103 protein-coding genes, 3 tRNA genes and 1 pseudogene (1 of these 107 running past the window's edge) are annotated in these 114002 nt (G+C 69.9%); 50 read left to right on the top strand and 57 right to left on the bottom strand.

Features of this window, described 5'->3' with window-relative positions:
- Both C6Y14_RS19075 and C6Y14_RS19070 read left to right on the top strand, forming a co-directional pair.
- Positions 1 to 171, top strand: the final stretch of a protein-coding gene (locus C6Y14_RS19075; protein WP_107017936.1) for an alpha/beta fold hydrolase. 642 nt of this gene lie to the left of the window's left edge; 171 of the gene's 813 nt are visible here — the last part of the coding sequence; the start codon falls outside the window, past its left edge; the stop codon is at positions 169 to 171.
- Positions 172 to 567: 396 nt separating this feature from the next.
- Complete coding sequence (locus C6Y14_RS19070; protein ID WP_404828807.1) at positions 568 to 1674, top strand: endonuclease/exonuclease/phosphatase family protein; 1107 nt, start codon at positions 568 to 570, stop codon at positions 1672 to 1674.
- A 192-nt stretch (positions 1675 to 1866) separates the two neighbouring features.
- On the opposite strand, the gene snpA is transcribed toward C6Y14_RS19070, so the two are convergent.
- The gene (snpA, locus tag C6Y14_RS19065) at positions 1867 to 2544 is read right to left on the bottom strand and encodes a snapalysin (RefSeq protein ID WP_107017935.1); all 678 of its coding nucleotides are present in this window, start codon (positions 2542 to 2544) and stop codon (positions 1867 to 1869) included.
- Positions 2545 to 2730: 186 nt separating this feature from the next.
- On the opposite strand from snpA, the gene C6Y14_RS19060 reads away from it, so the two are divergent.
- Positions 2731 to 3654, top strand: coding sequence for a LysR family transcriptional regulator (locus C6Y14_RS19060; protein WP_107017934.1), 924 nt, complete (start codon positions 2731 to 2733; stop codon positions 3652 to 3654).
- 122 nt (positions 3655 to 3776) lie between these two features.
- On the opposite strand, the gene C6Y14_RS19055 is transcribed toward C6Y14_RS19060, so the two are convergent.
- Positions 3777 to 5882: a PhoX family protein gene (locus C6Y14_RS19055; RefSeq protein WP_107017933.1), complete on the bottom strand. Its 2106-nt coding sequence runs from the start codon at positions 5880 to 5882 to the stop codon at positions 3777 to 3779.
- A gap of 237 nt (positions 5883 to 6119) precedes the next feature.
- Here C6Y14_RS19055 and C6Y14_RS19050 point away from each other — a divergent pair, with 237 nt between their 5' ends.
- A complete protein-coding gene (locus C6Y14_RS19050; protein ID WP_107017932.1) occupies positions 6120 to 7868 on the top strand; it encodes a VWA domain-containing protein in 1749 nt (582 codons plus the stop codon).
- Positions 7869 to 8032: 164 nt separating this feature from the next.
- A complete protein-coding gene (metG, locus tag C6Y14_RS19045) occupies positions 8033 to 9757 on the top strand; it encodes a methionine--tRNA ligase (RefSeq protein ID WP_107017931.1) in 1725 nt (574 codons plus the stop codon).
- A 101-nt stretch (positions 9758 to 9858) separates the two neighbouring features.
- Here metG and C6Y14_RS19040 read toward each other — a convergent pair.
- Positions 9859 to 10149 (bottom strand): annotated as a pseudogene (locus C6Y14_RS19040) (hypothetical protein); the annotation flags it as partial.
- A gap of 77 nt (positions 10150 to 10226) precedes the next feature.
- The gene (locus C6Y14_RS19035; RefSeq protein ID WP_107017930.1) at positions 10227 to 10655 is read right to left on the bottom strand and encodes an ATP-binding protein; all 429 of its coding nucleotides are present in this window, start codon (positions 10653 to 10655) and stop codon (positions 10227 to 10229) included.
- 229 nt (positions 10656 to 10884) lie between these two features.
- On the opposite strand from C6Y14_RS19035, the gene C6Y14_RS19030 reads away from it, so the two are divergent.
- The 3 genes from C6Y14_RS19030 (at position 10885) to C6Y14_RS19020 (ending at position 13064) form a co-directional block, all read left to right on the top strand.
- Entirely contained in the window at positions 10885 to 11736 is an 852-nt protein-coding gene (locus C6Y14_RS19030; RefSeq protein WP_107017929.1) for a helix-turn-helix domain-containing protein, read from the top strand.
- Between the two features lie 8 nt (positions 11737 to 11744).
- Positions 11745 to 11942 carry a DUF397 domain-containing protein gene (locus tag C6Y14_RS19025; RefSeq protein ID WP_107017928.1) on the top strand — a complete coding sequence of 66 codons (198 nt, stop codon included), beginning with the start codon at positions 11745 to 11747 and terminating at the stop codon, positions 11940 to 11942.
- A 189-nt stretch (positions 11943 to 12131) separates the two neighbouring features.
- The gene (locus C6Y14_RS19020) at positions 12132 to 13064 is read left to right on the top strand and encodes a hypothetical protein (RefSeq protein WP_199854779.1); all 933 of its coding nucleotides are present in this window, start codon (positions 12132 to 12134) and stop codon (positions 13062 to 13064) included.
- Between the two features lie 69 nt (positions 13065 to 13133).
- Here the strand turns inward: C6Y14_RS19020 and C6Y14_RS19015 are convergent, their stop codons facing one another.
- Positions 13134 to 14051, bottom strand: coding sequence for a DUF3152 domain-containing protein (locus C6Y14_RS19015; RefSeq protein ID WP_107018212.1), 918 nt, complete (start codon positions 14049 to 14051; stop codon positions 13134 to 13136).
- A gap of 139 nt (positions 14052 to 14190) precedes the next feature.
- On the opposite strand from C6Y14_RS19015, the gene C6Y14_RS19010 reads away from it, so the two are divergent.
- Positions 14191 to 14667 carry a hypothetical protein gene (locus C6Y14_RS19010; RefSeq protein ID WP_107017927.1) on the top strand — a complete coding sequence of 159 codons (477 nt, stop codon included), beginning with the start codon at positions 14191 to 14193 and terminating at the stop codon, positions 14665 to 14667.
- A 319-nt stretch (positions 14668 to 14986) separates the two neighbouring features.
- Here C6Y14_RS19010 and C6Y14_RS19005 read toward each other — a convergent pair whose 3' ends face one another.
- Positions 14987 to 16036 carry an intradiol ring-cleavage dioxygenase gene (locus tag C6Y14_RS19005; protein ID WP_107017926.1) on the bottom strand — a complete coding sequence of 350 codons (1050 nt, stop codon included), beginning with the start codon at positions 16034 to 16036 and terminating at the stop codon, positions 14987 to 14989.
- A gap of 251 nt (positions 16037 to 16287) precedes the next feature.
- Here C6Y14_RS19005 and C6Y14_RS19000 point away from each other — a divergent pair, with 251 nt between their 5' ends.
- Positions 16288 to 16578, top strand: coding sequence for a hypothetical protein (locus tag C6Y14_RS19000; RefSeq protein WP_107017925.1), 291 nt, complete (start codon positions 16288 to 16290; stop codon positions 16576 to 16578).
- A 118-nt stretch (positions 16579 to 16696) separates the two neighbouring features.
- Here the strand turns inward: C6Y14_RS19000 and aspS are convergent, their stop codons facing one another.
- Complete coding sequence (gene aspS, locus C6Y14_RS18995; RefSeq protein WP_107017924.1) at positions 16697 to 18460, bottom strand: aspartate--tRNA ligase; 1764 nt, start codon at positions 18458 to 18460, stop codon at positions 16697 to 16699.
- A gap of 142 nt (positions 18461 to 18602) precedes the next feature.
- On the opposite strand from aspS, the gene C6Y14_RS18990 reads away from it, so the two are divergent.
- A complete protein-coding gene (locus tag C6Y14_RS18990; protein ID WP_107017923.1) occupies positions 18603 to 20756 on the top strand; it encodes a SpoIIE family protein phosphatase in 2154 nt (717 codons plus the stop codon).
- Positions 20757 to 20825: 69 nt separating this feature from the next.
- Here C6Y14_RS18990 and C6Y14_RS18985 read toward each other — a convergent pair whose 3' ends face one another.
- Positions 20826 to 21797 carry a pirin family protein gene (locus C6Y14_RS18985; RefSeq protein ID WP_107017922.1) on the bottom strand — a complete coding sequence of 324 codons (972 nt, stop codon included), beginning with the start codon at positions 21795 to 21797 and terminating at the stop codon, positions 20826 to 20828.
- Between the two features lie 407 nt (positions 21798 to 22204).
- A complete protein-coding gene (locus C6Y14_RS18980) occupies positions 22205 to 22702 on the bottom strand; it encodes an SseB family protein (protein ID WP_055517152.1) in 498 nt (165 codons plus the stop codon).
- A 274-nt stretch (positions 22703 to 22976) separates the two neighbouring features.
- On the opposite strand from C6Y14_RS18980, the gene C6Y14_RS18975 reads away from it, so the two are divergent.
- The 4 genes from C6Y14_RS18975 (at position 22977) to C6Y14_RS18955 (ending at position 28234) form a co-directional block, all read left to right on the top strand.
- Positions 22977 to 24803 (top strand): acyl-CoA dehydrogenase, encoded by a 1827-nt coding sequence (locus C6Y14_RS18975; protein WP_107017921.1) that lies wholly within the window; start codon positions 22977 to 22979, stop codon positions 24801 to 24803.
- Between the two features lie 249 nt (positions 24804 to 25052).
- Positions 25053 to 26351, top strand: a complete 1299-nt coding sequence (locus C6Y14_RS18965; protein WP_107017919.1) for a M18 family aminopeptidase — start codon at positions 25053 to 25055, stop codon at positions 26349 to 26351.
- A 140-nt stretch (positions 26352 to 26491) separates the two neighbouring features.
- Entirely contained in the window at positions 26492 to 27871 is a 1380-nt protein-coding gene (locus tag C6Y14_RS18960) for a hypothetical protein (RefSeq protein WP_159074269.1), read from the top strand.
- 111 nt (positions 27872 to 27982) lie between these two features.
- A complete protein-coding gene (locus C6Y14_RS18955; protein WP_107017917.1) occupies positions 27983 to 28234 on the top strand; it encodes a DUF6458 family protein in 252 nt (83 codons plus the stop codon).
- Between the two features lie 181 nt (positions 28235 to 28415).
- Here the strand turns inward: C6Y14_RS18955 and C6Y14_RS18950 are convergent, their stop codons facing one another.
- Positions 28416 to 28814 carry a cupin domain-containing protein gene (locus C6Y14_RS18950; RefSeq protein ID WP_107017916.1) on the bottom strand — a complete coding sequence of 133 codons (399 nt, stop codon included), beginning with the start codon at positions 28812 to 28814 and terminating at the stop codon, positions 28416 to 28418.
- 53 nt (positions 28815 to 28867) lie between these two features.
- On the opposite strand from C6Y14_RS18950, the gene C6Y14_RS18945 reads away from it, so the two are divergent.
- The gene (locus C6Y14_RS18945; RefSeq protein WP_107017915.1) at positions 28868 to 29875 is read left to right on the top strand and encodes a GlxA family transcriptional regulator; all 1008 of its coding nucleotides are present in this window, start codon (positions 28868 to 28870) and stop codon (positions 29873 to 29875) included.
- Positions 29872 to 30366 carry an LURP-one-related/scramblase family protein gene (locus C6Y14_RS18940; RefSeq protein WP_107018211.1) on the top strand — a complete coding sequence of 165 codons (495 nt, stop codon included), beginning with the start codon at positions 29872 to 29874 and terminating at the stop codon, positions 30364 to 30366. Before C6Y14_RS18945 ends, C6Y14_RS18940 begins: the two co-directional genes overlap by 4 nt.
- Positions 30367 to 30566: 200 nt before the next feature.
- Here C6Y14_RS18940 and C6Y14_RS18935 read toward each other — a convergent pair whose 3' ends face one another.
- Positions 30567 to 31388 carry a carbon-nitrogen family hydrolase gene (locus C6Y14_RS18935; protein WP_107017914.1) on the bottom strand — a complete coding sequence of 274 codons (822 nt, stop codon included), beginning with the start codon at positions 31386 to 31388 and terminating at the stop codon, positions 30567 to 30569.
- A gap of 154 nt (positions 31389 to 31542) precedes the next feature.
- Between C6Y14_RS18935 and C6Y14_RS18930 the strand changes: the two genes are divergently transcribed.
- On the top strand, positions 31543 to 32367 hold the full coding sequence (locus tag C6Y14_RS18930) for a maleylpyruvate isomerase family mycothiol-dependent enzyme (protein ID WP_107017913.1): 825 nt from the start codon (positions 31543 to 31545) through the stop codon (positions 32365 to 32367).
- A gap of 168 nt (positions 32368 to 32535) precedes the next feature.
- Here the strand turns inward: C6Y14_RS18930 and C6Y14_RS18925 are convergent, their stop codons facing one another.
- Positions 32536 to 33858, bottom strand: a complete 1323-nt coding sequence (locus tag C6Y14_RS18925; RefSeq protein WP_107017912.1) for an MFS transporter — start codon at positions 33856 to 33858, stop codon at positions 32536 to 32538.
- Complete coding sequence (locus C6Y14_RS18920; RefSeq protein ID WP_107017911.1) at positions 33855 to 34517, bottom strand: GntR family transcriptional regulator; 663 nt, start codon at positions 34515 to 34517, stop codon at positions 33855 to 33857. Before C6Y14_RS18920 ends, C6Y14_RS18925 begins: the two co-directional genes overlap by 4 nt.
- A 203-nt stretch (positions 34518 to 34720) precedes the next feature.
- Between C6Y14_RS18920 and C6Y14_RS18915 the strand changes: the two genes are divergently transcribed.
- Positions 34721 to 35617 (top strand): D-alanyl-D-alanine carboxypeptidase family protein, encoded by an 897-nt coding sequence (locus C6Y14_RS18915; RefSeq protein ID WP_107017910.1) that lies wholly within the window; start codon positions 34721 to 34723, stop codon positions 35615 to 35617.
- Between the two features lie 129 nt (positions 35618 to 35746).
- On the opposite strand, the gene C6Y14_RS18910 is transcribed toward C6Y14_RS18915, so the two are convergent.
- Genes C6Y14_RS18910 through pdhA (C6Y14_RS18900) form a run of 3 tightly spaced genes read right to left on the bottom strand, consistent with a single transcriptional unit; the run spans position 35747 to position 39496 of the window.
- Entirely contained in the window at positions 35747 to 37336 is a 1590-nt protein-coding gene (locus C6Y14_RS18910; RefSeq protein ID WP_107017909.1) for a dihydrolipoamide acetyltransferase family protein, read from the bottom strand.
- 10 nt (positions 37337 to 37346) lie between these two features.
- Complete coding sequence (locus C6Y14_RS18905; RefSeq protein WP_107017908.1) at positions 37347 to 38327, bottom strand: alpha-ketoacid dehydrogenase subunit beta; 981 nt, start codon at positions 38325 to 38327, stop codon at positions 37347 to 37349.
- Positions 38324 to 39496, bottom strand: a complete 1173-nt coding sequence (gene pdhA, locus C6Y14_RS18900) for a pyruvate dehydrogenase (acetyl-transferring) E1 component subunit alpha (RefSeq protein ID WP_107017907.1) — start codon at positions 39494 to 39496, stop codon at positions 38324 to 38326. Before pdhA (C6Y14_RS18900) ends, C6Y14_RS18905 begins: the two co-directional genes overlap by 4 nt.
- A 408-nt stretch (positions 39497 to 39904) precedes the next feature.
- Between pdhA (C6Y14_RS18900) and C6Y14_RS18895 the strand changes: the two genes are divergently transcribed.
- The 3 genes from C6Y14_RS18895 to C6Y14_RS18885 are packed head-to-tail and all read left to right on the top strand — an operon-like array spanning position 39905 to position 42232.
- On the top strand, positions 39905 to 40567 hold the full coding sequence (locus C6Y14_RS18895; protein WP_107017906.1) for a response regulator: 663 nt from the start codon (positions 39905 to 39907) through the stop codon (positions 40565 to 40567).
- Between the two features lie 57 nt (positions 40568 to 40624).
- A complete protein-coding gene (locus tag C6Y14_RS18890; RefSeq protein ID WP_318658061.1) occupies positions 40625 to 41161 on the top strand; it encodes a pyridoxamine 5'-phosphate oxidase family protein in 537 nt (178 codons plus the stop codon).
- A gap of 45 nt (positions 41162 to 41206) precedes the next feature.
- Complete coding sequence (locus C6Y14_RS18885; RefSeq protein WP_225891151.1) at positions 41207 to 42232, top strand: phosphotransferase; 1026 nt, start codon at positions 41207 to 41209, stop codon at positions 42230 to 42232.
- A gap of 98 nt (positions 42233 to 42330) precedes the next feature.
- On the opposite strand, the gene C6Y14_RS18880 is transcribed toward C6Y14_RS18885, so the two are convergent.
- Positions 42331 to 43884: a protein kinase domain-containing protein gene (locus C6Y14_RS18880; RefSeq protein ID WP_107017905.1), complete on the bottom strand. Its 1554-nt coding sequence runs from the start codon at positions 43882 to 43884 to the stop codon at positions 42331 to 42333.
- A gap of 352 nt (positions 43885 to 44236) precedes the next feature.
- Here C6Y14_RS18880 and C6Y14_RS18875 point away from each other — a divergent pair, with 352 nt between their 5' ends.
- Complete coding sequence (locus C6Y14_RS18875; RefSeq protein WP_107017904.1) at positions 44237 to 45913, top strand: protein kinase domain-containing protein; 1677 nt, start codon at positions 44237 to 44239, stop codon at positions 45911 to 45913.
- Between the two features lie 134 nt (positions 45914 to 46047).
- Here the strand turns inward: C6Y14_RS18875 and C6Y14_RS18870 are convergent, their stop codons facing one another.
- Complete coding sequence (locus C6Y14_RS18870; protein ID WP_107017903.1) at positions 46048 to 46590, bottom strand: bacterial proteasome activator family protein; 543 nt, start codon at positions 46588 to 46590, stop codon at positions 46048 to 46050.
- Positions 46591 to 46676: 86 nt separating this feature from the next.
- The gene (locus C6Y14_RS18865) at positions 46677 to 47252 is read right to left on the bottom strand and encodes a PadR family transcriptional regulator (protein ID WP_107017902.1); all 576 of its coding nucleotides are present in this window, start codon (positions 47250 to 47252) and stop codon (positions 46677 to 46679) included.
- A gap of 199 nt (positions 47253 to 47451) precedes the next feature.
- Between C6Y14_RS18865 and C6Y14_RS18860 the strand changes: the two genes are divergently transcribed.
- Positions 47452 to 47817: a hypothetical protein gene (locus C6Y14_RS18860; RefSeq protein ID WP_225891150.1), complete on the top strand. Its 366-nt coding sequence runs from the start codon at positions 47452 to 47454 to the stop codon at positions 47815 to 47817.
- A 230-nt stretch (positions 47818 to 48047) separates the two neighbouring features.
- Here C6Y14_RS18860 and C6Y14_RS18855 read toward each other — a convergent pair whose 3' ends face one another.
- The 7 genes from C6Y14_RS18855 to pdhA (C6Y14_RS18825) form a co-directional block, all read right to left on the bottom strand.
- Positions 48048 to 49028, bottom strand: coding sequence for an NAD(P)H-quinone oxidoreductase (locus C6Y14_RS18855; RefSeq protein ID WP_107017901.1), 981 nt, complete (start codon positions 49026 to 49028; stop codon positions 48048 to 48050).
- Between the two features lie 77 nt (positions 49029 to 49105).
- Positions 49106 to 50203 carry a potassium channel family protein gene (locus C6Y14_RS18850; protein ID WP_107017900.1) on the bottom strand — a complete coding sequence of 366 codons (1098 nt, stop codon included), beginning with the start codon at positions 50201 to 50203 and terminating at the stop codon, positions 49106 to 49108.
- Positions 50200 to 51579: a molybdopterin molybdotransferase MoeA gene (locus tag C6Y14_RS18845; protein ID WP_107017899.1), complete on the bottom strand. Its 1380-nt coding sequence runs from the start codon at positions 51577 to 51579 to the stop codon at positions 50200 to 50202. The genes C6Y14_RS18850 and C6Y14_RS18845 overlap by 4 nt, the downstream gene beginning before the upstream one ends.
- The gene (locus C6Y14_RS18840) at positions 51576 to 52496 is read right to left on the bottom strand and encodes an NTP transferase domain-containing protein (RefSeq protein WP_107017898.1); all 921 of its coding nucleotides are present in this window, start codon (positions 52494 to 52496) and stop codon (positions 51576 to 51578) included. Before C6Y14_RS18840 ends, C6Y14_RS18845 begins: the two co-directional genes overlap by 4 nt.
- A 100-nt stretch (positions 52497 to 52596) precedes the next feature.
- A complete protein-coding gene (locus tag C6Y14_RS18835; RefSeq protein ID WP_107017897.1) occupies positions 52597 to 54294 on the bottom strand; it encodes a dihydrolipoamide acetyltransferase family protein in 1698 nt (565 codons plus the stop codon).
- A complete protein-coding gene (locus tag C6Y14_RS18830; RefSeq protein WP_107017896.1) occupies positions 54294 to 55298 on the bottom strand; it encodes an alpha-ketoacid dehydrogenase subunit beta in 1005 nt (334 codons plus the stop codon). Before C6Y14_RS18830 ends, C6Y14_RS18835 begins: the two co-directional genes overlap by 1 nt.
- On the bottom strand, positions 55295 to 56473 hold the full coding sequence (gene pdhA / locus C6Y14_RS18825) for a pyruvate dehydrogenase (acetyl-transferring) E1 component subunit alpha (protein ID WP_107017895.1): 1179 nt from the start codon (positions 56471 to 56473) through the stop codon (positions 55295 to 55297). The genes C6Y14_RS18830 and pdhA (C6Y14_RS18825) overlap by 4 nt, the downstream gene beginning before the upstream one ends.
- Positions 56474 to 56663: 190 nt before the next feature.
- On the opposite strand from pdhA (C6Y14_RS18825), the gene C6Y14_RS18820 reads away from it, so the two are divergent.
- Positions 56664 to 57149 carry an Lrp/AsnC family transcriptional regulator gene (locus C6Y14_RS18820; RefSeq protein WP_107017894.1) on the top strand — a complete coding sequence of 162 codons (486 nt, stop codon included), beginning with the start codon at positions 56664 to 56666 and terminating at the stop codon, positions 57147 to 57149.
- Positions 57150 to 57200: 51 nt separating this feature from the next.
- On the opposite strand, the gene C6Y14_RS18815 is transcribed toward C6Y14_RS18820, so the two are convergent.
- A complete protein-coding gene (locus C6Y14_RS18815) occupies positions 57201 to 57791 on the bottom strand; it encodes a TetR/AcrR family transcriptional regulator (protein ID WP_107017893.1) in 591 nt (196 codons plus the stop codon).
- The gene (locus C6Y14_RS18810) at positions 57788 to 59302 is read right to left on the bottom strand and encodes a 3-hydroxyacyl-CoA dehydrogenase (RefSeq protein WP_107017892.1); all 1515 of its coding nucleotides are present in this window, start codon (positions 59300 to 59302) and stop codon (positions 57788 to 57790) included. Before C6Y14_RS18810 ends, C6Y14_RS18815 begins: the two co-directional genes overlap by 4 nt.
- 178 nt (positions 59303 to 59480) lie before the next feature.
- Here C6Y14_RS18810 and paaN point away from each other — a divergent pair, with 178 nt between their 5' ends.
- Entirely contained in the window at positions 59481 to 61187 is a 1707-nt protein-coding gene (gene paaN, locus C6Y14_RS18805) for a phenylacetic acid degradation protein PaaN (protein WP_107017891.1), read from the top strand.
- Between the two features lie 161 nt (positions 61188 to 61348).
- Here paaN and C6Y14_RS18800 read toward each other — a convergent pair whose 3' ends face one another.
- The 3 genes from C6Y14_RS18800 to C6Y14_RS18790 form a co-directional block, all read right to left on the bottom strand.
- Positions 61349 to 62098 (bottom strand): TrmH family RNA methyltransferase, encoded by a 750-nt coding sequence (locus C6Y14_RS18800; protein WP_107017890.1) that lies wholly within the window; start codon positions 62096 to 62098, stop codon positions 61349 to 61351.
- Positions 62095 to 63447: an HTTM domain-containing protein gene (locus C6Y14_RS18795; RefSeq protein ID WP_225891179.1), complete on the bottom strand. Its 1353-nt coding sequence runs from the start codon at positions 63445 to 63447 to the stop codon at positions 62095 to 62097. The genes C6Y14_RS18800 and C6Y14_RS18795 overlap by 4 nt, the downstream gene beginning before the upstream one ends.
- 143 nt (positions 63448 to 63590) lie before the next feature.
- Entirely contained in the window at positions 63591 to 64433 is an 843-nt protein-coding gene (locus C6Y14_RS18790; RefSeq protein ID WP_107017888.1) for a DUF5819 family protein, read from the bottom strand.
- A 267-nt stretch (positions 64434 to 64700) separates the two neighbouring features.
- Between C6Y14_RS18790 and C6Y14_RS18785 the strand changes: the two genes are divergently transcribed.
- Entirely contained in the window at positions 64701 to 65837 is a 1137-nt protein-coding gene (locus C6Y14_RS18785) for an acyl-CoA dehydrogenase family protein (RefSeq protein WP_107017887.1), read from the top strand.
- A 66-nt stretch (positions 65838 to 65903) separates the two neighbouring features.
- Here the strand turns inward: C6Y14_RS18785 and C6Y14_RS18780 are convergent, their stop codons facing one another.
- The 4 genes from C6Y14_RS18780 to C6Y14_RS18765 form a co-directional block, all read right to left on the bottom strand.
- On the bottom strand, positions 65904 to 66233 hold the full coding sequence (locus C6Y14_RS18780; RefSeq protein ID WP_107017886.1) for a rhodanese-like domain-containing protein: 330 nt from the start codon (positions 66231 to 66233) through the stop codon (positions 65904 to 65906).
- A 133-nt stretch (positions 66234 to 66366) separates the two neighbouring features.
- Positions 66367 to 67164, bottom strand: a complete 798-nt coding sequence (locus tag C6Y14_RS18775) for a J domain-containing protein (protein WP_107018207.1) — start codon at positions 67162 to 67164, stop codon at positions 66367 to 66369.
- 500 nt (positions 67165 to 67664) lie between these two features.
- Positions 67665 to 69104 carry a DUF2252 domain-containing protein gene (locus C6Y14_RS18770; RefSeq protein WP_225891178.1) on the bottom strand — a complete coding sequence of 480 codons (1440 nt, stop codon included), beginning with the start codon at positions 69102 to 69104 and terminating at the stop codon, positions 67665 to 67667.
- Positions 69105 to 69285: 181 nt separating this feature from the next.
- Positions 69286 to 69657, bottom strand: a complete 372-nt coding sequence (locus C6Y14_RS18765; RefSeq protein ID WP_107018206.1) for a winged helix-turn-helix transcriptional regulator — start codon at positions 69655 to 69657, stop codon at positions 69286 to 69288.
- A gap of 197 nt (positions 69658 to 69854) precedes the next feature.
- On the opposite strand from C6Y14_RS18765, the gene C6Y14_RS18760 reads away from it, so the two are divergent.
- Positions 69855 to 70514 (top strand): FMN-dependent NADH-azoreductase, encoded by a 660-nt coding sequence (locus C6Y14_RS18760; protein ID WP_107017884.1) that lies wholly within the window; start codon positions 69855 to 69857, stop codon positions 70512 to 70514.
- Positions 70515 to 70589: 75 nt separating this feature from the next.
- Here C6Y14_RS18760 and C6Y14_RS18755 read toward each other — a convergent pair whose 3' ends face one another.
- Positions 70590 to 71267 carry an NAD-dependent epimerase/dehydratase family protein gene (locus C6Y14_RS18755; protein ID WP_199854778.1) on the bottom strand — a complete coding sequence of 226 codons (678 nt, stop codon included), beginning with the start codon at positions 71265 to 71267 and terminating at the stop codon, positions 70590 to 70592.
- A gap of 1149 nt (positions 71268 to 72416) precedes the next feature.
- Positions 72417 to 72503: transfer RNA gene (locus tag C6Y14_RS18740), tRNA-Leu, on the bottom strand.
- Between the two features lie 512 nt (positions 72504 to 73015).
- Between C6Y14_RS18740 and C6Y14_RS18735 the strand changes: the two genes are divergently transcribed.
- From C6Y14_RS18735 to pknB, 6 genes are all read left to right on the top strand, one after another.
- The gene (locus C6Y14_RS18735) at positions 73016 to 73873 is read left to right on the top strand and encodes an FhaA domain-containing protein (RefSeq protein ID WP_107017883.1); all 858 of its coding nucleotides are present in this window, start codon (positions 73016 to 73018) and stop codon (positions 73871 to 73873) included.
- Positions 73874 to 73883: 10 nt separating this feature from the next.
- Positions 73884 to 74408, top strand: coding sequence for an FHA domain-containing protein FhaB/FipA (locus tag C6Y14_RS18730; protein WP_107017882.1), 525 nt, complete (start codon positions 73884 to 73886; stop codon positions 74406 to 74408).
- A gap of 98 nt (positions 74409 to 74506) precedes the next feature.
- Positions 74507 to 76087: a Stp1/IreP family PP2C-type Ser/Thr phosphatase gene (locus tag C6Y14_RS18725; protein WP_199854791.1), complete on the top strand. Its 1581-nt coding sequence runs from the start codon at positions 74507 to 74509 to the stop codon at positions 76085 to 76087.
- Between the two features lie 26 nt (positions 76088 to 76113).
- A complete protein-coding gene (locus tag C6Y14_RS18720; RefSeq protein WP_107017880.1) occupies positions 76114 to 77550 on the top strand; it encodes an FtsW/RodA/SpoVE family cell cycle protein in 1437 nt (478 codons plus the stop codon).
- Positions 77547 to 79037, top strand: coding sequence for a peptidoglycan D,D-transpeptidase FtsI family protein (locus C6Y14_RS18715; protein ID WP_107017879.1), 1491 nt, complete (start codon positions 77547 to 77549; stop codon positions 79035 to 79037). Before C6Y14_RS18720 ends, C6Y14_RS18715 begins: the two co-directional genes overlap by 4 nt.
- A 169-nt stretch (positions 79038 to 79206) precedes the next feature.
- Positions 79207 to 81201 carry a Stk1 family PASTA domain-containing Ser/Thr kinase gene (gene pknB / locus C6Y14_RS18705; protein ID WP_107017878.1) on the top strand — a complete coding sequence of 665 codons (1995 nt, stop codon included), beginning with the start codon at positions 79207 to 79209 and terminating at the stop codon, positions 81199 to 81201.
- Between the two features lie 141 nt (positions 81202 to 81342).
- Here the strand turns inward: pknB and C6Y14_RS18700 are convergent, their stop codons facing one another.
- The 6 genes from C6Y14_RS18700 to C6Y14_RS18675 form a co-directional block, all read right to left on the bottom strand.
- Positions 81343 to 82083 (bottom strand): class E sortase, encoded by a 741-nt coding sequence (locus tag C6Y14_RS18700; RefSeq protein ID WP_107017877.1) that lies wholly within the window; start codon positions 82081 to 82083, stop codon positions 81343 to 81345.
- 59 nt (positions 82084 to 82142) lie between these two features.
- Complete coding sequence (locus tag C6Y14_RS18695; protein WP_107017876.1) at positions 82143 to 83648, bottom strand: class E sortase; 1506 nt, start codon at positions 83646 to 83648, stop codon at positions 82143 to 82145.
- Positions 83645 to 84283, bottom strand: a complete 639-nt coding sequence (locus tag C6Y14_RS18690) for an aminodeoxychorismate/anthranilate synthase component II (protein WP_107017875.1) — start codon at positions 84281 to 84283, stop codon at positions 83645 to 83647. Before C6Y14_RS18690 ends, C6Y14_RS18695 begins: the two co-directional genes overlap by 4 nt.
- Positions 84280 to 84441 carry a hypothetical protein gene (locus tag C6Y14_RS18685; protein ID WP_107017874.1) on the bottom strand — a complete coding sequence of 54 codons (162 nt, stop codon included), beginning with the start codon at positions 84439 to 84441 and terminating at the stop codon, positions 84280 to 84282. Before C6Y14_RS18685 ends, C6Y14_RS18690 begins: the two co-directional genes overlap by 4 nt.
- A 52-nt stretch (positions 84442 to 84493) precedes the next feature.
- Positions 84494 to 85201 carry a class E sortase gene (locus tag C6Y14_RS18680; protein WP_107017873.1) on the bottom strand — a complete coding sequence of 236 codons (708 nt, stop codon included), beginning with the start codon at positions 85199 to 85201 and terminating at the stop codon, positions 84494 to 84496.
- 104 nt (positions 85202 to 85305) lie between these two features.
- Positions 85306 to 86085, bottom strand: a complete 780-nt coding sequence (locus C6Y14_RS18675; protein WP_107017872.1) for a DUF881 domain-containing protein — start codon at positions 86083 to 86085, stop codon at positions 85306 to 85308.
- A 139-nt stretch (positions 86086 to 86224) separates the two neighbouring features.
- Between C6Y14_RS18675 and crgA the strand changes: the two genes are divergently transcribed.
- Positions 86225 to 86479, top strand: coding sequence for a cell division protein CrgA (crgA, locus tag C6Y14_RS18670; RefSeq protein ID WP_055517312.1), 255 nt, complete (start codon positions 86225 to 86227; stop codon positions 86477 to 86479).
- Between the two features lie 302 nt (positions 86480 to 86781).
- Here crgA and C6Y14_RS18665 read toward each other — a convergent pair whose 3' ends face one another.
- Positions 86782 to 87678, bottom strand: coding sequence for a rhomboid family intramembrane serine protease (locus C6Y14_RS18665; RefSeq protein ID WP_107018203.1), 897 nt, complete (start codon positions 87676 to 87678; stop codon positions 86782 to 86784).
- Positions 87679 to 87829: 151 nt separating this feature from the next.
- Positions 87830 to 88357: a peptidylprolyl isomerase gene (locus C6Y14_RS18660; RefSeq protein ID WP_107017871.1), complete on the bottom strand. Its 528-nt coding sequence runs from the start codon at positions 88355 to 88357 to the stop codon at positions 87830 to 87832.
- Positions 88358 to 88695: 338 nt separating this feature from the next.
- Between C6Y14_RS18660 and C6Y14_RS18655 the strand changes: the two genes are divergently transcribed.
- On the top strand, positions 88696 to 89409 hold the full coding sequence (locus tag C6Y14_RS18655; RefSeq protein WP_107018202.1) for a DUF5324 family protein: 714 nt from the start codon (positions 88696 to 88698) through the stop codon (positions 89407 to 89409).
- Between the two features lie 667 nt (positions 89410 to 90076).
- On the opposite strand, the gene C6Y14_RS18650 is transcribed toward C6Y14_RS18655, so the two are convergent.
- Positions 90077 to 90149, bottom strand: a tRNA-Ala gene (locus tag C6Y14_RS18650).
- Positions 90150 to 90332: 183 nt separating this feature from the next.
- On the opposite strand from C6Y14_RS18650, the gene C6Y14_RS18645 reads away from it, so the two are divergent.
- Both C6Y14_RS18645 and C6Y14_RS18640 read left to right on the top strand, forming a co-directional pair.
- Entirely contained in the window at positions 90333 to 90884 is a 552-nt protein-coding gene (locus C6Y14_RS18645; RefSeq protein ID WP_107017870.1) for a helix-turn-helix domain-containing protein, read from the top strand.
- 134 nt (positions 90885 to 91018) lie between these two features.
- Positions 91019 to 92722: a serine/threonine-protein kinase gene (locus C6Y14_RS18640; protein WP_107017869.1), complete on the top strand. Its 1704-nt coding sequence runs from the start codon at positions 91019 to 91021 to the stop codon at positions 92720 to 92722.
- 45 nt (positions 92723 to 92767) lie between these two features.
- Here C6Y14_RS18640 and C6Y14_RS18635 read toward each other — a convergent pair whose 3' ends face one another.
- The gene (locus tag C6Y14_RS18635; RefSeq protein WP_199854777.1) at positions 92768 to 94189 is read right to left on the bottom strand and encodes a hypothetical protein; all 1422 of its coding nucleotides are present in this window, start codon (positions 94187 to 94189) and stop codon (positions 92768 to 92770) included.
- A gap of 197 nt (positions 94190 to 94386) precedes the next feature.
- Positions 94387 to 94515, bottom strand: a complete 129-nt coding sequence (locus C6Y14_RS18630) for a DLW-39 family protein (protein ID WP_003999697.1) — start codon at positions 94513 to 94515, stop codon at positions 94387 to 94389.
- 339 nt (positions 94516 to 94854) lie between these two features.
- Between C6Y14_RS18630 and C6Y14_RS45705 the strand changes: the two genes are divergently transcribed.
- Positions 94855 to 95571, top strand: a complete 717-nt coding sequence (locus tag C6Y14_RS45705) for a DUF6344 domain-containing protein (protein ID WP_318658060.1) — start codon at positions 94855 to 94857, stop codon at positions 95569 to 95571.
- Positions 95572 to 96682: 1111 nt separating this feature from the next.
- Here C6Y14_RS45705 and C6Y14_RS18615 read toward each other — a convergent pair.
- The 3 genes from C6Y14_RS18615 to C6Y14_RS18595 all read right to left on the bottom strand — a co-directional run bounded on the left by C6Y14_RS18615 (position 96683) and on the right by C6Y14_RS18595 (position 99801).
- A complete protein-coding gene (locus tag C6Y14_RS18615) occupies positions 96683 to 96919 on the bottom strand; it encodes a GntR family transcriptional regulator (RefSeq protein WP_107017868.1) in 237 nt (78 codons plus the stop codon).
- Positions 96920 to 98344: 1425 nt separating this feature from the next.
- Positions 98345 to 99010 (bottom strand): YdcF family protein, encoded by a 666-nt coding sequence (locus C6Y14_RS18600; RefSeq protein ID WP_107017866.1) that lies wholly within the window; start codon positions 99008 to 99010, stop codon positions 98345 to 98347.
- A complete protein-coding gene (locus tag C6Y14_RS18595; protein ID WP_107017865.1) occupies positions 99010 to 99801 on the bottom strand; it encodes a GntR family transcriptional regulator in 792 nt (263 codons plus the stop codon). Before C6Y14_RS18595 ends, C6Y14_RS18600 begins: the two co-directional genes overlap by 1 nt.
- Before the next feature lie 161 nt (positions 99802 to 99962).
- Here C6Y14_RS18595 and C6Y14_RS18590 point away from each other — a divergent pair, with 161 nt between their 5' ends.
- From C6Y14_RS18590 to C6Y14_RS18545, 10 genes are all read left to right on the top strand, one after another.
- Positions 99963 to 100292, top strand: a complete 330-nt coding sequence (locus C6Y14_RS18590) for an SCO3933 family regulatory protein (RefSeq protein ID WP_107017864.1) — start codon at positions 99963 to 99965, stop codon at positions 100290 to 100292.
- 2 nt (positions 100293 to 100294) lie between these two features.
- On the top strand, positions 100295 to 101635 hold the full coding sequence (locus C6Y14_RS18585; RefSeq protein ID WP_107017863.1) for an FtsK/SpoIIIE domain-containing protein: 1341 nt from the start codon (positions 100295 to 100297) through the stop codon (positions 101633 to 101635).
- 24 nt (positions 101636 to 101659) lie between these two features.
- Positions 101660 to 102328 (top strand): DUF2637 domain-containing protein, encoded by a 669-nt coding sequence (locus C6Y14_RS18580; protein WP_107017862.1) that lies wholly within the window; start codon positions 101660 to 101662, stop codon positions 102326 to 102328.
- Between the two features lie 14 nt (positions 102329 to 102342).
- A complete protein-coding gene (locus C6Y14_RS18575; protein ID WP_107017861.1) occupies positions 102343 to 102531 on the top strand; it encodes a mobile element transfer protein in 189 nt (62 codons plus the stop codon).
- 14 nt (positions 102532 to 102545) lie between these two features.
- Positions 102546 to 102701 carry a hypothetical protein gene (locus tag C6Y14_RS18570; RefSeq protein ID WP_107017860.1) on the top strand — a complete coding sequence of 52 codons (156 nt, stop codon included), beginning with the start codon at positions 102546 to 102548 and terminating at the stop codon, positions 102699 to 102701.
- A 23-nt stretch (positions 102702 to 102724) separates the two neighbouring features.
- Positions 102725 to 103015: a SpdD protein gene (locus C6Y14_RS18565; RefSeq protein ID WP_107017859.1), complete on the top strand. Its 291-nt coding sequence runs from the start codon at positions 102725 to 102727 to the stop codon at positions 103013 to 103015.
- Positions 103016 to 103108: 93 nt separating this feature from the next.
- Positions 103109 to 103294 (top strand): hypothetical protein, encoded by a 186-nt coding sequence (locus tag C6Y14_RS18560; RefSeq protein ID WP_107017858.1) that lies wholly within the window; start codon positions 103109 to 103111, stop codon positions 103292 to 103294.
- On the top strand, positions 103287 to 104681 hold the full coding sequence (gene repSA / locus C6Y14_RS18555; protein WP_107017857.1) for a replication initiator protein RepSA: 1395 nt from the start codon (positions 103287 to 103289) through the stop codon (positions 104679 to 104681). Before C6Y14_RS18560 ends, repSA begins: the two co-directional genes overlap by 8 nt.
- Entirely contained in the window at positions 104678 to 104866 is a 189-nt protein-coding gene (locus tag C6Y14_RS18550) for a helix-turn-helix domain-containing protein (protein ID WP_107017856.1), read from the top strand. Before repSA ends, C6Y14_RS18550 begins: the two co-directional genes overlap by 4 nt.
- Positions 104866 to 106023: a tyrosine-type recombinase/integrase gene (locus tag C6Y14_RS18545; protein WP_107017855.1), complete on the top strand. Its 1158-nt coding sequence runs from the start codon at positions 104866 to 104868 to the stop codon at positions 106021 to 106023. Before C6Y14_RS18550 ends, C6Y14_RS18545 begins: the two co-directional genes overlap by 1 nt.
- Positions 106024 to 106078: 55 nt before the next feature.
- Here C6Y14_RS18545 and C6Y14_RS18540 read toward each other — a convergent pair.
- The 6 genes from C6Y14_RS18540 to recF form a co-directional block, all read right to left on the bottom strand.
- Positions 106079 to 106155, bottom strand: a tRNA-Ile gene (locus C6Y14_RS18540).
- Positions 106156 to 106356: 201 nt separating this feature from the next.
- Positions 106357 to 107088: a DUF3566 domain-containing protein gene (locus C6Y14_RS18535; RefSeq protein ID WP_107017854.1), complete on the bottom strand. Its 732-nt coding sequence runs from the start codon at positions 107086 to 107088 to the stop codon at positions 106357 to 106359.
- An 18-nt stretch (positions 107089 to 107106) separates the two neighbouring features.
- Positions 107107 to 109722, bottom strand: a complete 2616-nt coding sequence (gene gyrA, locus C6Y14_RS18530; RefSeq protein WP_107017853.1) for a DNA gyrase subunit A — start codon at positions 109720 to 109722, stop codon at positions 107107 to 107109.
- A 42-nt stretch (positions 109723 to 109764) separates the two neighbouring features.
- Positions 109765 to 111825, bottom strand: coding sequence for a DNA topoisomerase (ATP-hydrolyzing) subunit B (gene gyrB, locus C6Y14_RS18525; protein ID WP_199854776.1), 2061 nt, complete (start codon positions 111823 to 111825; stop codon positions 109765 to 109767).
- A 322-nt stretch (positions 111826 to 112147) separates the two neighbouring features.
- Positions 112148 to 112693 (bottom strand): DUF721 domain-containing protein, encoded by a 546-nt coding sequence (locus C6Y14_RS18520; RefSeq protein WP_107017851.1) that lies wholly within the window; start codon positions 112691 to 112693, stop codon positions 112148 to 112150.
- Positions 112690 to 113814 carry a DNA replication/repair protein RecF gene (gene recF / locus C6Y14_RS18515; RefSeq protein ID WP_107017850.1) on the bottom strand — a complete coding sequence of 375 codons (1125 nt, stop codon included), beginning with the start codon at positions 113812 to 113814 and terminating at the stop codon, positions 112690 to 112692. The genes C6Y14_RS18520 and recF overlap by 4 nt, the downstream gene beginning before the upstream one ends.
- Between recF and C6Y14_RS44720 the strand changes: the two genes are divergently transcribed.
- On the top strand, positions 113813 to 114002 hold a 190-nt coding region (locus C6Y14_RS44720; RefSeq protein WP_213084352.1), incomplete at its 3' end, for a hypothetical protein. The genes recF and C6Y14_RS44720 overlap by 2 nt on opposite strands.

Here is a 114002-nt window from a genome sequence, read left to right as displayed (position 1 = left end):
GGGGATGCGGAGGCGATGCATGCGGCTGTGCGGGGGTCTGTGCTGTGTGTCGTCCGGGGCGCGGCCCACCTCCCGAACCTCGAACGCCCCACACCTTTCAACAACGCCCTCACCGACCTACTGACCCACTGCACCCCCACCCCTGACACCTGCGGGCCCGGTGGGGGCTGATCGCGCAGTTCCCCGCGCCCCTGAAGGGGCAAAAGCAGGGGCGCAGCCCCGCTTTTGAGGGGCGCGGGGAACGGCGCGGCCAACCCCCACCGAACCCGCAGGCGCGGTCTTAGGGGCGCGGGGAACGTCGCGGCCAACCCCCACCGAACCCGCAGGTGCGGTCTTGGGGGCGCGGGGAACTGCGCGAACGGCCCCCGCCGGACCCGCAGACGAAGGGGCAGGCCGGGGCGCAGCCCCGCCGTTTCAGGGGCGCGGGGAACTGCGCGACAAGCCCCCACCGGGCCCGCAGACGACCCCCCGCCACGCAACCCCCCACACACTCCCCCCGTCTTTGAGAGAGGATCCATGCAGATGGCTGGGGTGGGTGGGGGGACAGAAGGGGTGGAAGACGTGGCCTTGCGCGGCGCAACGGCGGAGACGGTGGAGACGGCGAAGCGGGCGAAGAGGGGGAAGACGGGCGGCTGGACCGGGGACGAGAACGTCCCGGCGCCGAGACACGGCACCACACGCCCCGGCGCCTGGTTCGCAGCCCTGCTCCTCCTCACCGTCACCACCGTCCTCGCCTGCCGCATGGCCGACACGGACGCCATCACCCCCATCCCCCAACTGCTCGCGTTCCTCCCCTGGCTCCTCGCCCCCACCGCCGTCGCCCTCCTCTTCGCCGCCCTGTCCCACTGGCGTATCGGCCTGGTCTGGGGTGTGGTCGCCCTCGCGGTGACCGCCTGGTACATCGAGCCGTACGGCAGGACGATGGAACCCGGCGGCACCCCGGTCGCGGAGATCCGCGTACTCACGGCGAACGTCGAGTTCGGCCAGGCCACGGACGCCCTGATCGAGGCGGTCGCGAAGCAGCGCCCGGATCTGGTCTTCGTCCAGGAGTGCGAGGACGTCTGCGAGAAGAAGCTGAACCAGGCTTTCGGCAAGAAGTCCAAGAGCAGCGAGGCCGACAAGGGCGACAAGGGCGACAAGGGCAGCGTCTACCCCTACCGGCAGTCCGTCGAGAGCGCCACCTCGGAGGGGTCCGACGGTTCCGTCATCCTCAGCCGCCACCCCCTCACGCCCGCGAAGGGCATCCCCGCCACCATGGGCATGCCCGGCGCCACCGCCGACGTGGACGGCCAGGAGATCCGCCTCCAGCTGGCCCATCCCATGCCGCCACTGCCGTCCCACCTGGGCACCTGGCGCAAGGAGCTGGCCGCCCTGCGCGACTACGCCGCCGCGAACATCGGCCGGCCCACCGTCGTCGCGGGCGACTTCAACGCCACCCAGGACCACGCGGCCTTCCGCCGCATCCTGGACACCGGTTTCATGGACGGCGCCCGTCTCACCGGCGACACCCGTACCCCGAGCTGGCCCGCCCTGACGGCTCCGGCCTTCGGTGCCCAGATCGACCACGTCCTGGTGTCCCGGGGCTTCACGGCGACCAGGACCCGTTTCCTGGATCTGGACGACACGGACCACCGGGCGCTGGTGGTGGACCTGACCCTGCGCAAGAGCACGTAGCGGAACCCGTAACCGGACGGTTCCGTACCCGGAGCCCGGGCGGTTCCGTACCCGGAAAACACGACGTGGGCCGCCCTCTGTGCAGGAGGGGCGGCCCACGTCCGTGGGGGGTGGGTGGTACATCCGAGGGGGACCCGCGGGTCCCGGCGTCGGGGCGGTGCGGCGCCGACTCCGCACCGCCTCGACGCTGGATCAGTCCTGGTTGACCTTGGCCAGGGCCTTGGCGAGCCCGTTGGCCCACAGCTGGTTCACGCGGGAGCGCTCCGCGCTGTTGGGGATCGAGTTCGTGCAGGACGTGCCCGGTCCGCCGCCCGACATCAGCTCGCTGCACGGGCCGGAGTAGTGGTCGGGGAGTCCGAGCACGTGCCCGGTCTCGTGGGCGGTGACGCGCGTGGAGTCGTACTGCTGGTTCTGCCGGTAGTCGAGGAATATGTACCCTCTGCCGTGTCCGTCCGTGGACGCGTACGAGCCGCGCGAGTCGTTCCCCTCGCGGTACGTGAAGCTCGCGCCGCTGGTGCCGGCCTGCAGCTTGACGTTCGAGACGGAGCTGTTCCAGATCGACGTGCTGCGGGCTATCTGGGTGGCGAAGGACGGCGCCGCCGAGGCGTTGTAGACCACGGTGACGGCGGCGGCGGACGTCGGGTTCGCGGCGCGCTTCTCGGCCACGGACTTCAGCACGGCTTCGAAGAAGGCCTCGTTGGCCTTGGCCTCTTCGCCGGAACCGTTGTAGCCCGCGCCCGCCACGGACGCGGTGGAAGAGATGGCCGCCGGCTCCGGTGCCTGGGCCGCCGAGGCCGGTACGGTACCGAGCGCCGCCGCGGTGAGGCCGAGGCCGAGGGCGGCGGAGAGCATGGGTGTGGACAGTCGCATCGATGACTCCTTGCGTGGGGGGTGAAGTCGTCACCGAGGAGTTTCGGCGTCTGTGAGGCGGCTGTGATGATGCCAACAGGCGATAGGACACAGCTATCCGTACGTATCCGACCGCCCGACTCACTTGTTTTGGGTGGGATTTGTGCGTCTGGTGAAAGCTGTACTTCCGCTTTAGGCTCCGGCGGCATGGACCTTGAGGTCAGGCACCTACGCGCACTGTGCGCCATAGCCGACACCGGCAGCCTGCACCGGGCCGCCCGGCAGCTCGGCGTGGCCCAGCCCTCGTTGAGCACCCAGCTCAAACGCATCGAGCAGGAGCTCGGCGGCCCCCTCTTCCTGCGCGAACGCACCGGCTGCCGCCCGACCCCGCTCGGCCTGGTCGTCCTGGGCCGCGCCCGTCCGCTGGTGGCCGAAATGCGGTCGCTGGTCGCGGAGGCACGGGCCGCCGCGACGGACGCCGACGGGCCCCAGCTCCGTATCGGATCCACCGCGAGCCGGGCCCTCGCGGGCTGGCTGCGCCGGCTGCGCGCCCGCCAGCGCGAACCGGTCCTGCAGATGGACGTCTCCCCGAACGCCCTGCTGCGCATGCTCGCCGCCGGGCGGCTCGACGTGGCCTTCGTCCACGAGGTGGAGGGGACCCCGCTGCGCATCCCGGACGGGCTGGCGCTGCGTGTCCTGGTCGACCGCGAACCGCAGTTCGTCTCGCTGCCGGCCGACCATCCGGCCGCGGCACGGACGGAGGTCCGGCTCGCCGACCTGGCCGGGGACCGGTGGATGATCGATCCGACGGTCGACGGCGAGTGGGACGCCGTGCACCGCATGCTGCGGGCGGCCGGGCTGCGGCCGCGGGTGCTGCACGGGGACTACCACACGGCCGCCTCGCTGGTCGCGACCGGCGAGGTCGTCACGGTGTGCCAGCCGACGTGCCAGCCGCGGCCGGAGATGGCGGTGCGGCGGATCCAGGGGGATCCGCTGGGGGTCCGGCTGGTGCTCGCGGCGCGTACGGAGGGGGAGTTGGACCTTGTGTTCCCGGAACTGTGGGAGGCGTACGCGGAGGTGGCCCGGGAAGCGCCCGGATATGGGGAGTGGCTTGATCTGGTGGGGGTGTAGGGACGGTCGGGGGGTTCGGGTGCAGGTCCGGTGGGGGCTGGTCGCGCAGTTCCCCGCGCCCCTAAAGGCAAAAGGCAGGGGGCGCCCTCCTCGCTGGAAGGCGCCCCCTGCCTCTGTGCGCCTCACACGCCGATGTCCTCGCCGTCCTTGCGCCAGACGGAGACGACCGACGGGCGGACGATCTTGCCGGGGCCGTCGGGCCACACGCTGGCCGGGTTCTCGACGGTCGCGCCGGTGATCTCACCCGGGTGCTGGACCGCGACGAGGACGCGGCGGTCCTGGACGAGCGGGCCGCAGGTCTCGGCGCCCTTCGGCACGGTCAGGAACTGCTTCAGCTCACCGCGCCGGTCGCCCTTCGTCGCCACGCCGAACAGGCCGTCGTGGGAGCCGAGCTGGGCACCGTCGGTGGAGATCCACAGGTTGCCGTGCGGGTCGAAGGCCACGTTGTCCGGGCAGGAGATCTGGCTGACCTTGTCCTTCGGGTAGCCCGCGAAGTACGTCGCCGGGTCCTTCGGGTCGCCCGCGACCAGGAACAGCGACCAGGCGAAGCTGGTGGCGTCGGCGCGGTTGCGGCGCTCGGTCAGCTCCAGGACGTGCCCGTGCTTGTTGGCGTTGCGCGGGTTGGCCTCGTCGACCTTGGCGTTGGAGCCGACACCGCGGTTGGTGTTGTTCGTCAGGGCGACGTACACCTTGCCGGTGTGCGGGGAGGGCTGGATGTCCTCCGGGCGGTCCATCTTCGTGGCGCCCACCTTGTCACCGGCGAGGCGCGTGAAGACGTACACCTCCTCGGCGGTCATGCCGGGGACGTGCGAGACGGCGCCCTTCGCGGTGGCGGTGGCCAGCGGGATCCACGTACCGCTGCCGTCGAACTCGCCGTCGGAGGGGAGCTTGCCGGTGCCGTCGATCTCGATCGCCGGGGAGTCGCCGGTGAGCTTGGCGACGTACAGCGTGCCCTCGTCGAGGAGGGTCAGGTTGTGCTCGCGGGCGGCACGGCTGTTGCCGTGGCGCATCCGCTTGCTGCCGACGAACTTGTACATGTAGTCGAAGCGCTCGTCGTCGCCGGTGTAGGCGACCGGGCGGCCGTCGTCCGTGAGACGGATCGTCGCGCCCTCGTGCTTGAACCGCCCGAGCGCGGTGCGCTTGCGGGGTGTCGAGGTCGGGTCGTACGGGTCCAGCTCGACGATGTAGCCGAAGCGGTGGACCTCGTTCGGCTCCTGGGCGACGTCGAAACGCTTGTCGAAACGCTCCCACTTGCGCTCGGTGGCGCCGGTGCCGATGCCGTAGCGGGCGTCGGTCGTGCGGCTCGCGTTGGCGAAGTACTGGTTGAAGTTCTCCTCGCCGTGCAGCGTCGTGCCCCAGGGGGTCTCGCCGCCGGCGCAGTTGTTGAGCGTGCCGAGAACCTTCTTGCCGGTCGGGTCGGCGGAGGTCTTCAGCAGACTCGATCCGGCCGCCGGACCGGTCACCCTGAACTCGGTGGTCGCGGTGACACGACGGTTGAGGTGGTGGCGGGGCACGGCGGTGAGCTTGCCGGTCTTCCGCTCCTCCTCGACCACGACGACACCCAGACCGTGCGCGGCCCAGGCGATCTCGGCCTGCTCGCGGGTCGGGTTCGCGGGGTCGTAGCCCTTGAACATCAGGACTTCGTCCGTGTACTCGTGGTTCGCCACGAGCAGCTGACGGCCGCGCTCGCCCGGCAGCGGGAGCAGGGCGAGGAAGTCGCAGTTGTAGCCGAACTGGCCGGCCTGCGCCGCCGCGGTCTGCCGGTCCGGGTCGAAGGCCGGGGCACCGCGCAGGATGGGCTCGCCCCAGCGGATGACCACGTTCTGGCCGTAGCCCTCGGGGACGGTGACGGCGTCGGCGGTGTTCGGCGCGACGGGGGTGAAGCGCAGACCGCGGGCGGCCTTGCCCTTCGAACCGTGGGAGCCGTGGGAGCCGTGCGAGCCGTTCGCGCCTGTTGCCAGGGTGGCGGGCTGGGCGGCGGCGGGGGCCGCGCCGGCGCCGAGGACCGCGCTTCCGGCCGCCGCAGTGGTCACGGTCACCGCGGCGGCGGCCCGCATCATCGACCGCCGGCTGAGCGCTCCGGCGATGACGTCGCCGACGTATTCGTTGGCGCTGGTGTTGGGCGCCGGGTGGAAGCAGGCATCACCACAGCGGTACCGACAGGTCATCTCGGAACGGCCGCCCGGGTGTGAACCGGTCGAGCCGAGCAGAGGCAGCAGGTTGCGCACGTTCCCTCCCCTATGTCTGTGTCTGGCGTGACGCTAGGGGCACGCGCGTGCGAGAGCGCGGACGCAAGGTGAACGGAGAGTGAACTGGGTCCAGCCAAAAGGGCTTTGACCCCGACAGGCGTGCGGGAACCGGGTCCATGTTTGGGCCTGATAAAGATCTTCGGTCCTGGCGGCTAACCTTACGTGTCCGTCCTGGCCAGGGATTGACGGAACCAACTCATGCGAAGGGTTGCGCACATGGGCATTCTCACCCGCCTGCGGAATGCGTTCGGAAAGTCACGCAAGGGGGACGCTGCCGCTGCCGCGGTCCCTTCCGCATCTGCCGCCGCCGAGCCGACCGTGCCGGCGGCCCGGCAGGAGACGGCTCCCGAGCCCACGCCTGCGGCAGCCGAGCCTGAGGTCTCTGTCCCCGCACCGGCCACGGAGCGCGAGCCCGAGGCCGAAGCCGTGCCGGCGCCGGAGCGACAGCCCGAGCGCAGGACCGAGACGAAGGCGTCCTCGGTGGACGACCTGGTCTCGGCGGCGTTCGACAACGTCACGGTCCCGAAGCAGGGGGCGGCACCTGCGGCGAAGGCTGAGGCCAAGGCGGACGCTGAGGCCAAGGCGGACGCTGAGGCTGCCGCCGAGGCCGAGGTAGTGGCTGCCGCCGAGGCCGTGGCCGAGGCTAAGCCTGCTGCGGAGGCCGAGCCTGAGAAGAAGGCGGAGCCGAAGCCGGAGGCGAAGGCTGAGCCGGTGGCGGAGCCGAAGCCGGAGGCGAAGGCTGAGCCGGTGGCGGAGGCGAAGGCTGAGCCGGTGGCGGAGGCGAAGGCTGAGCCGAAGCCCGTCGTGGCGGCGCCCGAGCCCGCGAAGGCGGAAGCCGAGCCGGAGCCCGCCGTCGAGCCGGAGCCCGCCGTAGAGACGGCACCGGAGCCGGAGCCGACGCCCGAGCCCGTCGCGGCCGAGGTGACGCCGAAGCCCGAGCCGGCGAAGGCGGAGCCCGCGAAGGCAGAGGCAGAGGCAGAGGCTGAACCCGAGCCCGTCATCGTCGCCGCGGCCGAGGCCGAGCCCGAGCTGGTCATCCAGCTGGTCCCGGAGCCCGAGGCCGAGCAGGTCGTCGAGCCGGAGCCCGAGGTCGAGGCCGCAGCCGCCGAGGAGGCATCCGAGGCGGAGGCCGAGGCCGAGGCAGCCGTCGCCGAGGTGACCCCGGAACCCAATTCGGAAAAGGCGCCCGAGCCCGCGAAGGCCGAGGCCGAGGCCGAGAAGCCGTCGGCCCCCGAACCCGAGACCGAGGCGGCCCCCGAAGCCGCGGCCGAGCCTGCCGCAGGCAAGCCTGCCGCGGGCGAGCCCGCCGGTGGTGAGGACGCGGTCGCCGCCCAGGCCCCCGCCCTCCTCAGCGCCTACAAGGCAGCCGCCACCGCCCTGGCGAACCAGGGCCTCACCGACGCCCGCGCCAAGGTCTACCTGGTCCTCGACCGCTCCGCGTCGATGCGCCCGTACTACAAGGACGGTTCCGCGCAGGCGCTCGGCGAGCAGACCCTCGCCCTCGCGGCCCACCTCACGCCGGAGGCGAACGTCCAGGTCGTCTTCTTCTCCACCGAGCTGGACGGCACCGGCGAACTCACCCTCGCCGAGCACGACAACAAGATCGACGAACTCCACGCCGGCCTCGGCCGCATGGGCCGTACGAGCTATCACGCGGCCGTGGAGGAAGTGATCGCCCTGCACGAGAAGGCGGGCACTCCCGCGGAGCCCGGCCTGGTCGTCTTCCAGACGGACGGCGCCCCGGACGCCAAGACCCCGGCCACCCAGGCCCTGACGTCGGCGGCGAAGAGCCACCCCGGCCTCTTCTTCTCCTTCGTCGCGTTCGGCGAGCAGGACAACAAGGCCTTCGACTACCTCCGCAAGCTGAAGTCGGACAACACCGCGTTCTTCCACGCGGGCCCGACCCCCCGCGAGCTCACGGACGCGGAGATCTACGAGGGCGTACTGGCGAACTGGCGCCAGTAACCCCACGCCACAGCGTCACTCGGGCCGCCCCCTCTCGTCTCATAAAACGAGGAGCGGGCGGCCCACCCATGTCGGCTACGATTTCAAGGTTCGTAAGACGGCCGAAAGTCGAAGCAGCACTCGACCGGACGTCACCCCACGTAGCGACTCGGGAGCAGCCCGCAATGGCTCGACACCTCATCACCAGCGCCCTTCCGTACATCAACGGGATCAAGCACCTGGGCAACATGGTGGGGTCCATGCTCCCGGCGGACGTGTACGCCAGGTACCTCCGCCAGCGCGGCCACGATGTCCTCTACATCTGCGCGACGGACGAGCACGGCACCCCGGCCGAACTGGCGGCGAAGGAGCAGGGCCTGCCGGTCGCCGAGTTCTGCGCGTCGGCGCACGACGCGCAGAAGGCGATCTACGACGGCTTCGCGCTCGCCTTCGACCACTTCGGCCGCAGCTCGTCCCCGCAGAACGCGGAACTGACGCAGCACTTCGCCCGCCGCCTGAACGAGAACGGCTTCATCGAGGAGCGCGCGATCCGGCAGGTGTACTCGCCGGCCGACGGCCGCTTCCTCCCGGACCGTTACGTCGAGGGCACGTGCCCGCACTGCGGTTACGACAAGGCGCGCGGCGACCAGTGCGAGAACTGCACGCGCGTCCTGGACCCCACGGACCTGATCAACCCACGCTCGGCGATCTCCGGTTCGACCGAACTCGAAGTGCGCGAGACCTCGCACCTCTTCCTCCTCCAGTCGAAGCTGCAGGGCGAGGTCGAGGCGTGGATCGACGAGGTCGCGGACGAGTGGCCGCAGCTCGCGTCCTCCATCGCCCGCAAGTGGCTGACCGAGGGCCTGCACGACCGCGCGATCACCCGTGACCTGGACTGGGGCGTCCCGGTCCCGGCCGACACGTGGCCGACGCTGGCCGCCGACGGCAAGGTGTTCTACGTCTGGTTCGACGCGCCGATCGAGTACATCGGGTCGACGAAGGAGTGGGCGGACGCGGCTCCGGAGGAGAACCGGGACTGGAAGTCGTGGTGGTACGAGCCGGCGGGCGCGTCGGACGTGCGGTACACGGAGTTCATGGCGAAGGACAACGTCCCCTTCCACAGCGTGATGTTCCCCGCGACGGAGATGGGCGTACGGGAGCCGTGGAAGAAGGTCGACCAGCTGAAGGCCTTCAACTGGCTGACGTACTACGGCGGTAAGTTCTCCACCTCCCAGAAGAGGGGCGTCTTCACCGACCAGGCCCTGGACATCCTGCCCGCGGACTACTGGCGCTACTTCCTCATCGCGAACGCCCCCGAGTCGGACGACTCGTCGTTCACGTGGGAGCACTTCACGGCGACGGTGAACAAGGACCTGGCCGACACCCTCGGCAACTTCGTCAACCGCGTCCTGTCCTTCTCGAAGAAGCGCTTCGGCGAGGAGGTCCCGGCGGGCGCGGAGGCGGGCGCCCCCGAGGCAAAGCTCGGCGACGAGATCGCCTCCCTCCTCTCCGACTACGAGACCCAGATGGAGACGCTCCAGTTCCGCAAGGCGGCGGCTGCGCTCCGCGCCCTGTGGTCGGCGGGCAACTCCTACCTGGAGGAGAAGGCCCCCTGGCTGGAGATCAAGACGAACCCGGAGGGCGCGGCACTCACCCTGCGCACGGCGATGAACCTGATCCACCTGTACGCGGTGGTCTCGGAGCCGTTCATCCCGTCCTCGTCGGCGGCGATGCGAGCAGCCTTCGCCCTGCCGAACGACACGGCAACGTGGGTAACCCAGGAGGAAGCGAAGTCCCTCGACTCCCTCCCCGCAGGCACCCCCTTCACGGTCCCCCCGGTCCTCTTCGCCAAGATCACGGACGAGGACCTGGAAACGTACAAGGAGCGCTTCGGCGGAGCCCCGGAGTAACGACAGTCCGCTTGTCATGAACGGCCGGGGTGGCCGGACACCGTATCGACGACGGTGTCCGGCCACCCCATTCGCCTACGCGTACACAGAGCCGAGGAACGCTACTCCTCGCCGAAGAGCTGCGCCGCATCCGTCGCATGAACGGCCCGCTGCGCCCACAGTTCGAGCTCGTCGAGATCGGTGCAGGTGCGCACGCGCTCACGCACCGCGTCTGGGACCTCGATGCCGCGCCACTGCAGGATGTTCAGCGTCATCTCTGCACGATCCTCGATGCGCCCCTCTTCACGCCCTTCTTCCCGTACCTTCTCGGCGACTTCGTGCCGGAAGAAGTAGTTGATCGCCGTCATCAGGTCCCTCCAGATCTGCTTCGCCTGGGGGTCGACCAGGCATGACCAGGGCAGGCCCTCCGGATGGGCTGTGGCGCCCGGCGAGCCGGAGAACCGGGCCGGCCCGACCTCGACTCTTCTCTCTACGCAATGCCCAGGTCACACCACACGTACTTGCCTCCGGTGCCGTCTCGCGGCAGTGGGTACCAGCCCCAGACGTCCGCGCAGGCCTGGACGAGGGCGAGGCCTCGGCCGGATTCCGACTCCGCCATGTCCGCGAAGTTCGCGAAGGCCGTCGTCGGTTGGGGCGGGTCGGGGTCGCCGTCCCACGCGCCGATCCGCAGGACTCCGTCCCGCCAGCGCAGGCGTAGGGCCGCGGGGCCCTTCGCGTGACACACCGCGTTGGAGATCAGCTCCGTCGCCAGCAGTTCGGCGACATCGGTGAGGCGGATCAGGCCATGGATCGTAAGGATGAGGCGGAGAGTACGGCGACAGACCGTCACGGCGCGGGGGTCGTTGGGAATGCCGAGCGTGTACTCCCAGGGCTCGGGTTCGTTGACGTCCTGCGGCATGCGGGAACTCCGTTCCATGAATGGGGGAGGGTGAGGGTGAGGCGGGGAGTAGTGGCATGCCGCAGCCGCCGTGGCAGGACGGAGTGGTGCGCTTCCGGAGTCCCCGAGATGTCGCAGGGTGTGCGGTGCGTCACTGAAGGTAGAGACCAAAGTTGGTCTCATGCAACCGACTGTCATAATCTGCCCCCGAACGAGGCAACCCGCAGCGCCGTTGTGACGAGGAGAACCCATGGCTCGGAGACGGCAGCCCACCGCACGCCAGATGCGCCTCGGCACCGAGTTGCAGAGACTGCGCGAGGCCGTCGGACTCAAGGGGCGCGAGGCTGCTGCGGCGCTGGGAACGGACTCGGCACGGTTAAGTCAGATCGAGTCCGGGGTCGTCGGCATGAGCGAGAACACCGTCCGCCGACTCGCCTCCGTCTACTCCTGTTCCGACAGCCAGTTGATCGACGCCCTGGTATCGATGGCGACCGACCGGACCCGTGGCTGGTGGGAGAAGTACCAGGGCCTGCTGCCGGCTTCGTTCCTGGACATCGCCGAGTTGGAGCACCACGCCTCGCACCGGTTCGACGTCGAGTTCCTGCATGTCCCCGGCCTCTTCCAGACGGAGGACTACGCTCGCGGACTCTTCTCGTACCGCGTCCCCGAACTTCCGCGCCCTGACCTGGAATTGCGAGTGAGACATCGCATGGAGCGCAAAGTGGTCATCAGTGGTCCCGCGCCCATTTCGTACGAAGCGCTAATCCACGAGTCGGCCCTACGTATCCGAGTCGGCAAGCGAAGTGCCACGCAAGCTCAGCTGACTCACATCCTGGAACACTCCGAAGCCGATCACGTCACTACTCGTGTAATCCCCTTCGACCTGGACGACTTCGGTGGAGCGTGGAGCGCAATGGCGTACGCGGGTGGCGCGGTACCCGCGCTGGATACAGCGCTTCGCGATACCGCCCACGGAACCGCCTACATTGATTCCGGGGCGCAACTCGCAGCTTTGCGAACCCTCTTTCGTAAGGTGAAGACCGTGTCGCTCGAACCCGAACAGTCGCGTAATTTCATCCATCGGCTGGCCAAGGAACTGTGAGGCGCCTCATGCCCACCCCCGAGAACTGGCAGAAGTCGTCCTTCTCCGGCGGCGCCGACGGCAACAACTGCGTCGAACTCGCCAACGAGACCCGCACCATTCGTCTCCGCGAGAGCGACGACCCCTCCATAGAACTCGTCACCACCCCCACCTCGCTCACCCGCCTCTTCCAGTGCATACGCTCCGGCGCCCTCGGCAGCGCGTAAAGACGGCTTGAGGGGCGGCATCCGGTTCGTCTTCGTCGTTGACGGCTCCGCCGCTGACGGCGGACGCTCACTCGGGCGGGTGAATACACCCAACTGTGTAGTTATCAGGTCGCTTTGGGGCCTTACGCTCCCACTGCAACCTGCCTTTGGCATGCGCCATCGGCATATCTCACACCGCCAGGAACCCTCATGGTCAGCGCGCCGCACGAGGCGATGCACCGCATCTTCCAGGACCACCCGGACCTCTTCTCCGGGGTCTCCAAGGTGCTCGGCGTCGACTTCGCCCCGCCCACCTCGGTCACCCTCATGCCGACCGACCTCACCGAGGCCGGCCCACTCGAACGCCGCGTCGACACATTGCTGCGGCTGGAGACCGAGGACGACGAACCGCTCCTGGTCGCCATCGAGGCACAGGGCAAGAAGGACCCGGACAAGCCTGCGAGCTGGGCGTACTACGCCTCGTACCTGCTCGCGAAGTACCGGCTGCAGCCGATGCTGCTGGTCGTCTGCCAGGACCATGCGACGGCCAAATGGGCAGAACAGCCCGTCCAGTTCGGTCCGCCGCAATGGCCGTTGCTCACCCTGCGCCCGCTGGTCGCGGGGCCGCACAACATGCCGGTGCTCACCAGTCCGGCGGAGGTACGCAAGGATCTTGCGCTCGCGACACTGTCCGCGATCACCCATGCCAAGGGCCCTGAGATCGGGACGATACTCAAAGCAGTGACGACCGTCCTGCGGGACGAACCGGACACGGTCAAGAACCCAGTCATCGAATTCATCTCACGCGGCCTGGCCAAGCTGCCCGCCGCAGCACTTTGGAGGACACTCGTGGCCGTGGACCTTTCTTTCTACAAGTCACCCATCTTCGAAGAAGTCCGCGAGAAGGCCCGGGCGGAGGTTAGGGCGGAGGCACGGACGGAGGCTCGGGCGGAGGTTAGGGCGGAGGCCCGGACGGAAAGCCTGGCCGAGGCCATCCTGGATGTCTTCGAGGCGCGCGGTATCGACGTCCCCGAAGCCGTCCGGGAACGCGTCAGCAACTGCGTTGACCCCGAGAGCCTGCGCCACTGGCTACGACGTGCCGCCGTAGCCCCCTCCGCCGACGCGATCTTCACCGACGACTAGCCACGCCGTCACTCGGCAAAGCCCCCGCCGCGACCAGGCGGGGGCAGGTCATGGGGTCGAAGGCCCCGCTCACGGCACCCTCGGCCCCGTGACCAACCGCCCCTTCTCGTCGTACGGCCAGACGTTCGGCGTGCACCCTCGCATCCCCTTGATCTGTTGCATCATCGCCGGGGCCGGTTTGCCCGCTCCGGGGCATGTCACGTGGCCGTGGCCGAGGAAGTGGCCCACCTCGTGGTTGATGATCAGGGCGCGGTACGCGGCCACATCGTCGGCGTAGACCGGGGTCGCCAGCAGCCAGCGCTTGAGGTTGACCACCACGTCCTTGCCCACGCTGCAGTTGACCTCGCCCCGCGTGTTCAGGCCGTAGCGGCCGCAGATCTCGTCCACCGTTCCCGGTGTGGCCAGCCGTACGACGAAGTCGGTCGAACCTGTCGAGACCCGCTTGAAGCCCGACCGTCCGTCCGCCGTCCAGCCTCGCCGGTCCGCCAGCACCTCCTCCACCTGCCTGGCCACGTCCGCCGCCGACTGCGCAAGGCCGTTCTCGACGACGACCTTGTAGCGCAGCGTGCGGGCACCCTTTCCCACGGTTCCGCTCCCGCCACCGGCCGTGGTAAACGTCCCGGGCCCCGTGGAGGGGATGGAGGGAGAGGACGAGGCGGAGGGGGAGAGGGAGGGGGCTGAGTCCGGGGACTCATCGTTTCCGGGGATCGCGCTGGGCTTACTCTCGGGCGAGGGTTGGGAGGACCGGTTCGACTCCCCGCCCGCTGCCTCCGTTTCGCTGTCGGGGTCACCGCTTGAGCTGGATGCCGCCGGCGTCCCCCCGCTCACCGCCAGCGCCGCCGCCGATAACACCGCCAGCGCCGCCACGCCCCACAGCAGAGGCCCCTTTTCCCTGCCGCTGCCGCTGCCGCTGCCGCCCGCTGAGCCTCTGCGACGGCGGCGGGATCTCGCGGTCGGGGACGGCTTGGTCGTGCGGCGGTTGATCATGGTCATGAGCATCAAGAGTGAATACGCGAGGTGTTGGGTTCTGGCTCAGCGGATAACGAAGCCATAACGCACAGTTGGGCGCGCGCCCTTACGGGACCCCGCTCCTGGCATGTGCACGATTCATCCGTATGGTTTCGTCATGGCAGTCCCCCAGGTCATCCCGATCGCGTACGAGCCGCGCCACCGCACCGATGCCATCGGTCACTACGCGGAGGGGCAATTCCTGGGGTCGGTCACCTACGCCTTCCCCGAGGATTACCGCCCCGACGACGGCTGGGAAGAGCACAAACGACTCTTCACCGTGCTCCACACCTTCGATACCGAGGGTCGTCACCGCGACTCGGAGATCTGGTGCGCCGGTAGCTGGGCCGAGCAGCAGCGCAACCCGCAGGGGCCCGACTCCGTCCTCTCCCAGGCGCAGGCCCATCTCGCGAAACTGCTCCGGAGTCTCCCGCGTCGCCGTTACACGGACATCGCGGTCCAGCCCTTCCGGCTCACCCGCGACGGCGTGCTGTTCGGACTGCTGACCGGTGAGGACGAGGGCGAACCCTGGGCCGAGCTGTACCCCGACCGTCTCGGCTTCGGCCCGCCCTGGGACGGCACCTACGACACCTGAGCAGTCCGTCGCGCCTCCGCGTCGGCCTGGTCAAGTCCGAGCGACGTACGGGCCGTTCGAACGTGGTCGAGGCCCTCCGCGGCCATTCGTTTCACCAGCACGTACTCGGCCGCCGTACGGGCCGTGGCCAGTTCCACCCGGGCCGTGCGCAGGCGTTCGGAGGCGTCGAACAGGGCTTGCGCCGCCGTCCCGTCCGCTGTTCTCCTCCGGTGATCTCGTCCGGCGCCGCCGGTGTCCCGCGGGCCCGGGACTTCCCTCGTCCCGGGCCCATTCGCCGTACGCGTTCGTGTGCGACCGGCTCAGCCGGCGCTCACCCCGCTCAACTCGCCGAAGCCGAAGCCGTGTCCGAAGCCGACGTCGTCGCCGAAGCCCCCGGCTGCACCGCGTCGTCCGTGCCCTCGTGCGTCGCGTCCGGGTCGACGCCCATCGTGAGGGTGCCGAGAACCCCCTTCGCGATGGCGTTCTTCTTGTACTTGAGCTTCAGGAGACCGCCGGCCGTACCGGACTGGTCGTAGATCGTGTCCTCGGTGAGCGTCGTGCGCTCGGTCGTCGACGTGGAGTACGGCTCGACCTCCGCCGAGGCGAGCACCGACTCCTCGTCGAAGAAGAACTGGCCGGTGTGGCAGGTGTTGCCGCCCTCGTAGCCGGCGTCCGTCCAGGTGCCGCCGACATGCACCTTGGTGTGGATGTGGACGCAACGCCCCTGGTACCAGCCGGGGAAGACCGTCTTGAAGGTGACGAAACCCTGCTTGTCCGTCTTCCACGTGCCGCGCAGGTAGCGCTTGTCGTCGGTGGGCTCCTGGTGGCCGCCGCCGCCACCGCCGGGCGGGGGCCCGGTCGGGGAGCCGGTCGGAGTGCCGGAGGGCACATCGGTGGGCGTTCCGCTGGGCGGCGTGCCACCACCTCCGCCACCGCCGGAGAGGTCCTCGTAACCGGAGTAGAGGCCCAGCGCGTCACAGTGCCAGATGTCCACGGCGGCGTTCCTGACGGGCTTGCAGGTCTCGTTGTCGATCACCTTGAGGCGGAGGGTCATCGGAATGCCCTCTCTGTCCTCGGTGATGTCCTGCCGGAGCTTGTCGGCATCGATGTAGTACGGCCCCTCGGTGGTCTCCGAGGTGAGCTTGTAGCAGCCCTCCGCGGCCGTCGAGGTGGCGCTCGCCGACGCGCCCTTCGCGCTCGCGGCCGTCTCGGCTGTCTGGCCGGCGTTCGCGGTCGCGGCGATCGTGCCGCCCACACCCACCGCGGCGACCGCCGCGCCACCTGCCACGACGACCTTGCGCCGCGTCACATTCCGCTTGTGTTTCGGCCCTTGCGGCTCTTGCGACCCTTGCGACCCCTGCGGCTCTTGGGCCGACTGACTGCCTGTCATGTTTTCCGTCATGAGCGAGGAAGCTAGGCAAGAAGGCTGTCAACAGCGTGGGCGCGGACTGTGGATTACCGTTCGCGTGCGAAACGTGGCGCGAATCGATCGGCCACCGCCGTCGAACCCCTCGAACCCCTCGAACCCCTCGGGCCCCTCGGCCCCGAGCCCCCGGCGATCACTCGTCGTCATCGCCAATTCCCAATTCCCGATCCGCGATCCCCGATCACCGATCACCGATCCATGCCACTGTGTGCCTCATGGCAGACGAACGCGACGAGAGCCGGGGTGGCCCCGATCCCGCCGCCGTCACGCCCGGGGAGGCGGCGGCCGCCCGGGAGCGTGCCTTCTGGGAGAGCCGTCGCCGGTACCACGACCTGGACGACGACGAGGCCGGGCGGCGCGAGAAGCGCCGCCTCAGCAAAGAGTCCCGGCGTATGAACCTGGAGGTGCGCATGCACCGCTACGCCCGGAGCCACGACAGCGAGGGCCCCGTACCGGGCGACCTGCGACTCCCGCCCCTCCCGGACCACGACCACGACCCGGGCTGAGCGACCCAGGCTGAGCCCGCAAGGCTGAGCGAGCAAAGTCCGGCGCGCCCTGACGGGGCGCGGGGCGGTGACATGTGCGGCTCCGCGGGTCCGGCCCGGGAGCCGGACCCGCAGGGTCCTACTTCGACTGCGGCTTGCGCACCGAAAGGTGCAGCTCACGCAGCCGTGTCTCGTCCAGCTCGGTGGGCGCGCCCATCATCAGGTCCTGCGCGTTGCCGTTCAGCGGGAACGCGATGGTCTCCCGGATGTTCGGCTCGTCCGCGAGGAGCATGACGATGCGGTCGACGCCGGGGGCGATGCCCCCGTGCGGAGGGGCGCCGAAGCGGAACGCGCGCAGCATGCCCGCGAACTGCTCCTCGACGGTGTCCCGGTCGTAGCCCGCGATCTCGAAGGCCTTGAGCATGATCTCCGGCTCGTGGTTCCGGATGGCGCCGGAGGACAGCTCGACACCGTTGCAGACGATGTCGTACTGCCAGCCCAGGATGTCCAGCGGGTCCTGGGTCTCCAGGGCCTCCAGGCCGCCCTGCGGCATCGAGAACGGGTTGTGCGAGAAGTCGATCTTCCCGGTCTCCTCGTCCTTCTCGTACATCGGGAAGTCGACGATCCAGCAGAAGCGGAAGACGCCCTCTTCGAAGTGCCCGGCGCGCTTGGCGGTCTCGACGCGGACCGCGCCCATGATCTTGGAGACCTCGTCGAACTCGCCCGCGCCGAAGAACACGGCGTGGCCGGCCGCGAGCGACAGGCGCTTCGTCAGCTCGGCGACGTTCTCCTCGGTGAGGAACTTGGCGATCGGGCCGGTCAGCGAGCCGTCCTCGGCCACTCGCACCCAGGCGAGGCCCTTGGCGCCCTGCGAGACCGCGTAGTCACCGAGCTGGTCGAAGAACTTGCGGGACTGCGCGGCCACGTCCGGCACCGGCAGGGCCCGTACGTGCTTGCCCGCGAAGGCCTTGAACTCCGAGCCCTCGAAGATGTCGGTGATGTCGACGAGCTCCAGCTGGGCCCGCAGGTCCGGCTTGTCGGAGCCGTACTTCAGCATCGACTCGCGGAACGGGATCCGCGGGAAGGGGGAGGTGACGTTCCGGCCGTTGCCGAACTCCTGGAACAGCTCGGTCATGAGCTTCTCGATCGGCTGGAAGACGTCCTCCTGCTCGACGAAGGACATCTCCACGTCGAGCTGGTAGAACTCGCCCGGCGAGCGGTCGGCGCGGGCGTCCTCGTCACGGAAACAGGGCGCGATCTGGAAGTACCGGTCGAAGCCCGAGATCATCAGCAGCTGCTTGAACTGCTGCGGGGCCTGGGGCAGGGCGTAGAAACGGCCCGGGTTGAGGCGGGACGGGACGACGAAGTCGCGCGCGCCCTCGGGGGAGGTGGCGCTGAGGATCGGCGTCGCCATCTCGTTGAAGCCCAGCGCCGTCATCTTGTGCCGGATGGCGGAGATGACCGACGTGCGCAGCAGGATGTTGCGGTGCATGCGCTCGCGGCGCAGGTCGAGGAAGCGGTACTCAAGGCGCCGCTCCTCGTTCACCCCGTCCTCGGTGTTGATCGTGAAGGGCAGCGGGGCGGCGGCGCCGAGCAGCTCGACCTCGCTCACCTCGACCTCGATGTCCCCGGTCGGCAGCTCCGCGTTCACGTTCTCCGTGCCACGCGAGACGACCTTGCCGTCGACCCGGACCGTGGACTCCTTGGAGACCTTGTCGAGAGCCTCGTACGCGGGGGTGCCGGGGCGGGCGACGAGCTGCGTGATGCCGTAGTGGTCGCGCAGATCGATGAAGAGGATGCCGCCCAGGTCGCGCCGATTGTGCAGCCAGCCGCTCAGCCGGACGTCGCTGCCGACGTCAGAGGCGCGGAGCTCGCCGCAGGTGTGGGACCTGTACCGATGCATCGTCGTTCATCCAGTCTTCGCGGTCGGGGAGATGTTTCACGTGAAACACGTGCAAGCGTACCGGCCGCCCGTTGATCGCCGTCCGCAATAGTTCACAGGGCCGCGGTGGCACCCTTCGTTCACCTGTTCATACAGTGGGTCAATGCGCACAGGTGATCCCCTTCCGTCCGTGGGGGATGTCCTCGTCACCCTCGCCACCGGCCTGTGGAGGTGGGACGACGCCGCCGGGAAGGTCACCCTCGACGCCGAGGCCGCCCGGCTCCTCGGCCTGCTCTCCCAGCCGACCGTGCTGACGGAGGCAGGTGTACGGGCCCGTTTCCACCCCGTCGACTGGAACGAGGTCAACGGGGTCGTCCAGCTCGCCGCCGCTGAAGGAACGCTCGCCGAGCTGCGGCTGCGGGTCATGGACGACCAGGGCTGCGTACTGCGTACCGTACGCAGCCGTTCCAAGCCGTCGATCGACCCGAACACCGGGGCGTACCAGCTGATCGGCACCCTCCAGGAGGTCACCGAGCCGCCGCCGGGCGCCGCCGCGCGCTCGCCCGTGACGGGTGACTGGCGGCGCTCGCGCGAGGCGTTCCTGCTGGACGCGGGGCGCGCGCTGGCCGAGGCGCGGAACACGGAGGAGGTGCTGCGGGTCGCGGCCGGTCTGTCGATGCCCGGCTTCTCACCGGACGGGCTCGCGGTCTTCGGCGCGGAGGCCGACCGGCTCACCGTCATCGGCCACTTCGGGCAGCAGCCGGGCGACGAGGAGCCGTTCTCGCACATGCCGCTGGAGACGGACTATCCGGCCGCGGAGGTCGTCCGCACCGGCCGCGCGGTCTATCTCTCCTCCCCGGACGACTACCGGGGCCGCTTTCCGGCCGCCTGGCCGCTCGCCGAGGGCTTCGGCCGGGAGTCCTGGGCGTTTCTGCCGCTCACGGTGGCGGGGCGCACGATGGGCGCGTGGATGGCGGCCTTCACGTATCCCGTCACCTTCACGCCCGACGAGCGGTCCGTGCTGACGACGGTGGCGCGGATGCTGGCGCAGGCCCTCTCCCGGGCCGGGGTCGCCGAGTCCGAGCGGGAACTCACCGACGGCCTGCAGCGCTCGATGCTGCCGACACTGGGGCCGAAGATCCCCGGCATGAGCGTCGCCGCCCGGTACGTGCCCACGGGCGGCGGGCTCCAGGTGGGCGGCGACTGGTACGACATGATCCCGCTGCCCGGCGGCACCTCCCGGACCAGCCCAGGGGGCGGCCGGTTCGCGCTGGTCATCGGTGACGTCCAGGGCCATGACGTACGCGCGGCGGGACTGATGGGCCAGCTGCGGATCGCGCTGCGGGCGTACGCCTCGGAGGGACACCGCCCGGACGCGGTCCTCTCCCGCGCCTCACGCTTCCTGTACGGGATCACCTCCGACGACGAGATCGCGGACCTGCGCTTCGCGACCTGCCTGTACGTCGAGGTGGACCCGGAGAGCGGCGTGCTGGAGATAGCCAGGGCCGGGCATCCGGACCCGGCGATACGCATGGCGGACGGGACCGTGCTGACCCGGCCCACCGCGGGCGGGCTGCCGCTGGGCATCGACCCGGACGCCGACTATCCGACGACGCGGCTCGTCCTGGAGCCCGGCGAGACGATGCTCATCTGCACGGACGGGCTGATCGAGACCGGCGGCCATGACCTGGAGACCGGCTGGCTGAGGATCCGCAAGATCCTGGAGAGCCACGACGGTGACATGGAAGTGCTCGCCGACGCGCTGGTCAGGGCCGTGCACGGGCCCTCCTCGCATCACATGACGGGCCCGCTGGCGGACCGCCGCGAGGACGACATCGCGGTGCTGCTGCTGTGCCGGGCGGGGGAGGAGGGCTGCGATCCGGACACCACGACGACCGTGCGGCCGACCGTACGGCGCACCATGCTGACCATCGCGCAGGCCGAGCCCCAGAAGGTCGCGCTGGCACGGCAGCAGCTGCGGGAGTTCCTGCACGACTGGCCCTCCGTCGACCAGGTCGACTCGGCGGTCCTGCTGGTCTCCGAGATGGTCACGAACGTACTCGTCCACACGGACGCGGACGCGCTGCTCGTCGCCGAGATGACGGGCGCGGCGGGCACCCGCCGGATACGCATCCAGGTGACGGACGGCAGCGACGACCTCCCCCACCGGCGCCACCCGGGCGAGCTGGCGTCGTCGGGCCGGGGCCTTGTCCTCACGGAACTGCTCGCCGACGCGTGGGGCGTCGACCCGCGGGGCGAGGGCAAGAGCATCTGGTTCGAGCTGTACGAGGACGGCCACGGGGGCGGGGCCGAATGACGAGAGGGGCCCCGTCCGCACCGGACGGGGCCCCTCTCGTCACTCTCGTCATACGCCGCTCGGTGAGCCCTAGAGCCCGCCCTCCGACATGCCGTGCACGGCCGGGACCGTGCCCAGGCGGCCCTTCTGGAAGTCCTCGAAGGCCTGCTGGAGCTCGTCGCGGGTGTTCATCACGAACGGGCCGTAGTGGGCCATCGGCTCACGGATCGGCCGGCCGCCCAGGATGACGACCTCCAGGTCCGGAGTGTTCGCGTCCTGCTTCTCGTCCGCGCGGATCGTGAGCGAGGAACCCTCGCCGAAGACGGTCGTCTGGCCCGTGTGGACCGGACGACGGTCGGCTCCGACACTGCCGCGGCCGGCCATCACGTACGCGAGGGCGTTGAAGTCCTCGCGCCACGGGAGGGTCAGCTCGGCGCCGGGCGCCACGGTCGCGTGGACCATGGTGATCGGCGTGTGCGTGATGCCGGGGCCCTCGTGACCGTCCAGCTCACCGGCGATGACCCGCAGGAGCGCGCCTCCGTCGGCGGTGCTGAGCAGCTGGACCGAGCCACCGCGGATGTCCTGGTAGCGCGGCGCCATCATCTTGTCCTTGGCCGGCAGGTTCACCCACAGCTGGAGCCCGTGGAAGAGACCGCCCGAGACGACGAGCGACTCCGGCGGGGCCTCGATGTGCAGCAGGCCCGAGCCCGCCGTCATCCACTGGGTGTCGCCGTTGGTGATCGTGCCGCCGCCACCGTTGGAGTCCTGGTGGTCGAAGACGCCGTCGATGATGTAGGTCACGGTCTCGAAGCCGCGGTGGGGGTGCCAGGGGGTGCCCTTCGGCTCTCCCGGCGCGTACTCCACCTCACCCATCTGGTCCATCATGATGAACGGGTCCAGATGGCGGTAGTTGATCCCGGCGAACGCGCGTCGGACCGGGAAGCCCTCACCCTCGAAACCGCTCGGTGCGGTGGTCACGGTGAGCACGGGACGGGCGACGGCCTCTGCCGATGCCGCCACACGGGGCAGGGTCAGCGGGTTCTCGACGGTCACTGCAGGCATGTCGGTACCTCCTTGTGCTCGGAGTTTAGTTGAACGTAGAACTTCTTGCCACCCGCAACACGAAGCGCTCGGAGGGAATTCCCTCCGAGCGCCAGGGGGTGGTGGCCAGGGGTGGTGCCGGGTGCGTGGTCGGCTGCGGGCCGGTGGGGGTCGTTCGCGCAGTTCCCCGCGCCCCTCAAAGACTGCGCCGTTCCCCGCGCCCCTAAGGGCAAGAGCAGGGGCGCAGCCCCGATTTTGAGGGGCGCGGGGAACTGCGCGAGCGGCCACGACGCATCCGCGGACTCGCGCGCTCCGCAGCCCCCACCCCCCTCAGGGGCGCGGGGAACTGCGCGACCGGCCCCCACGGGCCCGCGGCAGACCACGCACCCGGCACCACCCGGACAGGGCAGGGCAGGGCCCGCGGAGCGTCAGCCGTACATGCGGCGCATCGCGAAGTCCACCATCTGCTCGACCGCCTTCGCGTCGAAGACGATGCGGTGCTCGCCCTCCATGTCCAGGACGAATCCGTAGCCGGTGGGCAGCAGGTCGATCACCTCGGCCCCGGTGATCACGAAGTACTTGGACTCCTTGCCCGCGTACCGGCGCAGTTCCTTGAGCGAGGTGAACATCGGGATCACGGGCTGCTGGGTGTTGTGCAGCGCCAGAAAGCCGGGATTGTCGCCGCGCGGGCAGTAGACCTTGGACGTGGCGAAGACCTGCTGGAAGTCCTCGGGGGTCAGCGACCCCGTGGTGAACGCGCGCACCGCGTCCGCGAGCGACGGCGGCGACGGCTCCGGGTAGAGCGGCGGCTGCTGGCCGTACCCGCCGACCCCGCCGACCCCACCGGGCATCTGCTGCTGCGGCGGCGGCTGGGACTGCGCGTACTGCTGCTGCCCCGGTCCCACGTTCTGGTCGTAGCCGTACATGGGGGCAAGAGTACCGACGGCACGGGGCCCCAAGGTCGTCCCGGCCGGATTTCCTCGAACAGGTGGCAGGCGCGCCGACTCGCAGCCGAATGTAGAGCCTGCTCACACTTGGACAATCAGGGGTTGCTTCTTATTACCGACGGGTAGCATCATCGTAGCTACTGGTTGGTACGCGAACCAGATGCGTGCCGGCCGCGAACCGTAGCTCGAACCACGTAGCCCGACCAGGTACGAGGATTGACCACCTCCCCGATCCCTTAACGGAGCCGTCGCCATGGGGCACTACAAGTCGAATCTCCGCGACATCGAGTTCAACCTCTTCGAGGTGCTCGGGCGCGACAAGCTGTACGGCACCGGCCCGTTCGCGGAGATGGACACCGAGACCGCCAAGAGCATCCTCGAAGAGCTGACCCGCCTCTCGGAGAACGAGCTGGCGGAGTCCTTCACGGACGCCGACCGCAACCCCCCGGTCTTCGACCCGGAGACCAACACCGCGCCCGTCCCGGCGTCCTTCAAGAAGTCCTACAAGGCCTTCATGGACGCCGAGTACTGGCGGCTCGGCCTGCCCGAGGAGATCGGCGGCACCACCGCGCCCCGCTCCCTGATCTGGGCGTACGCGGAGCTGATCCTCGGCGCGAACCCCGCGGTCTGGATGTACTGCTCGGGCCCCGCCTTCGCGGGCATCCTCTTCGAAGAGGGCAACGAGGTCCAGAAGCACATCGCGAAGATCGCCGTCGACAAGCACTGGGGCTCCACCATGGTGCTCACCGAGCCGGACGCCGGCTCGGACGTCGGCGCCGGCCGCACCAAGGCGGTCCAGCAGGAGGACGGCTCCTGGCACATCGAGGGCGTCAAGCGCTTCATCACGTCCGGGGAGCACGACATGGAGGAGAACATCCTCCACTACGTCCTCGCGCGGCCGGAGGGCGCCGGACCCGGCACCAAGGGCCTGTCCCTCTTCCTCGTACCGAAGTTCGAGTTCGACTTCGAGACCGGCGAGCTGGGCGAGCGCAACGGCGTGTACGCGACGAACGTCGAGCACAAGATGGGCCTCAAGGCGTCCAACACCTGCGAGATGACGTTCGGCGACCGCCACCCCGCCAAGGGCTGGCTCATCGGCGACAAGCACGACGGCATCCGCCAGATGTTCCGCATCATCGAGTTCGCCCGCATGATGGTCGGCACGAAGGCGATCTCCACGCTCTCCACGGGCTACCTGAACGCGCTGGAGTACGCCAAGGAGCGCGTCCAGGGTCCCGACCTCGCGCAGTTCATGGACAAGACCGCGCCCAAGGTCACCATCACGCACCACCCGGACGTGCGCCGCTCGCTGATGACGCAGAAGGCGTACGCGGAGGGCATGCGCGCGCTGGTGCTGCACACCGCCGCGCTCCAGGACGAGATCCAGGTCAAGGAGGCCGAGGGCGAGGACGCGTCCGCCCTCGAAGCGCTCAACGACCTGCTCCTGCCGATCGTGAAGGGCTACGGCTCCGAGAAGGGCTACGAGCAGCTCGCCCAGTCGCTGCAGACCTTCGGCGGCTCCGGGTTCCTCCAGGAGTACCCGATCGAGCAGTACATCCGCGACGCGAAGATCGACACGCTGTACGAGGGCACCACCGCGATCCAGGGCCAGGACTTCTTCTTCCGGAAGATCGTCCGCAACCAGGGCGCGGCGCTGAACTCGCTCGCCGAGGACATCAAGAAGTTCCTGGCGCTCGGCACCGGCGGCGAGGAGCTGTCCGGCGCGCGTGAGCACCTCGCCAAGGCGGCCGTCGAGCTGGAGGCCATCGTCGGCCTGATGCTCACGGACCTCGCGGCGACCGAGCAGGACGTGAAGAACATCTACAAGGTCGGGCTGAACACCACCCGCCTGCTGATGGCCTCCGGTGACGTCGTCGTCGGCTACCTGCTGCTGAAGGGCGCGGCCGTCGCCGCCGAGAAGCTGGAGACGGCCTCGGCGAAGGACCGCGCGTTCTACACCGGGAAGATCGCGGCGGCCAACTTCTTCGCCGCGAACGTCCTGCCGGGCGTCACGGGCGCGCGCAAGCTCGCCGAGGCGGTCGAGCTGGACCTGATGGACCTGGACGAGGCCGCGTTCTGACCGGTGCCCACCCCGGGGGCTGCCGCCCCCGAACCCCCGCATCGCGCTGAACGCGCTCGTCCTCAATCGCCGGACGGGCTGAAGAAGGAAGGCGGGGCGCAGCCCCCGCCTTCCTTCTTGAGGGGCGCGGGGAACTGCGCGGCCGACCCCCACCGGCCCGCACCCGACAGCGCACCCCCACCCCTTCCCCACCGGAGGGCCCGTTCCCATCCCCGGGAGCGGGCCCTCGTCCGTCGTTAAGGTGAACCCATGCGCACACCCCCCCGCTTCGACCGCGGCCACACCGACGACCTCATGTCCTTCCTGGCGGCGAGCCCGTCCCCGTACCACGCGGTGGCGAACGCCGCCGAGCGGTTGGAGAAGGCCGGCTTCCGCCAGGTCGCGGAGACCGACGCGTGGGACGGGACCACGGGCGGCAAGTACGTGCTGCGCGGCGGCGCGATCGTGGCCTGGTACGTGCCGGAGGGCGCCGAGCCGCACACCCCCTTCCGCATCGTCGGGGCGCACACCGACTCCCCCAACCTGCGGGTGAAGCCACGCCCCGACAACGGCGGCCACGGCTGGAGACAGGTCGCGGTCGAGGTCTACGGCGGTCCGCTGCTCAACTCCTGGCTGGACCGCGACCTCGGACTGGCCGGGCGGCTGTCGCTGCGGGACGGTTCGACACGGCTCGTGAACGTCGACCGCGCGCTGCTGCGGGTACCGCAACTCGCCATCCACCTGGACCGTTCCGTCACCGCCGAGGGCCTCAAGCTCGACAAGCAGCGGCATCTGCAGCCCGTCTGGGGCCTCGGCGACGACGTGCACGACGGCGATCTGATCCGCTTCCTGGAGCAGGAGGCCGGCATCCCCGAGGGCGAGACCATCGGCTGGGACCTGATGGTCCACTCGATCGAACCGCCCGCGTACCTGGGCCGCGACAAGGACCTCGTCGCGGGCCCGCGCATGGACAACCTGCTGTCCGTGCACGCCGGTACGGCGGCCCTGGCGGCCGTGGCGAGCGCCGAGGAGCCCCTGCCGTACATCCCGGTCCTCGCCGCGTTCGACCACGAGGAGAACGGCTCGCAGTCCGACACGGGCGCGGACGGCCCGCTGCTCGGCGGCGTGCTGGAACGTTCGGTCTTCGCGCGTGGCGGCTCGTACGAGGACCGGGCGCGCGCCTTCGCGGGCACCGTCTGTCTCTCCTCCGACACGGGCCACGCCGTGCACCCGAACTACGCGGAGCGGCACGACCCGACGCACCACCCGCGCGCGGGCAAGGGCCCGATCCTCAAGGTGAACGTCAACAACCGCTACGCGACGGACGGTTCGGGCCGCGCGGTCTTCGCCACGGCCTGCGACAAGGCCGGCGTGCCGTTCCAGACCTTCGTCTCCAACAACTCCATGCCCTGCGGCACGACGATCGGCCCCATCACCGCGGCCCGCCACGGCATCAAGACGGTCGACATCGGCGTGGCCATCCTGTCGATGCACAGCGCCCGCGAACTGTGCGGCGCGGACGACCCGTTCCTGCTGGCGAACGCGTTGGTGGCGTTCCTGGAGGGCTAGGACGGGGCACCTCTTGGGCCTCTTGGGCCTCTTGGGCCTCTTGGGCCTCTTGGGCCTGTTCATGACAGCCCTCTCCGGCTTACGATGCCCCCTTGCTCAGCTTGATCAGCTCGATCAGCTTGTCCACGGGGGGACTTGGCATGAGACAGCGGTATGCGCCGAAACGGCGTTCCACGGTGCTCGCCCGCGCGTCGGTCGCAGCCGGACTGCTGCTGGGGGTACTGGGGACGGTGCCGGCGACCGCGTCCGCCGCCACGGCGGCGCCCGAACTGGTGGCAGCGGGCGGCAGCGGCGAACCGTCCAGCGGGCTGCTCGCGGTCACCGCACGGTCCGACAGCCCGATCACCGCCGTCACCGCCCACCTCTTCACCTCGGACGGCTCCGGCGGTTCTGACGGTTCTGGCGGTCTCGAAGAGGTCGCGACGGTCGACGACTTCCACCTCAGCTCCGGAAGCGACACGGACGGCCGCTGGGCGACGACGACACCGTTGCGCCTCGCCGAACTCGACACCTACCGCCTCGTCGTGGACCTCACCGACGCCGACGGGGACACGTCCACGACACAGAGCACCACCGGATTCGCGTACTGGCGCACGGCGGACCTGCACGACTTCGACGTCACCCCCGAACACCCGGACCACAGCCACCAGCAGGTGTCCGTCTCCGGCCGGTACACGGTCACCGATCCCCGTACGGGCCTGACGGCGCCCGCCGCCGACAGCGACGTCCAGCTCATCACCTCGAACGGGGGCTCTCCCGTCCCGGTCCGCACGGACACCGACGGCCGGTTCACCTACGCGTACACCCATACGCGCGACGGCCGGGGCCTCGTCACTCCGGACCTCGACCTGGCCCCGCCCGCGCAGCAGAACACCGCCACGGCCTACGTCACACCGGTCCGGTCGGCCACGCGGGTGCTGCTCGACACCGACGAACTGAGCACCGTCGAGGGCGAGCCCGTGACCGTCTCGGGCCGTGCCGAGGTGATGGGCGAGGACGACTGGGAGCCGCTGGCCGGAGCCACCGTCCGGGCCCTGTGGGACAGCGACTCGGGGGCCGCCGTGACGCGCCCCGTCACCGACTCCGAGGGCCGGTTCTCCGGCGAACTGCTGATGCCCCGCTCGGGAACGGCACAGGTACGGGTCCTCGGGGGCACGTATCTCGACGCCAGTGGGGAGGAGCCGCTGAGGGTGAACGTCGCCCGCGCCACCTCCATCGGCTCGTTCACCGTGTCCGTCGGCAAGGACTCCCGGCTCACCGCTCAGGGACGCCTGTACACCGGCGAGAGCACGCCCTCGGAGAGCGACAACAAGGTGCGGATCCAGTACTCCGCCGACGGCGCGACCGGCTGGACCACGGTGACCACGCTCGTCCCCGCCTCCGCCGATCCCGAGGAAGGCGCCCTGTTCCATGGCACGTTCACCGCACCCGCCGGGCAGGGCCACTACCGTGCCGAGTTCGAGGGAAGCCCCAACTGGCAGGCGGCGTACAGCGAATCGGTCCTCGTACCAGTTACCTGACGTCTCGTCCGCCCCTGCATGGAGGGGCCGCCTCCGGGTACCCGCACTGGGCCCGGGGCCGTACGGTCTCCGGGCCCGGCACGAGACCGTGCGCAACAGGAGGCGACATCCATGGGCCTGGGCGGATGCATCATTCTGATCGCCGCAGGGGCGATCCTCACCTTCGCGACCGACTGGGACATGCAGGGGGTCAACCTCGACCTGGTCGGCGTCATCTTCATGATCGTCGGCCTGATCGGCGTGGCGACCTTCGTCAGCATCTCCAAGCGTCGGCGGGCCGTGGTGGCGCCGCCGACCACCACGGTGATCGACGACCAGCGTCACCACAACCACAGCGGTTACAGCGACGGTTACGGCGGCTGAACGGCGTACGCGCCGTCTGATACCCGTAACTGAGGCAACTTCGCGTCGCCCGAGGTGACGAAGGGCCGGAGCGGCGGGCCGACGGGTTCCGGCCCCCGCAGCCGCCGTCGCCGTCCTCGCGCCCACCCCCGCCGCCCTGAACGCCCTGCTCACGGCAGTGAAACGACAGTGACGGCTCCGCTCAGCGCAGCGCGTGCCCCGTCGTCGCGTCCACATGGGCCGGTACCTCGTCGTGGCGGTCGCCGACCGTGGACGTGCCGGTCGGTTCGAGCATGAGGATCTCGGTCGGCACGGGAGCGTACGGCTTGTGCTCCGTGCCGCGCGGGACCGTGAAGACACTGCCCCTGGGCAGGGCGACCGTGCGCTCGCCGGCCGCCTCGCGCAGCGCGATGTGCAGTTCGCCGTCCAGGACCAGGAAGAACTCGTCGGTGTGGTCGTGCACGTGCCAGAGGTGTTCACCCTCGACCTTGGCCACGCGGACGTCGTAGTCGTTGACGGCGGTGACGATGCGAGGACTCCACCGCTCCGTGAACGAGGCCAGGGCGGCGGACAGGGCAACAGGTTCCGTGAGTGCGCTCATACCGCTCATCGTCGGCGATGGCGCACAGCTCGGACGAGTGCTAGAAATCGCACATGCCGCATGGATCCTCGCACCGCTCCTCGCACCGCGTGGCCGTGATCGTCGACGAGGGCATCAACCCCTTCGAGGTCGGGGTCGCGACCGAGCTGTTCGGGCTGCCCCGCCCCGAACTCGGCCTTCCGAACCCCCTGTACGAGCTGACGCTGTGCACGCCCACCCCCGAAGTCCGGATGAACCACGGCTTCTTCACGCTGAGCGGCGTGCCAGGGCTGGACGCGGTGGACAGCGCGGACACCCTCGTCGTCCCCGGCCGCCCCGACAACGTCGTACCGCGCGGGGAAGCCGTCCTCGACGCCGTCCGGCGCACCCACGCGCGGGGCGCACGCGTCGTGAGCCTGTGCACCGGCAGTTTCGCGCTCGCCGAGGCCGGCATCCTCGACGGGCGCCGGGCCACCACCCACTGGCGCTGGGCCGACCTCTTCCGGGAACTGCACCCGAAGGTCCTCCTGGAGCCGGACGTCCTGTTCGTGGACGAGGGGGACGTGCTGACGGCGGCGGGCAGCGCCGCGGCCTTGGACCTCGGGCTGTACATCGTCCGGCGCGACCACGGCGCCGAGATCGCGAACGCCGTGTCCCGGCGCCTCGTCTTCGCCGCCCACCGCGACGGCGGACAGCGGCAGTTCATCGAACGCCCGCTCCCCGACGTCCCGGACGAATCCCTGGCGCCGCTGCTCGCCTGGGCCTCGGAACGGATCGGCGAACCCCTCACGGTCCCGGACCTCGCGGCGCACGCGGCGGTCAGCCCCGCCACGCTGCACCGCCGTTTCCGCGCCCAGCTCGGTACGACCCCGCTGGCCTGGCTGACCGGCGAACGGGTGGCACTGGCCTGTCGGCTCATCGAACGCGGCGAGGAACGGCTCGACATCGTGGCGCAGCGCAGCGGCCTCGGCACCGCCGCCAACCTGCGGGCCCGGCTGCGCCGCGAGACGGGACTCAGCCCGACGGCCTACCGCCGGCGTTTCGGGCCGTCCGCCGGGGAAGCGCTAAGAACATGGGCATGAAATTCCTCGTACGCGACCGGCTCCTGGGCTTCGGTGACGACTACTGGATCGAGGACGAGCAGGGCCGCAAAGCCTTCCTCGTCGACGGCAAGGCGATGCGGCTGCGGGACACCTTCGAGCTGAAGGACCGGCAGGGGCGCGTGCTGATCGACATCCACAAGAAGATGCTCGCGCTGCGGGACACGATGGTCGTCGAGCGGGACGGCGAGCCGCTGGCGACCATCCGGCGCAAGCGGCTGTCGCTGCTGCGCAACCACTATCGCGTCACGCTCGCGGACGGCACCGAGCTGGACGTCAGCGGCAAGATCCTGGACCGGGAGTTCGTCGTCGAGTACGACGGCGAACTGCTCGCCCTCATCTCGCGCCGGTGGCTGCGGGTCCGGGAGACGTACGGCGTCGAGGTCGTACGCGACGACGCGGATCCGGCGCTGCTGATCGCGGTGGCGGTGTGCGTGATCCACTTGGCGGAGCGAGAATCCGAGTCGGACTGACAGGGCATTTCCCTCGCCCCCGCCGCCCCTACCCGTCCCGTCACTGACTCGGGGGCGCTGCCCCCGAACCCCCGGTCCTCAAACGCCGGACGGGCTGGATTTCCAGCCCGTCCGGCGTTTGAGGACAAAGGGGGCGAGGGGGCGCAGCCCCCATACGTGGACGGGAACGGGTAGGGGCGGCGGGGGCGAGAAAAGTCTGCTCACCGCCGCGGCGCCGCAACCCCCAGCAACCGATCCTTCAGCGCGGGAAACTGTTCCCGCGTAACCCCCACCCGCGCGGGATCGAAGTCCACCACAAGGACCTCCTCCCCGGCCCCCGCCTCGGCGAGAACCTCCCCCCAGGGATCGACCACGATCGAATACCCCGCCTGCGGCACCCCGGCGTGCACCCCCGCGGTCCCACAGGCCAGCACATACGCCTGGTCCTCGACAGCCCGCGCACGCGCAAGCAGCGTCCAGTGCGAGCGCCGCCGCTCGGGCCACCCCGCGGAGACGACGAGCGTCTCGGCCCCGGCGTCGACGAGCCCGCGGAAGAGTTCGGGGAACCGCAGGTCGTAACAGGTGGCCAACCCGACCGTGGTCTCCGGCAGCCGCACGGTGACCAGCTCGGACCCGGCGCCCATCAGCACGGCCTCGCCCTTGTCGAAGCCGAACCGATGGATCTTGCGGTACGTGGCGACGAGGTCACCGGACGGCGAGAAGACGAGCGAGGTGTTGTACAGCCCCCCGCCCGCCCCCGCCGCCGCTCCCGCCGTCCCCGTCACCCGTTCGGGAATCGACCCCGCGTGCAGCCACACGCCCGCATCGCTCGCCGCCTTGGCCATCACTTCGTACGTGGGCCCTTCGAGCGGCTCGGCCTCGGTGTCGAAGGACTCGTAGGCGAAGGCGCCGGTCGTCCAGAGTTCGGGCAGGATGACCAGGTCGGACCCGGTCTGCTGCCGTACGAGCGAGGCAACACGCTGTCTGCGGGCGTCGACCGATTCGGCCTCGTCCACGGCGATCTGGAGGAGAGAGGCGCGCACACTACCACCGTCCTGGCATTCGAGCCTTTGATACGGGCCTACGATCGTCACACGAAAGCACTGCCGGGGTGCCTCACAGCAGCGTAACTTAGCGTCCCAAGACACCCGCAGCCTGTGTTCTGCCCGCGCCCAACCGCCCGAGGGGTCCCGTTCCGTGAGTCTGCATCCCAGCCTTCAGTCCTACGCCGACGCCTGGACGCACTCCATCGACGCGATATCCGATCTCGTGTCCCCGCTGGTGGAGGGCGAATGGAATCGGCGGACTCCATGCCCTGGCTGGTCGGTGCGCGACATCGTCTCCCATGTGATCGGCCTCGACTGCGAGGCGCTGGGCGACCCCCGACCGATCCACACGCTTCCCCGCGACCTGTACCACGTGACGAACGAGCACCAGCGGTACATGGAGATGCAGGTCGACGTCCGCCGTCACCACACCGCTCCGGAGATGACCTCCGAGCTGGAGTACACGATCATCCGCCGCAACCGTCAGCTGCGTAACGAGTCGCGCCGGCCCGACGCGCTGGTGCGCGGCCCGCTCGGTACCGAGGTCACCCTCGAAGAGTCCATGCGCAACCGGGCGTTCGACCTGTGGGTGCACGAGCAGGACCTGCGCATCACGCTCGGCCGGCCGGGCAACCTCGACTCCCCGGGCGCGTACGTCACTCGTGACGTCCTGCTCAGCAGGCTCCCCAAGGTCGTCGCCAAGGACGCGGGCGCACCGGCGAACTCGGCGGTCGTCTTCGACGTCCACGGCCCCGTCGAGTTCCTGCGCACGGTCCGGGTCGACGCCGACGGTGTCGGTTCGATAGACGGTTCCCCCTCACTCGGCCCGGCCGCCACCCTCGCCCTCGACTGGGAGACCTACGTCCGCCTGGCCTGCGGCCGCGTAACCCCGGAGTCGGTCGCGGACCGCCTGAAAACAGAGGGCGACCCGGACCTCACGGCAGCGATCCTCCACAACTTCACGGTCACGCCCTAGCACGAGCCTTATAGCCCGTCCGGCGTTTGAGGACGAGCCTTGTAGCCCGTCCGGCGTTTGAGGACGAGCGCGAAGCGCGATCAGGGGGCGAGGGGGCGCAGCCCCCATGCAGGTACGGGAACGGGTAGGGGCGGCGGGGGCGAGAAAAGCCCCCGCACACCCACCCCCCTACGCGGGCACGTGCACCGTCTCCACCCGACTCGCAACCAACCGCTCCCGCTCCCGCCGAGCCGCCAGCCTCCGCAACCGCAGGATCTGACTCAACCCGAGCGCCTGCAGCACGAACACCGCGGAGAACGCGACGCCGTAACTCCCCCCGGTGGCGTCCAGCAGCACCCCCACCGCGAACAACGTCGTCATGGACGCAACGAACCCACCCATGTTGGTGATGCCGGAGGCGGTCCCCTGCCGCTCGGGCGGATTGGCCGGCCGAGCGAAGTCGAACCCGATCATCGAAGCGGGCCCGCACGCACCGAGCACCACACACAGCACGACCAGCAGCCACATGGGCGCATGATCGGCGGGATAGGCGAGCGTCGCGGCCCACACCACGGCCGTCGACAGGACCGTGCCGAGCGCCAGCGGCAGCCGCGCCGCATGGTGCCGGGCGACGATCTGCCCGTACACCAGGCCTATCAGCATGTTGGAGAGCACGACGAGGGTGAGTAGTTCGCCGGCCGTCGCGCGGGACAGGCCCTGGGCCTCGACGAGGAACGGCAGTCCCCACAGCAGCAGGAAAACCATCGCCGGGAACTGGGTCGTGAAGTGCACCCACAGTCCGAGCCGGGTGCCGGGCTCCCGCCAGGACGCCGCGATCTGACGGCGTACGTAGGCGGCTCCCCGGTGCGGGAACGGCTCGGGCTCGTGGCCTTCGGGGTGGTCCTTCAGGAACGCCAGCATCAGGACGAGGACGACGACACCGGCGACCGAGCTGCCCGCGAACGCGGCCGTCCAGCCGACTCCGTGCAGCAGCCGGGCCAGGACGAGCGTCGAGACGAGGTTGCCCGCCATGCCGACCAGTCCGGCGAGCTGCGCGACCATCGGCCCGCGCCGGGCCGGGAACCAGCGCGAGCCGAGCCGCAGCACGCTGATGAACGTCATCGCGTCACCGCACCCGAGCAGCGCGCGCGAGGCCAGCGCCGTTCCGTACGTCGGGGAGAACGCGAAGCCCAGCTGGCCGATCGTGAACAGCACGACGCCGAAGGTCAGGACCTTCTTGGTGCCCAGCCGGTCGACCATCAGGCCGACGGGTATCTGCATGCCCGCGTAGACGAGGAGCTGGAGGATCGAGAAGGTGGAGAGCGCGGAGGCGTTGACGTGGAAGCGGTCGGCGGCGTCGAGGCCGGCCACACCCAGCGACGTACGGAAGATGACCGCGACGAAGTAGACGGAGACGCCGACGGACCAGACCGTCACGGCGCGACGGCCGCCGGGCGGATCGCCGGGTAGTGCCAGGGACGAGGAGGACGACGACGAGGACGGTGGACTCATCGGACGTCTCCCCGGGCGAGGTTGGAGAACCAGCTGACGTGCCGGTGCACCAGGTCGACCGCCGCCTCCGCGTCACCGGAGCGCAGCGCGTCGAGGATCTCCTGGTGCTCGGTGAGCGTCTTGGTGATCCGGTCCGGGTGGGCATGCATCACGGCGACGCCCATCCTCAGCTGCCGGTCGCGCAGCTGGTCGTAGAGGCGGGAGAGGATCTCGTTGCCCCCGCTGCGGACGATCTCGGCGTGGAAGCAGCGGTCGGTGACGGCGGCTCCGGCCAGATCACCTGCGGCGGCCTGCTCCTGCTGCTTGGCGAGGAGTTCGCTCAGGCGCTCGATCAGCGCGGGCGCGGCCGGCACCGCCTTGCGGATCGAGTGCTCCTCGACGAGCTGCCGGGTCTCCACCACGTCCGCGATCTCCTGCGCGGAGACGGGCAGGACGAGGGCTCCCTTTTTCGGGTAGAGCCGGATCAGCCCTTCGACCTCCAGTTTGAGCAGCGCCTCGCGCACCGGCGTCCGCGAGACGCCGACGGCCTCGGCCAGCTCGCCCTCGGTGAGCAGGGTCCCGCCCTCGTACCGGCGCTCCAGCACAGCTTGTTTGACGTGCGCGTATACGCGTTCGGCGGCGGGCGGCGACTTCACGGCGGGGGACGGGGCGGAAGGCATGCGCACAGCATAGATACAACACGTACGCATCGTCTCGGACGGTCCAGGATATGGACGAGGTAAAAAGGGGCACCCCGCTTCAGAAACTGCACATCCTTTTGTGCTACTCGTGTGTCTGAAGAGAAGGCGCCACTGGCAAGTGGACGCCCTCTTGGGGCATTTGACACCAGTTCGGTGTTTCCAACGTAATCGGGGTAATCGACTTGATAACTGCCATCAAGGGCACGCGCGTCCGCAGAGCTGCCGCAGTGGTCTTCACCACCGGAGCCGTGCTCGCGACCGGTGCCCTCGGCACGGCGCCCGCGCAAGCCCTCACGAAGCCCACGATCGCCGCCAAGGGCGGCTTCGTGATGAACAACGGCACGGGCACGTCGCTCTACACCAAGGCAGCGGACACCCGCCGCTCCACCGGCTCCACCACGAAGATCATGACCGCGAAGGTCGTGCTGTCCCAGCCGAACCTCAACCTGGACGCCAAGGTCACCATCCAGAAGGCGTACAGCGACTACATCGTCCGCAACACCGCGTCCTCCGCCCGTCTGATCGTCGGCGACAAGGTCACCGTCCGTCAGCTGCTGTACGGCCTGATGCTGCCGTCCGGCTGCGACGCGGCGTACGCCCTCGCCGACAAGTTCGGTTCGGGCTCGACGCGTGCCGCCCGAGTGAAGTCGTTCATCGGCAAGATGAACAAGCAGGCCAAGGACCTCGGCCTGACGAACACGAAGTTCGACTCGTTCGACGGCATCGGCAACGGTTCGAACTACTCGACGCCGCGTGACCTCACGAAGATCACCAGCAGCGCGCTGAAGAGTGCCAACTTCCGCGCGATCGTGAAGACGAAGAAGTACACGGCGAAGACCATCACGAAGACCGGCAGCACCCGCACGATGGCCGCGTGGACCAACACCAACGGTCTGCTCAGCAGCTACTCCGGTTCGATCGGTGTGAAGACCGGTTCCGGCCCGGAGGCCAAGTACTGCCTGGTCTTCGCCGCCACGCGCAACGGCAAGACCGTCGTCGGTACGGTCCTGGCGTCCACGTCCATCTCGGCCCGCGAGTCGGACGCGAAGAAGCTGATGAACTACGGCTTCGCCAGGTAACCAGCCCAGCTGAACCGACTGCGCCGTTCCCCGCGCCCCTTTCCAGGGGCGCGGGGAACGGCGCAATCTTTTGTCCTTGGGGGCGCGGGGAACTGCGCGACCAGCCCCCACCGTCCCGCAGAAGAACCACTACCCCCAAGTAATCAACCGCTTGGGCCGCTCAAGAACCGCCGCCACGTCCGCAAGCACCTTGGACCCCAACTCCCCATCGACCAGCCGATGATCGAAGGACAGCGCAAGGGTCGTCACCTGCCGAACCTTGACCTTCCCCTTGTGCACCCACGGCTGCGGCTTGATGGACCCGACGGCGAGGATCGCCGACTCACCGGGGTTGAGGATCGGCGTACCCGTGTCGACCCCGAACACCCCGACGTTGGTGATCGTCACCGTCCCGCCCTGCATGGCCGCCGGTGACGTACGCCCCTCGCGGGCGGTGCCGACCAGCTCACCCAGCGCCTCGGCGAGCTGCGGCAGCGTCTTGGCGTGCGCGTCCTTGATGTTCGGGACGATCAGACCGCGAGGCGTGGCCGCCGCGATGCCCAGGTTCACATAGTGCTTCCGCACGATCTCCTGGTTGGCCTCGTCCCATGAGGCGTTGACGTCCGGGTGGCGCTTGATGGCGACCAGCAGGGCCTTGGCGATCAGCAGCAGCGGGTTCACCCGCAGCCCCTGCATGTCGTTGTCCTGCTTGAGCTCCTCGACCAGCTTCATCGTGCGCGTCACATCGACCGTGACGAACTCGGTGACGTGCGGCGCCGTGAACGCCGAGCCGACCATCGCGGCCGCGATCGCCTTGCGGACGCCCTTCACCGGGACACGGGTCTCCCGCACACCGTCGTACGAGGCGGCCGGGGCGAGCGGGGTCACGGCCGGGGCCGGAGCACCGACGGGAGCCGAGGCCGTAGCGGGCGTCGCGGTGATCGCAGGTTCCTGGACGCCGGCCGGAGCCGGAGCCGGAGCAGACGCAGATGCAGACGCAGGAGCGGGAGCCACCGCCGCGTGCACGTCCTCGCGGGTGATGATCCCGTCCGGGCCGGAAGGCGTGACCGCCGCCAGATCCACCCCGAGGTCCTTGGCCAGCTTGCGCACGGGAGGCTTGGCGAGCGGTCGGGCGGCTGGGGCCGCGGAAGCCGCGTGTCCGTTCAGCTCGCCGTTGACCGCGGCGGCTGCCGCGGCCACCTCCGGCTGCTGGGCCGGCACACCTCTGCGGGGACGGCGCTTGGTGGAGGCCACCGAGACCCCGTACCCGACGAGAACCGGCTTGCGGCCCTCCGGCGGGGCCTCGGCCTCCGCGGCAGCGGCGGGAGCCGGAGTGGCGGCCGACGCCGCCGGGGCGGAAGTCGCCGGGGCGGTCACGGCCGCGGCCGGAGCCTCGGCCGCAGCGGTTGCAGCAGCAGGAGCAGCGGGAGCGGCCGAAGAGACCGGTACGGCCGCGTCGGCCGAAGCCGCCCCGCCGCCCACGTCCACCGCGATGATCACCTGGCCGACGTCCACCGTCGTCCCCTCGGGGAAGCGCAGCTCGTGCACCACCCCGTCGTAGGGGATCGGCAGCTCGACGGCGGCCTTGGCGGTCTCGACCTCGCAGACCACCTGCCCGTCCGTCACCGTGTCACCGGGCTGGACGTACCACTTGAGGATCTCCGCCTCGGTCAGGCCCTCGCCCACGTCGGGCATCTTGAACTCGCGCAGCCCCGAGGCCGTTTCAGTCATCGTCGTCACGACCTTCTCCTCAGTACGCCAGCGAGCGGTCGACGGCGTCGAGCACCCGGTCCAGGCCCGGCAGGTACTCGTCCTCCAGGCGGGCCGGCGGATACGGGGCGTGATAGCCGCCGACCCTGAGCACCGGGGCCTCCAGGTGGTAGAAGCTCCGCTCGGTGATCCGGGCGGCGATCTCCGCGCCCGTCCCGAGGAACACCGGCGCCTCGTGCACCACGACCAGGCGGCGGGTCTTCTCGACCGAGGCCTGGATGGCGTCGAAGTCGATCGGGGACATCGACCGCAGGTCCAGCACTTCGAGGGACTTGCCCTCTTCCTGGGCCGCCGCCGCGGCCTCCTGGCAGACCTTCACCATCGGCCCGTACGCGGCCAGGGTGAGGTCGGTGCCCTCGCGGACCACGCGCGCCTTGTGCAGCGGGGAGGGGATCGCCTCGCGGTTCACCTCGGACTTGTCCCAGTAGCGCCGCTTCGGCTCGAAGAAGATCACCGGGTCGTCGCTGTGGATGGCCTGCTGCATCATCCAGTAGGCGTCGCCCGCGTTCGAAGGGGAGACCACCTTCAGGCCCGCCACGTGCGCGAAGAGCGCCTCGGGGGACTCTGAGTGGTGCTCGACCGCGCCGATGCCGCCGCCGTACGGGATGCGGATGACGACGGGGAGTTTGATCTTGCCGAGCGCCCGCGCGTGCATCTTCGCGAGCTGCGTGACGATCTGGTCGTAGGCCGGGAAGACGAAGCCGTCGAACTGGATCTCCACGACCGGGCGGTAGCCGCGCAGCGCGAGGCCGATCGCGGTGCCGACGATGCCCGACTCGGCGAGTGGGGTGTCGATGACCCGGTCCTCGCCGAAGTCCTTCTGCAGGCCGTCCGTCACCCGGAACACACCGCCGAGCTTGCCGACGTCCTCGCCCATGATCAGGACCTTGGGGTCCGAGTCGAGGGCCGTGCGCAGCGATTCGTTGATCGCCTTGGCCAGCGCCATCTTTTCCGCTGTCATCGCTGAATGCCCTCCCCTTCATCGGCGAACGACGCCTGGTAGGCGGCGAACTGGGCCCGCTCCTCGTCGACGAGCGCGTGCCCGTCCGCGTACGCGTTCTCGAAGATGGCGAAGCGGTCCGGGTCCGGCATGGCACGGACGACTTCGCGTACTCGCTTGCCCAACGCCTCGCTCTCGGCTTCGAGTTCCGCGAAGAATCCCTCGTCCGCGTGGTTTGAGGCCTCCAGGTACGTGCGCAGGCGCAGGATCGGGTCCTTCGCCTCCCACGCCTCGCGCTCTTCGTCGGCCCGGTACTTGGTCGGGTCGTCGGAGGTGGTGTGGGCGCCCATGCGGTAGGTGTACGCCTCGACGAGGGTCGGCCCCTCGCCCCGGCGGGCCCGCTCCAGCGCCCACTTCGTGACGGCGAGGCAGGCGAGGACGTCGTTGCCGTCGACGCGGACGCCCGGGAAGCCGTACCCCTGCGCGCGCTGGTAGAGCGGGACGCGGGTCTGGCGCTCGGTGGGCTCGGAGATGGCCCACTGGTTGTTCTGGCAGAAGAACACGACGGGCGCGTTGTAGACCGCGGAGAAGGTGAACGATTCAGCGACGTCGCCCTGGCTGGAGGCGCCGTCCCCGAAGTACGCGATCACGGCCGAGTCGGCGCCGTCCTTGGCGATGCCCATGGCGTAGCCGGTGGCGTGCAGCGTCTGCGAGCCGATGACGATCGTGTACAGGTGGAAGTTGTTGCTGTTCGGGTCCCAGCCGCCGTTGTTCACGCCGCGGAACATGCCGAGCAGGTTGGCCGGGTCGACGCCGCGGCACCAGGCGACGCCGTGCTCGCGGTAGGTCGGGAAGACGTAGTCGTCCTCACGGGTGGCGCGCCCGGAGCCGATCTGGGCGGCCTCCTGGCCGAGCAGCGAGGCCCACAGGCCCAGCTCGCCCTGGCGCTGCAGGGAGGTGGCCTCGGCGTCGAAGCGCCGGGTGAGCACCATGTCGCGGTACAGGCCGCGCAGCTCTTCGGGGGTGATGTCGGCTACGTACGCGTCATATTCGCCATTCTTGACGCGCTTCCCCTCGGGGGTCAGCAGCTGTACGAGGTCCGGCTGGGCGCCCGGCGGCTTCTTCGCAGCGGTGCGCTTGGTACCGGCGCTGCGTCGCGGCTTGCGCGCGGCAGTGCTCTCCACGGTCACGTGTGCTCCTCCGTCGGTCCGGCCCCCGGGGTTGCCGGGAACTGGGGTTCCCCCAGCTCGTCGAGAGCCGGGGGAGCGGTTCGCCTGGTCCTCGTACCCGTGCACGGGGTGGGTGCCCTCGGCCGGGAACAGGCGTGACAGGTGCCCCGGCGAGCGCCCTGCAACAAGCACGTTACCCAGTGCTTCACATTTCTGTGAAACCCCTCCTGACCTGCGTTTTTGCTCGGAGTTCCAAGTACTTTTCACTCGGACTTCCAAGTACCTCGCGCGCGTCGGGAACAGTCGCTGGTCACAGCACTGGTAACAGCCTGGCAGGGGGCCGGAACACCGGCACGTTATCCCGGCCACCCCGGGGACGGGAAGGGCTCGACTGGCGCAAGCGGAAAGATCGTGTGTGAGACTGGCTCCGTGCGCGAAGCGGGAAAAATCACTGTTTTTCTTCTCGACGACCATGAGGTGGTCCGGCGGGGAGTTCATGAGCTGCTCTCGATGGAGGACGACATCGAGGTGGTCGGCGAGGCCGGTACGGCGGCCGACGCGCTGGCGCGAATTCCGGCCACGCGCCCCGACGTCGCCGTGCTGGACGTGCGGCTGCCGGACGGCAGCGGGGTGGAGGTCTGCCGCGAGATCCGCTCCAAGGACGAGTCGATCAAGTGCCTGATGCTCACCTCCTACGCCGACGACGAGGCCCTCTTCGACGCGATCATGGCGGGCGCCTCGGGCTACGCGCTGAAGGCGATCCGCGGCGACGAACTGCTCTCGGCGATCCGTGACGTGGCGGCCGGCAAGTCCCTGCTCGACCCGGAGGCGACCGCCCGCGTCCTGGAGCGGCTGCGCGACGGCGGCAGCCCCAAGGGGGACGCCAGGCTCGCCAAGCTCACCGACCAGGAGCGCAGGATCCTCGACCTGATCGGTGAGGGGCTCACCAACCGCGTGATCGGCGAGCGGCTGCATCTCGCGGAGAAGACCATCAAGAACTACGTCTCCAGCCTGCTGGCCAAACTCGGCATGGAGCGGCGCGCGCAGGCCGCCGCCTACGTGGCCCGGATGCAGGCGGGCCGGCAGCAGTGAGCTGAGGCCGCGGCACGGCGGAAGCCCCGCGGCGGGAAACCTCGCGGCGGGAGCTTCGTGACGGGAAACCTCGCGGCGGCCAACATCGCGGCCGGGAACGGGACCTACGGCCCGCGTACAGGGGCCCGGCGCCCCTTCTCCCGGCTCCCCCGGCTGCCGCAGATTGAGGGCATGCCGACCGACCAGCACATCGCCGCCGGCCTGCTCGGCCGCGTCGAGTACGGCCGGGTGGCGGCCAGCGTGCGCGCCCTGCCCTTCCTGGCACCGGCCCGCCATGTCGTCGTGGGCGGTCGCCTCCTGCTGAGGATGCACCGGGGCCACGGTCACCACCGGGTGTGCGCGGGCAGTGTCGTCGCGTACGGCGCGGACAACCTCGCTTCCGCCCCCGCGGGCACCGAGCGCTGGTCGGTCCAGGTCGTCGGGTGGTGCGAGAGCGCCGAGCCGACCGACGCCCAGCTCGACCGCTTCGGCCCCGGCCCGCTGCGCGTGGACGGCAGCCCCTTCGAGGCCGTCTACCTGGAGATCGCACCCAGCATGGCCACCGTGCACTCCCTGGGCATCGCCGCGGAGCACCCGAACGAGCACAATAAGTAATGAGCACGATACGGAGGGTCCCTCCGGTGCCCTAACATCTGGCGCGTGCCGCGCTCATCTGTCTCACCCGCTCCCTCCCCCGCACCCCCGCTGGGCGCCCTGCTGCGCCGGTACGCCGCCGGGGCGCCGCTGGCCTGTGAACCCGTCGACCAAGGGCTGCTCAACCGCGGCTACCGGCTCAACACCACCCGGGGCCGGTACTTCCTCAAGCACCACTTCGACCCCGAGACGGCCGACCCCGCGGCGATCGCCCGCCAGCACCGCGCGACCCAGCGGCTCGCCGACCTGGGCGTCCCGGTGGCTCCGCCGCTGGCCGGGAAGGACGGCCGGACGGTCGCTGTGATCGGCGGCCACGCGTACGCCCTGCACCCCTGGATCGACGGACGGCACCGCGGCGGCGCCCAGCTCACCCCCGAGCAGTGCCGCCGCCTCGGCGCCCTCCTGGGGGTCGTCCACGCGTCCCTGGAACAGGTGATGCCGCCGCGGGAGTCCGAGGAGCGGGCCGACAGCGCCGACCCCGTGGACACCTTCGCGCTCATCGACGACCTGCTCGCCCGGGTACGCCGCCACCGCCCGGCCGACACCTTCGACGAACTGGCCCGGCACCGCCTCCTGGAGCGGCGCACCCTCCTGGAACGGCACGCGGACCGGCTGCCCCCGCGGGGCGGCTCGGTGGGCTGGGTGCACGGGGACTTCCACCCCTTCAACGTGCTCTACAAAGGAAGTGCCCCCGCCGCGATCGTCGACTGGGACCGGCTCGGCGTCCAGCCGCAGGCCGAGGAGGCGGTACGGGCCGCCGTGATCTTCTTCGTGCGCCCCGCCGGCACGCTCGACCTGCCGAAGGTACGGGCCTACGCGCGCGCGTACCGCCGCTCCGCGCGGGCCACCCCGGCCGAACTCTCGGCCGCCGTGCACCGGGTGTGGTGGGAGCGCCTCAACGACTTCTGGATACTGCGCTGGCACTACGAACGCGGCGACACCCGGGCCGACTCCCAGTTCCCCGCGGCCTCCGCGCTGGCGGTGTGGTGGACCCGGGAGTACGACGCGGTGTGCGAGGCGTTCGTGGGGTGAGGCCCACCGCCGGATCCCGGACGAACGCACGCGCGCGTGGAGCCCTTTTCGGGCTCCACGCGCGCGTGGGCAGTGCTCTGCGGGGACGGGTCGGCGGATCAGTCCTCGACGCCGGGGTCCCCGTTCGTGTTGCCACCGTCGTCCGCGGGTTCCGACGCGGTCGGCTCCTCCTCCGTGGGAGTCGGCTCCTCCTCCGTCTCCGTAGGAGTGGGCTCCTTCGTCGTCGGGTCGGCCGAGGGCTTGGACTCCGTGGGCGAGGGCGAGTAGGTCGGCGACGGCTCGTACGACGGCGTGTAGTCCGAGTTGCCGCCCGTGCTCGTGTCCTCGTCCGTCTCCTCGTCCGTCGGCTCGTCCGAGGTGTCCTCGCTGGGAGTGGTGTCCTTCTCGGTCTCCGAGGCGGTCGGCGTCGTCTTCGTGCCGGCCCCGCCACCCCCGCCGCCGCTGCCGTTCATCGCCAGCGCCACTCCCGCCGCGATCGCTATCACCGCGAAGACTGCGAGGATCCACATCTTGCCGCGGCCGCTGCCCCGGTTGCCGTGCCCCTCGAAGCCGCCGTCGTCGCCTCCGCCCCGGCCCGGAGGCAGGAGCGGTGAAGGGATCTGGGCGGTGCCCGAGTCACCGGGGTGCGGCAGCCCGGCCGCGCCCGCGAGACCCAGCGCCGGAGTGGTCATGCCCTCGTGCGCGGCCACCGGGCCGGTGTTCCAGGTGCCGGTGTGGCCGCCCTGGTCGTACAGCATCTGCAGCGCGTACTGGACGAGGCCGCGCATCTCCTCGGCGGTCTGGAACCGGTCGTCCGGCTCCTTCGCGAGGGAGCGCATGACCAGGCCGTCGAGCTCCGGCGGCGTCGCGTCCGAGACCTCGGACGGGGGCACCGGAATGTCCTGGACGTGCTGGTAGACCACCGACAGCGGGGTCTCACCGGTGAACGGGGGCCGCAGCGCGAGGAGTTCGTAGAGCAGACAGCCCGTCGCGTACAGGTCGCTGCGGTGGTCGACCGCCTTGCCGAGCGCCTGCTCCGGGGAGAGGTACTGGGGCGTGCCCATGACCATGCCGGTCTGGGTCATGGTCGACTGGGCGCCGTGCAGGGCGCGCGCGATGCCGAAGTCCATCACCTTGACCGCACCGGTGTCGGTGATGATCACGTTCGCGGGCTTGATGTCCCGGTGCACGATGCCGTGCTGGTGCGAGTAGGCGAGCGCTTCGAGCACACCGGAGACGATGATCAGCGCCTGCTCGGGCCCGGGGGCCTCGGCGTTGATCAGGAGGTCGCGGATCGTGCGGCCCTCGACGAGCTCCATCACGATGTACGGGACGACCTGGTGGGGGAGGACGTCCTCGCCCGAGTCGTAAACCGCCACCACCGCATGGTGGTTGAGGCCGGCGACCGACTGGGCCTCGCGGGTGAAGCGGGCCTTCGAGGTCGGGTCCTCGGCCAGGTCGGAACGGAGCAGCTTGACCGCCACGGTCCGCCCCAGCCGGACGTCCTCGGCCGCGAACACCTCGGCCATACCACCCCGGCCGAGTCTGTGGGTGAGCCGATACCGGCCGTCCCCGACCAGTCCGCCGTTACCCCACAACTCCGGCGCATCTGACATACCGCCGCCAGTCGCCTCGGGGTCGGACGGGCCCTGAGCGCGCTGCTGCTGTGCCATCAGTCCTCGCCGTCGTTTCTGTCCGCACCGGTCGACGTAGTACGCGCGGTGGTTGTTACGGTCTCCGTCGGGCCACGCTACAGCCTCCACGCGAAGCGCCGGTCCGTGATGGACCCGCTCGCGGAACCCGCGGCCGGTCCGCGGGTGCACATTGTGTGTACCGGCCGTACAGCACCTGTAACGCTTCCGCGACGCTTCCTACGCGTACGGTCACGGAACGGGCACCGAGCTTGACGTGTCAGTGCCCTCCGGCAGACTTGGCCTGAATAACACCAGAGATCACCGGCCGCGGGAGCCACACCAGACGACTTCGCCCGCGTGACGGCGCACTGCCGATGGGGGACGCGGAAAGATGAGCCAGGACGGCGGACACGGGCGGTACGTGGGGCGATCGGTCGCCGGCGGGCGCTACCAGCTGCGCGACCTGCTCGGCGAGGGCGGCATGGCGTCCGTGCACCTCGCCTACGACTCGGTGCTCGACCGGCAGGTCGCGATCAAGACACTGCACACCGACCTCGGCCGTGAGCAGGCCTTTCGCGAGCGGTTCCGCCGCGAGGCCCAGTCGGTGGCCAAGCTCACGCACACGAACATCGTCTCGGTCTTCGACACCGGCGAGGACACCCAGCTCGAAGGCGGCTCCGGGGCGCCGACCCCGTACATCGTCATGGAGTACGTGGAGGGCCGGCCGCTCGGCTCGGTCCTCGACCAGGACGTCGCGCAGTACGGCGCCATGCCCGTCGACAAGGCGCTGAAGATCACCGCGGACGTGCTGGCCGCGCTGGAGATCAGCCACGAGATGGGGCTGGTCCACCGCGACATCAAGCCGGGCAACGTCATGATGACGAAGCGCGGCGTGGTCAAGGTGATGGACTTCGGCATCGCCCGCGCCATGCAGTCCGGTGTGACCTCCATGACCCAGACCGGCATGGTCGTCGGCACTCCGCAGTACCTCTCCCCCGAGCAGGCCCTCGGCCGCGGTGTCGACGCCCGCTCCGACCTGTACTCGGTCGGCATCATGCTCTTCCAACTGGTCACCGGGCGGCTGCCGTTCGAGGCGGACTCACCGCTGGCCATCGCGTACGCGCACGTCCAGGAGACACCCGTCGCGGCCTCCTCGGTCAACCGCTCGCTGCCGCCGGCCGTGGACGCGCTGATCGCCCGTGCGCTGAAGAAGAACCCGAACGAGCGTTTCGTCAGCGCGGAGTCGATGCGGGACGAGTGCCTGCGCGTGGCCCAGTCCGTGCAGGCGGTGCCCCCGAGCATCGTGCCGGGCGTGCAGACGTCCAGCGGAGCCGGTGTGGGCTCCGCGGTGTTCCCGCCGGTCGACCATTCGGCGCAGGCACCCCAGGGCAACGTGCAGACGCCGTACCAGCCTGGTCCCTACGGCCCGTCGACGCCCGCGCCCACTCCGGCGCCGAACCCCGCGCACGCGCCGACTCCGTCGTACGGCTATCCCCAGCAGGGCGGCTACCCGACCCCGCACCAGACCGCCGCGTACAGCCCGCAGCAGGGCCTGACGACCCCGCCGCCGTACACGATGTCCCCGCAGTCCGCGGGCGCCTCCGGCGGTGGCGGCAAGAGCAACATGCCGGTGATCGTGGGCTCGATCGTCGTCGCGCTGCTCGCCATCGGCGGGCTGATCACCGCTCTGTCGATGGGCGGTGGCGACGACGACAAGAAGACGGACGCCGCCAACAGCGCCCGCGCGTCCGCCTCCGAGGAGGCCGCGGGGGAGAACCACAAGGGTCCGGACACCACGAAGAAGATCGACACGACCGAGTGCACGGAGCCCGACGAGTCGTACAACGACGCCGACAAGATCAAGGTCCCGAACTTCAAGTTCAAGAACATCGATTCCGTGAAGGCGTGCTTCCAGGCGGCGGGCTGGCAGTACGAGGCCAAGACGGTGGACGAGAACGCGTACGGCGAGGGCACGGTCATGACCCAGATCCCCGAGGCGGAGACGGACGTCGACCCCAAGAGCATGCCGAAGATTCAGCTCTATGTGTCGACGGGCGACCCCGCCTGATCCGTCGCGAACCGCCGTAGAAGCAGTAGTGCGAGAGGGGCCCGGCATCTCTGCCGGGCCCCTCTCGCACTACTGCTTCTCGTATGGCTGCGTCTCGAACGACTGCGTGTACAGGTACGGTCCCCTGACTGCGTCTACAGGTACGGGCCGCCCGAACGGCCGCCCGCCCGCGGGTCCACCAGCTCTTCCTCACCGCCCGCGCCCGGCGGCAGCGCCCGGCGCATCTGCTCCAACTGGGCCCTGGCCGCCATCTGCTGGGCGAACAGGGTGGTCTGGATCCCGTGGAAGAGACCCTCCAGCCAGCCGACCAACTGAGCCTGCGCGATCCGCAGTTCGGCGTCGGAGGGGATGCCGTCGTCCGTGAACGGCAGGGAGAGCCGCTCCAGTTCGTCGACGAGATCGGGCGCGAGCCCGTCCTCCAGCTCCTTCACCGAGCTGGCGTGGATCTCCTTGAGCCGTACCCGGCTCGCCTCGTCCAAGGGTGCCGCACGCACCTCCTCCAGCAGCTGCTTGATCATGCTCCCGATGCGCATGACCTTGGCCGGCTGTTCCACCATCTCCGTCACCGGAATCTCTCGGGAGTCCTCGTCTCCACCGCCACCGAGAGCCATCCCGTCCTGGCCTACGACCAGGATCTGGGGGTTCTCCGGTGACCTCTCGTTCCTCGGCATCTCCATGCCGCCATTCTCTCGCACTCACACACGTCACCAGCGTGGTGCCCCCTCCAGGGCGTGATCCACCCTGTACGAACGTCCGCCCCGCGTCAGGCGGGCGGCGGCGACGGGGGCGGCGGCTCCGTCGCCGCCGCCTCCGCGAGCCGCAGCAGCCGGGCCTCGCAGTGGTCCAGCCAGCGGATCTCGGCCTCCGCGCGGAAGATCAGATGCTCCAGCACCAGCAGCCGCGCCACCTCGTCCCGGTGCGCGGGCGCCTCCGCGAGCGACCGGGCCCTGAGCCGGGTGTACGTGTGCATGGCCTCCGAGAGATACCGCCGCTGCGCCTCCACGACCGCCCGGACGTCGGCTCCCGGCGCCCCGACCGCCATGGCCAGCTTGATCGCCAGTTCGTCGCGCGGCAGATTCGATCGCTCCACGGGACGGATGAACCAGGACCGCAGCTCGGCCCGTCCGGCGTCCGTCAGCGCGTACAGCACGTGTCCCGCCTCGTCGGCGCCCTGCTGTACGACCAGGCCGTCCCGTTCCAGCCGGGCGAGGGTCGTGTAGACCTGGCCGATGTTCAGCGGCCAGGTCGAGCCGGTGCGCGCCTCGAACTCGGTGCGCAGCCGGGAGCCGTAGCGGGGACCGCGCTCCAGGAGCGCCAGCAGGCCATGGCGTATCGACATACCCGATCTGTACCCCGTACACCTGTGCGCGGCACGGCTGCCACTGAGCGTGACAGGACCGGGCGGCCGGGGTTCCGGGCTCCGGATGCCGGTGCGCGCACGCCGTGTGAGGCTGAATCCGCTGATCTTGGATCCTCCGTACCGTCCTCCGTACCGGGAGGGGGTCACCGACGTGACTCCGTGGCTTCGCACTCTTCGCGTGACCGGCCTGCTGCTGCCTCTGCTGGCGGGCCCCGCGTTCACGCCGTACGCCGCCGCGTACGAGCCGGTCCCCGCCGAGTCGCGGGCCGGCAGCCGGGCGGGAGAGGGCCGCGAGCGCCCTGGCCGGGAGACGCCCCCGCCGCCGGAGGACACCCCGTCGGCTCACCCGGACAGCGCAGAGCCCCAGGAGCCCTCGCGGCCCCCGGAGCGGCCCGCCCGCCCCGTCGACGCACACGACGCGGCCGACCACCCGGTACGCCCCTCGGAACCCACCCTCCAGGTACTCCCCCTGGGCACCGGCCTGATCCTGATCGGCCTGGGCCTGGCCCTGGCCTTCCTCTCCCTACGAACCCGCCGAAGCTGAAATCTCCACTCCCGCCCGCGCCAAGAACAAGGCGAGGCGAAGCCTTCGCCTGTCAGGGGCGCGGGGAACTGCGCGGCCAGCCCCCACCGACCCGCACCCGAACCGAAGGCTCCACTCTCACCACCCGCGCGAACACGCCAAGGCGAGCCCGTCACTCCTCAGGGGCGCGCGGAACTGCGCGACAAGCCCCCACCGACCCGCACCCAGAACCCCGCCCCCAGCCGGTAGGCCTACGGCAACGTGAGCAGCACCTTCCCGATGTGACTGCTCTCCTCCAACACCCGATGCGCCGCAGCAGCATCACGCATGGGAAGCTCCCGATCAACGATCGGCCGCACACGCCCACCAGCCACCAACGGCCACACATGCTCCCGTACGGCCGCCACGATCGCCGCCTTCTCCGCACCCGGCCGCGCCCGCAACGACGTGGCGGTGACAGCGCCGCGCTTGCTCAGCAGCGCCCCGATGTTCAGCTCCCCCTTGGCCCCGCCCTGCATCCCGATGATCGCGAGCCGCCCGTTCGCGGCAAGAGCGGTGACATTGCGCCCCAGATACTTCGCCCCCATGTTGTCGAGAACGACATCCGCGCCTACCCCGTCCGTGGCCGCCTTGATCTCCTCGACGAAATCCTGCTCGCGGTAGTTGATGAGCACGTCCGCACCCAGCTCCGCGCAGAAGTCCAGCTTCGCCTTGCTGCCCGCCGTGACGGCGACCTTCGCCCCGACGGCCTTGGCCAACTGGATCGCCATCGTGCCGATCCCGCTCGATCCACCGTGCACCAGCAGCGTCTCGCCGGGCCGCAGGTGGGAGATCATGAACACGTTGGACCAGACCGTGCAGGACACCTCGGGCAGCGCGGCCGCCTTGTCGAGGTCGACGCCCTCGGGCACGGGCAGCAGCTGCCCGGCCGGGACGGCCACCTTCTCCGCGTACCCGCCGCCCGAGAGCAGCGCGCACACCTCGTCCCCGACGTTCCACCCCGAGGTGCCGGGTCCGAGCGCGGCGACCCGTCCGGAGCATTCGAGCCCCGGGTACGGGGACGCGCCGGGCGGTGGGTCGTAGAAACCCTGCCGCTGCAGCAGATCGGCGCGGTTGGCCGCGCTGGCCACCACCTCAACCAGCACTTCGCCCTCGCCGGGCACCGGGTCCGGGACCTCGTCCCACACCAGCGCCTCGGGCCCACCAGGTTCGGGAATCGTGATCGCTCGCATGCGGGCGAGGCTACTCCCGGCAGCCCGTCACGCGGGGATTGAGCCCGCCACGTGGGGTGCAACCCGCCACGCGCGGCTCAGTCCTGCGGCAGCGGCTTCAGGTCCGGTGCGACGTGGCTGTGGGGACTGACCCGCACGATGGTGATCAGCCGGTCCATCAACTGCAGCTTCCCGATGGCCGGATCGTCGTAGCCGAGCACCCGATGCCCCCGTACGACGCTCACCACCAGGTCCTCGATCTCGCGGACTCCCTTGCCGACCTCGGCCTTTATGACGGGCCGCTCGGTGATGTCGAGCCCGCTGCCCTGCTGGATGAGGTCCTCCATGACCATGCCCGCGCTGGGGCTGAGCACGGAGAGACCGAGCAGCCGGCCGGCGGCACTCGCGCTGGTGATGACGGCGTCGGCACCGGACTGCTTCAGCAGCGGCGCGTTCTCCTCCTCGCGCACGGCGGCCACGATCTTCGCCTTGCGGTTGAGCTGCCGGGCCGTCAGCGTGACGAGTACGGCGGTGTCGTCGCGCTGGGTCGCGATGATGATCTGCCGGGCCCGCTGCACCTCGGCCCGCAGCAGTACGTCACTGCGCGTGGCATCGCCGATCACCCCCGCGTACCCGTCCGCCGTCGCCGCCTCGATCACCTTCGAGCTGGGGTCGACGACCACGACCTGCTCCTTCTTCAGCCCCGTCGCACACACGGTCTGAATCGCCGAGCGGCCCTTCGTGCCGAACCCGATGACAACGGTGTGGTCCCGCAAAGCGGTCCTCCAGCGGTTCAGTCGCCACTCCTCCCGGGTCCGTTCGGTGAGGACTTCGAGAGTGGTGCCGACCAGGATGATCAGGAACAGCACGCGCAGAGGCGTGATCAGGAAGATATTGGTGAGGCGGGCACCGTCACTGACCGGGGTGATGTCCCCGTACCCGGTGGTGGAGAGCGTGACGGTCGCGTAGTAGAAGGCATCGAGCAGGTCGACCGACTTGTCGGAGTTGTCGGTGTACCCCTCGCGGTCGAAATAGACGATGAAAGCCGTGCCGACCAGCACCAGCAACGCCATGAGGACGCGTTTGGTGACCTGGAACAGAGGGCGTTCCACCCGCTGGCGCGGCAGCTCCACCCGATGGGTGACCAGGCGTTCGCCCGCCTGGCGGGCGATCGCGTCGTGGCCCGGAAGTTTCACGTGAAACACACCTCGATCCCAGCCATGGCCCAGGGCAGGTCGAGGATCTCAAGTTCCTGACCCGGCCGTGCACCGCCCGGCGGCACGACCGCGAGCGCGTCGGCCACGGCGATACCCCGCAGCATGGCCGGCCCGTTGTAGTGCAGCGGCGCGGCCCGCTCCCCGCGCAGCACGACAGGAACGAGCCGGGTGTCGTACGGGTGCCCGTGCACGCTGTCCTGAAGGGGCAGCGTGTACGGCTCCGGCGCCGCGCGTCCCGCGAGGGTGCGCAGCAGTGGCTCGGCGAGCGTGAGGAGGCCGGAGACGGCGGCGAGCGGATTGCCCGGCAGCCCGACGAGGTGCTGGTTCTCCTTGAGGCGCGCCAGGAGCATCGGGTGGCCGGGACGCACCTGGACGCCGTCCACCAGGAGTTCGGCGCCGAGGCGGCGCAGGATCGGGTGGACGTGGTCCACGGGTCCGGCGGCGGTGCCCCCGGTCGTGACGATCAGGTCGGCATCGGAACGCCTGAGGGCCTTGCGCAGGGCTTCGGCGTCGTCGCCGAGCCGGCGTACCGCGATGACCTCCGCGCCGAGCGCGCGCAGCCAGGACGGCAGCATCGGGCCGAGCGCGTCCCGGATCAGCCCGTCGTGCGGCAGCCCTTCGGTGAGCAACTCGTCGCCGAGGACCAGGATTTCCGCACGGGGCCGGGGGAGGGCGGCGACGGTGTCGTATCCGGCGGCGGCCGCGAGCCCGAGCACGGCCGGGGTGACCAGCGTGCCGGGGGGCAGCAGGGGGTCGCCGGCGCGGCACTCCTGGCCGCGGGGCCGGATGTCCTGACCGTGCACGACGTCCCGTGTCGCGTACAGCCGCTCCTTCTCGTCGGTGCGGCCGTGCTCACTGCGGATCACGGCGGAGGTGTCCTGCGGGATCCGCGCGCCGGTGGCGATCCTGACCGCCTCGCCGTCGGTGAGCCGCTGCGGTTGGGCATGTCCCGCGAGTACCCCCTCGGCCCGCACGTCCCACGGGCCGGGACCCGCGACCGCCCAGCCGTCCATCGCGGACGTGTCGAAGGACGGCAGGTCCGAGAGCGCGGCGAGCGGTGCGGCGAGGACGAGGCCCAGCGCGGCGTCCAGCGTGACGGAGACGGCGGTGTCCGGGCGGCGTGGGGCCCGCCCGGCGATGGCGCGGGCCCGCTGCCAGGGCGTGGCGGTGTGGTGCTCGGTGTGCTGCTCGGCGGTGTCCTTCCGGCTCCCGGCTGCCGGGGCCGGGGAGGGCACCGGACGGGAGGCTCCGGTGGATCCGGAGTCGTCGGGCACCGGGGCACCGCCTTCCTTGACCAGGGCCAGGGCTTCCTCGACGTCGAAGTCGATCTCCTCGAACTGCCCCGAGGCGGTCATCCGGCGTCCGGGCCGGTGGACTCGGCCTCCGCCGCCCAGCGCAGCGCGAGTGCCGCGGCCTTGCGGGCGGCCTCCGCGACTGCTTCGGGGCCGCCCTCGGCCCGGCCCGCCGCGTATCCGACGAGGAACGTCGTCAGCGGGGCCGCCGGGCGGGCCACGCCGTGGGCGGCGTCGCGGGCGAGGTCGAGCAGGACGTCGGTGTCGACGTCCAGGTCGATGCCCAGTTCGTCCTTGACTGCGGTGATCCATTCATCCAACACGTGCCCATGCTCCCTGATACGTGCCCGGGCGGCGGCGATGTCGTCCCAGGTGTCGCAGTCGAAGGACGCGACGGGGTCGGTGATTCGGGTCAGTTCGAGCGCGCCGGTGAGCCGCCGCAGCGGCAGACCGGTCAGTTCACCGTGCTCGGCGCGCAGCGCCGTCAGCCCGCGTCGCAGCGCCGAGCGGCGGTACGCGGCCACGAGGGGCTGATCGCGGCCACCGGGGTCGGTGAGCAACACGCCCTCGCCGTCGCTCTCATGAAGAGCGGTCAGCAGCTTCCGTACCGTCTCCCGGTCCAGGAACGGCAGATCGGCGGAGAGCACGACGACGTACTCGGCGGTGGTGTGCCGCAGGCCGGCGTCCAGCGCGGCCAGCGGGCCCCCGCCGGGAGGGTCCTCGCGCGCCCACTCGACGGGGCGCGCGGTGGGCCGGGGCTCCGCGACGACCACGGTGACGGCCGCGCCGGAACAGGCGGCGAGGACACGGTCGAGCAGCGCGCGACCGCCGACGCGCACGCCCGGTTTGTCCGCGCCACCGAGACGGCGGGCGGCGCCTCCGGCCAGTACGACGGCGTCGTGGCCGTCCGTACCGGGTGCGCCGGAGGAACCGGATGCGTCGGAGGAACCGGATGCGCTGGGTGGCTCGAACGCGGTCACCCCACGAGTATGGGTGCCCGATGGATCATTTCCACCCCCGCGCACAGCATGTGGACGGGGGTGGCGGCGGACGGCCACGGGCTCTGCCGGGCCGCGGGGGTCACAAGGTCCGCAGCAGCACCGCCGGTTGCTCCACACAGTCCGCCACATACCGCAGGAAACCGCCCGCCGTTCCGCCGTCGCACACCCGGTGGTCGAAGGTGAGCGAGAGCTGTACGACCTTCCGCACCGCCAACTCGCCCTCGTGCACCCAGGGCTTGGGGACGATCCGGCCGACGCCGAGCATGGCCGCCTCGGGGTGGTTGATGATCGGGGTCGAGCCGTCGACACCGAACACGCCGTAGTTGTTCAGCGTGAAGGTCCCGCCGGTGAGGTCCGCCGGGGTGAGCGTCCCGGTCCTGGCCGCCTCGGTGAGCCGGGCGAACTCCGCGCTCAGCGACTCCGCGTCCCTGCTGTGCGCCCCCTTCACCACCGGCACGACGAGTCCGCGCTCGGTCTGCGCGGCGAACCCGAGGTGCACCTCGTCGAGCCGGACGACCTCGCGGGCTTCCATGTCGACCGTCGAGTTGAGCTCGGGGAACCGGCCCAGCGCGGCGGTGCAGATACGGGCGAGGAGCGCGAGCAGGGAGATCTTCGGCCCGCCCGCCTCGTTCATCGCCGTGCGCGCGTGCATCAGTTCCGTCGCGTCGGCGTCCACCCAGCAGGTCGCGTCGGGGATCTCGCGCCGGCTCCGGGAGAGCTTGTCGGCGACGGCACCGCGGATGCCCTTGAGGGGGACGCGGGTGCCCGCCCGGGGGGCTGCGGTGCCCGCCCGGGGGGCTGCGGTGCCGGACGCGTGCGGGGTGGCCGGTACGGGTGCCGCCGCCGGGCCCTGCTCCGGCCGCGCGACGGCCGGGCCGGCGGACGGGACGGACGGGACGTACGGGACGGAGGCACCGGCCCGTACGGCGTGCTCCACGTCCGCACGCGTGATCAGACCGTCAGGTCCCGAACCGGCCAGCGCCCGCAGGTCCAGCCCGTTCTCCCGGGCCAGCCGCCGCACGAGCGGCGAGATCACCGGCACGGGGCCGTCGGGCCGGGGCCCGGCATCGACACCGACACCGACACCGACCGTAGGCGGCTGCTCCTCGCGGACGGAAAGCCGGACGGTGGTCGCGGACGCCCCATCGCCGGACAGGTCGACACGGGTCCGGTCCGTGCCGGTCCGGTCCGCGACAGTCCGGTCGGCACCGGGCCGATCCGCGCCGGACAGGTCCTCACCAGGCCGATCCGGGCCGAGCCGGGCCATCCCGGACCGGTCCGCGGAAGTCCGGTCCGGGGCGGATGACCCGCCCGGTGACCGGTGGCCCGGCGCCGCACCGGGCGCGGGCGGTCGTACCCTGCGGCGCCGCGCCGGAGGCGCCTGCGTGCCGTACCCCACGAGCACGTTCCCGGAGCCCTCGTCCCCGTCTCCGGCTCCCCGCGTCCCGGAGACCGGCGCGTCGAGGGCCGCCGCGTCCCGGCCCGGCGCACCGAGGTCCGCCGTGCCGAATCCCGGCGTGCCGGAAGCCGCCGCTCCCACCGCGACCGTCAGCAGCGGCGAGCCCACGGGCAGTTCGGTGCCCTCTTCTCCGTAGCGGGCCGTGACCACGCCGCCGTACGGGCAGGGGACCTCGACCATCGCCTTGGCCGTCTCGACCTCCACCACGGGCTGGTCGACGGCGACGACATCGCCGACCTGGACGAGCCAGCGGACGATCTCGGCCTCGGTGAGCCCCTCGCCGAGGTCGGGCAGTTTGAACTCCAGGACCTGGGCCATCAGCTCTGTGCCTCCCACTGCAGCCGGGCCACCGCGTCCAGGATCCGGTCGACGCCGGGCAGATGGTGCCGCTCCAGCATCGGCGGCGGATACGGGATGTCGAACCCGGCGACGCGCAGCACCGGCGCCTCCAGGTGGTGGAAGCACCGCTCGGTGACCCGCGCGGCGATCTCCCCGCCGGGCCCTCCGTAGCCGCCCGACTCGTGCACCACGACGGCCCGGCCGGTGCGGCGCACGGACGCGGCGACCGTCTCGTCGTCGAAGGGCACCAGGGAGCGAAGGTCGACGACCTCCAGGTCCCAGCCCTCGGCCCGCGCCGCGTCCGCGGCCTCCAGGCAGACGGGCACGGACGGCCCGTACGTGATGAGCGTGGCGCTGCGGCCCGGCCGGCGGACCACCGCGCGGCCGATCGGCTCCACGGCCTGCGGCTCGTCGGGGTTCCAGGAGTCCTTCGACCAGTACAGCCGCTTGGGCTCCAGGAAGACGACCGGGTCGTCGGAGGCGATGGCCTCGCGCAGCAGCCCGTACGCGTCGGCGACCGTCGCGGGGGTCACGACATGCAGCCCCGGAGTCGCCATGTAGTACGCCTCGGAGGAGTCGCTGTGGTGCTCCACCCCGCCGATGCCGCCGCCGTAGGGCACGCGCACGGTCAGGGGCAGCGGCATCGCCCCGCGCGTGCGGTTGCGCATCTTCGCCACGTGCGAGATCAGCTGCTCGAAGGCCGGGTACGCGAAGGCGTCGAACTGCATCTCCACGACCGGCCGAAGCCCGTACATGGCCATGCCGACCGCCGTGCCGAGGATGCCCGCCTCGGCCAGCGGGGTGTCGGTGACCCGGTCCTCGCCGAACTCCTTCGCGAGGCCGTCGGTGACCCGGAAGACACCGCCGAGGGCGCCCACGTCCTCACCCATCACATGGACGGTGGGGTCGTCGGTCATGGCGTCGCGCAGGGCCCGTCCGAGCGCCTGCGCCATGGTGGCCGGCTTCACCGCGACGGTGGTCATCGCGTGGTTCCTTCCGGCTCGTGCGACTGCGCGTCCGCGTCGTCGTCATGGTGGCGCGCCTCGGCGTCCAGCTCGGCGCGCAGCTGCGCCTCCTGCTCCAGGAGATGCGTGGTGGGCCGGGCGTAGACATGCGCGAACAGGTCCATGGGGTCGAGGACCGGGTCCTGGTTCATGCGCTCGCGCAGGTCCGCGGCCATCGCCTCGGCGTCCTCGCGCACGGCGCGCATCCCGTCCTCGTCGAGCAGTCCGCGCTCGGTGAGCTCGCGCTCCAAGAGGGCGATCGGGTCGTGCGCCCGCCAGGCCTCGACCTCCGCGTCCTCGCGGTAGCGCTTGTCGTCGTCCGCGTTGGTGTGGGCCTCCATGCGGTACGTCACCGCCTCCACGAGCGTCGGGCCGAGACCGGCGCGCGCGCGGGCGATCGCCTCGCCCAGGACCTCGTGCACCGCGGCGGCGTCGTTCCCGTCGACCAGCCGGCCCGGCATCCCGTACCCGACGGCCTTGTGGGCCAGTGAGGGGGCGGCGGTCTGCTTGGCGAGCGGGACGGAGATCGCGAAGCCGTTGTTCTGGACCAGGAAGACCACCGGGGCCTGCCATACGGCCGCGAAGTTCAGTGCCTCGTGGAAGTCGCCCTCGCTGGTGCCGCCGTCGCCGACCAGCGCGAGCGCGACCACGTCGTCGCCTTTGAGGCGGGCTGCGTGCGCGAGGCCCACGGCGTGCGGGAGCTGGGTCGCCAGGGGGGTGCACAGGGGGGCGATGCGGTGCTCGTGCGGGTCGTAGCCGGTGTGCCGGTCGCCGCGCAGGAGCGTCAGCGCCTGGACGGGGTCGAGGCCCCTGGCGACCGCCGCGAGGGTGTCCCGGTAGCTCGGGAAGAGCCAGTCGCGCTCTTCGAGGACGAGCGCGGCGGCGACCTCACAGGCCTCCTGGCCGGTGGACGAGGGGTAGACCGCGAGACGGCCCTGCTTGGTGAGGGCGGTGGCCTGCGCGTTGTACCGGCGGCCCCGCACGAGCTCCGCGTACAGCCGGCGCAGCAGATCCGGGTCGGCCCGATCGGCCGCCCGGGTGCCGAGGACGCGGTGGGGCAGCGCGTCGGGCAGCAGCGGCGCGGGATCGGTACGTGGCTGCCAGGCGGGCGGGGGCGTCGGCCGGTATGCGCCTCGCTGCTCCATGACCGTCATGTCGGCACCTCCTCGTGGGAGTCGCTTCGAGAGGCCCGCCGAGAGTGACGCGCCTCACCTACCGATTGTTCGGTCGTCGGCACATTTTGGCTACAGGCACCCTCAGGCTGTGGACAAACGGTTCTGCACAGCCTGAGATGGACGCAGTACGTCCATGGTAGGGAGGCGGGGGGACATGGCACCTGAACAAATGGCCGAGGGACCGGATCCCGGATCGGCCCTGCCGCCGCCGCGCCCGCTCGACTCCATCGATCAGGACATTCTGCAGATGCTCCAGGCGGACGGCCGCGCCTCGATACGGTCGGTCGCCGAGCGGGTCCATGTGTCGCGCGCCAACGCCTACGCGCGGATCAACCGTCTCGTGGAGGACGGCGTGATCCGCGGCTTCGGCGCCCGGGTCGACCACGAGCGCGCGGGACACGGCACCTCGGCCTACATCACGCTGAAGATCGTGCAGAACACCTGGCGCACGGTGCGCGAGCAGCTCAGAAGGCTGCCCGGGGCATCCCACATCGCACTGGTGGGCGGCGACTTCGACGTCCTGCTGCTGGTGCACACGCCGGACAACAGGGCCCTGCGCGAACTGGTCCTCACCCGGCTCCAGGCCATCCCCGAGGTGCTCAGCACCCGGACACTGCTGGTGTTCGAGGAGGAGGACCTGGAACCGCAGGGGTGAGCGGGGTGCGCGGGGCGCGCCGTCCGGCTCGCGCGCCTCGTGCGATCTTGCTCAGCCGGCCTGTCTGAGTCCCCCGAAGACCATCAGCACCACTGCGTCGGCGACCTCGCGCTCGCCCATGCCCCGCCCGTCCGGGCGGTACCACTCGACTATCGAGTTGATCATTCCGAAGACCAGCCGGGTCGCGAGCCGGACCTCCAGGTCGGCGCGTACGTCGCCGTCGGCGGCCGCCGCCTTCAGGAGCGCGGCCACCTCGTGGTCGAACTCCCGGCGCCGCTCCAGGGCCCAGCGCTCGGTGTCGGTGTTGCCGCGCACGCGCAGCAGCAGCGTCACGTACGGCAGTTCGGCGGTGAGGACCTCGACCATGCGCCGGGTGACGTACTCCAGGCGCTCCACGGCACGCCCCTCGCGCGCGTGCTCCTCGTCGAGGATCCCGAAGAGGCCGTCGAGCGCGCGGCTGACGGCCCGGCGCAGCAGCTCCTCCTTGCCCGTGACGTGGTGGTAGATCGACGACTTGGAGATGCCGGCCGCCTTGGAGAGGTGCTCCATGGAGGTGCCGTCGTAACCACGCTCGTTGAAGACCCGCACGGCCACGGAGAGCAGTGTCTCCGGTGTGTACGTGTCGCGCTTGGCGGTGGTCATGGGGTGCCCTCCCGCTTTTCCGAGGCGTACGCGTGGCGGTAGAGCGCGAGGGACGGTGCGTAACGCCCCGACGGGTCGCGCATGTGCAGGTCGTCCAGGACGTCGTAGGCCCAGCTCCGGCCGAGCCTGCGGCTCCATTCGAAGGGGCCGAGCGGGTAGCTGACGCCCTGGCGCATCGCCGTGTCGATGTCCTCCTCGGTGGCGACCCCCTTGGCGACGGCGTCGTGCGCGAGGTCGACGATGCGGGCCACCGTGCGGGCGACGATCAGGCCGGGCACGTCCCCGATGACGCTGACGTCCTTGCCGAGCGCCTGGAAGAGCCCGGTGGCCTCGGCGAGGGTCTGTGTCTGGGTGTCCTGCGAGTGGGACAGGGCGATGCGGGTCGCCCTGCGGTAGTCGAGTGCCAGGTCGAAGTAGACGACGTCACGGAACTCGACGGCGGTCTGGCCGTCCGCCAGGGCCAGTTGGCCGCCGCTCGGCAGGACCAGGCGCGTGCCGTGGTCCTCCTCGTCCTCGCGGACCTGGATGCCCGCCTCACGGATCAGCGCGAGCAGTTCGGAGGCGGGGCCCAGATCGCCCTCGGCGACGACGTACGCGGGCGGCTGGACCTTCTCCGCGGTGTGCGGCTCGGGCCGCTCGCCCTGGTCCCCGTAGTCGTACCAGCCGTGCCCCGTCTTGCGGCCGTGCCGGCCCGACTCGACGAGCCGCCGCTGGGCCAGCGAGGGGGTGAAGCGCACGTCCTGGAAAAAGGCCTCCCACACGGAGCGCGTGACGGACTCGTTGACGTCCTGGCCGATGAGGTCGGTCAGTTCGAAGGCGCCCATCCGGAAACCGCCCGACTCGCGCAGCACCGCGTCGATCGTCGCGGGGTCGGCGGCCTGGGCCTCGTAGACCGCGAAGGCCTCGGCGTAGAAGGGCCGCGCGATGCGGTTGACGATGAAACCCGGGGTGTCGGCGCAGGCGACCGGGGTCTTCCCCCAGGCGCGGGCCAGCTCGTACGCGCGCGTGGCCGACGTGACGTCGGTCGCGAACCCGGAGACGACCTCCACGAGGGGCAGCAGCGGCGCCGGGTTGAAGAAGTGCAGTCCGACGAAGCGGCCGGGGTTGCGCAGGGCGCCGCCGATCGCGGTCACCGACAGGGAGGAGGTGTTGGTGGCGAGCAGGCAGTCGTCCGGGACGATGTCCTCCAGCTCGCGCAACAGCTGCTGTTTGACGTCCAGTCGCTCCAGGACGGCTTCGAGGACGAGCCCCGAGTCGGCGAGTTCGGCGAGGCTCTCGGCGGGGCGCAGCCGGGCCCGTGCGGCGTCGCGCTCGGCACCGGTCAGCCGGTCCTTCTCGACGAGCCGGTCGAGCCGGGCGCCGATCTCTTCGGCCGCCGTCCGGGCACGGCCGGGCGCGGTGTCGTACAGCCGCACGGGGTGGCCCGCGACGAGCGCGACCTGGGCGATGCCCTGGCCCATGGTGCCGGTGCCGACGACGGCCACGGGGCCGACGAGGTCGAGTGCTGTCATGCTCGCGATCCTCCCGCACGGGGTTTTCCACAGGTTCAGCGGACCCCCTTGTCCCGACCGATCGTTCGGTTACTCTAACCCTGTCCGGCTGTTTCTGCCCAGGTCGCCCATGTCATGAGCCGGACTTGCCAGGCCCTGAGCTCGACGAAGAGTTCATGAAACGAGGAGATGGTTCCGCATGGCCGCCGCCGCACTGACCGCTCACGAGCTCATCGCCGAGCACCGGCCGACCCTCGACCAGGCGCTGGAGGCGATGCGCACGCGCGCGTACTGGTCGCCGCACCCCGAACACCCCAAGGCGTACGGGGAGAACGGCAGCCTGGGGATGGCCGAGGGCAAGGCCGCCTTCGACGCCCTGCTGGGCGGCCGGCTCGACCTGGACCAGCCCGGCACCGACGGCTGGGTGGGCGGCGAGGTCTCGCCGTACGGCATCGAGCTGGGCGTCACGTACCCGCACGCGGACATCGACACGCTGCTCCCCGCCATGCGCGCGGGACAGCGTGCCTGGCGCGACGCGGGCGCGGAGACACGCGCGGTGGTGTGTCTGGAGATCCTCAAGCGGATCAGCGACCGCACGCACGAGTTCGCGCTCGCGGTCATGCACACCAGCGGCCAGGCCTTCATGATGGCCTTCCAGGCGGGCGGCCCGCACGCCCAGGACCGCGGCATGGAAGCGGTGGCGTACGCATACGTGGAGCAGGTCCGCACCCCCGACACGGCGGAGTGGACGAAACCCCAGGGCAAGCGCGACCCGCTCGCGCTGACCAAGCAGTTCACGCCGGTGCCGCGCGGGATCGCGCTGCTGATCGGCTGCAACACCTTCCCGACGTGGAACGGCTATCCGGGCCTGTTCGCCTCCCTGGCCACAGGCAACGCGGTGCTGGTGAAGCCCCACCCGCGCGCGGTGCTGCCGCTGGCGCTCACCGTCGAGGTGGCCCGCAAGGTGCTCGCCGAGGCGGGCTTCGACCCGAACCTGGTGGCGCTGGCCGCCGAGCGGCCGGGCGAGGGCATCGCCAAGACCCTGGCCACCCGCCCCGAGATCCGGATCATCGACTACACGGGTTCGACGGCGTTCGGCGACTGGCTGGAGGCCAACGCCCGCCAGGCGCAGGTCTACACGGAGAAGGCCGGCGTCAACACGGTGATCGTGGAGTCGACCGACGACTACAAGGGAATGCTGTCGAACCTCGCGTTCTCCGTGTCCCTCTACAGCGGCCAGATGTGCACGACCCCGCAGAACTTCCTCGTCCCGCGCGCCGGCATCCCTACGGAGGAGGGCCCCAAGTCGTACGACGAGGTGGTCGCCGACCTCGCGAGGGCCGTCGACGGACTCCTCGGGGACGACGTCCGGGCGAACGCCCTGCTGGGCGCGATCGTGAACCCGGATGTGAAGGCCCGCGTCGAGGCGGCGGCCGGCCTGGGCGAAGTCGCCCTCGCCTCAAGGGAGATCACGAACCCCGACTTCCCCGACGCGGTGGTCCGCACGCCGGTGATCGTCAAGCTCGACGGCGGCAAGCCGGACGACCAGGCCGTCTACATGAGCGAGTGCTTCGGTCCGGTCTCGTTCGCCGTCGCGGTCGACTCGGCGGCCGAGGCGGTGGAGCTGCTGCGGCGCACCGTCCGTGAGAAGGGCGCGATGACCGTCGGCGCGTACACGACCTCGGAGGAGGTCGAGGAGGCCGTCCGGGAAGCCTGCCTGGACGAGGCGGCCCAGCTCTCCCTGAACCTCACCGGCGGGGTGTACGTCAACCAGACGGCCGCCTTCTCCGACTTCCACGGCTCAGGCGGCAACCCGGCGGCCAACGCCGCCCTGTGCGACGGAGCGTTCGTGGCGAACCGTTTCAGGGTGGTGGAGATCCGCAGCGAGGTCCGCGCCGAGGCGTAGCCCCCGCAGAAGGGCCCCGTAAGGGGCGCGGGGAACTACGCGAACAACCCCCACCGGGCCCGCAGCCGACGGACGGCCGGTGGGTCGCAGCCCCGCTCATCCAGGGAGGGGCGCGGGGAACTGCGCGGCCAGCCACAGCGGACCCGCAGCCGACCACGCCCCTACGACGCGCTCCAGTGGAACAACGCCATGGCCACGCTGGTGGCGAGGTTGTAACTGGACACCTGCGGGTTCATCGGCAGGGACACCAAGTGGTCGGTGCGGCCCCGCAGTTCGGCCGACAGCCCACTGCGCTCCGACCCGAAGGCGAGAACCGCGTCGTCGGGGAGCTTCACCGCCCGGATGTCCTCACCCTCCGGATCAAGAGCGAACACCGGCCCGGGGGGCAGATCCGCCACGGCCATCCGTTCGACCGCCGTGGCGAAGTGCAACCCCGCCCCACCCCGCACCACCGTGGGATGCCACGGATCGAGCGTGCCGGTCGTGACGACCCCGGTCGCCCCGAACCCGGCCGCGAGCCGGATCACCGCCCCGGCGTTCCCGAGATTGCGCGGCTGGTCGAGCACGATCACGGGCGCGGTACGGGGCGTACGGGCCAGCGTCCGCAGATTGCCCGCACGTGAGGGCCGTACCGCCAGTGCGGCCACCCCGGTGGGATGCGGCCGCGGGACGAGCGCCCGGTAGGCGGTCTCCGGGACCTCCGTCAGGAGGACGTCCAGCGTCCCCCGTACGTCCGGCGCCAGTTCGTCCGCGAGGGCGAGCGCGGCCGTCCGGTCGGTGGTGACGGCCACCAGGACCTCCGCGCCGAAGCGCAGCGCATGCTTGAGGGCGTGGAAGCCGTCGAGCAGCACGGCGGTGTCGGCGAGCCGGTGCCAGGCGTTCAGCGGCTCGCGGTCGCGGGGTTCCGTCATGCCGTGAAGCCTACGTGCGGGTGATCGGCCGCCTCCGGGGGACGCGGTTCCCCCTCACCCGACTCCTCGCTCGTCTCTTCGTCGGCGCCGGATCCCTTGCCCGCCCCCGGGAGCGCCCGCCCGAACCGCCCGAAACGAGAGAGCCGGGAGAGCCGAGGGAGCTGGGAGAGCCGGGAGAGCAGCCACACGCGCGCGCGGGTGACCCATCCGCCGAGGCGGCGCAGGAAGGACGTCGGCAGGAAGACCGCGTCGGCGGCGATCATCGCAAGCGAGAAGAACGGCAGGCCCAGCACCACGGCGATCACGGCGTGCTCGGTCATCATGACCGCCAGCAGGACGTTCTTCACCCGCCGGTTGAACAGCGTGAAGGGGAAGGCGACCTGTGCGATGACCGTCCCGTACGTCACCAGCATCACCATGGTGCCGCTCGCGGACAGCAGGTCGGACAGGGCGGGCCAGGGGGAGAAGTAGTCCAGGTGCAGCGGGTAGTACACGGCCGTGCCGTCCTGCCAGCGCGAGCCCTGGATCTTGTACCAGCCGGCGGTCGCGTAGATCAGACACGCCTCGGCCATGATCACGAACAGGGCCGCGTTGTGGACGAGGTTGGCGACCACGTCGAGGAAGATCCGCGGCTGGTCGCTGCGGGCGGCGTACCGGCCGGTCAGCCACCACAGGGCTTGCAGCGCCCACAGCCCCCAGTAGATCGTCCGCCAGCCGCCCAGCATTCCGCCGTCGATCTTCCCCGCGAGCGTGACGGCCGCCAGGGCGAGGCCGAGCACGGCCCACAGAGCGATACCGGCCCGGTCCGGCCGACTGCCGCTCCGGTCCGGCCGCGGATGCCCTGCCTGCTCCTCTGCCTGCTCGTCATGCCCTGCACGCGCGCGTGGCGCCGCCGCCCGGCGCTCGCGCCGCGCGTCCAGCGACCACACCTGGCCGCAGCGGGTGAACACCAGGTAGATCGCCATCAGGTGGATGACGTTGTCGCCACCGTCCCCCATGAAGATGCTGCGGTTCTGGAGGGAGAGCACCCCGAGCAGGAAGAGCACGGACATGGTGCGGGTGCGCCAGCCGAGCATGAACAGGGCCGCGGAGAGCACGGCGAACCCGAAGACGATCTCGAACCAGACCTGGCTGTCGGCCCACATCAGGGCCGTGAAGGCGTGATTGCTCGCGATGAGCTGCTGGGCCAGGTCCCAGCTCCAGGGTCCGTCGGGCCCGTACATCTCCTGGCGGTGCGGGATCTCCCGCAACAGGAAGAGCAGCCAGGTCCCGGCGAAACCTATGCGGATCACCGCGGTCTGGTACGGCCCCAGGGCCTGCCCGGTGAGACGCGAGACGGCGTGCCTCATCTTCCGGTCGATCCGGTACTCACGGTCGAAACGACTGACCCGTCCGGCCGGCCGCTCACGACCGGGACTGCGCGCCGGCCGGGTTTCCGGGGCAGCGACCGGGGTGCCGGACTGATCGCTCACCGGGGTGCTCCCGTCGTTGCTCATCGGGCGCTCACCGCCCTTTCCGTGGCGTTCACGGGCCGGGTCCCGGCCGCCCGGTCGGTGTCCGACACCGGCCACCACGGCAACTGGCGCAGGACGGGCTTGTCGGACACCTGCTCCTGGCTCCACTCCGGCGGCGGCACATTGGTCGTACGGGACCGGACCTGGACCTGCTGGACGACGGCGCCCGCGCCGCCCGCCCCCTCACGGTCGAGGCGCAGAACCGCGATGCGGCGCAGATAGCGCTCGGAGAGATCGCCGCGCAGACCGTTCGGACGGTTCGCGTTGTCGTGCGTGGCCGCGAAGAAGTCCCAGGCCCGGCGCAGTTCGTTCTGCTGGGTGTGGCTGGGCAGCAGATTGCCGTCGATGGCGCGGCCGTCGAGCGCGGAGAGGTCGTACCAGCGGGTCGTCCTGATCGCGCCGTCCACGCCCTTCACCTCGGCCCGGACCTGGACCGCGATGTTCTGCTGCAGCGGGTTGGGCGCGAAGAGCTTCCAGTTCTGCTCGAACTCCGGGTAGATCCACTCGTCGATCGCCTGCCCGTGCTGCTTGGTGACCGTGTTCGACGGCGCGACGTGCAGGAAGACCATGCCGAGATGCACACAGGCGACCATCGCGACGAGCGCGAACGTGAGGGCCGCGGCGATCTGAAAGGGGAGGGAGAGAGCGGCGATACCCACAGCAGGAGGCCCGGCAGGGGGAGGCTCGACGGGGGCAGGCTCGACAGAGGGAGGCCCGGCAGGGGCAGGCCCGACAGAGGGAGGTCCGGCAGGGGGAGGCCCGGCAGAGGGAGGCCCGCCCGTCGCGGGACGGGCGTCCGCGCCTTCGTCGTACGCATCCATTGCGCCCCGTTTCCCCATGTCTGCCCGATTGCCGCCACCCGTGCCGCGACAGCGACGGCCGCACCGGAACGGTACTCAGCCCCACCCGCACGGCGCAGCCCAGGGGGCACAGCTGAGCGGTGGACACCTTACGGCCCGCTCTCCCTCCGAACCGAAGGCGCGGAACGCTCCGAAGGCACCGAACGCCACCGTTCCCTTTTTGTAGAACCTGTTCTATCTTGACGCTCCGCCGGACCGACGCGTCAGACCGACCGGGAGGACGGGACCGTGGACTTCACCTTCACCGAGGAACAGCAGGCGGCCGTGGAGGCGGCGAAGGCGGTCTTCGCGGGGGTCGCGCCGGACGGCGTACCGAGTCCCGCGCTCGTCGCGGGCCCCGTCGCGGACGACTTCGACCGTGCGCTGTGGGCCCGGCTCGCGGACTCGGACCTGCTGAGCCTGCTGCTCGACGCGCGCCACGGCGGCGCCGGCCTGGACGCCGTCGCCCTGTGCCTGGTGCTGCGGGAGTCGGCGAAGGTACTCGCCAGGGTTCCGCTGCTGGAGAGCACGGCGGCCGCCGTAACCGTACAGACCTACGGCGCCGAGGAGTTGCGGGCCGACCTGCTCGCACGGGCCGGCCGGGGCGAGCTGGTGCTGACGGTCGCCGCGAACGGACGTACCGGGCACGACGGCGCCGAACTCGCCGTCACGGCACGGCAGGAGAACGGCGCGTGGGTGCTGGACGGGCTCCAGACGGCCGTTCCCTGGGCGCAGAACGCCGACTTCGTCCTCGTACCCGCGCTCAGTGCCGGCACGGGCCGCTCCGTGCTCGCCCTCGTGCCCCGCGGTCACCCGGGCGTGACACTCGCCGGGCAGATCTCGACGACGGGCGAGCTGCTCGGCGAACTCCGCCTGGATTCCGTACGGATCCCCGCCCGTGACGTCATCGACGCCGACGGCGCGTGGGAGGGGCTACGGAACCTGCTCGCCACCGGAACGTGCGCCCTGGCCCTCGGTCTGGGCGAGCGGGTCCTCGGCATGACGAGCGAATACACCGGAAAGCGGGAGCAGTTCGGCTTCCCGGTCGCCACGTTCCAGGCCGTGGCCGTGCAGGCCGCCGACCGCTACATCGATCTGCGCGCGATGGAGGCGACCCTCTGGCAGGCCGCGTGGCGGATCAGCTCGGGCGCGGGCGGGGCGCTGCCCGCGTCCGGTGACGTGGCCGTCGCCAAGGTCTGGGCCTCCGAGGGCGTACGCCGGGTCGTGCAGACCGCGCAGCATCTGCACGGGGGCTTCGGCGCGGACACCGACTACTCGCTGCACCGGTATCACGCCTGGGCCAAGCACCTGGAACTGTCGCTCGGCCCGGCGGCGGCACACGAGGAGGCACTGGGCGACCTGCTGGCCACCCACCCCCTGGGGTGAGCGGCCCCCTCGGTTCGAGATCCGACGCCGAGGCCCGACGCCGGGGCCCGAGACTGCCGGAGTCCGTTACAGCACGAACCCCGGCTGTCCCTCCGTGTTCACCACGGGGCGGCCCTTGGCCGCCCAGACCTGCATGCCGCCTGCGACGTTCACCGCGTCGACGCCCTGCTGGTTCAGATACATGGCGACCTGCGCCGACCGGCCGCCGGAACGGCAGATCACGTTGACCCTGCCGTCCTGCGGGGCCGCCTCGGTCAACTCGCCGTAGCGGGCCACGAATTCACTGATGGGGATGTGCAGCGCCCCTTCGGCGTGACCCGCCTGCCACTCGTCGTCCTCCCGGACGTCCAGCAGGAAGTCTCCGTCCGCGAGATCCCCGACCTCGACCGTGGGCACACCAGCTCCGAAACTCATGGCCCGACGCTACCAAGGGGCGCGGCCCCGCTCTTCAGGGGCGCGGGGAACCGCGCGATCAGCCCCCCACCGGTCCGCGGACGGCAGAGCACCCGCCGCCGCGGGAACGGAGTGATCAAGCGCCGCTGCCGAGCAGACCCGCCAGCTCCGCCTCCCGCTCGCTCACCTGCGCGAGCAACTGCTCGGCGATCTCCTCCAGCAGCCGGTCGGGGTCGTCCGGCGCGATCTTGAGCATCCCGCCGATCGCGCTCTCCTCCAGTTCGCGGGCCACGAGCGCGAGCAGTTCCTTGCGCTGAGCGAGCCATTCGAGACGGGCGTAGAGCTCCTCGCTACGGCTCGGCCGCCACTCCTCCGCGACCGGTCCCGCGGCCCACTCCTCGGACAGCTCCCGGAGCAGGACCTCGTCCCCACGGCCGTAGGCCGCGTTGACGCGGGAGATGAACTCGTCGCGCCGCGCGCGCTCCGTGTCGTCCTGCGCCAGGTCGGGGTGTGCCTTGCGGACGAGTTCCCGGTAGAGCTTGCGTGCCTCGTCGCTCGGCCGCACCCGCTGCGGCGGACGCACCGGCTGATCGGTCAGCATGGCCGAGGCCTCCGGGGACAGGCCGTCCGAGTCGAGCCAATCGTGGAACAGCTCCTCTATGCCCGGCATCGGCATGACCCTGGCGCGGGCCTCCTTCGCCTTGCGCACATCCTCCGGGTCACCGGTGCTCGCGGCCCGCGCCTCGGCGATCTGTGCCTCCAGCTCGTCGAGCCGCGAGTACATCGGGCCGAGCCTCTGGTGGTGCAGCCGGGAGAAGTTCTCCACCTCGACCCGGAACGTCTCCACCGCGATCTCGAACTCGATCAACGCCTGCTCGGCCGCCCGCACGGCCCGCTCAAGCCGCTCCTCGGGCCGCTCGCCGCCGTCACTCACAGCACCCCCGACGGGCTCGTCGCCCCCGACGGCACCCGCCGACGCACCGGCGTCGGTACCCGCGTCCGCGTCCGAGACGGCACCTGCCGCGCCGGCCGCCTCGGCGCCGGCCTCACGGTCCTCCGCACGGACCTCGGCGCCGGTATCAGCAGACGACTCACCACCGGCTGCGACAGCCGGCTCGGCGTCCGCACCGGCATCAGCAGATGACTCGCCACCGGCTGCGACAGCCGACTCTGTGCCTGTGTCGGCACCCGTATCGGCACCTCCGCCGGCAGGCGACTCGGCACCCGTTCCGGCGGGGGCCTCATCCGCACCGGCCTCACCGGCACGCGATTCACCGGCGACCGGCTCCGCGGAGGGCTCGGACGGCGGCTCGGACGGGGACTGCTCAGCTTCCGGGGTCGTCACCCGCCCAGCCTAGGCCACAGCTCCACCGGCCACCCGAACCTGCCCCGGCCGGAGCGGGGACGGCCCGCGCAGGAGCGACCGGCGGCCCCTCAGACCCCCAGCTCCCCCGCGATCCGCCCCGAGCGCACGGCCGTCACCAGCTCCGCGTGGTCGGCCTCGGTCCGGTCCGCGTACGCCACCGAGAACGCGGCTATCGCCTCGTCCAGCTCCTCGTTCTTGCCGCAGTAGCCCGAGACCAGCCGCGGATCGGCGCTGTGCGCGTGGGCCCGCGCCAGCAGCGCCCCCGTCATCCGCGCGTAGTCGTCTATCTGGTCCGCGGCCAGCGCCGCGGGGTCCACGCTGCCCTTGCGGTTGCGGAACTGCCGCACCTGGAAGGGGCGTCCGTCGACCGTGGTCCAGCCGAGCAGGTTGTCGCTGACGACCTGCATGCGCTTCTGGCCGAGTACGACCCGGCGACCCTCGTGCTCGGCCTCCGGCAGCGGGAGACCCGCCGTCTTCAGATGCGGTACCAGGACGGACGCGCGGGCCTCCTTCACCTGGAGGACGAGCGGCTCGTCACAGTGGTCCAGCAGCAGCACCACGTACGAACGGGTGCCCACGCTGCCGGTGCCGACCACCCGGAAGGCGACATCGTGCACCGCGTACTGGGCGAGGAGCGGGAGCCGGTCCGGGGAGAGCGTGCCCAGGTACTCCTCCAGCGCCAGCGCCACCGTCGTGGCCTCGGCGTCCGGGACGCGGCGCAGCACCGGCGGGGCGTCGACGAAGTGGCGCCCGCCGCCCTCGACGGCCTCCGTCGACTTGGCCGCGAACCGTCCGCTGGTGTTGGACCGCGCCTTCTCCGAGACCCGCTCAAGGGTGCCGAGCAAGTCGTGCGCGTCCGCGTGGGAGACCAACGCCTCGTCCGCGATGGCGTTCCACGCGTCCAGGGCCGGGAGCTTGGCGAGCAGCCGCATCGTGCGCCGATAGGAACCAGCCGTGAAGTGCGCGGCCTTGCGGCAGGTGTCCTCGTCCGCCCCCGCCTCGCGCGCGGCGAGCACCAGCGAGGTCGCCAGTCGCTTGAGGTCCCACTCCCACGGCCCCCGCACCGTTTCGTCGAAGTCGTTCAGGTCGATGACGAGGCCGCCGCGCGCGTCCCCGTACAGGCCGAAGTTGCCCGCGTGCGCGTCGCCGCAGATCTGGGCGCCGATGCCCGTCACGGGCGTACGCGCCAGGTCGTACGCCATGAGGCCGGCCGAACCGCGCAGGAAGGCGAAGGGTGTGGCCGCCATCCTGCCCACCCGTATCGGTGTGAGCTCGGCTATCCGGCCCCTGCCGGACTCCTCCACGGCCGTCACCGCGTCCGGGCGGTCGCCGTTCGTGTCGAGTGCCGCGTGCGCGCCGCGCGGGACGCGTGCCCTGAGGGCCTTGCCCTCTTTCTTGGCCGAGTCCTCCGCCGGCCACGGCGCGAACCCGCGCACCGCGGGAATCCTCGCCGTCCCGGCCGCTCCGGCTGTCCCATCCGCTCCAGCCGTGCCGGCCGCTCCGGTCACCGCTCCACCGGTCTCACTCACTCGAACCGCCTCCCCCGCACCCGAACATCAACTCGGGACGACCGTACCGCCGGGCGCCGATTCGCGTGAGCCCCTGTGGACAACTCCGCGGCTGTGGAAAACACCCCAGCTCAGCGGGGAGGACGCGCCCCGGACACCGCTCCGCGGCTTCCGGAACTGCTTACTTCCGGAACTGCTCCGCGCAACCGCCGTCCTCGCGCAGGTACTTCTCCGCCCACATGCCCAGTTCCCGGAGCGCGGGCTCCAGCGCGGAACCGGCCTCCGTCAGCCGGTAGGAGACGCGCAGCGGCGGTCCCTCGTCGACCTCGCGCACCACGACGCCGAGGCCCGCCAGCTCGGTGAGCCGGTCGGAGAGCATGCGCTCGCTGATCCCGGGGATGGCCCTGCGCAGGTCCGCGAAGTGCACGGGGGCAGGCATGAGCACGGCCACGATCGGGCCCGTCCAGCGCTTTCCGATCACCTGGAAGACACGGGTGATGCCGTCGTCGACCCGCCTGCACGACGCAGCGTCGTGGTTTTCCTGGACCGCCATGCCTTCAGGGTACTTGCCGTCCCGCACGGGGATGAAAAAAAGTAAGCTCCTGTGTTATTCATAGTTACGAACGAAAAAGCGCAGCCGTGGGTGGACCCCGACCCGGCTCACCCACGACGACAGCGCCCTCTTCGCCACGACCTCTTTCGACCACTTCCGATCGAACGCTTCCGACGCACACCCCAATGGAGAACCCCATGGCCACCCTGCTGCACGTGGACTCGTCCGTCCTTCCCGGTTCCGCCTCGGCGTCCCGCTCCGTCACGGACGCCTTCCGCAAGGCCTGGGAGGAGCAGCACCCGGAGGGCACCGTGATCTACCGCGACCTCTCCGCGAACCCGGTCCCGCACATCACCGCCGACGCCCACAGCGCCGTCTTCGCCGACCCGTCGGAGCACACCCCGGAGCAGGCCGCGGCCTTCGCCGCGCGCCTGGAGTTCATCGAGGAACTGGAGCAGGCGGACGCCGTCCTGATCGGCGCGCCCATGTACAACTTCTCGATCCCGTCGACCCTGAAGGCCTGGCTGGACAACGTGATCGTCGTCGGCCGCACCGCGGGCGACACCCAGTCCGCCAAGGGCACCCCGGTCACCATCGTGGCCAGCCGCGGCGGCGCCTACGGTCCCGGCACGCCCCGCGAGGGCTACGAGTACGTACAGAACTACCTGGGGGCCGTCCTCAAGGACATGCTCGGCCTGGACGTCGAGTTCATCGTCCCGGAGCTCACGATGGCCCCCCACATGCCGGCGCTCGCCGACCTGGTCCCGCTCTTCGAGGCGTCCCGCGACAAGGCCCTTGAGGACGCGGCCGCCAAGGGACGGACCCTCGCCGAGCAGCTCGCCCCGAAGGCCGCCTGACGCCTGGCGGCACCCAGGACACGACCGCACATCACCACATGGACCCGCGCCCCGCCGCTACGGACGGGGCGCGCGTCACGCCCCCGCGAGCCTGTTGATCTCCTCGGTCTCCAGCACCCGGACCCCGGACTCGCCGCGCGCCACGGCGACCATCGCCAGGCCCACCTGCTCCGTAGTGGTGATCGAGCGGGGCGCGAGCTTCCGCAGGAGGGGCAGCAGACGCCCGGTCGCCGCGTAGACCGCACGGTAGAGCCGCGTCTTGGACGTGATCCCGTGCAGCGGCTGGATGAGCCCCGGCCGGAACATGTACGCGTCCACTCCGTCCAGCGCGAGCAGCGCGTTCTCCGTCTCCCCCTTGACCCGCGCCCACATCACCCGCCCGCGCGCGGAGCTGTCAGTCCCCTGCCCGGACACGTAACAGAAGGCCAGTCCCGGACTCGCCGCGGCCAGGGCGCGCGCCACGGAGAGCGTGAGGTCGTACGTGACCTCGCGGTACGCGGCCTCCTTCATACCCGCGGAGGAGACTCCAAGGCAGAAGAAACAGGCGTCGTACCCGGAGAGTTCGCCCTCAAGGCCGTCGGGATCAGCGAGATCGGTGAGGTCGGCCCGTACGACCTCCCGCAGTTTCGGATGCGTGACGCCGACCGCCGTGCGGCCGACCACCAGCACGCTCTCGACCGCCGCGTCCCGGAGACACTCCCGCAGAACTCCGCGCCCGACCATCCCGGTCGCCCCGAAGAGGATCACCTTCACAGAGCCCCACTCCCACCACGTAGTCCGGACAGGCACCCTAGGCCCTCCGGAGCGTGAGATACGTCACCGCCGAACCTCCGCGCGCGGACCGTGGATCGGCCGCCGCGCGCGTGGGTCGTGCGTCAACTGCGGTCGCCCTGTGGCCGGTCGCGCCGTTCCCCGCGCCCCTCAAGGACGCGGGGATCCCTTATTGCCCCTCTCCGTCCAGCGCCGACAGGCCCATCGGGCGAGCGCCCCCACAAGAAGGGAGACGACGATCGCCCCCCAGTCGATGACGTGCGGAAGCCCGGGAAAGAAGGCGAAGAAGGCGAGAGCCGCGACGAGCCCCGCCAAGAAGGCGGCAATCCCGACCGACCGTCGCCGCGACTTCTCGGACTGCTCGCGCTCTCGCCCGCGCTCTTGCTGTTGATCAATCAAGAACAGCTCACTTCGTAATGTGCCGACACCGACTCACTGGCCGCACCCGGTGACGTAAAGGTGCGCACACGCCTTTCCATAACGAGGCGCTGTCCGGGGGGAGTTGTCATGCGACTGATCGACCTTGCACTCGGGGCGCGTCTGCCCCGGGACGTCCGGCTGATCTCGCTGGTGCTTCATCGTCATGCCACCGACGTCGTACTCAAACGCCGCGCTCAAAGGTCCGCACCGGTGTCGACCCGACCGCCCCGGCCCACGCCGTCGCAGGACTCGTCAGTACGAGAGCGCAGGCGGCAGCGGCGGCGATGGTGAGTCTGGGTCGAAGAAGCGCGGCCATGAACAATCCCTTCCGGCGGAGAATCTCTTCCGACCGGAATGAACTGCGTCGCGTCGATCATGTTTCTGGATGATGGGACGGTTCACCGACTTGAGCGATCACGTGGTATTCCGCTGACAAGCTGAGTCGTTTCTCCGATCAGCAGCCCGTTGAACCGCCATCCGGTCCCTCCGGACGGACCCCGGCTTCCGGCCCTCTTCCCTCGTCTCTTCCAACGCCCCCGCATCCACCGCCCCGAAAACACACAGGGCCCCAGCCGTGAGATACCTCACCGCCAGGGCCGTACCGTGCCGTGCCGTGTCACCGGTCAAGGTGGAGCCCGACCGTGTGGACGACGGGAGAACGAGAGACGGGTCCCCGTCAGAACTTTCGTTCTGACGGGGACCCGTCTCTGCTGGTGCGCGAGGGGGGAGTTGAACCCCCACGCCCTTTCGGGCACTGGAACCTGAATCCAGCGCGTCTGCCTATTCCGCCACCCGCGCATTGGGTGTGTCGTCCGTGTCCCACCTGGTGGGTGAGCGCCTTCCGACATGCAGAAGATTAGCACGGTGGTCGGGGTGGATTCACATCCGTTTCCGAGGGGGGCGGGAGGCCCGAAGGACGCCTCCGGCCCGGCGGCCGGCCTCCGCGTCACCCCGTCGTCACCAGCAGGACCGACTCCCGTGGCGCCCCGGATCCCACCGGCCCCGGCCGCCACGTATCAAGCGGAACCGGTTCACGTATCAACCTCGTACCGGTCCCGGCCATCTCCCCGTCAGGGGGCCGGGGTCCACTGCCGCGTGCGGGACACTGTGGTGAGGCCGCCTCTACGATCCTCCCCATACGCAGTGCCTCGGGGGAGTTCGAAGAGGGACTTCGGCGGGAACAGCGGGAGGGGACTTCAGTGGGCGTCGACATCCGTCGACCGGGCCGACAGGGGGAACCAGCCGATTTCCCGGCGCGTGGATACGATCAGTAAGCAGTACCAGGGCGACGACACAGGAGGAGGTGCCCCATGGGAGTCCTGAAGAAGTTCGAGCAACGCCTCGAAGGTCTGGTCAACGGCACCTTCGCCAAGGTGTTCAAGTCCGAGGTCCAGCCGGTGGAGATCGCTGGAGCGCTCCAGCGCGAGTGCGACAACAACGCCACCATCTGGAACCGGGACCGCACCGTGGTCCCCAACGACTTCATCGTGGAGCTGAGCACGCCGGACTTCGAGCGTCTCAGCCCCTACTCGGGCCAGCTCGGCGACGAGCTGGCCGGCATGGTGCGCGACTACGCCAAGCAGCAGCGTTACACGTTCATGGGCACCATCAAGGTCCACCTGGAGAAGGCGGACGACCTCGACACGGGCCTGTACCGGGTCCGCAGCCGTACGCTCGCCTCCTCCGCCAACCAGCAGGGCGCTCCCGAGCGCGCCCCCGCGGGCCCGCCCCCGGCGGCCGCCCGCGGCCAGGCAGGCGGCCAGCCCGGTGGCTACGGCTATCCGCCCGCGGCCGCCCCGCCCATGCCCGCCGGACCGCCGCCCGGCGGACGTCCGGGCGCCGCACCCGCGGGCCAGCGGCCCGCCGCGGCCCCGCAGCCGGGTGGACGTACGCGGCACTGGATCGAGGTCAACGGCACCCGCCATCAGATCTCCCGCCCGACGCTCGTGCTGGGCCGCAGCACCGAAGCCGACGTGCGGATCGACGACCCCGGCGTCTCGCGCCGGCACTGTGAGATCCGGACCGGAACGCCCTCGACCGTCCAGGATCTTGGGTCCACCAACGGCATCGTGGTGGACGGACAGCACACCACCCGCGCTACGCTCCGCGACGGCTCGCGGATCGTCGTGGGCAGCACCACCATCATTTACCGGCAAGCCGAAGGGTGAAGCGGGGGCAATGTCAGAGCTGACCCTCACGGTCATGCGGCTGGGTTTCCTGGCCGTACTGTGGCTGTTCGTGATCGTGGCCGTGCAGGTCATCCGCAGCGACCTGTTCGGAACGCGTGTCACACAGCGCGGGTCGCGACGGGAAGCCCAGAGGCCACAGCAGGCCGCTGCGCGCCAGAGCGCACCGCCACCGCAGCGACAGCAGGCGGCGCCCAGTGGCGGCGGCCGTCAGCGCCGCGGCGCTCCCACCAAGCTGGTCGTCTCGGAGGGCATCCTCACGGGCACGACCGTTGCCCTTCAGGGACAGACCATCACGCTGGGCCGCGCACACGACAGCACCATCGTGCTGGACGACGACTACGCATCCAGCAGGCATGCCAGGATCTACCCGGACCGTGACGGCCAGTGGATCGTCGAGGATCTCGGGTCCACCAACGGCACGTATCTCGACCGGACCCGATTGACGACTCCCACGCCTGTTCCGCTGGGCGCGCCGATCCGCATCGGCAAGACCGTCATCGAGCTTCGGAAGTAGTGCCACGTCATGAATGAGCGCGAGCGGAGCGAGCGGGCAGCGGCGGTCCCCACGACGGACCCCGGCGCGCTCCCGACCGGAGGGTGGGCACCGTGCGGATGTACCCGGAGCCGACGGGCGAGGTGCGCATGAGTCTGTCACTGCGCTTCGCCGCCGGATCGCACAAAGGCATGATCCGAGAGGGCAACGAGGACTCCGGTTACGCCGGACCGCGGCTGCTCGCGATCGCGGACGGGATGGGCGGCCAGGCCGCCGGTGAGGTGGCCTCGTCCGAGGTGATCTCCACGATCGTCGCGCTCGACGACGACGTGCCCGGTTCCGACATCCTCACCTCGCTCGGCACGGCCGTGCAGCGCGCCAACGACCAGCTCAGGATGATGGTCGAGGAGGACCCCCAGCTCGAAGGCATGGGGACGACCCTCACCGCCCTCCTGTGGACCGGTCAGCGGCTCGGCCTCGTGCACGTCGGCGACTCCCGCGCGTACCTGCTGCGGGACGGCGTGCTCACGCAGATCACGCAGGACCACACGTGGGTGCAGCGTCTCGTCGACGAGGGCCGCATCACGGAGGAAGAGGCCACCACCCACCCGCAGAGGTCGCTCCTCATGCGCGCGCTGGGCAGCGGCGACCACGTCGAGCCCGATCTCTCCATCCGTGAGGTCCGCGCCGGCGACCGGTACCTGATCTGCTCCGACGGGCTCTCGGGCGTCGTCTCCCATCAGACGATGGAGGACACCCTCGCCAGCTACCAGGGCCCCCAGGAGACCGTTCAGCAGCTGATCGAGCTCGCGCTGCGCGGCGGCGGCCCGGACAACATCACCGTGATCGTGGCCGACGTCCTCGACATCGACGGCGGGGACACCCTCGCGGGGCAGCTCTCCGACACCCCGGTCGTCGTGGGCGCGGTCGCCGAGAACCAGCACCAGCTGCACGACAACGGCGCCATGCAGACGCCCGCGGGCCGCGCCTCCAACCTCGGCCGGCAGGTCCCCGGACAGGGCGGCGGTGGCGAGTTCGGCCCGCCCGGAAGCGGCGACACCACCGGTTACGTACCCACCGGAGGGTTCGGCGACTACTCCGACGAGGACTTCGTCAAGCCGCGCTCCGGCCGGAAGTGGCTGAAGAGATCCTTCTACATCGTGCTCGCGCTCGGCGTCATCGGCGGCGGGCTGTACGGCGGCTACCGCTGGACGCAGACGCAGTACTACGTGGGCGCCAACGACGAACACGTCGCGCTGTACCGCGGCATCAGCCAGGACCTCGCCTGGGTCTCGCTCTCGAAGGTGGAGAAGGACCACCCCGAGATCGAACTCAAGTACCTGCCGCCGTACCAGCAGAAGCAGGTCAAGGCGACGATCACCGAGGGCGGTCTGAACGACGCCCGGTCGAAGATCGACGAGCTGCAGACGCAGGCGTCCGCGTGCAAGAAGGACGCCGACCGCCGCAAGGCCGAGAGCGAGCAGAACGCGAAGACCGGCGAGGGCGAGGCCGGCGGGGTCACGGGAACCACTCGGACCTCCGTCGCGTCCAAGGCCACACCGACGCCGACGGCACCCCCCTCGGGGGAGCAGTCGGCGACGCCCGACCCGTCCAAGTCCACGACCGCACCCACTCCGACACCCGGCCCCAGCCTCTCCGACGAAGAGCAGAAGCTGGTCTCGCTGTGCGGTAAGCAGTAAGCAGCCGTGAGGGGCCCTGTCACACGATGAGCAGTACTTCCAACACGTCGACGCACCACACGTCCACGATCGGCTCGATCGGCACACCGAGCCGGCGCAACACCGAGCTCGCGCTGCTGGTGTTCGCCGTGCTCATCCCGGTGTTCGCCTACGCCAACGTCGGACTGGCCATCAATGACTCGGTGCCGCCGGGCCTGCTGAGCTACGGGCTCGGCCTCGGTCTGCTCGCCGCGGTCGGCCATGTCGTCGTACGAAAGTTCGCGCCGTACGCGGACCCGCTGCTGCTGCCGCTGGCGACGCTGCTGAACGGCATCGGTCTGGTCGCCATCTGGCGCCTGGACCAGTCCAAGCGGCTGCAGGCCGTCAGTACGTTCGTCGAGGCCGCCCCCCGCCAGCTGCTGTACTCCGCGCTGGGCGTGGGCCTGTTCGTGGTGGTGCTGGTCTTCCTCAAGGACCACCGCGTCCTGCAGCGCTACACCTACATCTCCATGGTCGGCGCGCTGATCCTGCTGCTCCTGCCGCTGGTCCCGGGCCTCGGCCTGAACGTCTTCGGCGCCAGGATCTGGATCTCGATCGCCGGATTCACCATCCAGCCCGGTGAGTTCGCGAAGATCGTCCTCGCGATCTTCTTCGCCGGATACCTCATGGTGAAGCGCGACGCGCTCGCCCTGGCCAGCCGCCGCTTCATGGGCATCTACCTGCCGCGCGGACGCGACCTGGGCCCGATCATCGTCGTCTGGATCATCTCCATCCTGATCCTGGTCTTCGAGACCGACCTCGGTACCTCGCTGCTCTTCTTCGGCATGTTCGTGATCATGCTGTACGTCGCCACCGAGCGGACCAGCTGGATCGTGTTCGGCATGCTGATGTCCGCGGCGGGCGCCGTCGGCGTGGCCTCCTTCGAGTCGCACGTCCAGCAGCGCGTCCAGGCCTGGCTCGACCCGATGCACGAGTACGAGCTGAGCCAGCAGGGCGTCATCGGCCACACCGAGCAGTCCATGCAGGCCCTGTGGGCCTTCGGCTCCGGCGGCACCCTCGGTACCGGTCTCGGCCAGGGCAACTCCGACCTCATCGGCTTCGCCGCCAACTCCGACTTCATCCTCGCCACCTTCGGCGAGGAGCTGGGCCTGGCCGGCGTCATGGCGATCCTGCTCATGTACGGCCTGATCGTGGAGCGCGGTGTACGCACCGCCCTCGCCGCCCGCGACCCCTTCGGCAAGCTGCTCGCCATCGGCCTCTCGGGCGCCTTCGCCCTCCAGGTCTTCGTGGTCGCCGGCGGCGTCATGGGCCTGATCCCGCTGACCGGTATGACGATGCCGTTCCTGGCGTACGGAGGTTCGTCCGTCATCGCCAACTGGGCCCTCATCGGCATCCTGATCCGCATCAGCGACACCGCCCGCCGGCCCGCGCCGGCCCCCGCACCCAACCCCGACGCCGAGATGACCCAGGTGGTCCGACCGTGAACAAGCCCCTGCGCCGGATCGCGATCTTCTGCGGGCTCCTCGTCCTCGCGCTGCTCATCCGCGACAACTGGATCCAGTACGTCCAGGCGGACTCGCTGAAGGACGACACGAAGAACCGCCGTGTCGCCATCGCGCGCTACGCCACACCGCGCGGCGACATCATCGTCGACGGCGAACCGATCACCGGGTCCGCCAAGACGAACGGCGACGACTTCAACGACTTCGAGTACAAGCGCACCTACAAGGACGGCGCGATGTGGGCCCCCGTCACGGGCTACGCCTCGCAGGCCTTCGGTGCCACGCAGCTGGAGAGCATCGAGGACGGCATCCTCACCGGCAACGACGACCGGCTCTTCTTCCGCCGCACGCTCGACATGATCACCGGCAAGAAGCAGGAGGGCGGCAATGTCGTCACCACGCTCAACGCCGCCGCGCAGAAAGCCGCGTACAAGGGGCTGCTGAAGCAGGGCAAGGGCGCCGTCGCCGCGATCGACCCGGAGACCGGCGCGATCCTGGCACTGGCCTCCACCCCCTCGTACGACCCCTCGACGTTCGCCGGGAACTCCACCAAGGTCGACGGCAACGCCTGGAACAAGCTCCAGAAGAAGAACAACAAGGACGACCCGATGCAGAACCGGGCGCTGCGCGAGATCTACCCCCCCGGGTCGACCTTCAAGGTCGTCACGGCCGCGGCGGCACTGGAGCACGGCATCGTCGACAGCGCGGATGAGAAAACCGACTCGCCTCTTCCGTACACCCTGCCGGACACCACCACCGAGCTGAAGAACGAGGGGAACATCCCCTGCAAGAACGCGACGCTGCGCGAGGCGCTGCGCGTGTCCTGCAACACCGTCTTCGGCAAGCTCGGCGTCGACGTCGGCAAGGAGGACATGTTGGAGACGGCGAAGAAGTTCGGCTTCAACGAGGAGCAGTTCGTACCGATCCGCTCCAGCGCCTCCAACTTCCCCGAGAAGATGGACCGGCCGCAGACCGCGCTCAGCTCGATCGGTCAGTTCGAGACCGCCACGACTCCGCTGCAGATGGCGATGGTCGCCTCGGCCGTCGCCAACGACGGCACGCTCATGAAGCCCTACATGGTCGACAAGCTCCAGGCGCCGAGCCTCGACGTCATCGAGCAGACCGACCCGGAGAAGATGAGCGAGCCGCTCTCCGAGAAGAACGCCCAGATCCTTCAGTCGATCATGGAGACGGTCGTCGAGAAGGGCACCGGCACCAACGCCCAGATCAACGAGAGCGGCGTCACGGTCGGCGGCAAGACCGGTACCGCCCAGCGCGGTGTCGACAACAGCGAGAACCCGTACGCCTGGTTCATCTCGTACGCGAAGCTCGACGACGGCAGCTCTCCGGTCGCCGTCGCCGTGGTGGTCGAGGACGAGAGCGCCAACCGTGACGACATCTCCGGCGGTGGTCTCGCCGCTCCGATCGCGAGGGACGTGATGAAGGCAGTCATCGACAGCAAGAAGTGACCCCGCTCACGTCCCCTTCACATCGGTGCACGTTGCGATACCGGTCCTGTATCGGGTGACGGTTGTGGCCAGGTCAGTCAAGGCGGTCCGGGTACGGTATGCCCGGACAGCACACCGCCGGACCACACGTGGTGTGGTCGGGACCGTCGGAAAAGGCTGGTAGGTAGCTATGGAAGAGCCGCGTCGCCTCGGCGGCCGGTACGAGCTGGGCCACGTGCTCGGCCGTGGTGGCATGGCGGAGGTACACCTCGCCCATGACACCCGGCTCGGCCGCACGGTAGCGGTGAAGACGCTGCGAGCGGACCTCGCGCGCGACCCGTCGTTCCAGGCCCGGTTCCGCCGGGAGGCCCAGTCGGCCGCCTCGCTCAACCATCCCGCGATCGTCGCCGTGTACGACACGGGTGAGGACTACATCGAGGGCATCTCCATCCCGTACATCGTGATGGAGTACGTCGACGGGTCCACGCTGCGCGAACTGCTGCACTCCGGGCGGAAGCTGCTGCCCGAGCGCACCCTGGAGATGACCATCGGCATCCTCCAGGCCCTTGAGTACTCGCACCGCGCCGGCATCGTGCACCGCGACATCAAGCCCGCGAACGTCATGCTGACGCGCAACGGCCAGGTCAAGGTCATGGACTTCGGCATCGCCCGCGCGATGGGCGACTCCGGTATGACGATGACGCAGACCGCGGCGGTCATAGGGACCGCGCAGTACCTCTCGCCGGAGCAGGCCAAGGGCGAGCCGGTCGACGCCCGCTCCGACCTGTACTCGGCGGGCTGTCTGCTGTACGAGCTCCTGACGGTGCGCCCGCCGTTCATCGGGGACTCCCCGGTGGCGGTCGCGTACCAGCACGTGCGCGAGGAACCGCAGGCACCGAGCGTCTTCGACCCCGAGATCACGCCCGAGATGGACGCCATCGTCCTGAAGGCGCTGACCAAGGACCCGGACTACCGGTACCAGTCCGCCGACGAGATGCGCATGGACATCGAGGCCTGCCTCGACGGCCAGCCGGTCGCGGCCACCGCCGCCATGGGCTCGGTCGGCTACGGCGGCTACCCGGACGACCAGCCGACCACCGCCCTGCGCTCCTCGGACGGCCAGCACACCACGATGCTGCCCCCGCAGAACCCGGACGACGGGGCCTTCGGCTACGACGACCGGGCCGGCCGGCGCCGCCAGCAGAAGAAGAGCAACACCTCGACGATCCTCCTGGTCGTCGCCGGTGTGCTCGTGCTGATCGGCGCGATCCTCATCGGCAAGTGGGCGTTCACCGGGGACGGGGGCGGCGGGAACAACACGTTCGACGCACCCAACTTCGTGAACCGGACCGAGGCCGACGCGAAACAGCAGGCGCTCAACCGTGAGCTCGAACTCACGATCAACCGGAAGCCGTGCGAGAACACGGTCAAGGGGAGCGTCTGCGACCAGAGCCCGGTCGCGAAGACCCAGGTCAAGAAGGGCGACACGATCACCCTGACGGTGTCGACGGGGGCGCCGAAGGTGGCGGTTCCCAACGTCATCGACGACTCGGTGGACGCCGCGACCAAGAAGCTTGAGGGCGAGAAGTACGAGTTCGAGGTCAAGACGGAGAGCAAGGAGTCCAGCGAGGACCCCGGCACCGTCCTCGACCAGGACCCGTCCTCGGGCGAAGAGGTCGAGAAGGGTTCCACAATCACGCTCACCGTCGCCAAGGAGAAGGAACAGTCCACCGTTCCCGACGTCGGCGGCCAGAGCTGTGACCAGGCCAAGGCCCAGATGGAGCAGAACGATCTGACGGGTACCTGCACCGAGGTGGAGACCGACGACGACAACCTGGTCGGCAAGGTCATCACGACCTCGCCGCAGGCCGGCTCGCCGGCCGACCCGGGGTCGACGGTCACCATCCAGATCGGCAAGAAGAAGCAGGAAGAGGAGCCGCAGAAGTTCGCCATGCCGAAGGTGACCCAGATGACCCTCGGGCAGGCCAAGCAGGTCCTCGCGCAGAGTCAGCTCCAGGTCGGCAACATCCAGGGATCGCAGGACGACAACGCGATCGTCCTGGCCAGCGACCCGGGGCAGGGCAACGAGGTGAAGGCCGGCGACAAGGTCAACCTCGTCACGGTCGACGCCGGCGGGAACAACGGCGGCAACGGCGGCGGCTTCCTGGGAGGCGGCTCGGGCTGACGCCCGGCAAGGCGACCGCCTGACGTACGACGAAGCCCCGACCCCTGTGAGTGAGGGGGTCGGGGCTTCGTCGTACGGAAGGTACGGGCTCGTACGGGAGGTAGGGCTCGGGCGGGACGTACGAGGTGCGTACGGGAGCCGTCAGCGCAGCTCCGCCGGGGGCGTCCGTTCGTCGTCGATCTTCTCCACGCGGTCCAGCTCGCCCCAGACCACGTACCGGTAGCGGGACGTGTAGACCGGCGTGCAGGTCGTCAGCGTGATGTAGCGGCCCGCCTTCGCCTTCCCCGACTCCTTGGGGACGGGCCCGAGGACGTTGACGTTGTACTTCGACGTCTCCGGAAGGGTCGCGTAGACCTTGTAGACGTACCAGTCGTCCTTCGTCTCGAAGACGATCGCGTCGCCCTTCTTGAGCTTGTCGATGTTGTGGAACTTCGCGCCGTGGCCGTCGCGGTGGGCGGCCAGCGAGAAGTTGCCCTTCTTGTCCTGCGGGAGCGCGGACTTGACGGGGTTCGTGTAATAGCCGGCGATGCCGTTGTTGAGCAGCTTCGTGGAGGTGCCCTTCTTGACCAGCACCTCGCCGTTCTTCATCGCCGGGACGTGCAGGAAGCCGATGCCGTCCTTGGTGTCGAGGCCGACCGGACCGCGGTCCTCGGCCCAGTGGTCGCGCACCTTGTCGCCCTGCTTGTCGGCCTCGCGGTCCGCGATCACGTTCGTCCACCACAAGGAGTAGGCGACGAACAGGCCGAGGACCAGGCCTGCCGTGATGAGGAGTTCGCCCAGGACGCTGACGGCCGTCGCGATCGGGCCGCCGCCACGCCGCCGCGGCGCGGGCGGGGACGCGGGCGCGTCCGTGTGCTCTTCGTGGTCGGTCGTCGCTGCCACTGCGTGTTCCCCGTCTGGTGTCTCAGAAAGCTGTTCAGGAATGGTGCCCGGCCCGGTGCTCAGTCGACGAGCGCGTCCGGTTTGCCCTTGTCGCGCGAGCGTTCCTCGACCATCGTGCCCCAGACGATCATCCGGTACTTACTGGTGAATTCCGGCGTGCAGGTGGTGAGAGTGATGTAGCGGCCCGCCGACTTGAAGGTCGACCCCTTGGGGATCGCGTCCAGGACGGCCGTGTTGCTCGGCGACGTCACCGGCAGGATCGACGCCATCTTGTAGACGAAGTACTTGTTCTGCGTCTCCACGACGATCGCGTCGCCCGGCTTGAGGCGGTTGATGTAGCGGAACGGTTCGCCGTGGGTGTTGCGGTGGCCCGCGAGCCCGAAGTTGCCCTTCTTGGCGTCCGGCATCGCGGTCTTGACGCCTTCCTCGGCGTAGTGGCCCACCATGCCGCGGTCCAGGACCCGCTTCTTGTCGATGCCCTCGGCGATCGGTACGACGACGTCGAGCTTCGGGATGTGCAGCAGGGCGAAGCCCTGCCCCGGCTCGAACGAGCCCGGAGCGCCCTTGCCGCTCGCCCAGTCGTCCTGGAGGCTGCTCGCCTCGCTGTCGGCCTGCGCGTGGGCCCGTATGTTCGTCCAGTACAGCTGGTAGGTCACGAACAGCAGCATCAGTACACCGGCGGTGATGAACACCTCGCCGATCGCGCGGCTCGCCACCACGGCCGCCCCGGGCTTGCGCGCCTTCGCCGCGCGCCGGGCCGCCGCACGCGAGACGGGCGCGTCGACCGCGTCGGCCCCCAACTGCTCCTCGTGCGCCCCGCCGCCGTCGGTCCCACCGTGCCGCCCATGGCGCCTGGAGGCCTTGCGCCGGGCCGCACGGCCTCCCGGGGCACCCGAGGGCCCCGGAGCCGCCACAGGGCCCGCAGGGGCCGTTGAGGGCGCCTGGCGGCTCGCTATGGACTCGATGTCGGCGACGCGCAGCGCGACCGTCTCCTCGGCGGACGGCGAGGCCTCGTACGTCGGTGTGTACGGCCGAGCGTCCGGGAGCGGCTGCGAGACGGGCGCGGCGGGGGTGACCGGGGCGGCGGGCGCGTACGCCTCGCCGTACTGCGGCCGCGCCTCCTGGTATCCGGGGTACGCCGTCTGCGCCTGCCCGTACGGCTGCTGAGGCTGCGGCTGCGCGTACGGCTGCTGGGTGGGTGCGTGTGCCTGGGGTGCCGCATACGCCTGCTGCGGTGCGGTCGGTGCGGCCGGTGTCGGCGCCGAGTAGCCGTGCGCGGGCTCCGCCTGCCCACGGCCTGCCGGGTCCGCGTACGTCGAGGCGTTCTGCGCGTTCTGCCCGACGCTCCAGTCCGGTGCGTACGTCTGCGGGTCGTACCACCCCTGCTCCGGCGCCGCGGGCTGCCGTAGGCCCGGCAGGGGGTCGCTGAGGGGGTCCGCCAGCCCGTCCACGGCCGCCCGCATCGCACCGCCGGCACCCGGCGCCTCGAACGCCGCAGCGCCCCCGTACCCGGCGTCCTCGCCGTACGGGGCGGCACTGTCGCGCTCGGGGCGCAGCGCGGTCACGCCGTGACCCTGCCCACCACCGGGGCGAGCCCCACCGACCTGGCCACGGCTCCCCGGTCGCCGCACTCGGCCAGCCAGTTGGCCAGCATGCGGTGACCGTGTTCGGTCAGCACGGACTCGGGGTGGAACTGCACTCCCTCGACCGGGAGTTCGCGATGTCTGAGACCCATGATGATCCCGTCGTGGGTACGGGCCGTGACCTCCAGGTCGGCCGGCACCGTCCCCGGCTCGGCGGCCAGCGAGTGGTAGCGCGTGGCGGTGAAGGGCGACGGCAGTCCGGCGAACACGCCCCGGCCCTCGTGCTCGACGAGCGAGGTCTTGCCGTGCAGCAGCTCGGGCGCGCGGTCCACCACCCCGCCGTACGCCACCTGCATCGACTGCATCCCGAGGCAGACCCCGAAGACGGGGACCCCGGTCGCGGCGCAGTGCCGCACCATGTCGACGCAGACCCCGGCCTCCTCGGGAGTGCCCGGTCCGGGCGACAGCAGCACGCCGTCGAACCCGTCCTGCGCGTGCGCCATCGCCACCTCGTCGTTGCGCAGCACCTCGCACTCGGCGCCGAGCTGGTAGAGGTACTGGACCAGGTTGTAGACGAAGCTGTCGTAGTTGTCGACGACGAGGATCCGCGCGGTCACTGGTTGTCCACCGTCACATCGTTGAAGGGGAGCAGCGGTTCGGCCCACGGGAAGACGTACTGGAAGAGCACGTAGACCACCGCGAGGGCCAGCACGATCGAGAGCAGTGCCTTGATCCACGTGTTCCCCGGCAGAAGCCGCCAGATAAAGCCGTACATGCCGTCCCTTCCGTCGCACCACGGCACCAGACTCACGCCGTACCCACTCAGACTAACGGCGCAGAGCCTCCGGTTTCCCAGCCTCCACGGGCTGGGTTTCGTCAAGGTGTGCCCAGACGATCAGTCGGTGACTGTGACCCCATTCGGGGTCGCACGTGGTCAGCGTCAGATAACGGCCCTCTCGCGTGTACCCGGACTTCCTCGGGACGGGGTCGATGACTGCTGTGTCACTCGGCAGCGTCCGGTAGGGCTTGGTGTCGATGCGGTACGTGAACCAGGACGTGCCGTCGGTCAGCACCACCGGGTCCCCCGGACGCAGCCGGGGGAAGTCCTTGAACGGGTCCCCGTACGTCCGGCGGTGGCCGGCGACGGCGAAGTTGCCCCGCTGACCGAGCTGCGCGGTGCCGGCGTAGTGGCCCAGTCCCTTCTTGAGGGTCTTGGTCCTCGTGCCTTCGAGCACGGGCTTGTTCCACGTGAAACCAAGCCTGGGGATGTACATGACGGCGAAGGGCCGACCGTCCTTGTACGCGGCGGGCTTCTCCGGAGCCTTGCCCGGGCTCTCCGTGGAGGACGATCTGCCCGGCTCGGCCGTCGCGGAGTTCCTCGCCCACTGTTTCTGCAGCTGCTCGATCTGGTCGTCCATCGCGGTGTCGGCCTTCACACCCGTCCAGAACAGCACGTAGACCACGAAGAGCACGATCACGGTGCCGACCGTGATGCACAGCTCGCTGAACGTCCTGACGACGACTCGCACCGACACAAGGTCCCCCAGCGGCAGCTGTTCCCGTACTCCACAGCCTTCTACCCCAACGGCCCGCGCTCCACAGGCTCTTGGGAACTCGTGGGAATTCGGCTCCGGGTCCGCTACTCCACGGGCTTCGCGTAGTGGAGATCGACCGTGCCCGAGTAGCCGGGCAGGGTGCGCGTCCCGTCCTCCTCGACCTTCCAGCCGAGCCCGTAGACATTGACGTACACCATGTAGTTCTGGATCGCCGGGGACGCGGAGAGGGACTTCTGGAGCTTCTCCGGGTCACCGACCGCCTGGATCTTGTACGGGGGCGAGTAGACGCGGCCCTGGAGGATCAGGGTGTTGCCGACGCAGCGGACGGCGCTCGTGGAGATCAGCCGCTGGTCCATGACCTTGATGCCCTTGGCCCCGCCCTGCCACAGGGCGTTGACCACGGCCTGCAGGTCCTGCTGGTGGATGACCAGGTAGTCGGGCTGGGGCTCGGGATAGCCGGGGAGTTTGGCCGTCGCGTTCGGGGGCGCGTCGTTGAGCGTGACGGTGAGGGCCTCGCCCTTGAGTTTCTGGGTGCCCGCGTGCTTCTCCAGGGCGGCGAGTTTGGCCGCCTCCGCCGCGGTGCTGCCGTTGTCCCGCTCGGCGAGGGTCTCGACGTCGTCGCGCAGCGAACCGTTGCTCTCGTCGAGCTGTCCGTTCTTGTGGCTGCGCTCCTGGATGAGGTCGGAGAGCTTCAGCAGCGAGGCGTCCGTACGGATGTTGGTGCCGTTCGCCGTGTCGAAGCTGGTGAAGAAGATCAGCCCGGCCAGCGCGAAGACGGCCATCGTCAGCAACCGCACCGGCCGAAATCGCCGGATACGGTCGGGGCTGGAACCCGACTGGGGAGAGTCGGCAGAATTGCTCAACGTACCCTTATCTCCTTCGGCGCCGCGGAAGCACTACGCTAACGGACGCCCGGGGGAGCACTAAGAGTCCCCTTGTACGCTGCCCCGGCAGCCCACGTTCCCTGCGCGGCCACGCAGCGCATCGACAGGAGAGACCCTCGTGCCGAAGTCACGTATCCGCAAGAAGGCCGACTACACGCCGCCTCCGGCGAAGCAGGCGACCAACATCAAGCTGAACAGCCGTGCCTGGGTCGCCCCGGTCATGCTGGCCATGTTCCTCATCGGCCTCGCCTGGATCGTCGTGTTCTACGTGACGGACGGCTCGCTGCCGATCGACTCTCTGGGCAACTGGAACATCGTGGTCGGCTTCGGCTTCATCGCGGCGGGATTCGGCGTCTCCACGCAGTGGAAGTAAGTCCCGCCACGGGTACCCAGGGCTTGTACGGAGTCTGTACAAGCCCTGGTCCGCAAGCCTTGGCCCACGTTGTCCACTGAGTTATCCACAGCGATTTCCACAGTGGGGAAAAGGTCAGAAGATCTGTGGATAACCCTCTCGGGATGGCCGTCGTGTTGACGCCGGTGTGACTGACCTACCGGGATCCGGAAGCATGTTCGCCCCCTGTCCTGCCTGGGGAAACCCAGGTCAGCGACAGGGGGCACACTTGTTCCCCCACAGCATGCACAAGATCCGCCACGGTCTGTGGACAACGTGCACGCTCAGGTGAGCTGACCAGTCCTGATGAGTGTCATGACCACAACCGCGAGCAGCACCAGCGCGCACGCGCCGTACTGGATGAGCGCTCGTCGTTCCCGGGGCGCGTGCACCATCGCGTAGCCGATGAGGACACCGCCGACGAGGCCGCCGATGTGGGCCTCCCAGGCGATGTTGCTCCACCCGAAGGTGAAGATCAGGTTGATCACCAGCAGGGCGATCACCGGGCGCATGTCGTAGTTGAGCCGCCGCATCAGGATGGCGGTCGCGCCGAAGAGACCGAAGATCGCTCCGGAGGCCCCGAGCGAGGGCTGGTTCGGCTCGGCGATCAGATACGTGAGCGCGCTGCCGGCGAGGCCGGAGACCCCGTACAGGGCGAGATAGCGGGCGCGGCCGAGGGCCGCCTCCAGGGGGCCGCCGATCCACCACAGGCTGAGCATGTTGAAGGCGATGTGGATATAGCTCCCGTGCAGGAACATCGCCGTGACCATCCGGTACCACTGGCCCTCGGCGACACCCTCGACGCCTCCGAGGACCGGCACGAACGCCCGGCCGATCAGGTCGAAGCTGTCGGTGAAGCGGTCGCCCACGGAGAGCTGGACGAGATAGACGGCGAGATTGAGCCCGACGAGGATCTTGGTGACGAGCCGGGGGTCCGAGGTGACCGCGCCGCCCGCGAGGGTGCGGGGCTGCGATGCTCCGGGCGCGTGCCCGGTGCCGGAACCCTCCCGTACGCACTCGGGGCAGTGGAAGCCGACCGAAGCGTTGATCATGCACTCGGGGCAGATCGGGCGCTCGCACCGGGTGCAGCGGATGCCGGTCTCCCGGTCCGGATGCCGGTAGCAGGTGGGCAGGCTCGGGGCGCCCTGCGGTCCCTGCGGGCTGCCTGGCACCTGATCCATCGGGTTCCCCTCATCCTTCTGTACGTACTGGGTACGCAACGCGCCGCCCCGCTCATCCTTACGGACGGGCGGGGCGTTTGGTTCCCTGCGGGAGCCCTCCGGCAGCGGGCCGGGCGGGGGCTCACCGGCACGGAGGCCTGCGACGGTCGGGTCAGCGGGTCTCCACGACGACCGACTCGATGACGACGTCCTCGACGGGGCGGTCGGTACGCGGGTTCGTCGGCAGCGCGATGATGGCGTCGACGATCTTCTGGCTGGCTGCGTCGGTGACCTCACCGAAGATCGTGTGCTTGCGGGTCAGCCAGGCCGTCGGCGAGACGGTGATGAAGAACTGCGAGCCGTTGGTGCCCGGGCCGGCGTTCGCCATGGCCAGCAGGTACGGCTTGTCGAAGGCGAGGTCCGGGTGGAACTCGTCCTCGAACTCGTAGCCGGGGCCGCCGGTGCCGTTGCCCAGCGGGTCGCCGCCCTGGATCATGAAGCCGCTGATCACGCGGTGGAAGACCGTGCCGTCGTAGAGCTTGTCCGTCGACTTCGCACCCGTGGCCGGGTTGGTCCACTCACGCTCGCCCTTGGCGAGTTCCACGAAGTTCCGGACCGTTTTGGGCGCGTGGTTCGGCAGGAGCCGCACTTCGATGTCGCCGTGGTTGGTCTTCAGGGTGGCGTAAAGCTGCTCGGCCACGATCTGCCTTCCGTTGTCCTTTGTGACTCCCCGATCCTTGCACGGACCGCGCCGCCAGTCTTCCGTCACCGCCGTACACACCGGTTCAGCCGCTTCGCACCAAACAGGCGCGCGGACCGGGGATCCGTGGCATTGTCGTCGCAGACTCCTGTTGCACCATATTGATCGGTTATTGCACCAAGTACACCCGGAGTCACCTTTCATGACCCGGATGCCTGTCCTCACATGCCCCGAAGCGCTCCGACAGGCATGATCCGGATAAGGGTGGAAAGGCGAACTGTGACTTTCCGGGGGACGGCCCCCGAGCCCCCATGTACGCCACCGAGGAGGAGGATCCCGTGACCCGCAAGGACAGCGTGCGCGCGGCAGCCGAGTCGGCGAAGGACAGCGTGCGGCACGCCGCGGAAGTGGTGGCGCCCTACGCCGACACGACGAAGGACCGAGCCACCCACTACGCGCATGAAGCCCGTGTGAAGCTCGCGCCCAAGGTGTCGTCCACCGCCGTCACAGCCGCCGAACAGGCACGCACCCAGTACGCCGCCCATCTCGCACCACGTATCGAGCAGGCGCGTACACATGTGCCGCCGAAGGTCGATCACGCCGCGCACGAGGCAGCTGTTCGTACGCGCAAGGCCGCCCGGCAGGCGGCGGACTACTCCCGTCCGCGGATCGAGCAGGCGAGGGCCGCGGCAGGCCCCGTCCGCGAGGAGGCGGCGTCCCGGAGCACGGCGGCGCTGGCAGCTCTGCGCGGTCAGGTCTCGGCCAAGGAGGTCGAGAAGCTGGTCCGCAAGCACGAGCGGCGGGCCAGGAACGGTCGTCTCGCCAAGAGGCTGGCCGTTCTGGGTCTCCTGGCCGGTGGCGCCTACGCCGCCTGGAAGTGGTGGGACAAGCAGGCCAACCCGGACTGGCTGGTCGAACCGCCCGCCGCCACCGAGGTCCCGGAGACCGGCCGCCTGACCTCGGTCGACGGCAGCGGCCAGGAAGACCTCGACCCGGAGGTCCAGGCCAAGCAGGCCGAGGCTGAGGCAGCGGATCGCACCGAACGCGGCTGACGCGGGTCCGGCGCGCACGCCACAGCTGTAGGGCAGGAGACTCCAAGTCTCCTGCCCTACAGCCATGTTTCACGTGAAACAGGCGTCGTTCACGGCCTCGATCCGCGATGACGTTTGCAACCGACCGACTGTGCAACATTCACACAGATCCGACTAACGGAGCGCAGCGTTCTGGTTACGCACCTTCGTTCACAGCAGCTCACGCATGCCTTCACGACTCCTGCATGCCACCCCCACGTCACCGGGACCCCCCGAACGGCGAGCACACACCCCTCCCCGTGGGCACTTCTTTGCGCAAACAATTGCAAAGATCGCAACGAAAATCCTGTGACGCACATCACCGCATATGACCCAACGGAGTTTCAGCGCCTCGGGAAAGGTGCATCTTGAAGATTGATGAGGCCACGTCATGTCACGACGGACGGCCAATTCCCCTCCACCTCAGACCTGTTGAAGAGGCCGATGCGGAGCGGGATCACCGCGAAACCGCGTGAGACCAAAATTTTTCACAGGGGATGCGCCGAGCACCACAGGCAGCACCACGTACGGAGCGACGGCCGGTCCCCCGCGATCGACGAGTGGGTCGGCACGGCACCGGCTTCCGCCCCCACCATACGAGAAAACCCCCTCCGACCTGCGTAAAGCCGGTCCGAGGGGGTTCTTCTCGTGGAGCCTAGGGGAGTCGAACCCCTGACATCTGCCATGCAAAGACAGCGCTCTACCAACTGAGCTAAGGCCCCGAAAGGGAGGCAAGCACCGGAAAGATCTCCCTCCGCGCTGCCACCGCAGACCAGACTACCGGGTCACCCGGGGTATCCCGCAAAAAGATTGGGGGTCCCCGTGCGCGACCACTCTCCGTAAGATGCTCGACGTGGTTCGCTACAGCGAACCACGGTACTTGGGGAAGCGATGGGGAGACGCGCATGGACGCCGCACAGCAGGAAGCAACCGCGAGAGCCCGGGAGCTGCAGCGGAACTGGTACGGGGAGCCGCTGGGGGCGCTCTTCCGTAGGCTCATAGATGACCTGGGTCTCAACCAGGCCCGGCTGGCGGGGGTGCTCGGTCTGTCCGCGCCCATGCTGTCTCAGCTGATGAGCGGCCAGCGCGCCAAGATCGGCAATCCCGCGGTGGTCCAGCGCGTACAGCTGCTGCAGGATCTCGCAGGTCAGGTCGCGGACGGCAGTGCCAGCGCCGCCGAGGCCACCGAACGAATGGACGAGATCAAGAAGTCCCAGGGGGGCTCGGTGCTCAGCAACACCACGCAGTCGACGACCACTTCGGGCGGTGCGCCCACGGTGAAGCGCGTGGTGCGCGAGATCCAGTCACTGCTCCGCTCGGTGTCCGCGGCCGGGGACATCATCGACGCGGCCGACACCCTCGCCCCGACCCACCCGGAACTGGCAGAGTTCCTCCGGGTGTACGGAGCCGGCCGCACTTCCGACGCGGTCGCCCACTACCAGTCCCACCAGAACTGAGTACGCCGCCCGGCAGCCGAACACCCCGCCACCGGAGCCCTGTCGGGGCCGCCGACGGTGGAAGCCAGGCAGCCGGGCACCTCGGAAAGAGGCCGCCGCAGTACCGACCGCCGAAGGGGGAGCGACGCACGACCATGGGTGAGGTCTTCGCCGGCCGGTACGAACTGGTCGACCCGATCGGACGCGGGGGAGTCGGTGCCGTCTGGCGCGCCTGGGACCACCGGCGGCGCCGGTACGTGGCCGCCAAGGTGCTCCAGCAGAGCGACGCCCACTCGCTGCTGCGGTTCGTGCGCGAGCAGGCGGTCCGGATCGACCACCCCCATGTGCTCGCTCCCGCCAGCTGGGCGGCCGACGACGACAAGGTCCTGTTCACCATGGATCTCGTCGGCGGTGGATCCCTGGTCCACCTGATCGGGGACTACGGCCCGCTGCCACCGCCCTTCGTCTGCACCCTGCTCGACCAGCTGCTGGCGGGACTCGCCGCGGTGCACGCGGAGGGGATCGTGCACCGTGACATCAAACCCGCCAACATCCTGCTGGAGTCGACCGGGACGGGCCGTCCGCGGCTGCGGCTGTCCGACTTCGGCATCTCGATGCGCCTCGGTGAGCCGCGGCTCACCGAGACCAACTACGTGGTGGGAACGCCCGGTTACTTCGCGCCCGAGCAACTGCTCGGCGCCGACCCGGACTTCCCCGCCGACCTCTTCGCCGTGGGCCTGGTGGCTCTCTTCCTTCTGGAGGGCGCCAAACCCGACGCCAAGGCGCTGGTCGAGCACTTCGCGACGCATGGCACGCCAGGCGCCCCGAAGGGGATACCCGAGCCCCTGTGGCAGGTCGTGGCGTCTCTGCTCGAACCGGACCCGCACGCCCGGTTCCGCACGGCCAACGGGGCACGCAAGGCGCTCGTCTCGGCCAGGGAGCTCCTCCCGGAGCCCGGCCCCGACGACGAGCTGATCGAGATATTCGACCAACTCGGCCCGCTTCCCGCGGGTTTCGGCCCCGAGGGCCCCCTCACGAGCACGGCTGCCACGGCTGCCACGGCTACCCAGACGCCCCGGACGACAGGCTCCGAACGGACACAGGGGCCAGGAGCCGGGCCGGAACCAGGACAGGACCGACGGCCAGACAGGGCTGCAGGCACGCCGCCGTCGGTCACGGCGTCGGGCGCGGCCTCTCAGAAGGCCGACACGGGAGCCGCTTCTCCAGCGGACGGTCCCCCGGCGACTGACCCCTTCCCCACCTCCACCCCGTCCGCTTCCCCTTCTGCTTCCCCGTCCGCTTCCGCTTCCGGGCGGTGGACCGGTGGCATACCGCCCCAGCCGACCATCGCTCCCGTCCCCTCGCAGCCCCCCACCTCGTCGGACACCGGCAGCTTCCACCTGCCGCCCCCGCTGCGGGATAAGCAGCCCCCTGCTCCCCCCGCCCCGCACGAACTCCCGGATTCCGCCTACGCCCCGTCGCAGGCGTACGAACCCACCCACGTGCCCTCCTCCCAGGCCCCGTACCCCATGGCTCCCGCCCCCGCGCCGGCCCCTGCGCCTTCGTCCCCACCACGACCGCAGTCACCCCACCCGTCACTGCCGCTGCCACTGCCGTCGCCCCAGTCCATGCCCCTGCCGCTGCCGCTGCCGCTGCCGCAGTCACAGCCGCGTGAGACAGCCTCCACTGCTTCGTACACGGCTCAAGGCGTTCGGGTTCCGCCTCAGTCGCAGCCGGTTGCGCGGCACCGCGCCAGCCGGTCGCGGCGGCCCGGACCGCCCATGGCGGTGACGGTTCCGGTGCTCCTGCTCGCACTGATCTGCTTCGCGGTCGGCTTCTGGGCCCTGGCACGGATGTGAAGTCGTGCCCGAGCCCCTGGACCGCCGGCTGACGGGACCGCCGAACTAGCGGACCCGGGACCGCCCGTACGTCCGTGCGGCTCCGCCGCCGGCAACGGGCACGGCACCCTCGGCCGCCTCCGCCCCCGCCCGCCGCCGCGCGACCACCGTCCACATCGCGAGCCCCAGCACCAGGACGCATCCCGTGCCGATGCCGCCCACGGCCACCGCCTTCATCGCGGTGTTCTCGCCCGAGGAACCGCCGTCACCGCCGTTCCCACCGTCTCCACCGGTCGCCGCGCTGCCGCTCGCCGCGGCATCCTTGTCCTTCGCGGTGACCTCGAAGACGTCGCGCGGCACGGCGGCACCGCTGTAGGCCGGCGCCTCCCCGGCCGTACCCCTCACCCGCACGCGCAGCGTCAGCTCGATCGGCCCGTCGCCGAACTTGTCGGACACCTCCGCCGCGAGATGCACGACGAGGTAGTACCAGCCGGCGAACCGCATACCGCCGACGTGGTCGTCGACGGCGAACCGGTTCTCGTAGGCGACCGGAGGCAGCGGTCGCAACGCGGTCCGCTTCCGCGAGCCGTCGTATCCGGTGTCGGCGTCGTCCACCAGGGCGCGTACGGGGTTGTGGAGCGACATGACGAACGCGTTCCCCAGATAGCCGTCGCCGCTCGCCCGGCCCAGTTCGGCGGTGGCGTCCAGCTGCTGTCCCCAGTCGACGGGAACGCGGTAGAAGAGCGTCTGCCCCGCCCGGATCCCGTCCTTCCAGACGCCCTGCTCCAGCGAGCGCGCCCCGCTGAAGCCCGTACCTCCCTCACGCGCCAGGGCGGGACCCTCGAACGCCTGGGGGGAGGCGGAGTCCCACACCTGCGGGGCAGCCGTCGAAGCGGCTTTCTCCAGGGCGGGCTCGGAGACGTACCGGAGTTCCAGCTCCCAGTCGTCCAACGAGGAGCCGGGCCCGCTCGTCCGCTCGACGAGCACCGAGTACGTACCGGCGCCCTTGCAGGTGTACGCGCCGGGGCCGGTCCTTCGCGACGCCCAGGCGGTGAGAGGGCGCGGGCTCTCGGTCGGTCCGAAGCGGGCGATGCCGGCATCCCCGGAGAAGCACCTGTGTCCGTCGGGGTCCTGGAGGGACACCTTGAGGCCGTCCGAGTACGTGACCTTCGTACCCGGCTTGGGTACGGCGGTGGCCGACACGTACGCACTGGAGGCGCTGGTGGCCTCGTCGAGCCGCAGCCCGTAATAGAGCTTTCCGTTGTCGCGGATGGTGCTCCGGTAGTACGTGCCGGGTGTCAGCCGCTCGGCTTCGGTGGCCTGCTCCGCGCCCTCGATCCGCTCGGCGTCGGCGGCGAAGCGGTACGAAGGGGGTGCGTCGGCCGCTGTCGCCGTCGTCGCCCGCCCCGCCGGTACCGCGACCGAGAGCAGCGCCGCCGCCCCGGCCAGGACCGTACGGCCGCGCCACCATCCCGTGCGCCGCCCCATCACGCGTCCCCCTCGCCGTAACCCGGACCCTCACTCGACGGGCTCCCACGGGTCGGCGCCGTCGCTGTTCCGACACTGTCCCGAACGCCCGCGAAGCCTCGCCCATCCTGCCCCTACGGGGCTCTGCGCGCCCGGACAACACAAAACCCCGGCCGCAGCAAGGCGGCCGGGGTTTGCAGTGGGACTGTCGTCGACACTCACGAACCCGTGGGCACGGAGTCGGTCGCCTCCGTCCACAGGTCCTGCTCGGCGCGATCCGCCTGGATCTGGCGGTACACGAGGAGCCCGCCGATGGCGGCCAGTGCGACCAGGAGAAGCTTCTTCACCGCGAGACCTCGTCTTTCTTAGGCGTTGGGGACTTCTGGCGCCCGACTATACACACCGGCCGATACCGATCGGTGACCTGCGTCGGGGCCTCAACTGCCCGCCGGGGCAGCGCAGTACGACCGGGGCCGCGCACTCCGATCGGAGGGTGATCACATCCTCACCGAGGGTGGTTTCACCCCGCTTTCCTCATGCTTCCGCTCATTTAATGAGCATTGCGCCCATCCGAGTGGTGTTCATCAGAAGATCGCCGCGCCACGGGCGTCGGTCCGTCACTTCGCAACCGACATACACATCATGAGGAAAGTATGCAAATCCACCCACCCGAAAGGAGAGGGACCATGACTCGCAACAAGGTCATGAACCTGTGGACCGCGGTCGTCACCGCCTTCCTCGCACTGTGCACGTCACTCGGACTGATCACGACGACCGCCGTCGCCGCCGTACCCACGACGGAGGCAGCGCGCAACCTCGACGCCCCGCGGGAAGCGACGGAGCAGGAGGAGCCCATCTGGACCCGCCCACGGGCGAGTGCCCTGCCACCCACGATGAAACAGCGCATTCACGCGGAGGCGCACGGCTCCTCCCCGTCCTGCCGGCACCGCCCGCCGACGGACGCGATGGACGCGGACGCCTCCGTCACACGGGACAGCGCCGAGGCACCGGCGATCGTCGCCGCCGCCATGAGCGCCGCAGTACCTACTGCCGTCGATACGACGGACTCCGCAGCGAGGGAACGTGCCGCGAGGGAACCTGTCACCAGGGATGCCGCCGCGACACCCGCCCATCCCTGCGGCACGACCCACATGACGACGGGTACCGCCGACGCACCCGAGGTTCAGGCCGCACGGACAGCAACACCCGCAACTCCGGCCGGCCAGACGGGCCAGACGGGCCAGACACGCACGGCAGCACCGGCAGCCCCGGCAGCACCCGCCGTGGATACCGCGTCCCTCGGTGCCGTCATGCTCCCCTCGCAGTCCTCGGCACCGGTCCAGCTCCCGGCGCTGGCTCCCGCCCCGGTTCTGGCTACCGCCGGCTCGGCGACGCGGGGATGACCTCGCACCCCCGGCATCGCCCCGGGCGCAGGGCATCCCTCCCAACTCCGCGGTTCCCCACACGAGGGCTCCACGCAGGGTCGACCGTCCCGCTGCAGGTTCGACAGGTGTCGCGGACCCGGCAGATCGGCCTCCGCTTCGACGGCGTCCGACACTTCGACGGCTTCGACGGCTTCGACGGCGCACGACACCGCGGTGATCCGGACTCCACCGACCGATTCGAAGGTGCCCCACGAGGGCCGCAGGACCGACATACGGTCGGGCGGATCGCGCGGCCGAGCCGGAGTACCGCCTCGGCGTTCTTGACCACCGGATGCGGGACGTCCCACGCGTCCGATCCATGCAGGCGTTGACCGTCGGACAGGAGATACCGGCTTCCGCGGCCAGACCCTTCCGGGTCCTGCCCTACGACTCACCGAGAAGCACTCCAGCAACGCGGCAGGCCCTCGCCCTCGACGGCGCAGTCCTGACCCAGGTCCGGCTCACTCGCGTCGGACGCCCCATTCGGCTGAAAGTTTTCTGTCACACGCTCAAGTACCGACCTTCAGCATCTGCACAAGCACGTGGATCACAGATCGACGGGTTGTATTTCCCGCACATGGCCCGGCGCGTGCTGCTGCACGCCTGCTGCGCGCCTACGGCAGACGCAACGCATCCCAGCAGAGAGCCCCTGCGTGCCCCCTGACGGCCGGTCAGCCACTGAACACAGGCCTCAGGGATTCCTCAGGCACCCCCAGACATTTCCGCGCCTCTCAGAGCCCCTAGAGCCCCCAGAAGCCGCAGAGGGCGGCAGAGGCCGCACAGACCCTAAGGCTGCCGCCGACCCGGCCGAGAGCCTCGGCCCACCCGCTTCGGGATCAGGTGCGCTTACCACGTGCCGTAAATGCCAAAAACCCCCAAGCGCGATGGCTTGGAGGTCTTTGAACTTGTGGGGCTAACAGGATTTGAACCTGTGGCCTCATCCTTATCAGGTCGATCATGGCGCCCCATCGAGCCTGGCACTCGCCTGATTGGTGGCCGATCGCTGGTCGCCACGGTTCGCCTTGGTCCGACTCCGTACGCGGCTGTTGGTGTCAGCCATTGATGTCAGACACCAAGCCGGGCTTGACACCTACGGCTTGGGCAGCTCGGTGACGAAGGTTCCGATGCCTGGCTGCATCTGTGCCAGCCCTGCGTCGCGAAGTTCAGTGAGGACACGTCGGGCCGTCATCTGAGCAATGCCGAACTCACCCTGAATCGCGAGAACACCCGGCAACTGGCTCCCCGGCGGGTAGTCGCCGTTCGCGATCCGCTGCTCAAAGATCGCGTACACCTGCTTCCACCTCGGGATGTCCGGTTTCCAATCCATGATCCGAAGCTAGGTGGCATAAGCCTGATCAGCGAGACGAGATTGCCTGACTCGCCTAGCTACCCTAGCTACCTAGTACTACGCTGCGGAAACACACTTCGCTCCCGCGGCCGTGCGACCGACCCGGGAGCGTGGACGACTGGATGGAGTCGACGTGAACGAGGGTACGCAGAATCTGCCCGCCTCGAACAGCTTGAACACGGCTACGGGGGAGCCTGTCCTCTACGGCTACTGCACATGGCACTGCGGCTACAGCGCCGATATCCGCGTGATTAACGTGGATGAGCAGGGTTCCGGACCAGGAGGTGTGCAGTCCGCTTGTCTCCCCTGCCGCGAGAAGTACGACCTGGTCCCGTTCTCCGACCGGCCATGACCGGAGCTTGGCGGCCGAAGCCGCCACCCGCTGCCGACCTCACCGGCTGGCAATACCTCGGCTGGCGCTGCTGCTGGTGCGCCGGACTTCTAGGACAAGGGGCCAGGTCCGCCGGCCGTGCTGAAGGACACAGCGGTGCACATGATCTGTCCGTCGAGGTGTACGAGTGCGACCCTCACTGCTCGAAGCGCCCGACAGAAACAGGACCGGCGTAGCTAGGTTCGGAAGATTGCGTACGAGGGGCCGAACCGGGATGCGCGGGCCCTTTCGCCGCGACGGATGGCGTCAGTACAGTCCAGAATTTTTATCGAGAAGCCTGCATCTGATTCGGCATTTCGGGGGGAAGAGTATCTGAGGATCGTGCCTAGACCTCGCCAGGTCCTTAGCCAGCACGTCCATAGATTGCGGACGCTGCCCTGGTTGGTAGTTGAGACTTGCCCTCACCCCGGGACCCCGCGTGAGGGCAAGGCCTCAGATGGTGTGCGCTGGCAGAAGCTGATCTGTGACTGGGCGTGGAAATCGCAACCGTACTGGTCGGCGGCGCCCCCCTTAGCCCACCACTCGCCCCAGCTCCCATCCCGTCCGCCGTCGACCCACACACCGTGGAGCGGGCGTGGTTCAGGGCGTCAAGGTGGAGCGCGCCACTGTACGAACGACCTTGACGCCCTGGGCCGCGGCTGCTCGGCTCTGCCTGGGTCGGCGGTGGACGGGATGGGAGCTCCCCGCGCACACCACACTCGGCCGGCAGTCGCGAACGGCGGCCCCTCCATCCCGGAGTCGGAGCGCCCCCGCCGGAGGCACATCTGTGACCGTGGCCGCGTTCGTGCGGTGATCGCCACTCATCGGCCCGGCCCGTCTATCCGTGGGCGCGCGTCGGCGCAGCGCCCGCAGCGCGGGCCGAAGGCATGAGCGCGGAGGGCGGCGGAGCCGGGAGCGCGCCCGGCGGAGCGGAGCGCAGCCGGACTTGATGAGGTAGAGAAACCTGTAACAACTCGCTCCGGCCGGTCAGATGGGGGATTCCTCGCGGCGTGGGCTGATCCGGGCTGAGTTGATCAGGTGGAAGCCGTGTCGGTGTGGAGGAGCCGACTGGTGAAGCCTTCGCGACAAAGGCGCTCATACGCTTCAAGCACGTGATCCGGTACGGACTGACTGATCATGAACCCCTGCTCCGGGTAGATCAGTAGACGCTGAAGTGCGCCGACAAGCATGTCGATGACCAGCCGCACATCCCCGATGGAATCCACGTACTCCTCGAACGCCATCGGAGTAGAAGCGCTGACGATCTCCACTCCCGACCACAGCTTGCACGCCGTGGCGTACGCCCTCCGCTCCTCGTACGGCTTGCTGATCAGAAGCACGGAGGCCACGTCCACTCCCGCCTCCTCAAGCAAGGCTTTGGAGAAGCGGATGTTCTCGCCGGTGTTGCGGGCGTGAGGCTCTACGAGCACCGCTGAGGCGGGCACGCCTCGTTCGAGGGCCCGTTCGCGGTAGTGGACCGCTTCGCCCCGCGGCATGCGATCCCGTGTCGTGCGGCTGGTGGCTCCCGTGAACACGAGCAGCGGAGCCATGCCGCGCTCGTAGAGGTCCACCGCCGTGTCGGCCACGCCCAGGTCGTGGCTGCCCAGGCCGACCGCGACTGAGCACGGCCGAAGAGCGTGGCCCATCTGGTGGTAATCCCACAGGCATCGCGCGTCGGCCCAGGCCTGCGTCGAGATCATTACTGCCCTTTCTCACCCTTCGCCGAGTCCGGGACCTTGAAGTCGTACTCCCAGGCAAAGCGCGAAGCCGCGTGCACACCGATGGCGAATTCGACCACTGTGCCAGAAGCCGTGTACGTCGTCCGGTGAAGCTCGACGACCGGTTCGCCCGCTGGGAGCTGCAAGAGCTTCGCCTCGTCCGACGTCGCCGCCCGGGCAAAAATCGCTTCCTTCATGTGGTCGATCTCGTAGCCCGCGTCGTACAGAACCCGGAATCCACCGCCACGGCCGGCCGGTCCCGGAGTCGGGTCCACGATCCGCGTGCCCTCGACGTGCTCGGGGCGGTAGTAGCTGGTCAACGTGTGGGTCGGCTGGTCGCCTTCCTTCACGACACGCGCTCGGGCATACACCTGCGCCCCTTCAGAAAGCCCGTGTGCGGCTGCCACTGCGGGCGGTGCTTCAACGAGGTCTACCGTCTGCGTCTGCTCGTTCCGGCGGTAGCTGCGTCCGGAAGCCACACGGTCCGCGATGAACGCGACCTCGTCCCCGTCTCGCCACTTGGCCTTGTCGTACCGGGAGATACCGAGCCGCTTGAGCGGCACCCGTTGCCGTACGACGGTGCCGTGGCCCCGGGATGAGGTCACCAGTCCCTCTGCTTCCAGCGCCTTGTAAGCCGCGTGGACCGTGGACTTTGAGCCCTCGCCCTCCGCGACCAACTCCCTGATCTGCGGAAGTTGCTGGCCCGGTGGGTATTCACCGCTCTTGATCTGCTCAGCCAGCTTGTCCGCTAGCTCTCGCCACTTGGGCGTCATCTCGCAGCTCCTCTCGACGAGAACAGTCAAACACAGTCCTGGGACTGTTGACAGTCCCGGGACTGCGTGTCAGAGTCTCCCTAGTTGCTCGCAGTCCTAGGACAGCGAGCGGGAGCGTCCCTCTTCGGGTTGCTTCGACGCATCGACTCAGGGAGTACTTCATGCCGTCGTTCAAGATCGATGTCTCGACCGCCGTGGTGTTCGTGGCGACCGCGCCGACGCCGAAGCTCATCAATCAGAAGACCGGGGAGCGTGCCGTGGACCGGGAGACCGGTGCGGGCCTGTCGACCGTGGGCCTGCTGGTTTCGGACGAGGGGGAGGGCAACCTCTACCAGGTGACGATCCCGGAGACGGGTATCCCGGAGGGCCTGGCGCCGGGGCTGCCGGTGAAGGTGGTCGGCCTGAAGGCGCGTGACTGGGAGAACGAGTTCAACGGCCAGAAGCGGCACGGGATCTCCTTCCGTGCGGTCGCGATCACCTCGGCGGTCTGATCATGACGGACCTGTCGGTGTGGCTGGAGGCCACGGGAGCAGCCGCGGGTGCCGGTGGTCTCGGCTACGCGAAGGTGCGCGCTCCTCGCGTGTACTGGTCGCTGGTCGGGATGCCGGTCACCTGGGGGCGCTTCGTCCTCTCGTACCGCTCGACCATGGACGTGTGCGGGCTGACGGTGCAGCCCTCGGGCCTGCGGGCGTTCATGACGCGCAACGTCGCCCGCCGCGAGGTGCAGCCGGTGCCCCCGAAGATCCGCCGGGTGCGGGGCACCTCGACCGGTCTGCGGGTCACTCTGCTCCTTCCGGCCGGGCTGGAGCCTGCCGACCTGATCGCCACCTCGGAACGGCTGCGTCATGCCTGGGGCGTGTACTCGGTGACCGTGGCGGAGACCAAGCCGGGGTACGTCGAGCTGCGCATGACCGGCTATGACGTGCTGCGCCGGGTGCGTATGCCGCGCAAGGCACGCCCTCGCGGCATGGTCGTGCCGGTTGCGCTGCGGGAGGACGGGACCGCTTTCGAGCGGGACTACCGCAAGGCTCCGATGGCGCTCACCCTGGGCGCGAACCACTCGGGCAAGTCGATGTATCAGCGCAACCTGATCAAGGGGCTCGCGCAACTGCCGGTGGCGCTGGTCGGCATCGACTGCAAGCGCGGGGTGGAACAGACCGCCTACGCCCCCCGGCTGTCGGCGCTGGCCACCACTCCGGACGAGTCCGCCTCGCTGCTGGCGGTCCTGGTGGCGGAGATGGAAGACCGCTTCGACCAGCTGCGGCAGCATGGCGTCTCGGACATGTGGGAGCTGCCTGCCGAGCTGCGGCCGGTGCCGGTCGTCGTCCTGGTGGACGAGGTGGCGGAGCTGTTCCTGATCTCCGCCAAGAAGGACGAGGAGCGCCGCGAGCGGATCGTGACCGCGCTGATCCGGCTGGCGCAGATGGCCCGCTCGGTCGGCATCTACCTGGAGATCTGCGGCCAGCGCTTCGGCTCCGACCTCGGCAAGGGCGCCACCATGCTCCGCGCACAGCTCACCGGCCGGGTGGTGCACCGGGTCAACGACAAGCAGACCGCCGAGATGGGCCTGAACGATGTGGCCCCCGACGCGGTCCCCATCGCCAGCCTGATCCCGATGGAGCGCCCCGGAACCGCCGTGGCGGCGGACTCCTCCGGCGGCTGGTCGAAGATCCGCACCCCGGACACGTCCCGGGACGAGGTGGCGGCCGTCTGCCGCGAGTTCGCCCACCTGGTCCCGGACTTCCCTGCCCTCAAGCCCTTCCGCCCCTACGTGCCCGCTGCCATGCCGGCCGTTTCTCCTCCGCTGGGCAAGGCCCGGCCGGTCACCAGCTGAACCCCTGGAAGGGAGGTGGTTCTCATGTCCCGCTCGATCCGTCCGGACGCCGTGATGGTCCAGGCCGTCATCGCCGGTGCGCTGTCCTTCGCCCACCTGCACGACCTGGCCGACGCTGCCGGACAGACCGGCTGGAAAGCCTGGGCCTATCCGATCTCGGTTGACCTGCTGCTCGTCGCCGCCTGGCGTCGGCTGCGCACCGCCCGCCGGGATCGATCGGCCTGGACCTGGTTCGTCATCGCGCTGGTCGCCTCACTCGGCGCGAACATCGCCACCGCCGGGCTCCTCGACCTCAACGCCGTTCCTGCCTGGCTCTGCATCCTCGTCGCTGGCTGGCCCGCCCTGGCCTTCCTCGGCGGCACCCTGCTGGTCCACTCAACCCCTGCGGCGCCGGTCGCTCCCACTCAGCCAGTGAGGGACGAACCGGCTCCGCAGGAAGTCGAGATGCAGCGCACCGACGAACCCGCGCCCGCCCCGGCTCCCGAACCGGCACCGGAGCTGACGGCCGCGCCGCCCAAGCCCCCGACCAGCGTCCCGGCGGTCCCGGTCGCCCTGCTCGACCACGCACGCAAGATCGCCGAAGCACACCGGGCTTCAACCGGTTCACCGATGCCCGCGGCTGATCTGTCGGCCCGGCTCGGACTGCCCGGACCGATGACCGACGCGATCACCACGCAACTCCAACTCGCCTGAAAGGAAGATCGCCCGTGGCTGCCTATCGCCGCTTCCGCAACGTGGTCCGCATGGGGCCGGTCAAAGTCGCGACCTACTACGACGGGCGCGGCCGGGACAAGCACACGGCCGCCTGCGCCACCCCCGGCTGCGGCTTCTCCACCGAGCACGACGACCGCTCGGCCGCTGAACTCACCGCCCGCACCCACCGCTGCAAGGCCTGACAGGAGATCCCGTCATGGACGTACCCATGTGGCTCGCCCTGCTCGTCATCGGCGTCCTGGGCGTCAAGCTCGCCCGCCCGCCGTGGTGGCTGGTGGCCGTGCTCCTGCTCGGCGGCTACCTCGTCGCCGACAGCTTCCTGGGCCCCGCCGTCGACACCGCGATCAAGTAACCCGACTCGAAAGGACAGCCATCGTGTTCACCCCGAGGTATCCGACTCCCGACACCGCGCCGCCCCCGGCCCAGTCCACCCCGGTCCCCGCGGCCGACATTCCGGCCCCGCTCGCACCGGTCTCGGCACGGCCCATGGTCCAGCTCACCCCCGGTAGTGCGCTCGCCCTCGTCGGCGGCGGCACCGCCGTGGTCCTGGTCGTCGGCGCCGTCCTGGTCTCGATGCTCCTGGCCGTGGCCGTCACCGGTATCTCGGTCGCCGTCGTCGCCGTCGTCCTGCGCCTGCTGCTCAAGGACCTCAACAACCAGCGCTAACGGCCCCCGGAGCGGCCTCGGTCGCCAAACTTCCGCCACTCCGGGCGCCTGCACCACTTCCAGATCCGACGGACCCGAAAGGGAAGCTCCATCATGGCCCAGCTCGCCCCTGCCCGCGCCCGTATCTGCCGCGCCTGCGACGGCTTCGCCACCGCTGTGATCACCACCGGAACCCGCCACTGCGACGGCACCCGCGCCACCCTCCACGTCACCTGCCCGGCCTGCCAGGGCACCGGTCACCGCGCTCCGGCTCGTCGGCAGGAGACCGCCCGTGTCTGACACCGCCACCATGGCGGGCCTGGACCCGGCCACCCTCGCCGACGTGCTGAGGCTGGCCGGGTCAGAAGGCTTCGACCGCATCCAAGACCAGATCCGCCGCACCGGCGGCTGCTCCGACCCCATCCACCTGCAAGGCTCCACCGTCACCCGTGATGCCCGCAGCGGGCACGTGCTGCACTCGTACTCCACTGACGCCGAACCCGGCGGTCGACTGCGCCTCGCCTGCGGCAACCGCCGTGCCTCCCGCTGCCCGTCCTGCGCCTGGACCTACGCGGGCGACACCTACCACCTGATCCGCGCCGGACTGATCGGAGACCCGGCCAAGGGCACCCCTCCCACCATCCGCGAGCACCCGCGCGTCTTCGCCACCCTCACCGCACCCTCGTTCGGCCCCGTCCACAACCGGCCCGGAAACCGGCCGTGCGCCTGCGGCATCCACCACCAGGAGGACGCCGCCGAACTGGGCACGGCCCTGACCCCTGCCACGTACGACTACGCAGGCGCGGTGCTGTGGAACAACCACGCCTCCGACCTGTGGCGCTACTTCACGATCTACCTCCGCCGCGAGATCGCCCGCCGCGCCGGTCTGACCCAGAAAGCCGCGCACGAACAATCGCGCGTCTCCTTCGGCAAGGTCGCCGAGTACCAGAAACGCGGGGCCGTGCACTTCCACGCCGTCATCCGCTTCGACGGACCGGACGGACCCGACTCCCCGCCCCCGCACTGGGCCACCCTCGACCTGCTCACCGACGCCATCCACGCCGCTGCCGCCCGCGTCGCCGTCGACGTCCCGCCCGCCGGGGACCAGCAAGCCCGCACGCTGCTCTGGGGCACCCAGCTCGACGTACAGCCCATCGGCGCCTTCGGCAACGGCGAGGACATCACCGAACAGGCCGTCGCCTCCTACGTCGCCAAATACGCCACCAAAGCCGCCGAAACCACCGGCACCGTCGACCGGCGCATCGGCAACAAAGAGGCCCTGGCCCTCCTCGGCGTACCCGACCATCCCGCCCGGCTCATCGCGGCCTGCCTCGACCTGCACGCGCTCTACCCCGAACGCAAGCTCCGCGACTGGGCCCACATGCTCGGCTTCCGCGGCCACTTCTCGACGAAGTCCCGCCGCTACTCCACCACCCTCGGCGCCCTCCGCCAGGTCCGCGCCGACTACCGGGCTGCTCAGCAACGCGTCTCCCTCGGCCTGCCCGACCCCGCAGACCACCCGGAGACGACCGTCCGCGTGCTCGCCCACTGGACCTATGCCGGCCACGGCAACACCCCCGGCGAATCCTGGCTCGCCGCCAACATCCGCCGGGACATCCAGCACAGCCGAGAGACCGCCCGCGAGGAACTACCCGGCCAGCTCGCCCTGGAAGGAGCCGACGCATGACCACCGCCTCGCCTTCGCTGCTGACCGTCCCCGAGGTCATGACGCGGCTCAAGCTCGGACGGACCAAGGTCTACGACCTGATCCGCACTCACCGCCTCGTCTCCATCAAGGTCGACGGATGCCGACGCATCCCGGATGACGCGGTCCGCGACTTCATCGTGGGTCAGATCGGTAGGGCTGCCTGATGGCGAAGCGTCGGCCCAACGGCGGCGGCACCATCGCGAAGCGGTCCGATGGCCGGTACCAGGGCGCTGCCTACGTCACCGACACGGACGGCAACCGAGTGCGGAAGTACGTGTATGGCCGGACCTGGGACGAAGCGAACGAGAAGCTCGGCAAGCTCCAGGACCAGGAGCGCAACGGCGTTCCCGTTCCGTCCCGCTCCTGGAGCCTCGGCGAGTGGCTGGCCTACTGGCTGGAGCACATCGTGAAGCCGGAGCGGGAGCACAACACGTACGTGAAGTACGAGTCCAAGGTCCGGCTCTACCTGGTCCCCCAGCTCGGCAAGAAGGCCATGATCCGGCTGACACCCGCGCAGATCCGGACCGTCATGGCGAAGCTCAAGGCGGACGGTGTTGGCGCCGCTGCTCGCTTCGAGGTGCTGCGCGTCCTCCGCAACGCGCTGAACCGTGCCATACGCGAGGAGCTGGTGACACGGAACGTCGCGCTACTGGTGGACATGCCCAAGGTCAGCAAGGGCGAGGCACGGCCCTGGAACGCTCAGGAAGCCGTCGCCTTCCTGCGTGCCTCTCGCGCACACCGGCTGTACGCGGCCTGCGTCCTGGTGCTCGTCCTCGGCCTGCGCCGCAGCGAGGTCCTGGGCCTGCGGTGGCAGGACGTCGACTTCGACCGGGGCCAGTTCACGCCCGTCAAGCAGGTGCAGCGGGTCAAGGGCGACGGCCTGGTGCTCAAGGACCTCAAGACCGAGTCGTCCCAGGCTGTGCTGCCGCTGCCGGAGTTCTGTGCCCGGGCCCTCCGGGAGCGTCGGGAGCTCCAGGACCTCGAACGCCGGATTGTTGGCGACGGCTGGGACCAGAAACCGGGGCAGGATCTCGTCTTCTCGTCCGAACGGGGCGGCCCGATCGACCCGATGGGCTTCTCCCGGAGTTTCGAGCGGCTGGTGAAACGCGCCGGTGTCCGCCGCATCACGGTCCGGCTGGCCCGGCACACCTGCGGGACCCTGCTGGCCTTCCTGAAGGTGCATCCCAAGGTCGCTCAGGCGATCCTGCGGCACAGTCAGATCAGCATGACCATGGACGTCTACACGCACGTCGTGGGCGACGGAGAACGGGAAGCCGTGGCGCTGCTCGCCGAGCTTCTGGAAGATCCGCTCATCGGCTGATGTCAGCCATGGATGTCAAAGGCCCCCAGCCGCTATCGACTGGGGGCCTTTGTGCTGGTGGGGCTAACAGGATTTGAACCTGTGGCCTCATCCTTATCAGGGATGCGCTCTAACCAACTGAGCTATAGCCCCGCCGCGCTCTGCGGTGTATGTCCCGCGCGCTGACCTCTGAAGATTAGCGCACGACGGGGCCAGTCCCAAAATCGGTATCCGGGGCCCGTCCCGGCCTGCCCGGACGGCCCGGAACGGCACCCGCCGACAACACGTGGGCAACACAGAAGAGCGCACCCCGGGCCGGGATGCGCTCTTGTGGTGGAGCCGTGGTGACAACGTTTACTCGTCCTCGGCGAGCGTGAGCTCGATACCGCCGACGAAGCCCGCGGAGAGGTTGTAGATGAACGCGCCGAGGGTGGCGAGTGCGGTGGCCAGGACTACGTCGATGACGGCGATGATCGACGTGAAGATCAGGACGCGCGGCAGCGACAGGAACGACTGCAGGTCGAAGCCGTTCGACTCGTTCGAGCCGGTGGCCTCGGAGATCGTGCCGCCCACGGTGGAGAAGACGCCCATGGCGTCCATGACCATCCACAGCACCGCGGCCGCGACGATCGTGCAGATCCCGAGCGCGATGGAGAGCAGGAAGCTGACCTTCATCACCGACCAGGGGTCGGCCTTGGCCACCCGCAGCCGGGCCTTGCGCGTACGGGGCGTGGTGCGCGCCCCGGTGCGCGGCCGGCGTACGGCGCCCGCGGCGGGCGCCGTGTGCGCCGCGTACGCCTGGGGCGGGTGGTACGGCTGGGCGGCCTGCTGCGGCTGCCGCTCGCCCGGGAGGGGCGAGCCCGGCGCCGGCGGCACCGCCGTGCCAGAAGGTGCCGCCGGGCCCGGAGGCACCGGCGAGCCTGGGGCCGCACCGGCCGCGTACTGCGGCGTCTGTGGGCCTCGGGTGTCCGTCACAGTTCCCCCCTGGGATCCATGAGAGTCATGGGAGTCGGTCGCCTCCGTGGCGGAGCCACGGCCGCCGTCCGTTTCCGTATCGGTCGAACCGGCGCCCGTGGCTCCGCTCACGATGACTCACTCCTCGCGCTACTCGTCCGAGGACGGCTCGCCCTCGTCCGTACCGACGGCCGACTCGACCTCGTCCGAGTCGTCGACCACCCCGTCGACTTCCTCGGCCTCGCGACCGGCCTCGGCGTTACGTGCGATACCGACGACGGCATCGCGCTTGCCCAGGTTGATCAGTTGAACGCCCATGGTGTCACGGCCCGTCTCCCTGACCTCGTTGACTCGCGTGCGAATCACACCGCCGGACAGTGTGATGGCGAGGATCTCGTCCGTCTCCTCGACCACCAGCGCGCCGACGAGCGAGCCGCGGTCCTCGACGATCTTGGCGGCCTTGATACCCAGGCCACCGCGACCCTGGACGCGGTAGTCGTCGACAGCGGTCCGCTTCGCGTACCCACCGTCTGTGGCAGTGAACACGAACGTACCGGGTCGAACAACATTCATCGAGAGGAGCTGGTCCCCCTCGCGGAAGCTCATCCCCTTGACTCCCGAGGTGGCACGGCCCATGGGGCGCAGCGCGTCGTCCGTCGCGGTGAACCTGATCGATTGGGCCTTCTTGCTGATCAGAAGCAGATCGTCCTCTGCCGAAACCAGCTCGGCTCCGATCAGTTCGTCGTCGGAACCGTCCTCCGTCTCACGGAGATTGATCGCGATGACGCCTCCGGAACGCGGCGAATCGTAATCCTTCAGGGATGTCTTCTTCACCAGTCCGCCCTTGGTGGCGAGGACCAGATAGGGCACCGCTTCGTAGTCGCGGATCGCGAGGATCTCGGCGATCGCCTCGTCCGGCTGGAAGGCCAGCAGGTTCGCGACGTGCTGACCGCGCGCCTCACGCCCGGCGTCGGGAAGCTCGTACGCCTTCGCGCGGTAGACCCGGCCCTTGTTGGTGAAGAACAGCAGCCAGTGGTGTGTCGTCGACACGAAGAAGTGGTCGACGATGTCGTCTTCCTTGAGCTTCGTCCCGCGTACGCCCTTGCCGCCGCGCTTCTGCGAGCGGTAGTCCTCGGCCTTGGTGCGCTTGATGTAGCCACCGCGCGTGATGGTGACGACGATGTCCTCCTCGGCGATCAGGTCCTCCATGGACATGTCGCCGTCGAAGGGCACCAGCTTGGAGCGGCGGTCGTCACCGAACTTGTCGACGATCGCGGTCAGTTCCTCGCTGATGATGGCGCGCTGCCGCTCGGGCGAGGCCAGGATCGCGTTGTACTCGCGGATCTTCGCCTGCAGCTCGTCGTGCTCGGCGACGATCTTCTGACGCTCCAGGGCGGCGAGCCGGCGCAGCTGCATCTCAAGGATGGCGTTGGCCTGGATCTCGTCGATCTCCAGGAGGCCCATCAGGCCCTCGCGCGCGATCTCGACGGTGTCGCTGCGCCGGATCAGCGCGATGACCTCGTCGATGGCGTCCAGGGCCTTCAGGAGGCCACGCAGGATGTGCGCGCGCTCCTCGGCCTTGCGCAGCCGGAAACGCGTACGCCGGACGATGACCTCGATCTGGTGCGTCACCCAGTGCCGGATGAACGCGTCGAGCGACAGGGTGCGCGGCACGCCGTCCACCAGCGCCAGCATGTTGGCGCCGAAGTTCGTCTGCAGGTCGGTGTGCTTGTACAGGTTGTTCAGGACGACCTTGGCGACCGCGTCCCGCTTCAGGACGATCACCAGGCGCTGGCCCGTACGCGAGGAGGTCTCGTCGCGGACGTCGGCGATGCCGCCGATCTTGCCGTCCTTCACCAGGTCGGCGATCTTCTGGGCCAGGTTGTCGGGGTTGACCTGGTAGGGGAGCTCGGTGACCACCAGGCACTGGCGGTTCTGGATCTCCTCGACCTCGACGACCGCGCGCATCGTGATGGAGCCACGGCCCGTGCGGTACGCCTCCTCGATGCCCTTGCGGCCCACCACCAGGGCGCCGCTCGGGAAGTCGGGGCCCTTGATGCGCTCGATCAGCGCGTCCAGGAGCTCCTCGTGGGAGGCCTCGGGGTTCTCCAGGTACCACTGGGCGCCGGAGGCGACCTCGCGAAGGTTGTGCGGCGGGATGTTGGTCGCCATACCGACCGCGATGCCCGCCGAGCCGTTGATCAGCAGGTTCGGGAAGCGGGCGGGCAGGACGGTCGGCTCCTGGGAGCGGCCGTCGTAGTTGTCCGTGAAGTCGACGGTGTCCTCGTCGATGTCGCGGACCATCTCCATGGACAGCGGCATCATCTTGCACTCGGTGTACCGCATGGCGGCGGCCGGGTCGTTGCCCGGGGAACCGAAGTTGCCGTTCGAGTCCACCAGCGGCATCCGCATCGACCACGGCTGCGCGAGACGGACCAGCGCGTCGTAGATCGAGGAGTCGCCGTGCGGGTGGTAGTTGCCCATGACGTCGCCGACGACGCGGGCGCACTTGTAGAAGCCCTTCTCGGGCCGGTAGCCGCCGTCGTACATGGCGTACAGGACGCGGCGGTGGACGGGCTTGAGACCGTCCCGTACGTCGGGCAGCGCGCGCGACACGATGACGGACATCGCGTAGTCGAGGTACGAGCGCTGCATCTCGGTTTCGAGCCCGACAGGCTCGACCCGCAGGGTGGTCTCACCGTCTTCCACGGGGATGCCCGCGGGGATGCCGGGACCGGTGGGGGAAATGGGTGTCTCGTCGGTCATTGCTGGTGCAGATCCTTTCTGACGCGGTCAGCTGAGACCGACTCAGATGTCGAGGAAGCGGACGTCCTTGGCGTTGCGCTGGATGAACGCGCGGCGTGCTTCGACGTCCTCGCCCATCAGCACCGAGAAGAGGTCGTCCGCCTGGGCGGCGTCGTCGAGGGTGACCTGGCCGAGGACGCGGTGCTCCTGGTCCATGGTCGTGATGCGCAGCTCCTCGGCGTTCATCTCACCGAGACCCTTGAAGCGCTGGATGGAGTCCTCCCGGACGCGCTTGCCGGCCTGCCGTCCGAGCTCGATCAGGGCGTCGCGCTCGCGGTCCGAGTACGCGTACTCGAAGTCGTCGCGGCCCCACTTGATCTTGTAGAGCGGCGGACGGGACAGGAAGACGTGCCCGGCCTCGACCAGCGGCCGCATGAAGCGGAACAGGAAGGTCAGCAGCAGGGTGTTGATGTGCTGGCCGTCGACGTCGGCGTCCGCCATCAGGATGATCTTGTGATAGCGGAGCTTGGCGATGTCGAAGTCCTCGTGGACCCCGGTGCCGAAGGCCGAGATCAGCGCCTGGATCTCCTGGTTCTGCAGGATCTTGTCGATCCGCGCCTTCTCGACGTTGAGGATCTTTCCCCGGATCGGGAGGATCGCCTGGTACTGGGGGTTGCGGCCGGACTTGGCCGAACCGCCGGCGGAGTCACCCTCGACGATGAAGATCTCGCACTTGGTGGGGTCGTTGGACTGGCAGTCGCTCAGCTTGCCCGGCAGCGAAGCCGTCTCCAGGAGCCCCTTGCGGCGGGTGAGGTCGCGGGCCTTGCGGGCCGCCACGCGCGCGGTGGCCGCCTGGATGGACTTGCGGATGATGTCCGCGGCCTCGTTCGGGTTGCGGTCCAGCCAGTCGCTGATGTGCTCGTGCACGACCTTCTGTACGAAGGTCTTCGCCTCGGTGTTGCCCAGCTTGGTCTTGGTCTGGCCCTCGAACTGCGGCTCGCCCAGCTTGATCGAGATGATCGCCGTCAGACCCTCGCGGATGTCGTCGCCCGTGAGGTTGTCGTCCTTCTCGCGCAGCAGCTTCTTGTCGCGCGCGTACCGGTTGATGAGACCGGTGAGCGCCGCACGGAAGCCCTCCTCGTGCGTACCGCCCTCGTGGGTGTGGATGGTGTTGGCGAAGGAGTACACGCCCTCGCTGTAGCCGCCGTTCCACTGCATCGCGACTTCGAGGGAGAGCATGCGCTCCTTGTCCTCGGCCTCGATGTCGATCACCGTGGGGTGGATGACCTCGCCCTTGCGGGAGTTGAGGTACGTCACGAAGTCGACGATGCCGCCCTCGTAGTGGTACGTGACGGACTTGACCTCGACGGGCTCGTCCGCACCGGCCTCGTCGGCGCCCACCGTGGCCTTGGCCGAGTCGCGCTCATCAGTGAGTTTGATGGTCAAACCCTTGTTGAGGAACGCCATCTCCTGGAAGCGCCGCGAGAGCGTCTCGAAGGAGTAGTCCGTGGTCTCGAAGATGTCGCCGTCGGCCCAGAAGGTGACCGAGGTGCCGGTCTCGTCCGTGGCCTCGTGCTCGGCCAGCGGGGCCGTCGGGACGCCCAGCTTGTAGTCCTGCGTCCAGCGGCGTCCGTCGGTCCTGATCTCCACGGCCACCTTGGTGGACAGCGCGTTCACGACGGAGACGCCCACGCCGTGCAGACCGCCGGAGACCGCGTAGCCGCCGCCGCCGAACTTGCCGCCCGCGTGCAGCACGGTCAGGACGACCTCGACGGCGGGCTTGCCCTCGGAGGGGACGATGCCCACCGGGATGCCACGGCCGTTGTCGACGACGCGGACGCCGCCGTCGGGAAGGATCGTGACGTCGATCGTGTCCGCGTGGCCGGCCAGCGCCTCGTCGACGGAGTTGTCGACCACCTCGTACACGAGGTGGTGCAGTCCACGCTCGCCGGTCGACCCGATGTACATACCGGGTCGCTTGCGGACCGCGTCCAGGCCTTCGAGGACGGTGATGGCGCTGGCATCGTACGAGGCCGTGACCTCGCCGTTCGAGGAGTGGGACCCGCTTTTCGCGGCCGCGTCGGTGGACGGGATGTTCTCGTTGGGGTTGCCGGAATCGGCCACGAAGCGCCCTTTCTGGCACAGCACAAGCCAAGCTCCGGGCGCCCTCGGGGGAGGGTCTCCGGAGCGGCTGCGGCGTGTTACGTCGGTAAGCCTTTGTCAGCGTTGCTCGGTGTGTCCCACAAGTGGGGCGGGATTAGCTTCCAGTCTACCGGTAGCGCCGACAGTGATGGGGGTTTGCCGGTACCTGAGTCCGCATGTGCCGCCCTGAACCGGTCTCCACCGACTCCCCATATGTGGACCCGGGCTCAAAGAGGCGCAGAGCGGCACTCAGCGCTTCCGGGTGTCAACCCGGCGCTACGGACGGCATACCGCCCGGTCTGGCTCACCCGTAGGTGTCACCGGGACCCGTGCTGCCAGGGGCGCGCAGGGGGCCGTAGCGGTGGGCGGGACCCCCGGGGCCCAGCACCTTGATCAGCCGCACCGTGCCGTGCCCGAGGTCCTCGTTCAGGCGGGCGACCAGCTGCGGAGCGAGCAGCCGCAGGTTGGTGGCCCAGGCCGTCGAGTCGCACCGCACGACCAGTACCCGCTCGTCCTCGTCGTACTTCTCCGGTACGCAGTGCTTGGCCAGGTCGTCCCCGACGATCTGCGGCCAGCGGCCCATGACCCCGCCGACGGCGGCCGGGGTCTCCCAGCCGCGCTCGGTGATGAGCCGGTTGATGGCGGATCCGAGTGCCATGGGATCGCGCCCGTCGGCGTGCGCGCCGGAGCGCAGACCGCCACGACGCGCCTGCTTCTTGTCACGCGCCGCGTCCCCACGCGCGCGTGCCTGCTCCTTCGCCGCGCGCAGGGCCACGCGCGCGAGGTCGACCCCGGAGGGTTCGGGAGTGTTCTTCGGGCCGTCCTGGGGGCTGGATGTGTTCTCGCTCATACGCGCTCCACGGTGCCCTCGGACACCGCGTACCGCGTCCCCGTCAGGACGCCCGGCACGTCGTCGCCGACCGCGGCCGTCACCAGTACCTGCTCTCCGGGGGCGACCAGTTCGGCGAGGCGTTCGCGGCGACGGGTGTCCAGCTCGGCGAACACGTCGTCGAGGACGAGCACCGGCTCGTTGCCCTCGGCCCGGAGCAGGTCGTACGAGGCGAGGCGCAGCGACAGCGCGTACGACCAGGACTCGCCGTGTGACGCGTATCCCTTCGCGGGCAGCTGGCCAAGTTTGAGCAGTAGTTCGTCCCTGTGGGGGCCCACGAGGGTGACCCCCCGTTCGATCTCCTGCTTGCGGCTCTCCACCAGGGCCGCCGTCAGCTGCTCGTACAGCTCCTCGCGCGCGTGCCCGGTGATCCCGGGCGAGGAGGGCTTGTACTCCAGAGCCACCGGACCGCCGCCGGGCGCGAGCTGCTCGTACGCCTTGTCGGTGAGCGGCTGGAGCATGGCGATCAGATCGAGCCGCTGGGCGAGCAGCTCGGCGCCCACGCGCGCGAGGTGCTGGTCCCACACGTCGAGGGTGGAGAGGTCCATCGTGCGGCCGCCGTGGCGGCGGGCGAGCGCGGCCGACTTCAGGAGGGTGTTGCGCTGCTTCAGGACCCGGTCGTAGTCCGAGCGCACGCCCGCCATCCGCGGAGAGCGTGCGGTGATCAGCTCGTCGAGGAACCGCCGGCGTTCACCGGGATCGCCCTTGACCAGCGCCAGGTCCTCGGGCGCGAACAGCACGGTCCGTACGATGCCGAGCACGTCACGGGGTCTGACCTGCGAGGACCTGTTGATGCGGGCGCGGTTCGCCTTGCCGGGGTTCAGTTCGAGTTCAACGAGCTGCTGGCGGTCGCCCTGGCGGATGTTGGCCCGGATGATCGCCCGCTCGGCGCCCATCCGCACGAGAGGCGCGTCGGACGAGACCCGGTGGCTGCCGAGGGTGGCGAGATAGCCGACCGCCTCGACGAGGTTGGTCTTGCCCTGTCCGTTGGGCCCCACGAACGCGGTGACGCCCGGGTCGAGCGGAACCTCGACCCGGGCGTACGAACGGAAGTCGGCCAGCGACAGATGCGTGACGTGCATGGTCGTTCGCCGACCTCCCCCGGAGCTGTGGATCCGCGGTGCGGACCTGTGGACTGCTTCTTCTCCCGAACCGCCGCCGGAATCCTCCGGACCGCCTCCGGGCTACTTCTTCTCGACGGCGTGGCCGCCGAACTGGTTGCGCAGTGCCGCGATCATCTTCATCTGCGGTGAGTCGTCCTGCCGGGACG

It is taken from the genome of Streptomyces dioscori, from assembly GCF_003024195.1.
GTDB lineage: Bacteria > Actinomycetota > Actinomycetes > Streptomycetales > Streptomycetaceae > Streptomyces > Streptomyces dioscori.
Note: the sequence above shows the minus strand (reverse complement) of the source record. Positions and strands in the feature narration are given on the sequence as shown.

Excerpts from the sequence above, each read along its gene's own strand:
- C6Y14_RS18940 (WP_107018211.1), top strand. The coding sequence starts at position 29,872 with ATGAAATTCCTCGTACGCGACCGGCTCCTGGGCTTCGGTGACGACTAC.
- C6Y14_RS18760 (WP_107017884.1), top strand. The coding sequence starts at position 69,855 with ATGGCCACCCTGCTGCACGTGGACTCGTCCGTCCTTCCCGGTTCCGCC.
- C6Y14_RS18520 (WP_107017851.1), bottom strand. The coding sequence starts at position 112,693 with ATGAGCGAGAACACATCCAGCCCCCAGGACGGCCCGAAGAACACTCCC.
- C6Y14_RS18645 (WP_107017870.1), top strand. The coding sequence starts at position 90,333 with ATGGACGCCGCACAGCAGGAAGCAACCGCGAGAGCCCGGGAGCTGCAG.
- C6Y14_RS19005 (WP_107017926.1), bottom strand. The coding sequence starts at position 16,036 with ATGACAGGCAGTCAGTCGGCCCAAGAGCCGCAGGGGTCGCAAGGGTCG.
- paaN (WP_107017891.1), top strand. The coding sequence starts at position 59,481 with ATGGCCGCCGCCGCACTGACCGCTCACGAGCTCATCGCCGAGCACCGG.
- C6Y14_RS18880 (WP_107017905.1), bottom strand. The coding sequence starts at position 43,884 with ATGGCACAGCAGCAGCGCGCTCAGGGCCCGTCCGACCCCGAGGCGACT.
- C6Y14_RS18720 (WP_107017880.1), top strand. The coding sequence starts at position 76,114 with ATGAGCAGTACTTCCAACACGTCGACGCACCACACGTCCACGATCGGC.
- C6Y14_RS18920 (WP_107017911.1), bottom strand. The coding sequence starts at position 34,517 with ATGCCTTCCGCCCCGTCCCCCGCCGTGAAGTCGCCGCCCGCCGCCGAA.
- C6Y14_RS18570 (WP_107017860.1), top strand. The coding sequence starts at position 102,546 with ATGGACGTACCCATGTGGCTCGCCCTGCTCGTCATCGGCGTCCTGGGC.
- C6Y14_RS18810 (WP_107017892.1), bottom strand. The coding sequence starts at position 59,302 with ATGACAGCACTCGACCTCGTCGGCCCCGTGGCCGTCGTCGGCACCGGC.
- C6Y14_RS18870 (WP_107017903.1), bottom strand. The coding sequence starts at position 46,590 with ATGGAGATGCCGAGGAACGAGAGGTCACCGGAGAACCCCCAGATCCTG.
- aspS (WP_107017924.1), bottom strand. The coding sequence starts at position 18,460 with ATGCATCGGTACAGGTCCCACACCTGCGGCGAGCTCCGCGCCTCTGAC.
- C6Y14_RS18615 (WP_107017868.1), bottom strand. The coding sequence starts at position 96,919 with ATGGATTGGAAACCGGACATCCCGAGGTGGAAGCAGGTGTACGCGATC.
- C6Y14_RS18545 (WP_107017855.1), top strand. The coding sequence starts at position 104,866 with ATGGCGAAGCGTCGGCCCAACGGCGGCGGCACCATCGCGAAGCGGTCC.
- C6Y14_RS19015 (WP_107018212.1), bottom strand. The coding sequence starts at position 14,051 with ATGATCAACCGCCGCACGACCAAGCCGTCCCCGACCGCGAGATCCCGC.
- C6Y14_RS19050 (WP_107017932.1), top strand. The coding sequence starts at position 6,120 with ATGGGCATTCTCACCCGCCTGCGGAATGCGTTCGGAAAGTCACGCAAG.
- C6Y14_RS18985 (WP_107017922.1), bottom strand. The coding sequence starts at position 21,797 with ATGCCTGCAGTGACCGTCGAGAACCCGCTGACCCTGCCCCGTGTGGCG.
- C6Y14_RS18765 (WP_107018206.1), bottom strand. The coding sequence starts at position 69,657 with ATGGCGGTCCAGGAAAACCACGACGCTGCGTCGTGCAGGCGGGTCGAC.
- C6Y14_RS18965 (WP_107017919.1), top strand. The coding sequence starts at position 25,053 with ATGCGCACACCCCCCCGCTTCGACCGCGGCCACACCGACGACCTCATG.
- C6Y14_RS18585 (WP_107017863.1), top strand. The coding sequence starts at position 100,295 with ATGACGGACCTGTCGGTGTGGCTGGAGGCCACGGGAGCAGCCGCGGGT.
- C6Y14_RS18735 (WP_107017883.1), top strand. The coding sequence starts at position 73,016 with ATGGGAGTCCTGAAGAAGTTCGAGCAACGCCTCGAAGGTCTGGTCAAC.
- C6Y14_RS18905 (WP_107017908.1), bottom strand. The coding sequence starts at position 38,327 with ATGACAGCGGAAAAGATGGCGCTGGCCAAGGCGATCAACGAATCGCTG.
- gyrA (WP_107017853.1), bottom strand. The coding sequence starts at position 109,722 with ATGACCGACGAGACACCCATTTCCCCCACCGGTCCCGGCATCCCCGCG.
- C6Y14_RS18815 (WP_107017893.1), bottom strand. The coding sequence starts at position 57,791 with ATGACCACCGCCAAGCGCGACACGTACACACCGGAGACACTGCTCTCC.
- C6Y14_RS18635 (WP_199854777.1), bottom strand. The coding sequence starts at position 94,189 with ATGGGGCGGCGCACGGGATGGTGGCGCGGCCGTACGGTCCTGGCCGGG.
- C6Y14_RS18830 (WP_107017896.1), bottom strand. The coding sequence starts at position 55,298 with ATGACCACCGTCGCGGTGAAGCCGGCCACCATGGCGCAGGCGCTCGGA.
- C6Y14_RS45705 (WP_318658060.1), top strand. The coding sequence starts at position 94,855 with ATGACTCGCAACAAGGTCATGAACCTGTGGACCGCGGTCGTCACCGCC.
- C6Y14_RS18865 (WP_107017902.1), bottom strand. The coding sequence starts at position 47,252 with ATGTCGATACGCCATGGCCTGCTGGCGCTCCTGGAGCGCGGTCCCCGC.
- C6Y14_RS19000 (WP_107017925.1), top strand. The coding sequence starts at position 16,288 with ATGGCAGACGAACGCGACGAGAGCCGGGGTGGCCCCGATCCCGCCGCC.
- C6Y14_RS18665 (WP_107018203.1), bottom strand. The coding sequence starts at position 87,678 with ATGGATCAGGTGCCAGGCAGCCCGCAGGGACCGCAGGGCGCCCCGAGC.
- pknB (WP_107017878.1), top strand. The coding sequence starts at position 79,207 with ATGGAAGAGCCGCGTCGCCTCGGCGGCCGGTACGAGCTGGGCCACGTG.
- recF (WP_107017850.1), bottom strand. The coding sequence starts at position 113,814 with ATGCACGTCACGCATCTGTCGCTGGCCGACTTCCGTTCGTACGCCCGG.
- C6Y14_RS18855 (WP_107017901.1), bottom strand. The coding sequence starts at position 49,028 with ATGCGAGCGATCACGATTCCCGAACCTGGTGGGCCCGAGGCGCTGGTG.
- C6Y14_RS18795 (WP_225891179.1), bottom strand. The coding sequence starts at position 63,447 with ATGAGGCACGCCGTCTCGCGTCTCACCGGGCAGGCCCTGGGGCCGTAC.
- C6Y14_RS18685 (WP_107017874.1), bottom strand. The coding sequence starts at position 84,441 with ATGTACGGCTTTATCTGGCGGCTTCTGCCGGGGAACACGTGGATCAAG.
- C6Y14_RS18875 (WP_107017904.1), top strand. The coding sequence starts at position 44,237 with ATGAGCCAGGACGGCGGACACGGGCGGTACGTGGGGCGATCGGTCGCC.
- C6Y14_RS18730 (WP_107017882.1), top strand. The coding sequence starts at position 73,884 with ATGTCAGAGCTGACCCTCACGGTCATGCGGCTGGGTTTCCTGGCCGTA.
- C6Y14_RS18990 (WP_107017923.1), top strand. The coding sequence starts at position 18,603 with ATGCGCACAGGTGATCCCCTTCCGTCCGTGGGGGATGTCCTCGTCACC.
- C6Y14_RS19020 (WP_199854779.1), top strand. The coding sequence starts at position 12,132 with ATGGTCAGCGCGCCGCACGAGGCGATGCACCGCATCTTCCAGGACCAC.
- C6Y14_RS18640 (WP_107017869.1), top strand. The coding sequence starts at position 91,019 with ATGGGTGAGGTCTTCGCCGGCCGGTACGAACTGGTCGACCCGATCGGA.
- C6Y14_RS18820 (WP_107017894.1), top strand. The coding sequence starts at position 56,664 with ATGGCCGAGGGACCGGATCCCGGATCGGCCCTGCCGCCGCCGCGCCCG.
- metG (WP_107017931.1), top strand. The coding sequence starts at position 8,033 with ATGGCTCGACACCTCATCACCAGCGCCCTTCCGTACATCAACGGGATC.
- C6Y14_RS18960 (WP_159074269.1), top strand. The coding sequence starts at position 26,492 with ATGAGACAGCGGTATGCGCCGAAACGGCGTTCCACGGTGCTCGCCCGC.
- C6Y14_RS18595 (WP_107017865.1), bottom strand. The coding sequence starts at position 99,801 with ATGACGCCCAAGTGGCGAGAGCTAGCGGACAAGCTGGCTGAGCAGATC.
- C6Y14_RS18790 (WP_107017888.1), bottom strand. The coding sequence starts at position 64,433 with ATGGATGCGTACGACGAAGGCGCGGACGCCCGTCCCGCGACGGGCGGG.
- C6Y14_RS18550 (WP_107017856.1), top strand. The coding sequence starts at position 104,678 with ATGACCACCGCCTCGCCTTCGCTGCTGACCGTCCCCGAGGTCATGACG.
- C6Y14_RS18600 (WP_107017866.1), bottom strand. The coding sequence starts at position 99,010 with ATGATCTCGACGCAGGCCTGGGCCGACGCGCGATGCCTGTGGGATTAC.
- C6Y14_RS18945 (WP_107017915.1), top strand. The coding sequence starts at position 28,868 with ATGCCGCATGGATCCTCGCACCGCTCCTCGCACCGCGTGGCCGTGATC.
- C6Y14_RS19010 (WP_107017927.1), top strand. The coding sequence starts at position 14,191 with ATGGCAGTCCCCCAGGTCATCCCGATCGCGTACGAGCCGCGCCACCGC.
- snpA (WP_107017935.1), bottom strand. The coding sequence starts at position 2,544 with ATGCGACTGTCCACACCCATGCTCTCCGCCGCCCTCGGCCTCGGCCTC.
- C6Y14_RS19030 (WP_107017929.1), top strand. The coding sequence starts at position 10,885 with ATGGCTCGGAGACGGCAGCCCACCGCACGCCAGATGCGCCTCGGCACC.
- C6Y14_RS19060 (WP_107017934.1), top strand. The coding sequence starts at position 2,731 with ATGGACCTTGAGGTCAGGCACCTACGCGCACTGTGCGCCATAGCCGAC.
- C6Y14_RS18950 (WP_107017916.1), bottom strand. The coding sequence starts at position 28,814 with ATGAGCGCACTCACGGAACCTGTTGCCCTGTCCGCCGCCCTGGCCTCG.
- C6Y14_RS18975 (WP_107017921.1), top strand. The coding sequence starts at position 22,977 with ATGGGGCACTACAAGTCGAATCTCCGCGACATCGAGTTCAACCTCTTC.
- C6Y14_RS18580 (WP_107017862.1), top strand. The coding sequence starts at position 101,660 with ATGTCCCGCTCGATCCGTCCGGACGCCGTGATGGTCCAGGCCGTCATC.
- C6Y14_RS18925 (WP_107017912.1), bottom strand. The coding sequence starts at position 33,858 with ATGAGTCCACCGTCCTCGTCGTCGTCCTCCTCGTCCCTGGCACTACCC.
- C6Y14_RS18800 (WP_107017890.1), bottom strand. The coding sequence starts at position 62,098 with ATGACGGAACCCCGCGACCGCGAGCCGCTGAACGCCTGGCACCGGCTC.
- C6Y14_RS19025 (WP_107017928.1), top strand. The coding sequence starts at position 11,745 with ATGCCCACCCCCGAGAACTGGCAGAAGTCGTCCTTCTCCGGCGGCGCC.
- C6Y14_RS18980 (WP_055517152.1), bottom strand. The coding sequence starts at position 22,702 with ATGTACGGCTACGACCAGAACGTGGGACCGGGGCAGCAGCAGTACGCG.
- pdhA (WP_107017895.1), bottom strand. The coding sequence starts at position 56,473 with ATGACGGTCATGGAGCAGCGAGGCGCATACCGGCCGACGCCCCCGCCC.
- C6Y14_RS18955 (WP_107017917.1), top strand. The coding sequence starts at position 27,983 with ATGGGCCTGGGCGGATGCATCATTCTGATCGCCGCAGGGGCGATCCTC.
- C6Y14_RS18725 (WP_199854791.1), top strand. The coding sequence starts at position 74,507 with ATGTACCCGGAGCCGACGGGCGAGGTGCGCATGAGTCTGTCACTGCGC.
- C6Y14_RS18835 (WP_107017897.1), bottom strand. The coding sequence starts at position 54,294 with ATGGCCCAGGTCCTGGAGTTCAAACTGCCCGACCTCGGCGAGGGGCTC.
- C6Y14_RS18590 (WP_107017864.1), top strand. The coding sequence starts at position 99,963 with ATGCCGTCGTTCAAGATCGATGTCTCGACCGCCGTGGTGTTCGTGGCG.
- C6Y14_RS18560 (WP_107017858.1), top strand. The coding sequence starts at position 103,109 with ATGGCCCAGCTCGCCCCTGCCCGCGCCCGTATCTGCCGCGCCTGCGAC.
- C6Y14_RS19035 (WP_107017930.1), bottom strand. The coding sequence starts at position 10,655 with ATGCCGCAGGACGTCAACGAACCCGAGCCCTGGGAGTACACGCTCGGC.
- C6Y14_RS18845 (WP_107017899.1), bottom strand. The coding sequence starts at position 51,579 with ATGACCGCCTCGGGGCAGTTCGAGGAGATCGACTTCGACGTCGAGGAA.